The sequence below is a fragment of the Tildeniella sp. genome (genome assembly GCF_059505325.1).
Map to the genome: position 1 here is coordinate 1 of NZ_JCACKI010000010.1, position 115343 is coordinate 115343.

At 51.3% G+C, this 115343-nt stretch carries 99 protein-coding genes; 50 read left to right on the forward strand and 49 right to left on the reverse strand.

Features of this window, described 5'->3' with window-relative positions; genetic code table 11:
- Nucleotides 1-221: 221 nt before the first annotated feature.
- A complete protein-coding gene (locus AC5JO6_RS04560) occupies nt 222-1058 on the reverse strand; it encodes a metal ABC transporter permease (RefSeq protein WP_496079862.1) in 837 nt (278 codons plus the stop codon).
- 134 nt (nt 1059-1192) lie between these two features.
- Entirely contained in the window at nt 1193-1942 is a 750-nt protein-coding gene (locus AC5JO6_RS04565) for a metal ABC transporter ATP-binding protein (protein ID WP_496079863.1), read from the reverse strand.
- 65 nt (nt 1943-2007) lie between these two features.
- Here AC5JO6_RS04565 and AC5JO6_RS04570 point away from each other — a divergent pair, with 65 nt between their 5' ends.
- From AC5JO6_RS04570 to AC5JO6_RS04595, 6 genes are all read left to right on the forward strand, one after another.
- Nucleotides 2008-3018, forward strand: coding sequence for a metal ABC transporter solute-binding protein, Zn/Mn family (locus tag AC5JO6_RS04570; RefSeq protein WP_496079864.1), 1011 nt, complete (start codon nt 2008-2010; stop codon nt 3016-3018).
- Between the two features lie 420 nt (nt 3019-3438).
- A complete protein-coding gene (locus tag AC5JO6_RS04575) occupies nt 3439-3651 on the forward strand; it encodes a ssl0294 family protein (RefSeq protein WP_496079865.1) in 213 nt (70 codons plus the stop codon).
- Between the two features lie 159 nt (nt 3652-3810).
- Nucleotides 3811-4077: an RNA-binding regulator gene (gene rbp, locus AC5JO6_RS04580; RefSeq protein WP_496079866.1), complete on the forward strand. Its 267-nt coding sequence runs from the start codon at nt 3811-3813 to the stop codon at nt 4075-4077.
- A 170-nt stretch (nt 4078-4247) separates the two neighbouring features.
- Nucleotides 4248-5471: a (E)-4-hydroxy-3-methylbut-2-enyl-diphosphate synthase gene (ispG, locus tag AC5JO6_RS04585; protein WP_496079867.1), complete on the forward strand. Its 1224-nt coding sequence runs from the start codon at nt 4248-4250 to the stop codon at nt 5469-5471.
- 59 nt (nt 5472-5530) lie between these two features.
- Nucleotides 5531-5713, forward strand: coding sequence for a DUF6888 family protein (locus tag AC5JO6_RS04590; protein WP_496079868.1), 183 nt, complete (start codon nt 5531-5533; stop codon nt 5711-5713).
- On the forward strand, nt 5710-5940 hold the full coding sequence (locus tag AC5JO6_RS04595) for a DUF6887 family protein (RefSeq protein ID WP_496079869.1): 231 nt from the start codon (nt 5710-5712) through the stop codon (nt 5938-5940). Before AC5JO6_RS04590 ends, AC5JO6_RS04595 begins: the two co-directional genes overlap by 4 nt.
- Before the next feature lie 26 nt (nt 5941-5966).
- Here AC5JO6_RS04595 and AC5JO6_RS04600 read toward each other — a convergent pair whose 3' ends face one another.
- The 5 genes from AC5JO6_RS04600 to AC5JO6_RS04620 all read right to left on the reverse strand — a co-directional run bounded on the left by AC5JO6_RS04600 (nt 5967) and on the right by AC5JO6_RS04620 (nt 9409).
- Nucleotides 5967-6500: a GIY-YIG nuclease family protein gene (locus tag AC5JO6_RS04600; protein WP_496079870.1), complete on the reverse strand. Its 534-nt coding sequence runs from the start codon at nt 6498-6500 to the stop codon at nt 5967-5969.
- Nucleotides 6501-6532: 32 nt separating this feature from the next.
- Complete coding sequence (locus tag AC5JO6_RS04605; protein WP_496079871.1) at nt 6533-6859, reverse strand: hypothetical protein; 327 nt, start codon at nt 6857-6859, stop codon at nt 6533-6535.
- Nucleotides 6860-6974: 115 nt separating this feature from the next.
- Nucleotides 6975-7655, reverse strand: a complete 681-nt coding sequence (gene plsY, locus AC5JO6_RS04610; protein ID WP_496079872.1) for a glycerol-3-phosphate 1-O-acyltransferase PlsY — start codon at nt 7653-7655, stop codon at nt 6975-6977.
- Nucleotides 7656-7731: 76 nt separating this feature from the next.
- Nucleotides 7732-8940: a DUF3086 domain-containing protein gene (locus AC5JO6_RS04615; RefSeq protein WP_496079873.1), complete on the reverse strand. Its 1209-nt coding sequence runs from the start codon at nt 8938-8940 to the stop codon at nt 7732-7734.
- Nucleotides 8941-9019: 79 nt separating this feature from the next.
- A complete protein-coding gene (locus tag AC5JO6_RS04620; RefSeq protein WP_496079874.1) occupies nt 9020-9409 on the reverse strand; it encodes a DUF3119 family protein in 390 nt (129 codons plus the stop codon).
- A 1176-nt stretch (nt 9410-10585) separates the two neighbouring features.
- Between AC5JO6_RS04620 and AC5JO6_RS04625 the strand changes: the two genes are divergently transcribed.
- Genes AC5JO6_RS04625 through AC5JO6_RS04635 form a run of 3 tightly spaced genes read left to right on the forward strand, consistent with a single transcriptional unit; the run spans nt 10586 to nt 14146 of the window.
- Nucleotides 10586-11572, forward strand: a complete 987-nt coding sequence (locus AC5JO6_RS04625) for an NAD-dependent epimerase/dehydratase family protein (RefSeq protein ID WP_496079875.1) — start codon at nt 10586-10588, stop codon at nt 11570-11572.
- Nucleotides 11569-12780, forward strand: a complete 1212-nt coding sequence (locus tag AC5JO6_RS04630; protein ID WP_496079876.1) for a DegT/DnrJ/EryC1/StrS family aminotransferase — start codon at nt 11569-11571, stop codon at nt 12778-12780. Before AC5JO6_RS04625 ends, AC5JO6_RS04630 begins: the two co-directional genes overlap by 4 nt.
- A gap of 58 nt (nt 12781-12838) precedes the next feature.
- Complete coding sequence (locus AC5JO6_RS04635) at nt 12839-14146, forward strand: glycosyltransferase family 4 protein (RefSeq protein ID WP_496079877.1); 1308 nt, start codon at nt 12839-12841, stop codon at nt 14144-14146.
- Between the two features lie 482 nt (nt 14147-14628).
- Here AC5JO6_RS04635 and AC5JO6_RS04640 read toward each other — a convergent pair whose 3' ends face one another.
- A complete protein-coding gene (locus AC5JO6_RS04640) occupies nt 14629-15153 on the reverse strand; it encodes a type IV pilin-like G/H family protein (RefSeq protein WP_496079878.1) in 525 nt (174 codons plus the stop codon).
- A 318-nt stretch (nt 15154-15471) separates the two neighbouring features.
- A complete protein-coding gene (locus tag AC5JO6_RS04645) occupies nt 15472-15948 on the reverse strand; it encodes a hypothetical protein (protein ID WP_496079879.1) in 477 nt (158 codons plus the stop codon).
- A gap of 445 nt (nt 15949-16393) precedes the next feature.
- On the opposite strand from AC5JO6_RS04645, the gene hisC reads away from it, so the two are divergent.
- A complete protein-coding gene (hisC, locus tag AC5JO6_RS04650; RefSeq protein WP_496079880.1) occupies nt 16394-17443 on the forward strand; it encodes a histidinol-phosphate transaminase in 1050 nt (349 codons plus the stop codon).
- A 100-nt stretch (nt 17444-17543) separates the two neighbouring features.
- Here hisC and AC5JO6_RS04655 read toward each other — a convergent pair whose 3' ends face one another.
- The gene (locus AC5JO6_RS04655) at nt 17544-18035 is read right to left on the reverse strand and encodes a hypothetical protein (RefSeq protein ID WP_496079959.1); all 492 of its coding nucleotides are present in this window, start codon (nt 18033-18035) and stop codon (nt 17544-17546) included.
- A gap of 51 nt (nt 18036-18086) precedes the next feature.
- Between AC5JO6_RS04655 and aroA the strand changes: the two genes are divergently transcribed.
- The gene (aroA, locus tag AC5JO6_RS04660) at nt 18087-19466 is read left to right on the forward strand and encodes a 3-phosphoshikimate 1-carboxyvinyltransferase (protein ID WP_496079881.1); all 1380 of its coding nucleotides are present in this window, start codon (nt 18087-18089) and stop codon (nt 19464-19466) included.
- A 64-nt stretch (nt 19467-19530) separates the two neighbouring features.
- On the opposite strand, the gene AC5JO6_RS04665 is transcribed toward aroA, so the two are convergent.
- Together AC5JO6_RS04665 and AC5JO6_RS04670 are read right to left on the reverse strand one after the other, a co-directional pair.
- Complete coding sequence (locus AC5JO6_RS04665) at nt 19531-20100, reverse strand: carboxymuconolactone decarboxylase family protein (protein ID WP_496079882.1); 570 nt, start codon at nt 20098-20100, stop codon at nt 19531-19533.
- Nucleotides 20101-21262: 1162 nt separating this feature from the next.
- Nucleotides 21263-21982, reverse strand: coding sequence for a DUF4230 domain-containing protein (locus AC5JO6_RS04670; protein ID WP_496079883.1), 720 nt, complete (start codon nt 21980-21982; stop codon nt 21263-21265).
- Nucleotides 21983-22264: 282 nt separating this feature from the next.
- On the opposite strand from AC5JO6_RS04670, the gene AC5JO6_RS04675 reads away from it, so the two are divergent.
- Nucleotides 22265-22690 (forward strand): hypothetical protein, encoded by a 426-nt coding sequence (locus AC5JO6_RS04675; protein ID WP_496079884.1) that lies wholly within the window; start codon nt 22265-22267, stop codon nt 22688-22690.
- A gap of 143 nt (nt 22691-22833) precedes the next feature.
- Here the strand turns inward: AC5JO6_RS04675 and AC5JO6_RS04680 are convergent, their stop codons facing one another.
- Both AC5JO6_RS04680 and AC5JO6_RS04685 read right to left on the reverse strand, forming a co-directional pair.
- Entirely contained in the window at nt 22834-24633 is a 1800-nt protein-coding gene (locus AC5JO6_RS04680; protein ID WP_496079885.1) for a glycosyltransferase family 39 protein, read from the reverse strand.
- A gap of 130 nt (nt 24634-24763) precedes the next feature.
- Nucleotides 24764-25654 carry a LysR family transcriptional regulator gene (locus AC5JO6_RS04685; RefSeq protein ID WP_496079960.1) on the reverse strand — a complete coding sequence of 297 codons (891 nt, stop codon included), beginning with the start codon at nt 25652-25654 and terminating at the stop codon, nt 24764-24766.
- Nucleotides 25655-26014: 360 nt separating this feature from the next.
- Between AC5JO6_RS04685 and AC5JO6_RS04690 the strand changes: the two genes are divergently transcribed.
- The 4 genes from AC5JO6_RS04690 to AC5JO6_RS04705 all read left to right on the forward strand — a co-directional run bounded on the left by AC5JO6_RS04690 (nt 26015) and on the right by AC5JO6_RS04705 (nt 30288).
- Entirely contained in the window at nt 26015-27439 is a 1425-nt protein-coding gene (locus AC5JO6_RS04690; protein WP_496079886.1) for an efflux RND transporter periplasmic adaptor subunit, read from the forward strand.
- A 10-nt stretch (nt 27440-27449) separates the two neighbouring features.
- Nucleotides 27450-28718, forward strand: coding sequence for an ABC transporter permease (locus tag AC5JO6_RS04695; protein WP_496079887.1), 1269 nt, complete (start codon nt 27450-27452; stop codon nt 28716-28718).
- Nucleotides 28719-28769: 51 nt separating this feature from the next.
- Nucleotides 28770-29453 carry an NADPH-dependent F420 reductase gene (locus AC5JO6_RS04700; RefSeq protein ID WP_496079888.1) on the forward strand — a complete coding sequence of 228 codons (684 nt, stop codon included), beginning with the start codon at nt 28770-28772 and terminating at the stop codon, nt 29451-29453.
- A gap of 163 nt (nt 29454-29616) precedes the next feature.
- Entirely contained in the window at nt 29617-30288 is a 672-nt protein-coding gene (locus AC5JO6_RS04705; protein WP_496079889.1) for an ABC transporter ATP-binding protein, read from the forward strand.
- 44 nt (nt 30289-30332) lie between these two features.
- Here the strand turns inward: AC5JO6_RS04705 and AC5JO6_RS04710 are convergent, their stop codons facing one another.
- The 3 genes from AC5JO6_RS04710 to AC5JO6_RS04720 form a co-directional block, all read right to left on the reverse strand.
- Complete coding sequence (locus tag AC5JO6_RS04710) at nt 30333-31223, reverse strand: TlyA family RNA methyltransferase (protein WP_496079890.1); 891 nt, start codon at nt 31221-31223, stop codon at nt 30333-30335.
- A gap of 71 nt (nt 31224-31294) precedes the next feature.
- Nucleotides 31295-32191, reverse strand: a complete 897-nt coding sequence (gene mazG / locus AC5JO6_RS04715; RefSeq protein WP_496079891.1) for a nucleoside triphosphate pyrophosphohydrolase — start codon at nt 32189-32191, stop codon at nt 31295-31297.
- 200 nt (nt 32192-32391) lie between these two features.
- A complete protein-coding gene (locus AC5JO6_RS04720; RefSeq protein WP_496079892.1) occupies nt 32392-33105 on the reverse strand; it encodes a metal-binding protein in 714 nt (237 codons plus the stop codon).
- Nucleotides 33106-33310: 205 nt separating this feature from the next.
- On the opposite strand from AC5JO6_RS04720, the gene AC5JO6_RS04725 reads away from it, so the two are divergent.
- The 5 genes from AC5JO6_RS04725 (at nt 33311) to AC5JO6_RS04745 (ending at nt 38112) form a co-directional block, all read left to right on the forward strand.
- Nucleotides 33311-33967 (forward strand): hypothetical protein, encoded by a 657-nt coding sequence (locus AC5JO6_RS04725; protein ID WP_496079893.1) that lies wholly within the window; start codon nt 33311-33313, stop codon nt 33965-33967.
- Between the two features lie 190 nt (nt 33968-34157).
- Nucleotides 34158-34592: a hypothetical protein gene (locus AC5JO6_RS04730; RefSeq protein WP_496079894.1), complete on the forward strand. Its 435-nt coding sequence runs from the start codon at nt 34158-34160 to the stop codon at nt 34590-34592.
- Nucleotides 34593-34628: 36 nt separating this feature from the next.
- Nucleotides 34629-35543, forward strand: coding sequence for a histone deacetylase family protein (locus AC5JO6_RS04735; RefSeq protein WP_496079895.1), 915 nt, complete (start codon nt 34629-34631; stop codon nt 35541-35543).
- 271 nt (nt 35544-35814) lie between these two features.
- A complete protein-coding gene (locus AC5JO6_RS04740) occupies nt 35815-37923 on the forward strand; it encodes an amylo-alpha-1,6-glucosidase (protein WP_496079896.1) in 2109 nt (702 codons plus the stop codon).
- Nucleotides 37924-37944: 21 nt separating this feature from the next.
- A complete protein-coding gene (locus tag AC5JO6_RS04745) occupies nt 37945-38112 on the forward strand; it encodes a hypothetical protein (RefSeq protein WP_496079897.1) in 168 nt (55 codons plus the stop codon).
- An 83-nt stretch (nt 38113-38195) separates the two neighbouring features.
- On the opposite strand, the gene AC5JO6_RS04750 is transcribed toward AC5JO6_RS04745, so the two are convergent.
- Nucleotides 38196-38984 (reverse strand): pentapeptide repeat-containing protein, encoded by a 789-nt coding sequence (locus AC5JO6_RS04750; RefSeq protein WP_496079898.1) that lies wholly within the window; start codon nt 38982-38984, stop codon nt 38196-38198.
- Nucleotides 38985-39440: 456 nt separating this feature from the next.
- On the opposite strand from AC5JO6_RS04750, the gene AC5JO6_RS04755 reads away from it, so the two are divergent.
- Nucleotides 39441-41147 carry an aldehyde dehydrogenase family protein gene (locus AC5JO6_RS04755; RefSeq protein WP_496079899.1) on the forward strand — a complete coding sequence of 569 codons (1707 nt, stop codon included), beginning with the start codon at nt 39441-39443 and terminating at the stop codon, nt 41145-41147.
- Between the two features lie 165 nt (nt 41148-41312).
- On the opposite strand, the gene AC5JO6_RS04760 is transcribed toward AC5JO6_RS04755, so the two are convergent.
- Nucleotides 41313-42212 (reverse strand): DMT family transporter, encoded by a 900-nt coding sequence (locus AC5JO6_RS04760; protein ID WP_496079900.1) that lies wholly within the window; start codon nt 42210-42212, stop codon nt 41313-41315.
- Nucleotides 42213-42359: 147 nt separating this feature from the next.
- Complete coding sequence (locus AC5JO6_RS04765; protein WP_496079901.1) at nt 42360-42659, reverse strand: ferredoxin; 300 nt, start codon at nt 42657-42659, stop codon at nt 42360-42362.
- A gap of 217 nt (nt 42660-42876) precedes the next feature.
- Between AC5JO6_RS04765 and AC5JO6_RS04770 the strand changes: the two genes are divergently transcribed.
- The gene (locus tag AC5JO6_RS04770) at nt 42877-43026 is read left to right on the forward strand and encodes a hypothetical protein (RefSeq protein WP_496079902.1); all 150 of its coding nucleotides are present in this window, start codon (nt 42877-42879) and stop codon (nt 43024-43026) included.
- Between the two features lie 165 nt (nt 43027-43191).
- On the forward strand, nt 43192-44250 hold the full coding sequence (locus AC5JO6_RS04775; RefSeq protein WP_496079903.1) for a Fe(3+) ABC transporter substrate-binding protein: 1059 nt from the start codon (nt 43192-43194) through the stop codon (nt 44248-44250).
- A 60-nt stretch (nt 44251-44310) separates the two neighbouring features.
- Here AC5JO6_RS04775 and AC5JO6_RS04780 read toward each other — a convergent pair whose 3' ends face one another.
- Nucleotides 44311-46014 (reverse strand): ABC transporter permease, encoded by a 1704-nt coding sequence (locus AC5JO6_RS04780; protein ID WP_496079904.1) that lies wholly within the window; start codon nt 46012-46014, stop codon nt 44311-44313.
- A 158-nt stretch (nt 46015-46172) separates the two neighbouring features.
- On the opposite strand from AC5JO6_RS04780, the gene AC5JO6_RS04785 reads away from it, so the two are divergent.
- Nucleotides 46173-47267 carry an ABC transporter ATP-binding protein gene (locus AC5JO6_RS04785; protein ID WP_496079905.1) on the forward strand — a complete coding sequence of 365 codons (1095 nt, stop codon included), beginning with the start codon at nt 46173-46175 and terminating at the stop codon, nt 47265-47267.
- A 114-nt stretch (nt 47268-47381) separates the two neighbouring features.
- On the opposite strand, the gene AC5JO6_RS04790 is transcribed toward AC5JO6_RS04785, so the two are convergent.
- Nucleotides 47382-48092 (reverse strand): hypothetical protein, encoded by a 711-nt coding sequence (locus tag AC5JO6_RS04790; RefSeq protein ID WP_496079906.1) that lies wholly within the window; start codon nt 48090-48092, stop codon nt 47382-47384.
- A 117-nt stretch (nt 48093-48209) separates the two neighbouring features.
- Complete coding sequence (locus AC5JO6_RS04795; protein ID WP_496079907.1) at nt 48210-48989, reverse strand: photosystem II electron transport protein, Sll1252 family; 780 nt, start codon at nt 48987-48989, stop codon at nt 48210-48212.
- A 161-nt stretch (nt 48990-49150) separates the two neighbouring features.
- Between AC5JO6_RS04795 and AC5JO6_RS04800 the strand changes: the two genes are divergently transcribed.
- Complete coding sequence (locus tag AC5JO6_RS04800; RefSeq protein ID WP_496079908.1) at nt 49151-50305, forward strand: DNA topoisomerase IB; 1155 nt, start codon at nt 49151-49153, stop codon at nt 50303-50305.
- A 226-nt stretch (nt 50306-50531) separates the two neighbouring features.
- On the opposite strand, the gene AC5JO6_RS04805 is transcribed toward AC5JO6_RS04800, so the two are convergent.
- The 3 genes from AC5JO6_RS04805 to ppk2 all read right to left on the reverse strand — a co-directional run bounded on the left by AC5JO6_RS04805 (nt 50532) and on the right by ppk2 (nt 54133).
- On the reverse strand, nt 50532-50810 hold the full coding sequence (locus tag AC5JO6_RS04805) for a DUF167 domain-containing protein (RefSeq protein WP_496079909.1): 279 nt from the start codon (nt 50808-50810) through the stop codon (nt 50532-50534).
- Nucleotides 50811-50899: 89 nt separating this feature from the next.
- Nucleotides 50900-53071 carry a glutamine synthetase III family protein gene (locus AC5JO6_RS04810; protein WP_496079910.1) on the reverse strand — a complete coding sequence of 724 codons (2172 nt, stop codon included), beginning with the start codon at nt 53069-53071 and terminating at the stop codon, nt 50900-50902.
- A 96-nt stretch (nt 53072-53167) separates the two neighbouring features.
- Nucleotides 53168-54133 carry a polyphosphate kinase 2 gene (ppk2, locus tag AC5JO6_RS04815; protein ID WP_496079911.1) on the reverse strand — a complete coding sequence of 322 codons (966 nt, stop codon included), beginning with the start codon at nt 54131-54133 and terminating at the stop codon, nt 53168-53170.
- A gap of 675 nt (nt 54134-54808) precedes the next feature.
- On the opposite strand from ppk2, the gene AC5JO6_RS04820 reads away from it, so the two are divergent.
- The 3 genes from AC5JO6_RS04820 to AC5JO6_RS04830 all read left to right on the forward strand — a co-directional run bounded on the left by AC5JO6_RS04820 (nt 54809) and on the right by AC5JO6_RS04830 (nt 58320).
- Complete coding sequence (locus AC5JO6_RS04820) at nt 54809-55849, forward strand: multicopper oxidase domain-containing protein (protein WP_496079912.1); 1041 nt, start codon at nt 54809-54811, stop codon at nt 55847-55849.
- Nucleotides 55850-56174: 325 nt separating this feature from the next.
- Complete coding sequence (locus tag AC5JO6_RS04825) at nt 56175-57191, forward strand: 4-helix bundle domain-containing protein (protein ID WP_496079913.1); 1017 nt, start codon at nt 56175-56177, stop codon at nt 57189-57191.
- Between the two features lie 172 nt (nt 57192-57363).
- Complete coding sequence (locus tag AC5JO6_RS04830) at nt 57364-58320, forward strand: FTR1 family iron permease (protein WP_496079914.1); 957 nt, start codon at nt 57364-57366, stop codon at nt 58318-58320.
- A gap of 295 nt (nt 58321-58615) precedes the next feature.
- Here the strand turns inward: AC5JO6_RS04830 and AC5JO6_RS04835 are convergent, their stop codons facing one another.
- Together AC5JO6_RS04835 and AC5JO6_RS04840 are read right to left on the reverse strand one after the other, a co-directional pair.
- Nucleotides 58616-59971: a dihydrolipoyl dehydrogenase family protein gene (locus AC5JO6_RS04835; RefSeq protein WP_496079961.1), complete on the reverse strand. Its 1356-nt coding sequence runs from the start codon at nt 59969-59971 to the stop codon at nt 58616-58618.
- 327 nt (nt 59972-60298) lie between these two features.
- On the reverse strand, nt 60299-61378 hold the full coding sequence (locus AC5JO6_RS04840) for a tRNA-dihydrouridine synthase family protein (RefSeq protein WP_496079915.1): 1080 nt from the start codon (nt 61376-61378) through the stop codon (nt 60299-60301).
- Nucleotides 61379-61435: 57 nt separating this feature from the next.
- Between AC5JO6_RS04840 and AC5JO6_RS04845 the strand changes: the two genes are divergently transcribed.
- Entirely contained in the window at nt 61436-61735 is a 300-nt protein-coding gene (locus tag AC5JO6_RS04845) for a DUF2442 domain-containing protein (protein ID WP_496079916.1), read from the forward strand.
- Here the strand turns inward: AC5JO6_RS04845 and uca are convergent.
- Both uca and AC5JO6_RS04855 read right to left on the reverse strand, forming a co-directional pair.
- The gene (gene uca, locus AC5JO6_RS04850) at nt 61730-65374 is read right to left on the reverse strand and encodes an urea carboxylase (protein ID WP_496079917.1); all 3645 of its coding nucleotides are present in this window, start codon (nt 65372-65374) and stop codon (nt 61730-61732) included. The two genes, AC5JO6_RS04845 and uca, sit on opposite strands and share 6 nt — an antisense overlap.
- A 39-nt stretch (nt 65375-65413) precedes the next feature.
- Nucleotides 65414-67534, reverse strand: a complete 2121-nt coding sequence (locus AC5JO6_RS04855; RefSeq protein WP_496079918.1) for a transglycosylase domain-containing protein — start codon at nt 67532-67534, stop codon at nt 65414-65416.
- On the opposite strand from AC5JO6_RS04855, the gene AC5JO6_RS04860 reads away from it, so the two are divergent.
- A complete protein-coding gene (locus AC5JO6_RS04860; protein ID WP_496079919.1) occupies nt 67533-67799 on the forward strand; it encodes a hypothetical protein in 267 nt (88 codons plus the stop codon). The genes AC5JO6_RS04855 and AC5JO6_RS04860 overlap by 2 nt on opposite strands.
- A gap of 257 nt (nt 67800-68056) precedes the next feature.
- Here AC5JO6_RS04860 and chlG read toward each other — a convergent pair whose 3' ends face one another.
- From chlG to petP, 3 genes are all read right to left on the reverse strand, one after another.
- Nucleotides 68057-69094: a chlorophyll synthase ChlG gene (gene chlG / locus AC5JO6_RS04865; protein WP_496079920.1), complete on the reverse strand. Its 1038-nt coding sequence runs from the start codon at nt 69092-69094 to the stop codon at nt 68057-68059.
- An 82-nt stretch (nt 69095-69176) separates the two neighbouring features.
- Nucleotides 69177-70274, reverse strand: coding sequence for a Get3/ArsA fold putative tail anchor-mediating ATPase NosAFP (locus AC5JO6_RS04870; RefSeq protein WP_496079921.1), 1098 nt, complete (start codon nt 70272-70274; stop codon nt 69177-69179).
- Between the two features lie 134 nt (nt 70275-70408).
- Nucleotides 70409-70612, reverse strand: coding sequence for a cytochrome b6f subunit PetP (gene petP / locus AC5JO6_RS04875; protein ID WP_496079922.1), 204 nt, complete (start codon nt 70610-70612; stop codon nt 70409-70411).
- Between the two features lie 276 nt (nt 70613-70888).
- Here petP and hisF point away from each other — a divergent pair, with 276 nt between their 5' ends.
- Nucleotides 70889-71659 (forward strand): imidazole glycerol phosphate synthase subunit HisF, encoded by a 771-nt coding sequence (gene hisF / locus AC5JO6_RS04880; RefSeq protein WP_496079923.1) that lies wholly within the window; start codon nt 70889-70891, stop codon nt 71657-71659.
- Nucleotides 71660-71672: 13 nt separating this feature from the next.
- On the opposite strand, the gene AC5JO6_RS04885 is transcribed toward hisF, so the two are convergent.
- Entirely contained in the window at nt 71673-71879 is a 207-nt protein-coding gene (locus AC5JO6_RS04885; RefSeq protein ID WP_496079924.1) for a hypothetical protein, read from the reverse strand.
- Between the two features lie 104 nt (nt 71880-71983).
- On the opposite strand from AC5JO6_RS04885, the gene AC5JO6_RS04890 reads away from it, so the two are divergent.
- Nucleotides 71984-72328 (forward strand): hypothetical protein, encoded by a 345-nt coding sequence (locus AC5JO6_RS04890; RefSeq protein ID WP_496079925.1) that lies wholly within the window; start codon nt 71984-71986, stop codon nt 72326-72328.
- A 301-nt stretch (nt 72329-72629) separates the two neighbouring features.
- Nucleotides 72630-73586, forward strand: a complete 957-nt coding sequence (locus tag AC5JO6_RS04895; protein WP_496079926.1) for a response regulator — start codon at nt 72630-72632, stop codon at nt 73584-73586.
- A 67-nt stretch (nt 73587-73653) separates the two neighbouring features.
- On the opposite strand, the gene trxB is transcribed toward AC5JO6_RS04895, so the two are convergent.
- Complete coding sequence (gene trxB, locus AC5JO6_RS04900) at nt 73654-75021, reverse strand: thioredoxin-disulfide reductase (RefSeq protein ID WP_496079927.1); 1368 nt, start codon at nt 75019-75021, stop codon at nt 73654-73656.
- Between the two features lie 104 nt (nt 75022-75125).
- Nucleotides 75126-78665, reverse strand: a complete 3540-nt coding sequence (locus AC5JO6_RS04905; RefSeq protein WP_496079928.1) for an O-linked N-acetylglucosamine transferase family protein — start codon at nt 78663-78665, stop codon at nt 75126-75128.
- Nucleotides 78666-79342: 677 nt separating this feature from the next.
- Here AC5JO6_RS04905 and AC5JO6_RS04910 point away from each other — a divergent pair.
- The 8 genes from AC5JO6_RS04910 to AC5JO6_RS04945 all read left to right on the forward strand — a co-directional run bounded on the left by AC5JO6_RS04910 (nt 79343) and on the right by AC5JO6_RS04945 (nt 87252).
- Nucleotides 79343-79885, forward strand: coding sequence for a type IV pilin-like G/H family protein (locus tag AC5JO6_RS04910; RefSeq protein WP_496079929.1), 543 nt, complete (start codon nt 79343-79345; stop codon nt 79883-79885).
- Between the two features lie 172 nt (nt 79886-80057).
- Nucleotides 80058-80729 (forward strand): response regulator, encoded by a 672-nt coding sequence (locus AC5JO6_RS04915; RefSeq protein ID WP_496079930.1) that lies wholly within the window; start codon nt 80058-80060, stop codon nt 80727-80729.
- 159 nt (nt 80730-80888) lie between these two features.
- On the forward strand, nt 80889-82679 hold the full coding sequence (locus tag AC5JO6_RS04920; RefSeq protein WP_496079931.1) for a CHASE2 domain-containing protein: 1791 nt from the start codon (nt 80889-80891) through the stop codon (nt 82677-82679).
- Between the two features lie 185 nt (nt 82680-82864).
- Nucleotides 82865-83608, forward strand: a complete 744-nt coding sequence (locus tag AC5JO6_RS04925; RefSeq protein ID WP_496079932.1) for a DUF928 domain-containing protein — start codon at nt 82865-82867, stop codon at nt 83606-83608.
- 212 nt (nt 83609-83820) lie between these two features.
- On the forward strand, nt 83821-84267 hold the full coding sequence (locus tag AC5JO6_RS04930) for a DUF309 domain-containing protein (RefSeq protein ID WP_496079933.1): 447 nt from the start codon (nt 83821-83823) through the stop codon (nt 84265-84267).
- A gap of 214 nt (nt 84268-84481) precedes the next feature.
- The gene (locus AC5JO6_RS04935) at nt 84482-85060 is read left to right on the forward strand and encodes an LptA/OstA family protein (RefSeq protein ID WP_496079934.1); all 579 of its coding nucleotides are present in this window, start codon (nt 84482-84484) and stop codon (nt 85058-85060) included.
- Nucleotides 85061-85132: 72 nt separating this feature from the next.
- A complete protein-coding gene (gene lptB / locus AC5JO6_RS04940; RefSeq protein ID WP_496079935.1) occupies nt 85133-85861 on the forward strand; it encodes an LPS export ABC transporter ATP-binding protein in 729 nt (242 codons plus the stop codon).
- Between the two features lie 275 nt (nt 85862-86136).
- Nucleotides 86137-87252 (forward strand): LptF/LptG family permease, encoded by a 1116-nt coding sequence (locus AC5JO6_RS04945; RefSeq protein ID WP_496079962.1) that lies wholly within the window; start codon nt 86137-86139, stop codon nt 87250-87252.
- Between the two features lie 197 nt (nt 87253-87449).
- On the opposite strand, the gene AC5JO6_RS04950 is transcribed toward AC5JO6_RS04945, so the two are convergent.
- The gene (locus AC5JO6_RS04950; protein WP_496079936.1) at nt 87450-88874 is read right to left on the reverse strand and encodes an NADP-dependent isocitrate dehydrogenase; all 1425 of its coding nucleotides are present in this window, start codon (nt 88872-88874) and stop codon (nt 87450-87452) included.
- 739 nt (nt 88875-89613) lie between these two features.
- On the opposite strand from AC5JO6_RS04950, the gene AC5JO6_RS04955 reads away from it, so the two are divergent.
- The 3 genes from AC5JO6_RS04955 to AC5JO6_RS04965 all read left to right on the forward strand — a co-directional run bounded on the left by AC5JO6_RS04955 (nt 89614) and on the right by AC5JO6_RS04965 (nt 92114).
- Complete coding sequence (locus tag AC5JO6_RS04955; RefSeq protein WP_496079937.1) at nt 89614-90291, forward strand: response regulator transcription factor; 678 nt, start codon at nt 89614-89616, stop codon at nt 90289-90291.
- A gap of 162 nt (nt 90292-90453) precedes the next feature.
- On the forward strand, nt 90454-90951 hold the full coding sequence (gene rfaE2, locus AC5JO6_RS04960) for a D-glycero-beta-D-manno-heptose 1-phosphate adenylyltransferase (protein ID WP_496079938.1): 498 nt from the start codon (nt 90454-90456) through the stop codon (nt 90949-90951).
- A 374-nt stretch (nt 90952-91325) separates the two neighbouring features.
- Nucleotides 91326-92114, forward strand: a complete 789-nt coding sequence (locus AC5JO6_RS04965; RefSeq protein WP_496079939.1) for a GUN4 N-terminal ARM-like repeat domain-containing protein — start codon at nt 91326-91328, stop codon at nt 92112-92114.
- A gap of 3 nt (nt 92115-92117) precedes the next feature.
- On the opposite strand, the gene AC5JO6_RS04970 is transcribed toward AC5JO6_RS04965, so the two are convergent.
- Both AC5JO6_RS04970 and AC5JO6_RS04975 read right to left on the reverse strand, forming a co-directional pair.
- On the reverse strand, nt 92118-93500 hold the full coding sequence (locus AC5JO6_RS04970; protein WP_496079940.1) for a UDP-N-acetylmuramoyl-tripeptide--D-alanyl-D-alanine ligase: 1383 nt from the start codon (nt 93498-93500) through the stop codon (nt 92118-92120).
- Nucleotides 93501-93638: 138 nt separating this feature from the next.
- Entirely contained in the window at nt 93639-94304 is a 666-nt protein-coding gene (locus tag AC5JO6_RS04975) for a DedA family protein (protein WP_496079941.1), read from the reverse strand.
- A gap of 541 nt (nt 94305-94845) precedes the next feature.
- Between AC5JO6_RS04975 and AC5JO6_RS04980 the strand changes: the two genes are divergently transcribed.
- Complete coding sequence (locus tag AC5JO6_RS04980; RefSeq protein WP_496079942.1) at nt 94846-96027, forward strand: DUF2252 domain-containing protein; 1182 nt, start codon at nt 94846-94848, stop codon at nt 96025-96027.
- Nucleotides 96028-96135: 108 nt separating this feature from the next.
- Here the strand turns inward: AC5JO6_RS04980 and AC5JO6_RS04985 are convergent, their stop codons facing one another.
- On the reverse strand, nt 96136-96510 hold the full coding sequence (locus tag AC5JO6_RS04985; RefSeq protein WP_496079943.1) for a histidine kinase: 375 nt from the start codon (nt 96508-96510) through the stop codon (nt 96136-96138).
- A 193-nt stretch (nt 96511-96703) separates the two neighbouring features.
- On the opposite strand from AC5JO6_RS04985, the gene AC5JO6_RS04990 reads away from it, so the two are divergent.
- The 3 genes from AC5JO6_RS04990 to AC5JO6_RS05000 all read left to right on the forward strand — a co-directional run bounded on the left by AC5JO6_RS04990 (nt 96704) and on the right by AC5JO6_RS05000 (nt 99194).
- The gene (locus AC5JO6_RS04990; protein ID WP_496079944.1) at nt 96704-97303 is read left to right on the forward strand and encodes a hypothetical protein; all 600 of its coding nucleotides are present in this window, start codon (nt 96704-96706) and stop codon (nt 97301-97303) included.
- A gap of 156 nt (nt 97304-97459) precedes the next feature.
- Nucleotides 97460-98185 (forward strand): DUF1995 family protein, encoded by a 726-nt coding sequence (locus tag AC5JO6_RS04995; RefSeq protein WP_496079945.1) that lies wholly within the window; start codon nt 97460-97462, stop codon nt 98183-98185.
- A 250-nt stretch (nt 98186-98435) separates the two neighbouring features.
- Nucleotides 98436-99194 (forward strand): metallophosphoesterase family protein, encoded by a 759-nt coding sequence (locus tag AC5JO6_RS05000; RefSeq protein WP_496079946.1) that lies wholly within the window; start codon nt 98436-98438, stop codon nt 99192-99194.
- Nucleotides 99195-99253: 59 nt separating this feature from the next.
- Here the strand turns inward: AC5JO6_RS05000 and AC5JO6_RS05005 are convergent, their stop codons facing one another.
- The 9 genes from AC5JO6_RS05005 to AC5JO6_RS05045 all read right to left on the reverse strand — a co-directional run bounded on the left by AC5JO6_RS05005 (nt 99254) and on the right by AC5JO6_RS05045 (nt 114526).
- The gene (locus AC5JO6_RS05005) at nt 99254-104086 is read right to left on the reverse strand and encodes a translocation/assembly module TamB domain-containing protein (RefSeq protein ID WP_496079947.1); all 4833 of its coding nucleotides are present in this window, start codon (nt 104084-104086) and stop codon (nt 99254-99256) included.
- Nucleotides 104087-104422: 336 nt separating this feature from the next.
- Nucleotides 104423-105763 carry a helix-hairpin-helix domain-containing protein gene (locus AC5JO6_RS05010; protein WP_496079948.1) on the reverse strand — a complete coding sequence of 447 codons (1341 nt, stop codon included), beginning with the start codon at nt 105761-105763 and terminating at the stop codon, nt 104423-104425.
- Between the two features lie 5 nt (nt 105764-105768).
- Nucleotides 105769-106173, reverse strand: coding sequence for a type II toxin-antitoxin system VapC family toxin (locus AC5JO6_RS05015; protein WP_496079949.1), 405 nt, complete (start codon nt 106171-106173; stop codon nt 105769-105771).
- Nucleotides 106174-106179: 6 nt separating this feature from the next.
- Complete coding sequence (locus tag AC5JO6_RS05020; protein ID WP_496079950.1) at nt 106180-106509, reverse strand: AbrB/MazE/SpoVT family DNA-binding domain-containing protein; 330 nt, start codon at nt 106507-106509, stop codon at nt 106180-106182.
- A 160-nt stretch (nt 106510-106669) separates the two neighbouring features.
- Nucleotides 106670-106867 carry a DUF2283 domain-containing protein gene (locus tag AC5JO6_RS05025; RefSeq protein ID WP_496079951.1) on the reverse strand — a complete coding sequence of 66 codons (198 nt, stop codon included), beginning with the start codon at nt 106865-106867 and terminating at the stop codon, nt 106670-106672.
- A 39-nt stretch (nt 106868-106906) separates the two neighbouring features.
- Nucleotides 106907-107566, reverse strand: a complete 660-nt coding sequence (locus AC5JO6_RS05030; protein WP_496079952.1) for a Uma2 family endonuclease — start codon at nt 107564-107566, stop codon at nt 106907-106909.
- 34 nt (nt 107567-107600) lie between these two features.
- The gene (locus AC5JO6_RS05035) at nt 107601-110210 is read right to left on the reverse strand and encodes a DNA polymerase III subunit alpha (protein ID WP_496079953.1); all 2610 of its coding nucleotides are present in this window, start codon (nt 110208-110210) and stop codon (nt 107601-107603) included.
- A 283-nt stretch (nt 110211-110493) separates the two neighbouring features.
- Nucleotides 110494-112692, reverse strand: a complete 2199-nt coding sequence (locus tag AC5JO6_RS05040) for an NACHT domain-containing protein (protein ID WP_496079954.1) — start codon at nt 112690-112692, stop codon at nt 110494-110496.
- A 127-nt stretch (nt 112693-112819) separates the two neighbouring features.
- Entirely contained in the window at nt 112820-114526 is a 1707-nt protein-coding gene (locus tag AC5JO6_RS05045; RefSeq protein WP_496079955.1) for a S8 family serine peptidase, read from the reverse strand.
- Nucleotides 114527-114611: 85 nt separating this feature from the next.
- Here AC5JO6_RS05045 and rpe point away from each other — a divergent pair, with 85 nt between their 5' ends.
- A complete protein-coding gene (gene rpe / locus AC5JO6_RS05050) occupies nt 114612-115322 on the forward strand; it encodes a ribulose-phosphate 3-epimerase (protein ID WP_496079956.1) in 711 nt (236 codons plus the stop codon).
- Nucleotides 115323-115343 lie beyond the last annotated feature (21 nt).

Sequence of the window (115343 nt, forward strand, 5' to 3'; positions counted from 1 at the left end):
GCTGTTTCAGCCTATTGTGCTACGCTGCCTAATTGGATAAAGTCGAGCTAAGAGGTTGTTTGAAAAGTGTCTGGCGGTTAAAACCGCGACTACGTAAACAAAGTCCGCCTGCGCGGACTACCGCAGAGTAAGGGTTTTATCACCTGCGTAGGTAGGTTTTGTGCGTGTAGCCGCGACTTCAGTCGCCAATGCTACACGCATCTGGACTTTTAAAACATCCTCTAAGCACGATCGCGCTGCGTTAGCAGTCCCTGAGACGGGCTAAACAGAAGCGCCAGTAGCAGCAACCCAAAACTGATTAACACAATGCAGGGTCCCGACGGCACATTTAAATAATAGCTGGTATACATACCGCTGATACTGGCAACGACACCAATCACTGCACCCAAGCCCATCATTTGATGCAGTTCTTTAACCAGCAAATAGGCAGTTGTTCCTGGTCCAACGAGCATGGCGACAACGAGAACAACACCCACTATTTGCATACTAGCAATAATCGTGAGCGTGACAGCAGCCATTAAACCCAGGTAAAGGCGTTCTGTTGGTAACCCGATCGCCCGTGCTCCCAACGGATCAAAGGTGTAAAACAAAAGCTCCTTGTAAAAAAGCCTCACTAGCAGTAACACCGTTGCAGTAACCAGCGCTGTCTCCACCACATCCTGCCAGGTCACGCCCAAAATATCACCAAACAGGAAGCTATCCAAATCGAGCTTGTTGCGTAAGAGCGTAATCAGCAGTATGCTCAAGCCAAAAAAGCTGCTGGACACGATCGCCATCGCTGCATCGACTTTAATGCGAGTTTGAGAGCGAATCCAGGCAATGACAAAAGCACTGACGATGCCAGAAACAAAGGCACCAATCAAGATATTGATCCGCAGAAAAGAGGCGATCGCCAGTCCTGGTAGCACCGAGTGCGCCATCACGTCCCCTAAAAGCGACATCCGCTGCACAATCAGGTAAGCGCCGATAACAGGGCACAAAATCCCGATCAGAACGCCGACTGCCAGAGCATTTCGCATAAATTCAAAGCCAAGCGGCTCCAGTAGCCAGTTGAGCATGGGGAGGGGAGGGAATGAAGAGAATGGGGGGATGAGGGGCAGGGGAGGCAAAGACAGTGAGGCAATGGAGTTTTGAATTCTTCTGGCTCCTTCTGCTTCCCCTGCTCCTGACTTCTGACTGCTCACTGCTACTTCTAACAAAAGAAGTTGCTTTCTAGTGAATCATGAAAATGCGGCAGCGCGGGTGGAATGCCATAGGCAGTTTGAATATTCTTCTGGGTCATGACTTCTGCGGGTGAGCCATGTGCCACTAGCCGTTGGTTGAGCAAGAGTAGTTGATCATAGTGATCGAGAATGCCACCCCACTCATGGCAGCTTACCAGGAGAGTTTTGCTCTGTGCCTTAAGCTCATCATAAATTTGGAAAATTAACGCTTCAGTTTTTTTATCAACAGCCGCGAGTGGTTCATCTAGCAGCAGCAAATCGGCTTGTTGCGCGATCGCCCGTGCCAGAAAGACCCGCTGTTGCTGTCCCCCAGAAAGCTCTCCAATTGGGCGATCGCGCAAATCTAACAGTTCAACCCGTTTGAGGGCATCTCTAACGATGTCTCGCGATTGACGACTGTGTGAACGAAACCAACCAGCATGAGTCGTTCGCGCCATCATCACCACATGCCAAACTGTGATCGGGTAATCCCAATCGATTTGCGATCGCTGCGGCACGTAAGCAACTCGCTGACGTTGCTGTTTCAGCGGTATACCGTCGTAAAGCACCTGTCCCTCCTGAATCGGGATCAACCCTAGTAGCGCCTTAATCAGTGTGCTTTTGCCTGCTCCATTCGGACCAATCAGCCCTACCAGTGAGCCAACGGGCAGTTTGAAACCGATCGCCTCCAGTGCTTGCAAATGGCGGTAATTGACACTGAGTTGCTGAACCTGTAGCATGACGATTTAGCTGGAATGAGAATCATTTTCATCACCATACTAGAAGTATCATGCGGTGTAAACCTATGCTGAAGCAATGGAACCAAATCGGAGGGTTAACAGCGCTGTCGCTGTTGCTTGGGTTAGGCGGCTGTGTTTCTACACCAACGCCCCTATCTGTAAGCCCATCGGCATCTGCGACCACTAACGCCACAACGACAAGCAGTCCAGTGACGAAAGGCGATCGACCATTGGTTGTAGCGACTAATACTGTTATTTGTGACCTCACCCAGCAAATTGCCGCCGACACAGTGAATCTTAAGTGCCTGATTGATAGGGGTGTTGACGCTCATGAGTACAAACCAAAACCGGATGATAGCAAGGCGATCGAGCAGGCAAAGCTTATCTTTTATGGTGGCTACAACTTTGAGCCTGAGCTGATCCGGTTGATCAAGGCAAGCTCTAATACTGCCCCCAAGATTGCGATCGATGAAGTGGCTGTGCCAAAACCGCAAGAATTTGAAGAAGACGGCAAAACCGAAGCTGATCCCCATGTGTTTCACAATGCTGCAAACGGTGCTCAACTGGCGGCAGTCATCAGCAAGAACTTGACGCAACTGGAACCAAAACAAGCCGCTCTCTACGCTGCTAACAGCAAAAAACTGATCGATGAGTTAACCCAAATCAACACCTGGATTAAAGCTGAAATTGCTACCATCCCATCGGCGCAACGGAAACTAGTGACAACTCATGATGCCTTTGGCTACTATGCCAGAGCATATGGCATTCCTGTCATTGGCGCTTTACAAGGTGTTAGCACTGACGAAAAAGCCACGCCAACGCGAGTCAAGGAACTGGTAAAAGCAATTCAAACAGCGCAAGTGCCAACCATTTTTGCCGAGGTAAGCATTAATCCGAAGCTGATTGAATCGGTGGCAAAAGAAGCGCGTGTCAGGGTTGCCGATCGCACACTGTTTACGGATGGACTGGGCGAGAAAGGCAGCGAGGGTGATACTTACCAGAAGATGTTGCTTGCAAACACAGAGGTTATCGTTGAGGGCTTGGGCGGCAAATACACACCGTTTCAGGCAAAGTAATACCAATTCTATAAAATCGCCCTACAGATTCGTTCTTGCTGCTGACCGCTGACCGCTAGCCGAAGCTTGCATGTGTAGCCGCAGTTTAGTGAAATGGTACAACCGGAGGAGTATCTCACGTTTTGCCCTTATTCTTTGTGTGCCGTAACTTGCCTTTGTAGAGTAGACCTAAAGCTCTCTTCTACAAAGGCAATGCTTCAAATTGAATCGGTATAGCTCCAATGATGACTCCTAGCCCCATAAGCCGATTCGCTTCGCGCTACAATCACCAAAGAGTTGAGGCTGAGCGCCCAGTTGGTGGCTTGTACAGATATAGCTGACAGATATAGCTGACCATTGATTAGCTACTTGCACGCTGATAACCAACTACTGAAACGGTCTGCCAACGCACTAAACCTATCACCTAAAGGAGATCTATTCGTGTTTCTTGATGAACTAACCCCCGTCTGGAAAGAGCTTTCGCAACAGCCTGTTGCGTTTCTAGGTGGCTTCTTATCGGGGCTGTTTCGCCTCAACCTTTCAGAAGACCCCGTTAAAAGCTGGCTTGATCAGCAGTCAGATAGTGTTTATCCCTCGGCAATGGGTACCCACAATGGCAATAGTGGTGCACCCAAGTCAATTTCGATCGATTAAGACACTCAAGGCTCTTTGCTCACAATGATCCGTTGGAAGTGGTATAAGTTGAGCCTCACAGGTATCAGACTTTTCAGAATGAGGTGGGAGGGGTGTGCTATCACCGGATTGATGGTTCTGTACGAACCCTTTAATCCTCCACTCGCTCACTCACCGCCCATGACTATTTATGTTGGCAACTTGTCCTATCAAGCAACCCCTGACGATCTCACGGAAGTCTTCGCTGAATACGGTACAGTGAGGCGCATTTCATTACCAACCGATCGCGAAACGGGACGTATGCGCGGGTTTGCCTTTGTGGAGCTTGCTGAGGATGCTCAAGAAGATGCGGCGATCGCGGCTTTGGACGGTGCCGAATGGATGGGTCGTCAGCTTAAGGTAAATAAGGCAAAACCCCGCGAAGAGGCTCGTAGCGCTACGCGATAAGATTGAGTGCGATCGTCAACGATCAAACACTGAGTTATTCAGTGTGGTCAGAGGCGCTTGCATACACAAAGTTTTGTCACGTCTTAACCGTCAAACTTGTCCTATCTGTGGCAATCTGTAGAGACAGGGACAACTCATCCTGTCTTGCTGACAAGTTTTACGCACAGTATATGCAAACTCTGCCCAGTCCTACTGCCTCCACGGCTCCTACAGTCGTCTCTACTGACACATCGATTCAGCGTCGCAAAACGCGTTCAGTGCCCGTCGGCAGCATTACGATCGGTGGGAATCACCCCGTTGCCGTCCAGTCCATGATCAATGAAGACACCCTGGATGTTGAGGGGTCAGTCGCGGCAATTCGCCGTCTCCACGAAATCGGTTGCGAGATTGTGCGCGTGACCGTCCCCAGCATGGCGCACTCTAAGGCAATGGAGGAGATTCAGCGTCGTCTGCTTGCAACGTATCAACCTGTGCCACTGGTTGCGGACGTGCACCACAATGGGCTGAAGATTGCGTTAGAAGCTGCCAAGCACGTTGATAATGTGCGGATTAATCCCGGTTTGTATGTGTTTGAGAAGCCGAAGAGCGATCGTACTGAGTATACCCAAACCGAATTTGACGACATTGGCGAGAAGATCCGCGAAACGCTAAAACCTCTCGTCATCTCACTCCGCGACCAGAACAAATCCATGCGGATTGGAGTAAATCATGGCTCTCTAGCAGAACGGATGATGTTTACCTACGGCGACACGCCCGAAGGTATGGTCGAGTCGGCGCTGGAGTTCATCCGCATCTGCGAATCCCTTGACTATTACCATTTAGAACTCTCGCTCAAGGCATCCAGAGTACCTGTCATGCTTGCCGCTAATCGTCTCATGGTCAAGCGCATGGACGAGCTAGGTATGGCTTACCCCTTACACCTGGGCGTAACCGAAGCAGGTGACGGTGAATATGGTCGCATCAAGTCCACTGCTGGCATTGGTACGCTGCTGGCAGAAGGGATCGGCGATACCATTCGCGTGTCTCTCACCGAAGCACCCGAAAAAGAAATTCCCGTCTGCTACGGCATTCTGCAAGCGCTTGGACTCCGCCGCACGATGGTGGAGTATGTCGCCTGCCCCTCTTGTGGACGCACCCTTTTCAATCTTGAAGAAGTGCTGCATAAGGTACGTGAAGCCACCAGTCACCTGACAGGCTTGAACATTGCCGTGATGGGCTGCATCGTCAACGGTCCCGGTGAAATGGCAGACGCAGATTACGGCTATGTGGGCAAGCAAGCAGGCTGGATTTCTCTCTATCGTGGACGCGATGAGATTAAGAAGGTACCCGAAGCGCAAGGTGTTGAAGAATTAATTAATTTAATCAAGTCAGACGATCGCTGGGTTGATCCGTAGGGTATGGGGTGTGGGGTTGAGTAGCAGTGCGCTAATGTTGTACTGATAGGAGTGATCACTTGCCAACACGTGCACAAGCAGAAGCAGCCATGTTTGTCTGTCAACTGCTTTCTAATCTGTTTCAACCCATCAACGTTTTTCGGTATGACCAGAGGGCTAAGACAATCTACATTCAAGGTGGATTAAGCGACAACATCTCACTTGTGATTCGATCAGATGGAAATTGGGACTTTGTTATATGACTCAAGATCTGAATCAACTGACTAACGCTGAACTTAAGCAGTACATCTCAGAGCATCGGAACAACGATGAAGCGTTTCACGAAGCGTTGCAGGTTTTAATGAGCCGCCGTGATCCAAATGCTCCCTGGTATCCTTACCCCTACGACATGGCTGATCCTGAGCGCGAAGTTGAGGCGATTTTCAGGGAGAGAATTAGCCAGATTGAGCGGGATCAGTCAGCAGATTAACCGCGCCTTGCGTCATAGCACGATCGCTACTTCAGATCTAACAAGCCTTCTTCTTTCAGCTTAGGGTTGAAGCGAATGTCAACCTGAACGCCGCGAACTTTCAGCACCTCAAGGATAGCTGCCTCCGCTCGACGAGCCACTTGCTTAAGGACTTTCATTTGGGTGAGTTCATCGATCGCCCCCGCATAACTAGCCTGCTCCTCCGGTGTCATTTGCAGCTTGGCATCGATCGCCTGCGTCCACTTGCCTTCATCCGCACCATTTCCTGCTGGCACCGAGCCATTCTCGCTAATCCAGGCTGTTCGGATTTCCTCTAGGATCGTGCGACTAGGGCGATCGATCGTCTGCACCTTCAACCCATAACACTGCTCCGGTTGGCGCACTAAATGCTGCTTGAGGCTTAAATACACATCCCGCGAATAGCCAATGTATTGCAGCGTTTGCTGTTGATCAAAAATGGCATACACACCGACTTTGCCCTGAAATTGTTCTGGCAGTTGACCGCGATCGTCGATATAGGAAAAGAACTCTAGACTGGAGAGCGTAGGGGTTTCGGGCATATTGGAAAGGATAAAGGATGAAAGATTAATTTTTAGCCTTTAGCCTTTCGATAGATCGCACAAAGCCGACTGGGCTTGAAAATCTTCGCCTTAAACATAAAGTTGGGCGGCACGTTGATAATCACGTAATCGGCGGTATTTTGGAATTTCTCGAACTCGGCTGGCATCCCTTTCGGAGTTGCGGCACTATAAGGAACAGGTTGAAACAACAGTTCTGTAAAGATAACCGCTTGAGACTGTGCCTGTTGAGCCACCTGCTGAAGAAAGGTATCACTTTTAAGCAACTCAAACAACACCGCTTTAGCGTCTGGGTCAAGGGTGAAACTACTGTCAAAATGATCGATAATTTTGAGCATCATTGTAAAGCAAAGCCAAGGCTTAAATTTCTAAGATCGTATCGTTTAATAGGCTCTTTAAGTTGAGAAGAGCTATTAGCTAGTTATCCGCAAAACCCTCCGCAACTTCAAATCTCCCTCACGAGGGTGGCGGGCTATTGACTTCTGGGATTGCTTGTCCTAACCGAGGCTCACAGCCAGTCAGCAAGCGTTGGATGTTGGCGCGGTGGCGGAGGATCACGTAAACTCCGCCTAAAAGACCAAACAGGATGTAAGGCAAAGGCTGATGTGTGAGGAGCATGAAGCCAGAAACAGCGATCGCCCCTGCAATGGAACTCAGCGACACAATTCTTGTCACTGCCAGCATCATGGCGAACACTGCCAAAGTGCCTAGACCAACCACCCAACTGATCGCCAGCAACACTCCCAAACTTGTTGCAACCGATTTGCCTCCAGCAAAGCCAAGAAAGACTGATTTGCTGTGACCCAATAACGCTGCCATGCCAGCTAAAGTCACGATCCAAGGCAGCCAGATAGTCGCATCGATCGACGGTATCAGAGCGTGGGCATCGGCAAAGGTATAGAACGATCGGACAGCCGCGATCGCCACTGCCCCTTTCAAAATATCGACCAATAGCACCACGAGAGCTGGAACGTTACCCACTGTCCGCAATACATTCGTAGCACCCGTCGAGCCAGAGCCGTGCGCCCGAATGTCAATGCCTTTCAGGAGTCGTCCCGCCCAATACCCCGGCGGAACCGAGCCAAGCAGGTATGCCCCAATGAGCAGCAGTCCATTCAAGGCAAGCCAGAGTGTCATTGCTTGGTTTCCTTAATCCGTAATGGCAGAGCTAGTCATTCGCGGCGATCGCACTAAAAACTAATCCCTAACAACTTTAATACGAATAGGTTGCCGCTTGAGGGTTTGGTGCGAACGCCAGCCAGAGCGAAAATTGCAGTAGCGACAGACTAATATCCTCTTCTGTTTCATCAATAATGATGAGCGGCATTAGCCCGTCTTTCATCAAGCGATCGGCTTTTTGCGCCAGTGGCATGGGGTCTTCAAACAAACCAACGCCGCGCTCTGGACCAAACTCACTGCGGGTGATACCGAGACAGTCTTGCAAACCACGCCGCCATTCACCTAACCGTTCAGGAGATTGAGCAAGGACAAGAGCACGCAAGCGATCGCCATACAGCGTATGCAAAATCGAGATCGTCGCCGAGGCAATCAGAATATTTTGCAAGCGGCTGCCCATCGTTCGCACAGCGCCCCGTCCACCCTGAGTAAAAAACCAGTTTGAGACGCGTTCAGCATGAATCGGCTCAAACGTCCGGCGCAACTGCCACGCAGAACCGTAATAGTCTGGTCGATTGCGGTATTGATCCAGCAGATTGCGAATTTTTTTCGTCTGCTCTTGAAAACTCTGTTCAGCAAACTGCGGCGTTGTCGCCGACTGGGATGTTCGGTCTTCTTTCGGAGTCGTTCGATCGATACTTTGCGCCATTGCTTTTCCAGGCTGCGGTAGATCCAGTTGTTCCGCAGCTAGTGCTAAGTCCTGTAAACTACCAACCAGGTAGTCCTTAAAGCTCTGCACACGGATCGCTAAATCCTGTGAAACGCCTGAAAATGTCGTTCGCATCTCACTACGAATCCGTTCTTGACGACGCTCTAGCTGCTCGACACTAATTTGCAGTGATTGCTTTCGTTGTTCTAGCTCTTTCAGTCCTTCCTGCACAAGCCGCCCCATCGCTGCTTGTGCGGCTGCCGTTTCTTCCTGTAGACGCGCCTGTGATGCTTGCAAAGCAGCAATCTCTCGTCTTAGCGTTTGTTCTCGACGCTGGAGATCTGCGACCCGTTGACCAACTTCGGTGACAGTAGCTGACGTGCCAGTGACGATCGATGGCAATGCCTGCTCAGTTTCAACCCGTTCCAGCAGCGGTATTCTTTCTTCTTCTATCAGTGCCTGTGCCGATGCCTCCTGTATTCCTAAAGGCTCCGTAGCAGTAAGATCAGTCACTGCTTCCCGTTCAGGTTCATCAGCAGTGGATTCGGACTGGCGTGTGTCTGCTGCCGCAGCGATCGGTAATTCGTCTGAGTTCATAGTCAATGCAAATTCAAGTTGTTGGTCGTTATAGCTAGAACGCGCTGGAGCCTAACATCTACCAACTCACAACTGGCGCTTAGGAAATACGAGGGCAATGAGCATCCAGGCAAGTCTGTAGCGCTTTGGGATCAAAGAGGACTGGCAAAAAGTGGATGCTGTTAACTTCTTTGAAATAAAAGAGGACTGGAATAGGTAGCCAAAAAATACGCCAGTTCTGCCAGTCATGATAAGGAAAACGCCGGATTAGCGTCTGTCCGCGCTCAATATCAAGCGCTGTTTCCGTAAAGCAAAGGCGTAAGGTCGCTGCTTGAAACAGCAAAAACAAACCAAACAACGCCGTCACTAGACTGACCCAAACTTGTATGAATAGCAAGGGGGCTGCTAAGGACACTAGCGCGATCGGCAAATTGTAGCTGGGCGATAGCACAGTCGCCTGGCTTGAAGCAGTCGTTGTGGTCACAGACATTACTCCTGAGATTCAGATCTAAACAAGCCTCTGTTTCCATTCTATGCTGAGCGGCTCAATGCCGGAACCTTAACTCCTAGTTAGGCATAGCTCGGCATGAGCATCGAATGTTAGCTGTCGGAGCTATAGGGGAACTATAGTCTTCTAGCGCTCTATCAAGCGTTCTCTCAAAGTGCTATGAGCATGACAGGCTGTCAGACCAATAGCAGCGACCGTAATGACAAGGTCACTTGTAAAGCTATGATCGCCTTCCTGTGCGTTTTCTTACCGTCAGAGATCCAGTTAATAAAGCTTGAGTAAAATTACTGTTTAGTTCACCACAAACAATTGTGGTCTGTCGAAACTCAGAGTAGCCTGAATATTATGTGTGCATGACAAATACGCAAAGAGTGTTTAGTTGGCAGCTAAGCTAAGCAAAATTTTAACTTTAATGAAGTTTTTCTCTTGGCTGCATTAAGTTATGCGAACTTCAATTCCTAGCCAATCTCTTGCTAAAAATTACTGCAAAAATTCTCAATCCACGGCATTACGAATGAGTAAACAATCCACGGTTTCACAAGTTTGAGTATTCAAGTTCAGATCGTGATAAATATCACATTTTCAGCCTTATGTGCCTGCATAGTATGGCTTCTCCTCGTATCGAAGACAGCAGCCTTAACCAGATTCAGCTCAAACTCACCCTAAGCACTGCTGCATATTCACTTTTGGAAGGCTACAGTAATAGCAACCAAGCTGATACTACGCATCGAAAATGGTGGAAGCATAATCATTTCTTACCCATTTGATAATCTTGCTTGATTACCTTTCCGCAAGTTTCAGTATTCAAGCTGTTATAAAGATTTGTGCAGCAGGCTTGATACCATTGAACGAGACCTGAATACTCCTTCTTAACCTAAGGAGTGACCAGCGATCGCTCTTACTAGAGGTTTTACAAAGAGATACTGCCTTTGACTCAACCGCTCACATGGTTACCAAAAACTCATGCTCGTTCATGGCAATCTCTCTAGCAAAGACAGTCGTCGATTCGCTCCACAGCTTCAGGATGATGTGACCATACCATCTTGCCAGTGTTCGTCCTGACCACAGCGCGATCGTTGCATGTATGCAGCAGTAACTCAGTTTTCGTCGATGTCGTCCAAGTAGGAATTTACTAAATCTTAACGTTAAGGCTGGACTATGGTTAAAGACTATTTTGTTGGGCGGAAGGTTCTCATTACCGGAGGCATGGGCTTTATTGGGAGCAATTTGGCACGGCGGTTGGTTGGGCTAGGAGCAGAGGTTCAGATTGTCGATAGCCTCATTCCAGAGTATGGGGGGAATCTATTTAACGTTGCTGACATTCAAGACAAAGTTAAGGTCAACATCTCGGATGTGCGGGACGAGTACAGCATGCGTTACCTAGTCCGAGAAATGGACTACCTGTTCAACTTGGCAGGTCAGACAAGCCACTTGGACTCAATGAATGATCCATTTACTGATCTGGAAATTAACTGCCGCGCCCAGCTTTCAATTTTAGAAGCTTGTCGTAAATACAACCCAGCGATTCGCATTGTCTTCACCAGTACCCGCCAACTCTACGGTAAACCAGACTACCTGCCTGTAGATGAAAAGCATTTACTCCGTCCAGTAGACGTGAATGGTATCAACAAAATGGCAGGCGAGTGGTATCACATTCTTTACAACAATGTCTATGGCATCCGCGCTAGTGCCTTGCGCCTTACAAACACCTATGGTCCTGGTATGCGGATTAAGGATGCCCGTCAAACGTTTTTAGGAATCTGGATTCGGCTGTTAGTTGAAGGCAAACCCTTCGAGGTGTGGGGAGGGGAGCAATTGCGCGACTACACCTATGTGGATGATGTGGTTGATGCACTGCTAATGACCGCTATGAGTCGTGATGCGGAAGGCAAAATCTTTAATTTGGGTGGCGATCGGGTTGTCAGTCTACGGGATACAGCCAAAACGTTAATCGAGGCAAACGGCGGTGGGGAATTTGTCATTCGAGAGTTTCCACCCGAGCGAAAGCGAATTGATATTGGCGATTATTACAGCGATGACAGCTTGATTCGGTCGATCATCGGGTGGAAACCCCAAGTTTTTCTGCAGGATGGTTTGGCAAAAACATTGCGGTTTTATCGAGAAAATCTGGAGCACTATTTATGACCAAGGATGTTATGACCAAAGATGAGCAAACGATGATCTTGCAAACCAATCCAAAGGCAAGCTATCTAGCGAACAAGGCTGAAATCGATGCTGCTATTCAGCGTGTGCTAGACAGTGGTTTCTATATTCTTGGGCAGGAAGTTGAAGCCTTTGAGCAGGAGTTTGCGGCTTACATCGGTATCAATCATGCCATTGGAGTGGCTAATGGAACAGATGCGCTAGAGGTGGGACTGCGAGCCTGCGGAGTTGGTTCTGGTGATGTTGTGATTACGGTGTCTCATACGGCAGTGGCAACTGTGGCAGCGATCGAGCTAGTGGGTGCTACACCGCTCATGGTTGATATTGACCCGATCAGTTTCACAATGGATGTACGTTGCCTGGAAGCAGCAATCGCCTCCGTGCAAAGCAACCCAGCGATGGGACAACTGAAAGCCATCATTCCTGTGCATATCTATGGGCACCCAGCTAATATGCCAGCTATTATGGCGCTTGCCGATCGCCACGGACTCTATGTGATTGAGGATTGCGCTCAAGCACACGGGGCAATGCTAAACGATCGCAAAGTCGGCACGTGGGGGCATCTGGCAGCCTTTAGCCTCTATCCCACTAAAAACCTGGGCGCGTTAGGCGATGCTGGCATTGTGGTTACCAATGATGCCAAACTGGCTGAGGAGATGGCTGTGCAGCGGCAGTATGGCTGGCGGCAGCGGTACATCAGCGATGTGGCTGGTATGAACTCCCGGTTAGATCCTATACAGGCTGCTATTTTGCGGGTCAAACTACGTCGTCTCGATTGGGAAAACTCCCAACGCCAGTGGGTTGCGGCTGAGTACACCCGTCAGCTTTCAGGTCTGCCGCTACAGTTGCCTCAATTGCAAGGCGATGTCGCTCATGTTTATCACCAGTATGTTTTGCGGGTGAGCGATCGTGACAGTCTCCAGCAGTGCTTGCGCGAACATCAAATCGGCACTGGCATCCATTATCCAGTACCCGTTCACCAGCAACCAGCCTACCAATCACGGCTTTCTAATGATTACCGTAGGCTACCGACTACAGAGCAATGCAGCCAAGAGATTCTCAGCCTGCCCATGCATCCCTACTTGACGATTGAAGAGGTGCAACGAGTGGTTGAAAGGGTGACGGACTGGTGTCAAAAACCGAGCCAGACAACCATTGTGTCTAGCTCCAGGGTAAGTGCCAGAGTTTAATAATGTTCGTCATCAAATCCAGTTTTGTGAAACGCTTGGAAACAAGGAAAGTAAGTGAATGAAAGTGATTGTTGCTGCCGAAAATGCATCCATGAAAATGAGTGGAGAAGCGGCTCTGGCTCTCTACTACTTCGATCGTCTGCATGAGCGTCGTGTCGATGCTTGGCTGGTCTGCCATGAGCGCGTTCGTGAGGAGTTGCGCGAGCGTTACCCGGATGACAACGTGTTTCAAAGAATTCACTTTGTGAAGGATACTTGGCTGCAAGCGCTGATTCATGCCTCTGGCGGTTTGGTACCGTTCCAAATCCAGGATCGAATTTTAGGGCAAGTGATTCATCTGCTAACACAGTCTAAGGTGCGACCGGTTGTTAAGCGGTTGGTGAAAGAATTTAACATTCAACTCGTCTTTGAACCTGCGCCGATTTCGCCCAAAACACCCAGCTACATGTATGGTGTTGGCGTACCCGTTGTCATTGGTCCGATGTGTGGCGGCATGGAATTCCCGCCAGCATTTCAGCACCTAGAGTCATCATTCAATCGGCTCTCAAACCAAGTTGGACGTGCCATATCCGATCTTCTGAACCGCTTGATCCCTGGCAAACTCCGGGCAGATATTCTACTGGTCGCTAATGACCGTACAGCCAAAGCGTTGCCGTGGGGGTACCAGGGAAAAGTCTATGAAGTGGTTGAAAGTGGAGTAGATTTATCGATCTGGAAGCCGACAGAGCGCCAAGCATCGAAACCTGGCGAACCGACCCGCTTTATCTACATGGCACGGTTTGTCGATCAAAAAGGGATTCCTTACCTGATAGAAGCGTTCAAGCAGGTGGCAGAAACTACCAACTCTGTACTGGAACTGATTGGTAGTGGCGAACTGTTAGAAGCAACAAAAGCTCAGGTGGCAGCGTTGAAAATTGAGGATCGGGTCAACTTTCACGGTTGGATGGCGCTTGATGCAGCTGCAAAACTGATTCATGAGTGCGATGTATACATGGTTCCCGCCATCCGTGACTGTGGTGGCTGTGCAATGCTGGAGGCTATGGCGATCGGAATGCCTGTGATTGCGGCTAACTGGGCAGGTCCAGGACAATACGCCGATCCAAGCTGTGGCATTTTGGTGGATTTGGAGACGAAGGAAGCGTTCGTGGATGGTCTAGCAGCGGCTATGATCCGGTTAGCAGAATCACCAGAATTGCGTGAGCAAATGGGTGAAGCTAGCAAGCAGCGAGTGAGGACTAATTACCTCGACTGGGACGCTAAAGTGGATCGAGTTGTTGAGGTGTTTGAAGAGGCGATCGCTCAATGGCAGATTGAGTCAATACCGGAAGTGACTGAAGAAGTAACACAGTCTGTTATGTTGCATTAGGTTGAGTAACCTAAGTTTGGATGGAAACCACAGATGCCGATTCAGGATCGCTAAGCAGCGAATGCTTTTGGGGCTAGTGGCAATCATCTATTCTGAACATTAAATGGGTTAGAAGATTGACTAGTCTACGATGGCGAGAAAGCTCAGTTTGAAAGGGTTTGGGTGAGTCAATTGCCTTCTCAATCAGCGCTCATTTTTTAACAACACCGTATCCACGCCGAGCCTGCTGTAAAGCAATCATAATCGTTATGCAGTAGGCTCAAGCACAACGATCGTGCTCAACAACGAATTGAATGAGCTGGAAGCAATTGCTGGTGCTAAGAACGTTCAAAGCCCTGACAGACGTGATTAACAGGGCAGAAGAGATTCTCTAAACTGGACATAAAACTGCTTGGATCACTGAATTTAGTCACCTAGCTTATGCTCAGTCCTTTCCTCATCGAACTCAGATTAATGTGAGGTTAACAGCTACTCAGCGGGTTTCATCGACCTACAGGTTCTGTGCTGGTGGCGCAGGCTACCGAAGCAGGACTAATAATTGGTTGCTCAGCCTGTCCTTGCTGTGCTGTTTTAGATTCACACAAAATGGTATCTATCCTTGAATTACCCGCGCTGTCTTGGGCTACTGCTGCCATGCCAACGTACGATCGCAGGTTGGCACTTAGCGTTTTAGCATCGTGAACAGCGTATTGAGTACCGGCACTATCCAGATGAATCGAGTAGCTATAGTTTGGACTGTTGTGGAGAGTAACGCCCAACTCGTTGACGCTCTCAGCAAACCGGGCATGTTCTAGTATGTATCTTTGCTGAGCCCGGTTGAGCGTGCCGAGGTACATCTTCGCCTCAACTTGCTTTGCTTTACTTGCCTGGTTGAGAAAAGATGGCAAGGCAAGCGCTGCCAAGATCCCACTAATTACCAACACGATCGTCACCTCAAGTAGGGTAAAGCCCTGATCGGGTTCCCGCAGAGAATGACGCAGCAGCCACGCTTCTTGACCAGTCTTCACAGAAAACAGCTCCTGTCGAATCTCTAGGTGGATGCGTTAAGTGTTTTCCATGGTTGCGATCGATCAACCCACGAAAAATCAGACTCTTTAGCTTGATTCAAATCAAGCCAGAGGCGATCGCAACCATTGATCAACCCACAAGCGTCAACCAAACCTTTCAATCCTTTTTACAGCCTTGACCGTAAAAACCAGGACGATTTTGTAAATTTAATCAGCAAAACTACGGAGACATCTCAACCTGCCTACAAATCATACTCAGTAAGCTACGGAGCGCTGAGGTTCAAGAAACGAGATGATTGAAAGGGTTTTAGGTATCCCCTAGCCTTCTAACCCGTTTGAAGTTGCTCCAGTCTGTTTTAAGTCCTGGCATTTGGCAGCAGCAGCATTGTAGGCTGCCAGGTAGTCTTTGCCGCCCAGCATCAAATCGCCGTAATACTCGTACGGTGACGCACCATAGATGGGCAAGGGGTCATCTTCGGGGTAGTCTTCCTTCGCTTCCTCGATCGCCGCTTTGAGTTGCTTTACAGTCAGCCGATGCGCCGGAAAGTAGTGGAGGGCTTCAGCCGATCGATTGAGATGAGGCAGCGTTGGGTCAATCATGCGATCGCTCAATTCAATCCAGCTATGCTCAAGGGGCTTGTAAGGCTGACCAGTCATCGCTAGAAAGCCCTGTACATAGGTTGCACCTGTAGTGTCTAGAGCAGCACGATACGCGTTGTCAAAGGGCGCTTTAGCTTTGCTCTTAAGGCGAGTAGCAAGTTCGATCGACTGCTCAACATTCAACGGTTTGTTCATAGCGATCGCTGTGAGTTCACGGTTCTAACCACTGCTCTCAACAATAGCGCCACTTTCATTTCTGTCACAAGTGTAGACAGCTTAAGCAACCATGTGATATGTTTATGGGGTGTGAGGAGTACGAATCAAAAAGCCTCTGGAGTCGAAACAAGGAAAGACGCCCAGGGGCTTTTTGCTGTCTATCAGCTTTTCTGTTTACAGGGCATTAAGAACAAGCAGGCATTGAGAGTGAGAAGACATTGAGAATAAGACCTCAATCCTTTAGGCTAGGGTGGTATATCGAATCTTTGGAGGTTCCAGATGCCTAAGCCAAAGACAAACGTGGTTAAAACAAACGTAGTTAAGGTTGATGCGGGCACACTCCTCTTAATTGTGTCTGCGCTGATTCTCTTACCACTTTTGATCACTGGTTTTCTCTCTCAATAAGCTATTGCCCCCTACAGCCGTGACTACCTATTTCCGCCCTAGCATCAACGCGATGACTGGCTATGTTCCCGGTGAACAGCCAAAGCTTGACGCAACCATCATCAAGCTGAACACAAACGAAAACCCTTATCCCCCCTCACCAGAGGCGATCGCTGCACTTCAAACGCTCTCTGGTGAGTCGTTGCGGCGCTATCCTGACCCCTACGCTAGCGAGTTTCGGCAAGCCGTGAGTGCGGCGTTGAGTGTGCCAATGGATTGGGTGATTGTGGGTAACGGTAGTGATGATGTCCTCAATGTCATTATTCGTACCTGCGCCGAAACGAACCGAAGTGTCGTGTATCCTGTGCCAACCTATGTGCTTTATCGCACATTGACTGAGATGCAGCCAGCAGCAACGATCGAGATTCCCTACGGAGAAGACTACTGTTTGCCGATCGCGGAACTGATTGCTGCCAACGGTGCAGTCACGTTCGTTGCGTCGCCAAATAGCCCTTCTGGGCATGTAGTTCCCATTGACGCGTTACGTCAACTGGCAGCAGCGTTGACAGGAGTGTTGGTCGTTGACGAGGCGTACGTCGATTTTGCAGAAGAAACTGCGCTACCTCTGGTACAAGAATTTGACAATGTGATTGTGACCCGTACGTTGTCCAAAGGATACTCGTTGGCAGGGTTACGACTTGGCTTCGGTATCGCCAACCCAACCCTCCTAAGCGGTTTGTTTAAGGTCAAAGACAGCTACAACATTGACGCGATCGCCTCCTTAGTGGGTGCCGCAGCTATGCGCGATCAGGACTATAAAAATGCTTGCGCTGCGAAAGTAAAGGTGTCGCGAGCCAAACTAGCGATCGACCTTAAACAACTAGGCTTTCGCCTGTGGGATTCGCAAGCCAACTTTCTGCTGACGCAACCACCCAAAAGTAATGCTGAGCAAATCTATCTCGCTTTAAAGGAGCGTGGCATTTTGGTGCGTTACTTTAAACAAGTTGGTTTAAGTGACAAGCTGAGAATTACGGTTGGTACCGATGAGCAAAATCAATCGCTGCTTGAGGCATTGCTACACCTAGTGTAGCGATCGCGCTTTCAAAATACTTGCCATACAGCTCAGGTGATTGTTGGGGAAAAGTACCAACGATAGAATGGGCAAAGCCTCGCGTGCCCGATCACTACCATCAATGGCGAATCTCAAGATTCAGGACGTACTGTCCAAGCTGCATTTTTGCTGTCCACAGTTCATACTCAACCCGTAGAAACGTGGGGAGTGGGTGAGTTTCTAGCTTGAGGTTACGGGTGAAGTTACGCAGTTGGAATTGCCCATTTTGCAGCCCACTTTCGTCATGTAGCCAGTAGCGGCTCAGCCCATACAGCCCTCGCCGCCAAACATGCCGATAGCTAAACCGCCCCTGTCCTTGCATCGTCAGTATCACTTGATAGGGCGAAAAGTCGAGCCACAGTAAGCGCGGCGTTGTGATGGGAGGTGCTGTTGCTACGTCTTGACTGCTCATAAACAAATCACGATCGCGTACAGGTGGTTCCGTCATTAACAGATGAAACTGCTCCTGATCTTTCTGATAGAGTGTGCCAACCGTCTCAATGCCTGACCAGACAGGCAAATCTGTTGAAGTGAGCAAGAGGCAGACAGGTCTGCGGTGATGGGTCTGCATAAAAGACGGTACGATCGCTAACGAAATGCCCATCTAGCCTAGCTGATCCCCATGCCGCTGAACGTGATTTCTCTGAATGCTGCTGAAAGCCACCACGATCTCATTATTGCGCCACCACCAACAGGATTGGCGCTCAGAGGGCGCACTCGAGTACCAGGAGATAAATCGATTTCCCATCGAGCCTTAATGTTGGGTGCTTTAGCAGACGGAGAAACGACGATCGCCGGACTGTTATTAGGTGAAGATCCCCACAGCACTGCTAACTGCTTTCGTGCAATGGGTGCAGAAATTTCAACCTTGAACACTAAACAAGTAACGGTTCGGGGTATTGGTCTGGGGCAACTGCTGGAACCAGCAGACGTGCTCAATGCAGGTAACTCCGGCACAACGCTACGGCTGATGCTGGGTTTGCTGGCATCTCATACTGGACGCTTTTTCACCGTCACAGGGGATCAATCGCTACGATCGCGCCCCATGTCGCGTGTTGTACAGCCGTTACGGCAAATGGGCGCAGAAATTTGGGGACGACAAAGCGCAACGCTTGCGCCCCTGGCAGTACAGGGCAAAACCCTACGACCATTTCACTACCACTCGCCGATCGCCTCTGCACAAGTCAAATCTTGCCTTTTACTCGCAGGTCTCATGACCGACGGCAAAACAACCGTCACTGAACCAGCCCTATCGCGGGATCACAGTGAACGGATGCTCAAAGCGTTTGGGGCTGAGCTGACGGTCGATCCGGAGACCTGTAGCGTCACCGTGACCGGACCAACCAGGCTCAAAGGGCAATCAGTAATTGTGCCTGGAGACATTAGTTCTGCCGCGTTTTGGCTCGTTGCGGGCGCGATCGTTCCTGGTGCCGATATCACGATTGAAAATGTCGGTGTGAATCCCACTCGCGTTGGTGTGCTGGAAGCCTTAACCCTCATGGGTGCAGACATCACTCAGGAAAACCAGCGCCTGGTTGCCGGAGAACCCGTTGCTGATCTCCATGTACGGTATGCAGGTAGCGGCGATCGCTCCCCACTCTACGCCTGCACCCTCGCTGGCGACCTCATTCCTCGCTTAATCGATGAAATCCCAGTCCTGGCAGTCGCTGCCACTGTTGCCAAAGGAACAACGATTATTCAAGATGCGGCAGAACTGCGCGTCAAGGAAAGCGATCGCATCGCTGTGACAGCGCACCAACTCAACCAAATGGGCGCACGCATCACAGAGCGACCCGATGGAATGGAGATTATTGGCGGCACACCGTTAAGCGGAACCGACGTAGACAGCTACACCGATCACCGCATTGCCATGAGTCTGGCGATCGCGGCACTCATCGCTACGGGTACTACAACGATTCATCGCGCCGAAGCCGTAGCCGTCTCTTATCCAGATTTCGTTGCGACCCTGCAGCAACTCTGCACAGCCAGCAAACCTGAGTAGCAGGCTGTCCCACCAGCTCACAGTGGATGCAACCGGGAGCAGAGTCGTACTAACAAGCTGCTTTCTAGGCTGGGTCTAGATCAAGTTTGAGCAAATTGGCAACTGTACACAGTTGTTCAAACAGCGAGATCGTAGCAATCAATTCCAACTGCTCTCCTTCTTCTAAACCAGTATCTTCCAGGGCTTGTTTGGTTTGATGGTGTAGTCGCTGCCAGTTGCTCTTATTGAGCGCTCCAGAAGCCGTTCGGCTGGCGATCGCTATAGCTGCAAACTTAAGCACAGCAAGCGTGGCGTGGCTGACCGCCGCCGCATCATAGTGACCCTGCACGATAGCAATCAGGGTCTGTTGTTCAACGTGTTGCTGTACTAAACGCTGTATCAGCACCATGCGGATATGGTCGCAGTGAGTCACCGTTGCAACCACTAGCCCTACCATTTCCTTGAGCACTCTAGGTAGATCGCCTTCCAGTACCAGCGCGTGAAACTGCCCCCAAAGGTGTGTTAGTAAAACTGGCTGCGATTGCAGTAGCTCAAAAACTTGCGGTACTGTGCCAGTGCCAAATTCCTGCTTAATCTGCTCCAGCGTCTGCCGATGCAGAGAGTCGGTTAAGGAAGACGTTGCCCGAAGTTGCATTGGTTGGCTCCTTTCGCCATAGACATTGATGGCAAGTAGGTAATAGAGCCGTAGGTGATCGCCGTCTCAGTGCAGGTATGCAGCCCAATCTTTTTGCCTCTGTTCGAGTCCATCGAATTTAGAGAGCAAAAATCAGCAGTGATTTGCTCAGAAGAACGAGCTGCAAGGCTAACAAATCATTAGGAGAGACGACGCACCCACGTGTGGTGCACATAATTACCAGTTTGTTGTTCATTCACTTCTTCAGTGCTGAGGAAGCAGCCAGTGCAGTGGGGGCTTAACTGTCGTAGCTTAAGAATTCGTGTGACAAGTTGTTTAAGGGGGGCAAAAGATTGAGGGGCAAATTACAGCTTTGATGCTGATGATCTCATATTGAACTGGTATTGCTCGATCATGCTTTGACAAAAATTCTTATGAAACTAGAACTCCTTAAATGTGGTGATGCTAGAACTAACTGCCAAAAACAACAGTTTGAAGTAAAAACTGCAATTGCTTGAGAGCAAAATTCAACTTTGATCAGGCGCTTTCAGCGAAGGTATTGGCGACCGGTCAATGGTTTAGACAATCAAATAGCTGTTCAACCATTACGCTCACCTGATACACAAAGGTGTAAAACCCTGTCCTTCAGTGCTTAGAAAACAAAGAGACGGTCAAGAGAAAACGAGAGTCAGCTCAAGAGACGAGTGTAAAGATAATGTACTTTTATCGTTCAGATAGACCTAGTTCCTTTGTAACTCAATCAGAATGTTGCTCGTAAAGCCACATCGTTGCTGTCATTTAAACTTCATTTTGGGGCAATGAAATGACAAGCGAAGATGAAGCTTAATCCAGTAGTCGATGAAGAGCTAACAGATTAGAGACAGACCATGAAGGTGTACGCCAATAGTACCCAAAGCATTGATTGAGGTACCGTTGCACCAATGACCTTCTAGAAATTTAATTTTTTCTTTAGAAATTAGAGGATGTTTTAAAAGTCCTTCTGTTAGTAGCAAAAAGCTAGATCCCCCTCAATCCCCCTTAAAAAGGGGGAGTTCAAGGCTATTTCCCCCCTTTTTAAGGGGGGATAGGGGGGATCGCTGAGTGTCTAACATCACAGACTATACCTTTTCAAACACCCTCTTAGTCTTGGTAGGCGTAGCGATTTTCACTTGTTTTGCGGATGCTATTTGTCCGATGATACAACCGGACAGTTGCTTGATAGGGGTGGTTGCGTGACGACAGTAACGCTTTGGTAGCCTGCTGTGGTTAGTAGTTGCGTGACGACTAGCTTGGCGCGATCGTTGGCTTTTTCAAGCACACCATCGGTACAGGCGGCTTCGACAATTTTTTTGAGGGCTTCTTGCTGTGCCAGCGCTTGCAGTTCAGGAGCGACATCTGGTCCAAGTCCAAAGCTGCCCCGGTTGTAGTCATAGACTTTAGAGCGACTGACATCAATTTTGCGATCGAGCAGTTGGGGGGGTGGCAACTGAATCTGCATACTGCTATCGGTTACTTGCACATTGGTAGGGGTGAGGCTCTGTAAATCAACGCCTGCCCTCACTTCGCCGTAAGCGATGTAAAGCAGCTTTGTGGTGCCAATCACAAAACCATTGAACGTAGCATCTTGGCTAGTGGGCACAACTGCCTGCATAGTAAAAACAGCCGTAGTTAGTTCGCTCACGCCTCGAACCTGCTGCACCACAACCGATTGGATATCTACTTTAGGTGCTGGCTGCGCTGGCTGAAAAAGATTCTGCACGATCGAGAAGGCACGATCGCCCAAACGCCAACTTCCAACCCCAACGACTAGCGCGGCGACTGCAACCCCTCCTGTCAGCATCCAGCCCATGCTGCGGAAGAAATAGCCTTTACTGTGGGATGCATTGCGATCGTCATAGCCCATAGGTCATTTCCCCGCCAATTTTTAGTTCAATTGTACTACTATTTGCAAGCCAGCTTTGCTGCTCTCAAATCTGTGTGTTGATTGTCTTTTCTCACTGTCATCATCACAGGTATTGTTTTAGTGTTGCTTGTTGCGCTCTTTCTTGTTGCGCTCTTTATAGAGAAAGCTTGCTTGATGCTAGGGCTTGCTGATCAGAGCGTTATCTCACTGAAGCCATTGTGACCCAATTCACAATGAAGCGATAGACGGTGAACCTATTCGTTGGCGTAAAGGATTGAACCTATGATGCGATTTCGTTGGCTTGTGAGATTTGCGATCGCGGCGGCGCTCATTGCCACCCTTCATCAACCATCGTCTGCCCAGACTAGAACGCGGAGTGGCGTGCTTCTACTCAATCAGGTGCGAGAGCTGTCTACGCGATCGACGACGCTTTCTGGCGGCAAATTGGCAGATCTACAAACAGACCCTAATTTTACAGAGGGTGCTTTTGATACGATCGTGAGCGACGCAGCGACAATTCTCGATAACTACACCGTTGTAAGGCGAGGTGGTTATTTCCCTGAAAATCGAGGCATTCCACGTGAGCGGCAGTTGACAGTGATTGAGGCTGTGTATCGCATCTACAGTTTGCCCAGTGGTAATGAACTCTTTCTGTACCGCACTCCCACAGAAAATACGTCTGAATACTTCATCCGCAAGAAAAGCTGACGTGGAAAGCAAGCGGCAAAAAAGGAACGTCTGTTTGTTAGAAGAGCGACTTTTTGCAATGAAACTTTTGCAATGAGACTAATCTAATACCGATGGTCATCGCTCACTGTCCAACACAAAAAGACAGATGGTTACGACTTTCTTCACGACTCACAGCGATACAGTTGGTAAGGAATACCACGTCGGTAAAAGCGATCGCGATCGACCGTGCAGCCGATCGCGCCGCTTGCATGACCCAATGACAGGGTGGGTGGATAATCGGTTCGCTTCAGACCGGGTGCGATCATCCACAGGCTCAGTGGAGCGCTCAACGGCTGTTTGAGCGCGGCTAGATTTTGCCAGACTTGAGCATAGGATGGTGCAGTTTGGAGGCGATCGCTGGTGCCTGCCGAATCCGCCTTGGCAGGGCGCACTCTTGGTATGAAGGCAAACTGATGGGACTCGTCGGCGCGATCGTCCGTATCGTGTAGTGCCAAGGCGATGCTAAGACCCAGTGCCACGTCTTGCAAATCACCGTATGCCATGCCCATTACAAGCGGCGCATCTGATTCTAAACGCACCTGGCTAGCAATCTGATCAGGCTGATACGGTTTGAGAAACACCAGGTTTGAAACGACCAGCGTACTGCTAAGCACGCCCACAAACAGTACGATCCAGGTAAGATGCCGAGCCAGGAATGGATGGGGAGCAGCGTGAAGCATCTGTATGTCGCCGCTGCCTTTTTTCCTTGTCTGACTCGGTTGTGCCAGACATGCACCCAACAACGCACAGACCGCTGGAAAGTAAAGGAAGTTGTATCGAGGTACCGAGGTAATATCTTTGCCAAGAATATAAACGATCGCCAAAAATTCCAGCACGACACACAGCACAAACATCACCAGCATCCGTGTCGGCAGGTGCGTTTCGGGGTTGCTCCAAAGCTGCCCGAAGCGGCTAGAGAGCTGCCATAGCAACCAGGCAGTAAAGACGATCATTAAAAGCACCATGACGATCGCCAGCCAAAGGGGCTGATTTTCGACCGGTAGCGCGATCGCCATGAGAATCCAACCCATGGGGAACTGATACAGCGGTGCGATCGTATCCATCCAGTCTGGCTCAAAGGGCTTCATCCAGTTGGTTTCAGGACGATTGATATGGCTCAAAAACGTTGGCAACCAGGGGATGTAGGTGAGGCAAACACCCGTAGTGGCAAGAGTAACGGCAATGAGCGCACGCGCTGGCTGTAGACGGTAGGCATTAGGATGTAGCGTCGGCAAAGACTTGAAGGTCAGAACGTTGACCAAGAGCGTGGCGACCTGAGCGCAAAATGCCAGGAGGAAAAAGTAGTGAATGTAAAACCCAAGGCTGTTGACAACCATCCAGCCCAGCCAGATGCCAGGACGAAACTGTCGTTGATATAAGTCTGTTTGCACCTGATACAATCCCGTCAGTGCCAGAATCACCAGCAGCATCGGTAAGGTGTAGTGACGGGCTTCTTGAGAGAGGTACACGGCAAAGGGCGATACTGCCATCACCATCGCGCCTGTCAAACCTGCTGCGGGTGAAAAGGCAAGGCGGTTGAGCTGATAAAGTGCGACGATCGCCACCACCCCAATCAAGGCAGGCAGTGCTCGTAGCTTCCAGAGCCACGATAGCGGCACGGCATTTACCCAACGCAGCCAATCGTGCATCCAGCAGAAAAACAGCGGTGGATGTACCGATTGACTGGCGATCGTTTGAGCAATTTGGGCACAGCTTGTTTCTGCCTTGAGGGTAAAGATCTGCTCTAATGCCGACAGCGAAAACGCCTCGTTCAATGGCACTTCATAGTAATTGCGACCCAAACTAAACAGCGCTGTAATCACTTCATCCAGCCAAATGGGTTTCAAGTCCAAATGCCAGAACCGCAGGAGCGCGCCAAGAAGTACGATCGCGGCTAGAGTCAGGTAAGGTCGAGCTTTCATGGCGTTTTACACTTACACCCAGATCATTTACTGTAGTTCACTCGTCAGCCTCTGTGGGAATAACACGCTTGTTTCCCTACGTTCTTTCAACGGGTTGAGGGTGCTATCAGACCGATCGGCTAAAGCTGCCTCAGCTAACGGTTGCGAAACTCTGGAAGTCAAATGTTTTCAACGTGTCTAAAAAAGCAAAGACGGCTGGTGTATGCAGCGCCTCAGAGAGAGCAGCCACACCAATCACGCGTTTGAGCGGATCGGGCAGCAAATGTACGCGCAAGGCTTGGGGAATGGGTTCTGCGGCAAGACGAGGGAGAATCGCCGCACCTAGCCCTTGCATCACCATGCTGACGATCGTCGAGTCTTCTTGAATATCGCTGGCAGTCTGCATGGGTGGGGCAACAGTCGTCAAATGCTGGTGCAGAATGCGTCCGCACGGCAAACAAGGAAGTAGCACCAGCGGATGAGCCGCTAAATCTTCCCAGGTCATTTGTAAACCTCTGATGCTGGTTTTAGGCGGTAAGAGGGCAACGTAGTCGTCTCGCACCAGTTCCCACGCCTCAAATTCTGCACTCGTTGGCAGGTAGGTCATGCCAATATCCGCACGTCCATCTCGCAATGTTTGCTCGATATCCAGATAATCGGGACGTTCAATAATTGTGATGCTGATGTTAGGAAAACGATCGCGAAAGCGGGCAATGACCATTGGCAGCACGTGCGTCGCCACACTGCGAAACGAGGCAATCCGCACGTGTCCACCGTTCAAGCCTTTTTGCAGGTTTGCCTCTTTTTGTATCAGCTCTAAATGCAAAAACACCTGACGCGCATGTGCAACAATTTGCTCGCCAGCAACGGTTAACACGGCACCGCGCCGCCCTCTGGCAAAGAGCGACACACCCAATTCTGCTTCCAAAGTGGCGATCGCGTGGCTGATCGCAGGTTGAGAGAGGTTTAATGCCAACGCGGCTTCACTAAAGTTGCCATAATCTGCCACTGCTACGATAGCTCGCAATTGAGAAAGCTTCATCATTTGCCGATTCATCCATCGCTCACGGACGTGTACCTCTCTTGAAGCACTCTCAGCGGATGCAAAGCGCTGGTACCAGTTTAATAGGTATCAGTTTAATGGCTGCACCCGCAGACAACCGATTGATGTCTTATCAGTCAAGATCGCCCTAAGCATACTTTTGTAGGGTGTGGTTTGCACACGGCAGTACTTATGTATAGCTCACACTCCGCATAGAGAATCTTGTTGAACCTCAAGTTCAGTCATAGAGTCTAAGAAAGAGGACTTGATTCATGACCAATCAGCATTCTGTGAGTTGATAGACAGTTTCGTGCTATTGGCTTGAGTGTCAGTCATAACGGCTAAACGGAGCGCAAATTTGTGAAAGACCTGGTCAAACGTGGGATACCAAAGTGGGCAGTGGGGCTGCTTGTTGCGGCTTTAATTTTAGGCGGTAGTTATGTTGCCTACAGTCAAGTGACAACTGCACAGCGACGTGAACTGCGGCGGCAGGTGCAAACTGCTACAGCAGAGCGCCAGAGTTTGCCAGTGAACATTTCGGCAAATGGCTCTGTGCTGCCGGAGCGATCGGCAAACGTCAGTCCTAAATCATCGGGCATTCTAAAGCAACTGCTGGTGAAAGAGGGCGATCGTGTTCGGGAGGGACAAATCCTGGCATACATGGATGCGTCTAACCTACAGGGACAGTACACACAAGCGCGGGGACAACTGGCACAGGCACAGGCAAACCTCGACAAGCTCGTCGCTGGCAATCGCTCTCAAGACATTGCCCAAGCAGCCGCACAGTTAGCCAACGATAAGGCGGCTCTAGCATCAGCAGAATCGACGTTTCAGCAAAATCAGCAGTTGTCTAACGATGGGGCGCTTGCTCAGCGAGACCTCATTACCTCTCGTGCAACCCGCGATCAGGCAGCGGCTCAAGTACGGAAGTCACAGCAGGCTTTGGATCTTCAGAAAGTCGGTAGCCGTCCAGAAGACATTGCGACCGCACGCGCTCAGGTTGTGACCGCCCAAGGCGCACTACAAACCATTCAGGCAGATATTGACGATACGGTGATTCGGGCACCCTTCAGTGGTCTTGTGACGAAAAAATTTGCTGATCCGGGTGCCTTTGTCACTCCCTCAACTGCAGGCAGCTCGGCTTCTTCAGCATCCGCGTCTATTCTGGCATTGGCTTCTACCAATCAAATTGATGCGTATGTGGCTGAGGCTAATATTGCCCAGATCAAAATCGGTCAGTCGGTCAAAATTCAGGCAGATGCGTTCCCTGGTAAAACCTTTGAAGGCAAAGTGGTGCAGGTGGCGGCACAGTCAACCGTTACGCAGAACGTTACTAGCTTTGAAGTCAAAACGTCTGTCTCTGATCCTCAGAATCTGCTGCGTTCTGGCATGAGTACCAGTGTGAGCTTTAATGTGGGCACTTTGAGCAATGTGCTGGTGGTTCCCACAGTGGCGATCGTTCGACAGGATGGGGTCAGTGGCGTACAGGTAGTGGGTGCCCGAAACGGTAATCAGGGCAGTGGACAAAGCAGTGGGCAGGGTCAGCGGCGACCCGAATTTCGACCCATTACAACGGGGGTGTCTACAGATGATGGCAAAACTGTAGTGCTTTCTGGGCTGGCTGAGGGCGATCGCGTGCTAACGAGCTTCCCGCAGGGCGATCGTCCTCAATCACGCACGCCTTCCTTCCTACCCAGTATGGGTGGTGGTCGCGGCGGTGGCGGTGGTGGTGGCAGCAGCGGTGGTGCTCCTGGTGGCACAGGTGGAGGCGCACGTCAGCGTTAGGAGGATTTTCATGACACAGTTTACTCGCATTCATCCCACTAGCGTTTCGCTGCTAGAAGTGCTCACCATGTCTCTGGAGGCGCTTTGGAGTAACCGACTTCGCACGGGTCTGACGATGCTAGGTGTGGTGATCGGTATTGCGTCGGTGATCACCGTTACCTCAGTGGGTCAGGGCGTACAAAAGGCAACCGAACAGCAAATTCAAGCGCTGGGCACCAACGTTATTTTGGTTTTGACAGGGGTCGCACGCTCAGGAAGCGGGATCAGTCAGGGTACAGGTACAGCTTCGACTGTCACATGGGAAGATGCTCAGGCGATCGCCAAGCAAGCGCCAGCCGCTCAGGGTGTCACAGCCTATTTACAGCGCGGCGTGCAGGTGGTCTATGAAGGAGAAAACAATTCAACAACGCTGCTGGGTACCGATTTGAGCTATCCCGATGTGAAGAACGTTCATCCAAAAGAGGGACAGTTTTTTAGTCAGGAGGATCTGAACAGTGCCAGACCCGTCGCTATTTTGGGCAGTACGGTGCGGAACTCACTCTTTGGCACTAATGGTAGGGCGATCGGTGCTCAAATCCGCGTTCAAACCGAACTATACAACGTCATTGGCGTGATGGAAACGAAGGGATCAATCGGTGGTCAAGACCAGGACGATCGCATTTACGTCCCTCTCACGAATATGTCTGCCCGCATCGTCGGGAACAACTCACTCAATGGCACTGCAATCAGTGGCTTTTGGGTAAAGGCAAAAGACTCGGCAGCGTTAGATGCAGCGCAGTTTCAGGTGACGAATTTGCTACGCATTCGGCACAACATTTATCCGCCCCAGCAAGACGATTTTCGCATCACTAACCAGGCGGATATTATCAATGCCTTCAGCACCGTTACAGGGCTGCTTACCATGATGGTCAGCGCGATCGCAGGCATTTCGCTCGTCGTTGGTGGTATTGGGATTGCCAACATCATGCTGGTTTCTGTAGTGGAACGCACCCGCGAAATCGGCGTTCGCAAAGCCGTTGGAGCAACAAACAGTGCGGTCTTGAGCCAGTTTTTGACGGAGGCTGTCATGGTTTCGATCGCAGGCGGCGCGATCGGCATTGCTTTAGGCGTTGGCATTGCCTTTGGTGCCGCGACACTCTTCAAATTTCCCTTCGTCATCTCCGTCTGGTCGATCGGCGCTGGCTTTGGGCTATCGTTTGTCATTGGACTTATCGCAGGCGTAATTCCCGCTCGAAATGCCGCACAGCTTGATCCGATCGCAGCATTGCGAAGCGAATAAGAATTTGTTAAACATCCTACTGAAGCTAATGATTATCTTAGAGTTGAACCATTGAGGGGATTAAAGATGAGAATAGGTTTTTGGGGCAGCGGTAATATGGCACGCGTGCTCGGAGGGGCTTGGTCAGTAGCAGGGCATCAAATAACCTTTGGTTCACGTGATGCTGAGAAGTCTCGTAGTGTAGCCGAGGAAATCGGATTTAGTGCCATTGGTGGAACGAATGATGCAGTTGCCGAGACTTGTGAAGTCATTGTCAGCACTATACGTGCCGTGCCTTCCAGTTTTATAACATCAACCTCAGCGTTAGCAGGTAAAGTGATCATCGACTTAAATAATCGAGATCTCCCTCGTGACTATAAGCCTGAAGAATTCCTTCATTCTTTAGCAGGAGCAACTCAGAAAGATGTTCCTTCCGCAAGGATCGTGAAAGCCCTGAACAACCAGGCAATGGAAGTTTTTAACTGCGATGCGGCTGCGCTTAGAGAGGCAGGGGTACAAGCTTTTATCGCTGGTGATGATAATGAAGCGAAGCAAACGGTTATTGAACTGCTGAACGATATTGGGCTTAAGCCCGTTGATTTTGGTCCGTTGTCTAACGCGTGGTTATTAGAGCTACAAGCAGACATTCTCAGAACTTATATGTTTGCAACTGGGAATTCTTTAGTAACGCCGGGTTTTATTGAGGCTCCTCGTGCTGAACCGAGATTTGGAGAACGCCGTAAGGGCACCTATTGAAATGCTGAACAATCCAATTGGCTCAGACTGAAAAGAGAGCTTGGTAAAGAGGTAGAAGTCTATGATAATTGCTTAACTGCAATTTTAGGCTGCGATTCAGCGTTCAACGTTAGTGCACAGCTCAAAACCCCTATCTCCTCGCACTTTAAGCCTCACTTTCCCTATGGCAACGATGATTTGGATGGAAGGAATACGGAAAACTTATCGACTTGGTGAAGTTGATGTGCCGGTGTTGAAGGGCATCGATTTGACGATCGAAGAAGGTGAATATGTCGCCATCATGGGTGTGTCTGGTTCTGGCAAATCCACATTGATGAATATTATTGGCTGTCTCGATCGTCCCAGCGGTGGGCACTACGTTTTGGAAGGCAGAAACCTGACCACATTGAACAATGATGAACTGGCGTTTATTCGCAATCAGCGGATTGGGTTTGTGTTTCAGCAATTCAACCTGCTGCCGCGATCGACCGCATTGGATAATGTGATGCTGCCAATGGTGTATGCCAGCGTCTCAAAACCGCAACGCCAAAAACGGGCAAAGGAAGCACTCACTAGAGTCGGATTGGCAGAGCGTCTGTCGAACCGTCCGAATCAACTATCGGGTGGACAACAGCAGCGGGTGGCGATCGCCCGTGCCCTGGTCAACCGTCCCGCTCTGGTGCTGGCAGACGAACCAACGGGCGCACTCGACAGCACAACATCTCAAGAAGTCATGAACTTGCTCACCGATTTAAATCAACAGGGCATTACGATCGTCATCGTCACGCATGAGCCAGACATCGCGGCGCAAACCAACCGTATCATTCATGTGAAGGATGGGCTGATTGTTTCGTGAGTCTGGGGAGTAGGGAGTAGGGAGTGGGGAGTAGGGAATTGAGTTTAGCGGGTTAGAGTTTTCTGAGCGGTCAGGGCTAGTTGTTTCAGCGTGTGTAGATCTGGAGAAAGGATTACATCTTGTGTGGTTGGGGCGACGATCGCCCGTTCTTGATCAAGTCCTTCCATCACTCCAGAATGTTCTGACGAAGGTTCAACATCTTTCAACCACAGCAGATACTCAATATTGCCAGCAGGACCTACCAGGGGTGACCAGGTAACACCGTGATAGTGCCAGCCTAATGCCTGCGCCGCTTCTAAAACCTGCAAAATTGCCATCGCCTGATCCTGGGGATCGCGCACTACACCATTTTTGCCGACGAGTGCGCGTCCTACTTCAAACTGAGGTTTGACCAGCAAGACAACCTCGCGGGGCGACTGGAGTAATTGCCAGAGGGCAGATACTACTTTTGTCAGCGAGATAAACGAGACATCGACTACGCCCAAGTCGGGGTAGGGGCGATCGCTCCCGTATAAATCGGCTGGTGTGAGATGGCGTAAGTTTGTTCGTTCGCGTAACGTCACGCGTGGGTCTTGTCGCAAATTCCAGGCAACCTGTCCGTAGCCAACATCAACCCCGTAGACTTGCTGTGCGCCTGCCTGCAATAAACAATCGGTAAAGCCGCCTGTCGAAATACCACCATCTAAACAAAGGCGATCGGCGACTGGAATGGCAAAATGTGCGATCGCCTTTGCCAGCTTTTCGCCACCCCTGGAGACGTAGGGCGATCGTTGCCGCACCTGAATCTTCGCCAGCAAATCAATCTCTGTTCCAGGCTTATCCACAACTTGCTGATTCACCATCACTTCCCCAGCCCGAATTAATCCCTGTGCCTTCTGCCGCGTATCGCAAAGGTCACGTTCGACAAGTAAGAGATCGAGGCGTTGTTTAGGCATTGGGGAAGAGGAGAGGAGTGAGGGGTTTAAGGGAGGCATGAGGGATGAAGGATGCATGAATCTTGCATGGCTCAATCTGCGTCCCCTGCCCCCTCTGCGTCCCCTGCCCCCTCTGCGTCCCCTGCCTCCCCTCTCAACTTCCGCTTTGCTGCTTGCCACAATTGCTCTAGTTCCTCCAGGCTGTAGTCAGAAAGGGGTCGATCGGCGACGGTTTCCATTTGCTCCAGGCGTTGAATGAAGCGTTGGTTGGTGCCTTGTAGTGCTGCACTGGGGTCTAGATCATACCAGCGGGCGAGGTTGATAACAGTGAAGAGGAGATCGCCCAGTTCGGCTTCTTGGTGAGCTTTATTGTCTTCTGCAAGCGCTTCCTTAAATTCGGCTAGTTCTTCTTGAAACTTTGCCCATACGCCGTCGATCGTCTCCCACTCAAACCCTGCTTCAGCCGCTTTGCGAGAAATTTTCATGCCTGCCATTAAAGGAGGAAGCGATCGGGCGTATCGACTCAGTTTTTTACTCAAGGATGGCGCGATGTTGGGATCTTCACCTTTCTCGATCGCCTTGATTTGCTCCCAGTTGCGATAGACATCATCTATTGTCTGTACATTCACATCCCCAAACACATGCGGATGACGGCGGATAAGCTTCTCGCTGATGCCATGAGCGATTTCTGTCAGGCTGAATTGATTGGCTTCGCTGGCGATCTGAGCCTGTAGGACAACCTGTAGAAGCAAATCGCCCAGTTCTTCACGAATTGCGTTTGCATCGCCGCTCTGAATGGCATTGATCGTCTCGTAAGCCTCTTCAATCACATAGGGAATCAAGCTTTTGGGCGTTTGGGCAAGATCCCAGGGACAGCCATCGTTGGGCGATCGCAGCCGCGCTACCACCTCAACCAAATGTTGTATCGCCTCCAGCATCGTAGGCTGCTGCTCCAATGGGTCAGAATGAGACTGCTCAGAATTAGTCATACAACACTCGACAATAATTGGCGCTTCTCTACTTTAACGATCGACGAGAATAGGAGGGAGTGGTTGGTTATGGAAGTCAATGGTCAGTCTAACTGTTGATTCTTCATCTTCTATAGCTATCGCATAAAAGCTAAGACATTGAGATTAAAGGGAGTGAAACCCCTATACCTCGTCCTAACCCATGTGACTGAGCTATACCATTACTCCCTCTTGCGCTCGAATGGTGGCAATTGTGGTTCGCGCTGAGTCTGTGGCGAGGGAGGCGAGGGGAGCGATCGCTTTGTAAGGGGAGAGGGCTTTGTCGCGTTGCCTTCCAATGGTGATAGAACAGGCGGCAAAGCAGATTGTCGTGATGCCACAGCGCTTTTGGGGGATCGCTGCTTCAACGTGCGTCGGTAGGTTGACAGTGCCCAGTCAGCAAAAGCATGGCTCATGGCACCCAGCTCAAGTCCAAGGGCGATCGCGATCGCTTCATTAGGGTATTGCTGAGGTACGCGCCCAATCCAGACAAGGCTGTCGCTGCACCACTGCTGGGTAAGGGATGACCAATCATTAGTGGTGCCAGTGATTTGAGCGATGATCGCGCCCGTCAATATTCCGACCGCACCAAACAGCCCGACCCAGATCAGCAAATAGGCTACCCGCACGATTGTTCCCGCAAGGAAACCATGCGACCAGAACGATCGATGCCGCATACTCTGTCTGTAGGGCAACCAGATCCAGCGCAGCAGTCCCCAGCGTTTGTACTGGTGTGAGTACACGTCTAAATCGGGACCAAACATTAAACCGCTGAAAAGGTAGCTGCCAGAAACGCATAAAGTCAGACTGCTGCTCTGTGTCCGTGCGAAGGTCAGCCCAGCAATCAGGGGCAAACTCCAAAGGGTAATGCTGTCGTGGGTACGACCAGAAGGCATAATGGCAGCGCGCAGTCAATTCTTTCAGCATCGTAGCAGGTACAAATGCACTGGCTAAAGATTAGCCGAGAAATTCATCGCCATCGACAGTCATCGTTACGCTTCACCCAGCCTACGGTGGACTTAACCTCCCAAATTATGGTACTGAAAGAATATTGCTTTAGCCAAGCGATCGAAATCAATATCAGGCTTTTAAGGAGTGTTAATGGTAAGTAGAATGGACGATCGCAAACTTTCAGTAAGAGTTTTGGTGGGGATGACGATCGCGATGATCGGGTTAGAGTTGCCTGTGTTTGCAGTGCCTCCATCTTCTCCCCTGTTGATGTCTCAAGTTGCCTGTAAAGTCATCAAAACGACTCCGGTTTACAAAACAGCAAATACTGGAGACTCAGAGTCACTGATGAGTTCTCTTCCAGTTGGCACTTTGGTTGGTTTGGCAGGAACTTTACCTGGTGTACCGCCAGCCCGTGTTCAAATCGATCAACCAATGAGTGGCTTTGTCGATTATGCGGCTTTAGACTGTGGCAGAACATCGCCGTCAACCCAAGCAAAATCGAGTGTGTGCCGTACAGTCAAAAATACTCCTGGCTCAGTGTCTGTTTTTCGAGCACCAAACTGGCAATCTAAACCGATCGATCGAGCCGTCTTAGCAGCCGGTCAGCGAGTTTACGTGACCCAACCTAAAGGTAGCGGATCCATCACTAGCCAGAGAGACGCAAAAGGCGGAGTGTGGGTAGAAGTTGATTTGGAAAAAACCTTTAATGGCAAGAACTTCGGCATCTTGTCAAGGGTAGGTTGGCTTTTTAACTCTTCACCAGGCGATCCAAATACGACTCTCGGCAATGGAGGTGGGTGTAGTTAGGCTGGCTTATTTGGTTCTGCGATTTTGGATTGAACCATAATTCTGGTCAAAAACTAGCCAATCAGTTCGTTTAAACGGGTCAATGACTTGCACTAGCTTTGACCCGCCACGCTCAAATTTGACTTGAGGGGCGACGATCGCTCAAAGCTGTCTTACCCTGAGAGATAGAGTGTCTCAAACGCGATGATCAATGAAACTATTCGGGTTCGCTGTAACTGTTTTATTGCTGCTGACAGCGCCTGTCCGTGCCGTTGAGTATCAGGGCAAGAACCTGGATGGCATCAAACTACCTGCCAAAGTGATTTCGTACCAAACGGGTGGTGAGTACGATGTGCAGGTGCAGTTTAAGCAAAACCTCGCTACGATCTATTTTTCGCACGGCGCACAAACCACGATTCGTCTGACACAACGAGTCATCACCGATCCAACTCGCATTGAAGGCATTGGCAAACTAGGGCAAGTGTATCTCGGCAGCTCTTTCAGCGTTGGACTCGACTTCGATCGTTCCAATAGTGATGTTGCCGCTTCGGTAGTGCCTACGACCGATTACCTCTGGAGCATTCGTCTCGACCCAGACAGCCTCGATCGAATGACTCAGACTACGCCTCAGCCATACAGCCCGTAGCTTAGAATCAAAGCATTGTCAGTCTTCCCCCGCCTTATGCTGCCAATTATCTACTCCGACGCTTTTTTGCTGCACGAGACAGGTTCCTTCCATCCCGAAAAGCCAGCACGATTGACGGCGATCAAAAATGCGCTTAAGTCAGCGCCTTGGGCAGATCAGTTGGATTGGCGATCGCCCACTCCCATCGAAACTCGTCCCGTGATGCCACACGTACAACAGGTACATACTCAACGCTACATCGAAGGAGTGCAGCGGCTGGCAAAACGTGGTGGCGGTTACATTGATGCCGATACACCCGTTTCAGCACAGACGTATGATGTCGCACTATTGGCAGTGAGTGCCTGGATGGATGGAGTCGATCGCGTCCTGGCGACCAACAATCCAGCGTTTGTCTTGGCACGTCCACCGGGTCATCATGCGGTCAGCGAAGTGGGCATGGGGTTTTGCATCTTTTCCAACGCTGCGATCGCGGCTCATTACGCGCTAGAGCAGTCGGGGGTCGATCGCGTGGCGATCCTCGATTGGGATGTGCATCATGGTAACGGCACACAGGCGATCGTCGAAAAGCATCCTCAGATTGCCTACTGTTCACTGCACGAATCGCCACAGTATCCCGGTACAGGTGCCGAGCATGAACGCGGGTTGCACAACAACGTGCTGAATGTACCGATGCCTCCTGGCAGCACAATGGCAGACTACGAACCTGCGTTTATCCAAAAAGTGATGCCGTTTTTGACCCGTTTCCAGCCTGATTTGCTCATCATCAGCGCGGGGTATGATGCCAACCATGCCGATCCATTAGCTGGCATTTCGCTCAAACCAGACGATTTTGGGGTGTTCACACGCTACTGTTTGGCGCTGACTCGTCGCCTTCTTTTTGGCTTAGAAGGTGGCTACGATTTGGAGGCGATCGGGCGATCGGTGGTTGCGACGATCGAACAGTGTTTATAGCGGTCAGCAGTTAGAAAAAAGCGGTCAGCAGTCAGTGGTCAGAGAAAAGCTGATAGCTGATAGCTGATAGCTGATAGCTGATAGCTGATAGCTGATAGCTGATAACTGATACTGATAGCCCCAATAACCACTAAAAATACCATTATGCTTAAACACCTTCTAGGAGGCGTTCACAGCCAGAAGTTTGACTCTATGCTGTCTCACGGAAAGATAAACTTTTAGACATAGACTCGGACTAATGGTTAAAACTCCTGGCAAAGACTGAACGGCAATGAATGAGCTGGATACGCGCGAATGGCTGCTGACAAATGGGTTGGGTAGTTTTGCCAGTGGTACAGTTTGCGATGCCCGCACGCGCACCTACCACGGTTGGTTAGTTGCGGCACTCGATCCACCTCGACAACGAACACTGCTGTTCTCCCATTTAGAAGCCAGTTTGGAAGTCGGCGGACTTATTTTTGCGCTGGGAACGAACGTTTGGCTTGCCAATCAGGTTGAGAAGATCGAACCGCTGGGTTATCGGCTGTTGCAGGAGTTCAGCGTCGATCCCGTCCCAACCTGGTGTTGGGGCATGGGTGAGCAGTGGCAGTTGAGCCGTCAGATCATGATGCCTTACGGGATTGCTCAAGAGGGGCGATCGACGGGAGCACCCCTGCCTGGTCAAGCGAACAATCGAGTTTTGGTGCAATACCGTTATATCGGCACTCAACTGGCAATTTTGCGGCTACGACCGATTATTGGCGATCGTGATTTTCATCATCACCAGCAAGAGTCATTGAGGCTGTCGTTTTCTCAATTGGTCGGCTCCAATCAAGTCTTTCTGCAAGCGCTACAGGCAGGTAAGACGGGCACACCCTGGGGACTCTCCTGGAGCCAGGGGCACTACCAGCCAGAGGAAACCTGGTACTGGAACTACTACTATCCTGAAGAAGCGCATCGCGGGTTGGATTATCTAGAGGATCTGTTTAGTCCTGGCTACCTAACGGTTTGGCTACAACCCGGTGAAACGGTAACGCTGGAAGCGAGGGTTGGCTTGCCTGCCTCCAGCATCGCAGAGCTTGCATCCACCACCGTTGATCAAGCAATACAAGTAGAGGAACGGCGACTAGAGCGAGAGTTTTTGCACTTGCCTCAAGCGGTCAACAGTCAACCAGCGATGTGGGAGCGATTGTTGCGGGCAAGCGATCAGTTTATGGTCAGTCAGGTGACTCAAAAGGTGCCTGCGATCGTCGCTGGTTATCATTGGTTTGACGATCGCAGCCGCGACACGTTGCTTTGTCTACCTGGCTTCACGCTCACCACCAAACGCTTCTTGCTGGCACGCAAAATGCTTGACCAACTGGGGCGATCGAGCTACCAGGGTCTCATTCCCAATGTCTTACCGAACGAGCATAGTGAGGTTGTTTACCGCAACATTGACTGTGCGCTGTGGTGGATTGAAACACTAGGGCTGTACCTCGAAGCCACTCAAGACTGGGAGTTTTTGCTTGATCAATACGAAGTCGTCAAGCAAATCTACAAGGCGTTTACGGCTGGCACTTTATACAACATTCGGATTGATGCCTCCGATGGGCTGATTACCTGGGATGATGCCAGCACGCCACTGACCTGGATGGACACGATCGTCGCTGGCGAAGCCATTACTCCCAGGCATGGCAAACCCATTGAAATCAATGCCCTCTGGTATTCGGCGCTTTGTTGGTCGAGCCAGTGGGCAACGCTGTTGGCAGAACGTCCTGACGTTGAGAACGCCGATCGCCTTTTGAATCAGGCACGGCGCTATGCCCAGCAAGCCGAGCAGGTGAATGTTTCGTTGCAAAAGTTTTGGCATGACCAACAGCTCTACCTCTACGATCGCATTGAGCCAGACGATCGTCTGGATGCAACGATTCGTCCCAATGCCGTTCTAGCACTGTCGCTTCATCATTGTGCGTTTACGGCAGAGCAAGCGCGTCAAGTACTCTACACAGCTCGCGATCGTCTGCTGACTCCATACGGACTCCGCAGCTTAGATCCCGCTGATCCCGCCTACTGGGGCATGTGTAGCGGCAACTCCGATCAGCGCGATCGCGCATACCACCAGGGCACTGTCTGGAGTTGGCTTCTAGGTCCATTTGTTCGTGCCTGGAGCCGCTTTTGCCCAGAAGAACCGCTACCGCTTGACTTACAGCCACTGCTGACGCATTTTGAGCATGAAGGCTGCTTCAGTACGATCGCCGAGATCTTTGATGGGGATGCGCCTCATACACCGCGTGGCGCGATCGCCCATGCCGCTACGATCGCTGAATTGCTCCGTCACTGGGAGGTGTTGGGCGGAGAGAAGGGGGAAAAAGTGAGGGGAGCCGGGGAAGCAGGGGGGCAGGGGAAGATCAAGGAATAGGTAATACCATTTCACTAAACTGTGGCTACACAGGCAAGCTTTGGCTGGCGGTCAGCGGTCAGCGGTCAGCGGTCAGCGGTCAGCGGTCAGCGGTCAGCGGTCAGCAGCAAGAACGAATCTGTAGGGCGATTTTGTAGAATTGATATAAGACGGGAAGCCAGCATGACACAGAGGCACGCGAAAGTTTAGCTTCTCTGCTTCCGTCGCCTCCCTTGCCCCCTCTGCCGCCTTCTGCCTCCTGCCTTCTGCCTTCCGCCTTCTCCCTTTTCCTTCTACGGCAAAAAGAGTTGCAACAGCGTCGCGAACGCACTCAGCAGATTTGTCCCAAAGCCGTTCCCTGATTTTGGTCGGTTGGGCGGTGTTTCTAGAGCCTTAATAGACTGTTGGATGCCTTGGGCTGTTTTGGTATCGCCCTGTGCAGTGAAGAGTTTGTCTGCTTGCTTGAGGTCAGCGATCGCCCCTGCGCGATCGTTCGTCTGGAGCCTTGCCACCCCTCGTCCCAAATATGCTTGCGCAAAATCTGGTTGACGTGCCAGCACCTGGGTAAAGTTAGCAACGGCTGAGGCGTAGTCTTTCTCCTCCGTAGCGACCATTGCCCAACGGTAAAAATCCTCTGGGTTTCCAACTGTGTTGGTCAACCCGATCGTTCCTTGCAGCAAGGCGTGATCCAGGGTTGCCCCTTGAAAGGTAGCGTTCGTTACAGAGGCGTAGCGCAGATCCGTTGCAGTCAGATTTGCGCCATCCAGGTTTGCCCCTGTTAAATTAGCACCTACTAAACTGGCACCTGCTAGGATAGCGCCACGTAAATTGGCTCCCTGCAAATTTGCTCGACTGAGATTTGCCCGACTGAGATTTGCCCGTTGCAGATCGGCTCCGCGCAGATCGGCATACACTAAGCCAGCATTGCTTAACTCACAGCTAGAACATTGTCTAGTTGCCAACAGCGTTTGCACCTGCTCTAAATCGTCTGCATGTGCAGGCATTGTCATGCTCAAGCCAACTAACAAGGCTGCAAATTCTATTGACACTGTTGTAGCTGTCTGCAAACGTTTGAGGCTCATAGCGATCGCCTAAATGCTGAAAAGAGAGGCTCCACTATTTAACTCTAAGTTCGCGTTGCCAGCACAACGACTTCAATTGTTCAAGTGAAGTTTGTCCCGTTTATAGGCGATTGTCGAAACCAGGTTTCTTTGTGTAAAGCGACCGTTTGAGCCTCAAACTTACTTTCAGCAACCCGGTTTCTTTCAACCTGTGCCAGCCTATTAATGTACTTGTAAGCAGCGTTCATACCTGACGCGATGTGCGGCTTTCCTGAAAGACCTGCTGAGACCGCCCTCACCCCAGCCCTCTCCCAGCAGGAGAGGGAACCGGAAAAGTCCGAAAGCCCTTCTCTCTGGGGAGAAGGGTGGGGATGAGGGTAAATTTAGTTGCACATCGCGTTACCTGATATTAAATATTTGGTGCCGCGATCGCCCATGATCAACTGACTACTCACATCGCTACACCCGTACCTCAAGATGGTTCCCAGGCAAACTAACCCCGTAGTCGGTACTTCATTCGCACAAGCGGACGCGATCGCCACTCGACTTGCCAGTCGTAAAGAGGATTGGGTGCGGCTTAGTGTCGCCGATCGCATTGCCTATCTTGAGCGCTGCCTGCATGACGTGATGGCAGTAGCAGACGCTTGGGCAGAGGCTTGCTGTCGTGCGAAGGGAATGAATCCAGAGGCAACGCTAGCAGGGGAAGAATGGTTTGTAGGTCCGATCGCTACGATGGGATATTTGCGCTTGCTCATCAAAACCCTCAAAGCAAACGGGCAACCGCCTGTCAAACTCTGTGTTCGCCATGGGCAAACGATCGCGCAGGTCTTTCCCGATCACCTGATGGAGCGTCTGCTGTGGCTTGGGTTTAGGGGAGAAGTCTGGCTGCAACCAGGACAGCCAGCTACGCAAGGAAGGGTGTATCGGCAGCCATCCCAGCAGGGAAAAGTGGCATTAGTCTTGGGTGCAGGAAATGTGTCCGCGATCGCGCCATTGGACGCACTTTACAAGCTTTTTGCGGACGATGCAGTGGTGCTGCTCAAAATGAATCCTGTCAACGAGTATATGGGTTCCATCTTAGAAGTAGCGTTTCGATCGTTGCAGCAGGATGGCTTTTTGGATGTGGTGTACGGAGGCGCAGATCTCGGTCATCATCTGTGTCAGCACTCGTTGGTCGATACCATTCACATCACAGGGTCACATCATACCCATGATGCGATCGTCTGGGGTGATACGCCTGCGGAACAAGCACAGCGTAAAGCAGCGAATCAGCCCCGCACCACAAAACCGATTACCTCTGAGTTGGGGTGCGTGACCCCAGTGATCGTTGTGCCCGGTGCCTGGTCAACGGCAGACCTCACTTTTCAAGCACGACACATCGCTGGGATGGTGGCTCACAATGCCAGCTTTAACTGTGCTGCCGCTAAAGTGGTTGTCACAGCGAAGGGTTGGGCGCAACGAGACGCTTTTTTGGCACAGCTTCAGCAGGAATTAGCCCAAACGCCAGCTCGAAATGCTTACTATCCAGGGGCAAAAGAGCGTTACCAGGCGTTTTTGGCACGGTATCCAGAGGCGATCGCGCTAAGCTCAGTCACCATTGCTCCACAGCATTGCGAGGAGCCACAAAACACCCTGCCGTGGACATTCATCCCCAATGTGCCAGCTCGTGCAGGAGAATATATACTCACTCAAGAAGCCTTTTGTGGCGTGTTGGCAGAAGTCAGCTTGGAGGCATCGGATGCGGGAGCGTTTCTCACGCAGGCAGTGGACTTTGTGAATGAGCAGGTTTGGGGCAATTTGTCTTGCACGGTGCTGGTAGACTCACAAACGCAGCAGCAATGGAGCACGGAGGTAGAGAGTGCGATCGCGCAATTGCGCTACGGTGCGATCGGAGTCAACGTGTGGTCTGCCGTCATTTTTTCGCTGAGTGTCTTACCCTGGGGTGCGTTTCCAGGCAATCCACTCGCTAACATTGCGTCTGGTCAAGGAGTGGTTCACAACGCTTACCTGTTTGACCATCCGCAGAAAGCAGTTCTACGCGCTCCGTTTCGCATTCTGCCCCTTCCCATCTGGTTCGCCCGACACCAAAACTTGTTAGCGCTTGCTCAGCAGTTCATAGCGTTTCAAGTACAGCCATCCTGGCAGCGCTGGTTTAAAGTTGTTGTAGAAGCACTGCGTGGCTAGAAAGCATTCAGCATTCAGCTATCAGCTATCAGCTTTCAGCTATCAGCTTTCAGCTCTAAATCCTATGCTGACCGCTGACCGCTGACCGCTGACCGCTTAGTCAACAAGATGCAATTCATGAGTACTTTAGAGCAATAGCGCGTTTTAAGATAAAATTGCCTGAAATCATGTCACGACTTGAGGCTCCGGTTTCGTAGCCTGGATTGCATTCAAAGCCAAGGCGATCGCAATGAAACCCATACCTGCTGCCTCTATAGGAGTTGGCTTTTCACCGAGCTGTAACCAGGCAGCCAGACAACCAACGATGGGGTTCAGCAGCACACCCAAGCCTGCCGTGCCCGCAGAAAGGCGGTTGAGCACATAGAGCCAGAGTAACGTAGCGATCGCCGTACCCGGTATCACGTTGTAGATCAGCGCCAGGATAAATGACCCAGACCACACGATCGGCACAGAAGGAGCAAGCATCGCTGCCAACAGGAGCGGTACTGCGCCAGCTACCGTTTGCCATGCGGTAAATGACAGTAAGTCGAGCTTGACTGTCTGACGGACTCGCTTAGCAACGATCGCGCCGCCTGCCCAACACATACCTGCTAGCAATGCCAACACCTTACTAAGGATCGTTCCGTGCAGATGTTGAACGTCCAGGATTAGCAGTAGCCCGGTGATGCTGAGGGCGATCGCCACCCACTGCAAGCCATGAACGCGTTCGCGCAAAAACAACCAGGCAAACAGCAGCGTCCACAGGGGCATCGTGTAAACCAAGACCGAGGTTCTACCCGCACTACCACTCACCAATGCCAGCGTTGCAAAGCCATACACACCACCAATTTGCAAGACACCTGCCCAAAAAGTCGCTGGAATCTCTTTTGGCAGCAGCGGTTTACGCAAACACACCAGCGCTAACAGCAAACTCAATGCACCCAGCACAATACGCAGTGCCGCAAATTGAAACGGCGGTGCATATTGTACAGCAATCTTCATTTGCACCCAGTTATAGCCCCAGATCAACGCCAGCGCCAAAAGCGCCAGGAGAGCCGTCCAACGTGCAGGTTCCGGTTTTGACATAAAGTTTTTCTTGGGAGTGGTCGAGCAGTCAGCGGTCAGCGATGAGTACAGATTGGCGACTGATTGCTGACTGCCGATCGCTCTCCCAAACCATAGAGCTTAGTTTCAACAAGCTCTCAGCAGGTAACGCCCTAAGCGCGCAATGCCCTACATGAGTGCATCTTCTGCATGGGTTTGAATGGTGCAGTTTGATGTGGGATAGGCGTAGCAGGTGAGCACGTTGCCAGCGGCAATCTGATCGTCGTCCAGAAAAGACTGATCCGATTGGTCAACCGAGCCTTCTAACAATTTGCCATTGCAAGACGAACACGCGCCAGCACGGCAGGAGTAGGGGAGATCCAGCCCGTTATCTTCAGCGGCATCGAGAATGTATTGGTCGTCGGGCACGTCAATAGTGGTATCTAAGCCCTCTGTTTCATTGACGAGTCTGACTTGATAAGTTGCCATATGTAATCCTTCGATTGATCTTTAATTGAAACTGGTGAAACTGTCGATCGCCATTACGCAACAATCGCTTTTGTAGTCTGCCTTGAATGGTGTACCAGTAGCAATCAATCTACAGAAGGAGGCGTTTTGGTAAGGCGTGGGGTGCAAGTAGCTTTAAGCGTGACGCTATCTTTAACTACTCATAATACTTCTCAGCAAGAAACCTCACAGTTTTTCTTTGCTGTGGTCTAAAGGCATTAAAGTGTGCCTTGCTATCACTATTTGGCAATTGGCACGAGAAGGCTGGACAATCAGCGCGATCGTTCCAGGCAACCATTTCAAAGTCTTTGCAGCGATTCTCAAAGAACGCTTGCGTTTGCTTGCTTGAAGTTTTGTAGCGTTGCCACTATGTTGCTTGACATTGCTCAACCTTGATCGTAGGTTTCTTTATTGAGGATTAATCTCAATTAAAGTCTTGATCTTTTCTCTGGATCTTTCGTAATTGAGACAACGCTTCAGGATTGAGACAACATAGGAGCAGCGTGAATCGGCAATGAGTATTACTAGGCGAGTGTTTTTAGGCGCTGGTGTCGCCGCCACGGCAATAGCAGTTGATCAGTTTAGGCGATCGGGGCTGGGGTTTGCTCAGTCAAATCGGGTGCTAAATCTCTACTCGGCGCGTCATTACGACACAGATAATGCCCTCTACGAAAGCTTTACGCAAAAAACAGGCATCAAGGTCAATCTGGTTGAGGCAGAGGCAGATAAGCTGATTGAGCGCATTAAAAGCGAAGGAGTAAACAGTCCAGCAGATGTGCTGATTACAGTAGATGCTGGGCGCTTGTGGCGCGCACAGGAGGCAGGCATTTTGCAGCCTGTGACATCAAAGGTTTTGCAGACGACCGTACCCAAAAGCTTACAAGAGGTCGGCGGTCATTGGTTTGGTCTTTCTCGACGGGCACGGGTCATTGTTTACAACAAAGAGCGGGTGAAGCCGTCAGATTTATCAACCTATGAAGATCTAGCCAATCCCAAGTGGAAGGGTCGTCTTTTGGTGCGATCGTCGAGTAGTGTTTACAACCAATCTCTGACGGGAGCAATGCTGGCAGCCCTCAAAGCGCAGAAAACGGAAGCATGGGCAAAGGGTTTGGTTGCTAACTTCGCGCGTCCGCCAGAAGGAAATGATACGGCACAAATTAAAGCCGTAGCGACAGGCGTGGGCGATGTGACACTGGTCAACACTTACTATGTTGCCCGCCTTTCTAAGTCGAAGAAAGCAGAAGATCAGGACGTTGCTTCTAAAATCGGCGTGTTTTTCCCGAACCAGGGTAAGGGCGATCGTGGCACCCATGTCAACATCAGTGGTGGTGGCGTGGTGAAAACTGCACCCAACCGGGATGCCGCCGTGCAGTTTCTGGAGCACCTTGCCAGCCCAGCCGCCCAGTCAATTTTTGCGGGTGGCAACTACGAATATCCCATTCTAGACAAGGTTGCGATCGACCCCATTGTGAGCAGCTTTGGCACGTTCAAAGCAGATGCACTCAATGCCGCCGTCTATGGGCGCAACAACGCTGAAGCCTTGCAACTGATGGATCGAGCAGGATGGAAGTAAGGGATAAGGGGTGAGAGGTGAGGGAAGGTTTTTGAGTTTTGAGTTCTGCCTCCCCACTCCCTACTCCCCACTCCCCACTCCCCACTCCCCACTCCCCCGTCTCGATCGACTGATCCCAAAACTGAGCACAATCACGGGAATGATGCCCACCAGGACAATTGCCAGAGCCGCACCGGAGGCTTCTGCCAACCGTTCATCTGATGCCAGATTGTAAACGCGCACAGCTAACGTATCGAAGTTAAACGGGCGCACAATCAGGGTGGCAGGCAATTCCTTAATGACATCCACAAACACCAGCACAGCCGCCGCTAAGAGTCCACGCGTCATGAGCGGCACATGGATTCGTGCCAGTATACTAGTTGCGTTATGTCCCAGACTACGAGCGGCATCGTCCAGACTGGGCTTAATGTTGGTTAGGCTGGCATCAATTGTGCTGAACGAGAGCGCTAGGAACCGGACGAGATAGGCGAAGACGAGGGCAGCGATCGTGCCACTCAGCAGCAAACCGGTCGAAATACCGAAGGTCGATCGCATCCAGGCATCGATCGCATTGTCTAGCGTACCGATGGGAACCAGAATGCCGACGGCAATGACCGCTCCAGGCACGGCGTAGCCCATTGATGCCATTTGGGTTGCCAGTCGCATTCCCAGCGTCGGGCGCAACCGCAACCCATACGCCATGATGACGGCAAAGATAACGGCAATTCCTGCGGTCAAGGCTGCCAGCGTGAGGCTATTAGTGGCAAACGTCCAAAAGCGGCTATCAACCGTTTGTTCTGCATTCTCCCATGCCATTTGTGACAACAGCATTCCTGGCAGCAAAAAACCGAGGACAATGGGCAGCAGGCAGGCGATCCAGGCGGCGATCGCCCGTACTCCTCGTAAGCGATAGCTGGGTAATGCCTGTTCGCGCTGCGACGTTTGATAATAGCGCGCCTGCCCACGCGACCAGCGTTCCAGTAGTACCAGCCCAAAAATCAACAGGAGCAACAAGGCTGCTAGTTGGGTAGCTGCCAGACGTTCATTCATACCAAACCAGGTGCGGTAGATGCCTGTGGTGAAGGTATCGACCGCAAAAAACTGTACAGTGCCGTAATCGCCCAAGGTTTCCATCAGTGCCAGTGCCAACCCTGCGACGATCGCCGGACGCGCCAGCGGTAGCGAAACGGTAGTAAAACTGCGCCAGGGGCTACAGCCCAAACTGCGGCTTGCTTCCAGAGTGCCGACTGATTGAGTGAGAAAGGCGGTTCGTGCGAGTAAGTAAACATAAGGATAAAGGACAAGCACCAGCATCACGATCGCCCCCCATAGCGATCGCACATTGGGAAACCAGTAATCCTGCACGCTCTTCCAGCCAAACCAGCCGCGCAACGCCATCTGCACGGGACCGTAGTATTCTAGAAACTCGGTATAGGTGTACGCCAGGATATAGGCGGGCGCTGCCAATGGCAACAGCAGCGCCCATTCAAACAGGCGACTTCCCGGAAAGCGACACATCGTCACCAACCAGGCAGTGCCCGTGCCCAGCACCACCACTCCAACCCCAACGCCCAGCATAAGCCAGCAAGAATTAGCCAGGTAGGTTCCCAGAACCGTTGCTGCTAGGTGGCTCCATACGGATCTTGAGTCAGTCAAAAGACCACTCAGCACCACTAGCAGTGGCAAGGAGATGAGAGCGGCGATCGCCATGACCAGAACTGTCCACCCGCTAAAGCGAGCTTGCTGAACACGCCAGGGCTTGCCACCCGTATGAAAATTTTGCATCAGCTACCGCAGCCCCGTTGCGTTTCTATCGACCAAGCCCACTGATGCATAAGCTGACCAATGAGCATGATTTCAAAGATTACTTTACTACGGTGTCAGAATTGTTGATGATGAGTCTCAATAAGATGCTTTCGCTACACATAAGGTAACAGCAGTTCATGGTGCGATCGGTGATTTTGCGGCTCGACGGTATTACCAGGCAGTTCTCGCGCGCATCAGCGCCAGCCGTCAACAACCTGAGTCTACAGCTCTATCAGGGCGACCTCTTAGGACTTTTAGGTCCTTCTGGCTGCGGCAAGACAACGCTGCTGCGGCTCATTGCTGGCTTTGAACCACCTGATGCTGGCACGATCGCGTTGGCAGACCGCACGGTAGCTGGAAGCGGCAACTGGGTTTTGCCAGAGCAACGTGATGTGGGCATGGTCTTTCAGGACTACGCTCTGTTTCCTCACTTGACCGTGGCGAAGAATGTCGCGTTTGGTCTGAGACAGCGACAGCACAAAGGCTTACGGCATACTACAAAACAGGTAACTCACCTGATAAAAGCAGCGATCGCGCAGGTAGGACTGGCAGGGTTGGAAAACCGCTACCCCCACGAGCTATCCGGTGGGCAGCAGCAACGCGTTGCCCTTGCCCGTGCGCTGGCTCCTCAACCCGCCCTCGTTTTGTTAGACGAACCGTTGAGCAATTTAGATGTTCAGGTGCGGCTGCGGTTGCGTCAGGAAATCCGCGATGTGCTCAAAGCAACAGGCACTTCTGGCGTATTTGTCACCCATGACCAGGAAGAGGCGCTATCGATCGCCGATCAGGTGGCTGTCATGCGAAACGGCAATTTGGAGCAATTTGGTACACCCGAAACGATTTATCAGAAGCCTGCAACCCGGTTTGTGGCTGAATTTGTCACTCAGGCAAACGTTCTAGCAGCGAAGTGGAACGGCGATCGATGGGAGACAGAGATTGGTTGCTTTGAGGGTGGCAGACAGAACACAGAAGACACCAGACAGCAACCAGCAGATTTGATGATTCGTCAAGAAGACCTGCTTTTGGAGCCAGACGAGGCAGGAGTTTTAGTTATTCGCGATCGTCAATTTTTAGGACGGGAACACCGTTACTATCTGCTTTGTCCCTCTGGACGAGAACTCTATGCTCGCCTTCCAGCAGCCAAAGCGATACCCACTGGCACTCGTGTCAATGTACATATCACGGCATCAGCGCTGCAAGTCTTTCCATCAGCATCAGTGCTTCAGCTTTGAGCGGTCAGCGGTCAGCGGTTAGCGGTTAGCGGTCAGCGGTCAGCGGTCAGGGCAAAACTCAGGAATGCAAAACTTAGCCTTCAGCCTTTAGCCTTTAGCCTTTAGCTTTAGCCTTCAGCCTGCCATGCGCTGCTCCAACTGTTCACGAGTCAGTTGCTTTGGGTCAAGCACGTATACGGTGCCTCGATCGGTCAACAGCAGATGCAAAAACGTCTTCTCGCCGTTGCTGGCGACCACTCGGTAGATGCCTATACCTGTGTCATCATCTAGGTCATCGAGTTTACCTACCTGGTAGCCCTTCAACTCTAACGTTTGCGTCAATCTACTAGCCACAGCACGCCATTGAGTATCGTCCACCTGCCAGCAGTCTTCGCCAGTTTTGCACCCAGGCTGTGCCTTTGCCAATTGGGAAAAGTCTGCTACTGCATTTTCCAAGTTGGGCTGCGCTTTTGGAGTGACTGGTGGAGGTGAGGGCTTGAGTGTTTGTGGTTTTGGGGTTTGGTTTTTGGGGGTTTGGCGCTTCGGTGGCTGAAGCGGCTTGGCTGGCAGTGTAAGCGGTTTGGATTGCGATGAGGCGATCGCTCGTGCCACTGACGATTTCTGTGGAGCTTGTGAGGGCGTTGGCAGCACAACAGGTTGCTTTGACAGACTTACGACCCTGACTGGTTTGGCGGCGATCGGCGGTTCGGGTGAAGGGGTTGGTAGCATGAGCAACAGTCCGTGTAGCCCTAACGATAACAGCCACATTAACCCAATTGCTTTTTTCGGAGCAGCCAGCAGTTTTTTCACAAGCGTGATCAAGCAGTAAAAATGGCTCTCAGCCATTGCAGCCAAGAAACCTGTCGTACCAATTTTAGAGACTATTGAAAAACTAAGTCAATAAAATCGGCATTGAACAGCATAAGAATCTGCTCGAAGCCACCGCCACCAACGACACGTTCGTTACACTAAGCGGGTCAACTGCACGCGATAGCGGTCTTTTTTGGTCACGGCAATGTCACCGACTTCGACACGACCTTTACCACGAATGGCAATCAGGTCGTTGGCTTTAACGGCGTGGCTGGCGCTGGTGATTTCCTTCCAGTTGACGCGCACATCACCACCATTAATCAGGTCTGCCATTTTGCTGCGTGACATGCCGAAGCCCGCAGAGGCGATCGCGTCTAATCGTAATGACGCTTCGACCGTTGTGAGTTCTTTCTTTTTGGGTTCGCGTACTTTGAGTTCAGCCAGCTCAATGCGGCGAGTTTTCACAGGCACCGATCGTACCTGGTTCAAGTGCAATTCTAAAAATTCGACCAGTTCAAGTACTGCGATTACCTGTGCGCCACGTTCGCCCAGTACGATAATGTCACCGACTTTGTCGCGTACCAGTCCCGTTCCTAAAAGGGCACCCAAAAAATCGCGGTGGGTTGCCTGATCGAACAAAAAATTGCCAGCAATGTCCAAGGCAGCGATTTCCACGTGGGTGCTATCTAAAGGCAACTCGGTACGGGCGATCGCCAGACGTTGCCGTTCTGCCTGCGGGTAGCCGCCCCACGCAACAAGCTGTACCTCAGATAGGCGGCTGAAGGCTTGCTGCACGTCTGCTATCTCTGGCGGCGAGAGAAAATCGGTTTGCACCACGTCCCAGGTTTTGATTGCCTGATCGGCTTGATCAATGACCCGTGCCACCACGTCCCGGTTTTCAACGCGCTTTAAAAGTTCTTCCCTGGGCAACATAACAGTACTCTGATGACGAGACACTTATTCTAACGAGCTATGAGCGGTACGCGTGACTCATTCCCTAGCCGTTGGAGGAAACTATACTGTTGTGCAGATTTCAGGCTTGCTGGAATTCGTTAAAAGATAAGAGCGAACGAACTCTTATTGGTTAACGATCGATGCCGCGCACGGTTCAAAAACGATCTACTCAAAAAAAAGCCTCTCAAAAGCGATCTATTCAAAGGCATCTGCAAGCGGTAATCACATCTGATCCGATCGAGTCTGCTGAAGCGATCGGCTTGCGCTATGTTGCTGACGATCGCCCTGGCATCCAGCGCCAACGATCGGGCAAAAAAGGCTTTGCCTACTTTGATGTGAAGGGCGATCGTATTCGTGATTCAGAAGAAATTCGCCGGATCAATGCCCTGGCAATCCCACCTGCTTACAAAGATGTGTGGATATGTCCGTTTGCGAATGGTCATTTGCAGGCAACTGGACGTGATGCCAAAGGACGCAAGCAGTATCGCTATCATCCTCTATGGCGATCGATCCGTGACCAAAGTAAGTTCACTCGCATGTTGATGTTTAGCCAATCATTACCACAAATTCGACAGCGTTTAGAGCATGATCTTTCCCTGCCAGGATTGCCGAAAGAAAAAGTGCTGGCGGCGATCGTCCGCTTGATGGAACTCACTCGCATTCGTGTGGGCAATGAAGAATATGCCCGTTCTAACCAGTCGTATGGCTTGACGACCTTACGAGATGAGCATGTAAACATTGCAGGCTCCAAACTACAGTTTCAGTTTCGTGGTAAGAGCGGCGTTGAACACGACATCGAGCTTGCCGACAAACGCTTAGCCAAAATCGTCAAGCGCTGTCAGGATATTCCTGGTCAAGAACTTTTTCAGTACCGTGATGAGGCTGGGGAATATCAGGCGATCGACTCTGGCGCAGTCAATGATTACTTAAGAGCCATCACTGAACAAGACTTTACGGCTAAAGATTTTCGCACCTGGGCAGGCACCGTACTGGCAGCATCAGAGCTGTCAGATATCGGCACATTCACATCCGAAACGGCGGCTAAAAGAAATATTGTGCAGGCAATTAAAACAGTCGCTTCTTATCTCAGAAACCGCCCTGCAACGTGCCGCAAATACTATGTGCATCCCGCCATACTGGAGGCGTATATGAATGAATCGTTGCACCAAATTATGGAGAAATACGCCGTCAATCTCGGCGAAAGTAGTCATGCACTGAAGCCAGAAGAGTTAGCAGTCGTCGCTATTTTGGAGCAACAATTAATGCAAGAAATCCAGCAGAACGCAGCATGTTAATAAGCTAGGACTTAGAGGTTGTTTGAAAAGTGTCTGGCGGTTAAAACCGCGACTACGTAAACAAAGTCCGCCTGCGCGGACTACCGCAGAGTAAGGGTTTTATCACCTGCAACGGCAGGTTTTGCCTCTGTAGCCGCGACTTCAGTCGCCAAGGCTACAAGCATCTGGACTTTTAAAACGTCCTCTTACGTACAAGGGGTTTAGATCCCCGACTTCTGATCAAAACTTAGCCATCAAAGCCTGCGCTCTTGTAGAAGTCGGGGATCTTTGCGTAAGTCCAATAAGTGTCAACTTCAATGCGTCTAGTTTTGGGTGTCGCACTCGACTTGATGCGAATGGATGACTTAGGCACATCAAACGCTTTAGCCAGCAGTTGAATGAGTTCTTGGTTCGCTTTGCCGTCGATCGGAGACGCTTTGAGTTGAATCGTCAGGCTACCGTCATGTTTGTGACGAATCGTCTGCTGCCGAGCATTGGGTTTGACTTTGACGCTGAGAATTTTCACTGGAAGCGAGTCGTAGGGGTAGGCTTGGACGACAGGCGATCGGTCTTGCTGTTGCTTGTGGCAAAACCTACCCCTACTTGCAAGAGGCGTTACTTGATAAACAGCATCTCCTGATACTTGGGCAGGGGCCACAAATCGTCTGCTACTTCACCTTCCAAAGCGTCAGCATACTCGCGCACTTTATCCATCATCGGACGGAGTGTTTTCGCAGAGTACTGCATGTGCTCTTCTGTCGTTGCAAAGTCGTGCTTGCTTAGAGCATCACTTAGTTTGCTAACAGTATCCGTTAGCAACTTGGTGAGGGAGGCAACTTTTTCGGCGCTTTCCGTTTCTAACTCGAGTCCGATCGCCTTCAAACTACTGATGGTGCTCGACAGTTCAGACAAGTAGCGGAACGCCGCAGGATAGATCACAGTTTTTGCCAGACTGATGACCAGCTTGGCTTCCATCTCAATCACCTGAATGTACTGCTCAGAGTAAACTTCAAAGCGGCTTTCGAGTTCAACCGCAGACAGTACGCCTGTTTTTTCAAACAGTTCTTCGATGTACTTTTCTTTTAGCACTGGCAGGGCATCGGCAGTCGTTGGCAGGTTTAGTAAGCCCCGTTCAACCGCTAGCTTGTGCCACTCTTCGGAATAGCCGTTACCACCGAACACTACTGGACTATGCTGATCCATCACTTCTTTAAGGACGGTGTAGGCAGCAGCGCTCATCTCGGCACCTTTAGCCAACTCAGCCTCTAGCTCATCGGCAACCCAGGTTAAGGAATCAGTGAGAATGGTATTCATTGCCACCAGTGGTCCAGAAACCGCCTGGTTAGAACCGACTGCCCTGAATTCAAAGCGGTTACCTGTGAAAGCAAACGGTGATGTGCGGTTGCGATCGCCCGGATCTTTGGGGAATTCTGGTAAGGTATCGACACCCAGATTCATCACCCCAGCATGGGCGGAATCCTTTACCTCTCCTTTCTTGATCTGCTCAAACACATCTTCGAGCTGAGAACCTAAATAGACCGAGATAATTGCAGGCGGCGCTTCGTTGGCACCCAGACGATGGTCATTGCTGGCAGAAGCAACCACAGCCCGGAGGAGAGGACCATATTTATGCACACCCCGAATGACAGCACCGCAGAAGAGCAAAAATTGCAGGTTAGCGTGAGGCGTATCGCCAGGATCAAGCAAATTGCCTTGCGTTGCGTTGCCCACCGACCAGTTAACGTGTTTTCCAGAGCCGTTAATGCCCGCGAAAGGCTTTTCGTGCAGTAGACAAATGAACCCGTGCTTCTTCGCGGTGTTCTTAAGAATGGTCATTGTCATCTGTTGGTGATCGCTGGCGACGTTTGCCGCTTCAAAGAAGGGCGCAATCTCAAACTGACCAGGAGCAACCTCGTTGTGCCGGGTTTTTGCCGGAATACCCAGCCGATACATGCGTTCTTCTACGTCCTGCATAAAGACCTGAACGCGTTCTGGAATCGCTCCAAAATAGTGGTCGTCAAACTGTTGACCTTTGGCAGCGGGTCTACCAAAAAGGGTTCTGCCAGTCAACAGGATATCTGGGCGGCTATTGGCAAAGTGAGAATCGACCAGAAAATATTCTTGCTCGGCACCACAGCTTGAGTTGACGGTTGCGACATCAGTATGCCCTAGCAGTTTGAGCAGTCGGGTAGCGGCTTTGCTCATCACTGCATTAGAGCGGAGCAGTGGCGTTTTCTTATCCAGCGCCTCACCGCTCCACGAGATGAAGACGGTGGGAATGCACAAGGTTACGCCATTATCAGTTTGCATGACGTAAGCCGGACTGGTGACATCCCAGGCGGTATAGCCCCGTGCTTCAAAGGTAGAGCGGATGCCACCGTTGGGAAACGAGGAGCCATCGGGTTCACCCTGTACCAGCACTTTGCCAGTAAACTCTGTGATCACTGAACCATCGCTTTGCACCGAGACGAACCCGTCGTGTTTTTCGGCGGTGATGTTGGTCATGGGATAGAAGACGTGAGCATAATAGAGTGCGCCCTTAGAAATCGCCCAATCCTTCATTGCCGCAGCAACGACACCCGCTGCCGAGACATCCAGCTTGCCGCCTGTTTGCACTGTTTTCTTGATGGCTTTAAAAACATCTTTGGGCAGACACGCCTGCATTTTGCTTAAGGTGAACACGTCGGTTGCCCACAGCTCTTCCAGGCGATTGGGCGTTTTGGGCGGCAACACCTCTCGATCGGTAATCTGACAAATGGCTGCAAAGCGCGATTCATTGCCACTCATAATGCTGGTTCCTGAGGATACTAAACGTACAAAGCGTACTTGGTCACGTGCCGACAAAAGGTATAAACGATAGCAAAGTCGAGAGCGTTTCTGCGATCAATAGATCTGTGGCACAAAAAATTGTTCATTGCGTGGCGGACGTACATAGCCATGGGGAGCGATCTTACGTGGTGCCAGTTCCAGCGGTTCTGGAGTCATATCGATGTAGGGAATTTTGCTTAAGAAATGATGGATGCAGTTCAGCCGAGCGCGTTTTTTGTCGTCGGCTTCGACTGTGAACCAGGGCGCTTCTGGAATATTGGTGTGGGCAAACATGGTGTCTTTTGCCTGTGAATATTCCACCCAACGATCGCGCGACTCCAGATCCATCGGACTCAGCTTCCAGCGACGAGCGGGATCGATCGTGCGGGACTGAAAGCGACGCTCTTGCTCCTCATCGCTCACCGAAAACCAATACTTCAGCAGAATGATGCCCGATCGCACCAGCATCCGCTCAAATTCTGGACAGGTCTGCATGAATTCCTGATACTGCGTTTCTGTGCAGAAGCCCATCACGTGTTCTACACCAGCGCGGTTATACCAACTGCGATCGAAACACACGATTTCACCTGCTGCGGGTAAATGGGGAACGTACCGCTGAAAATACCATTCGGTTTTCTCGCGATCGCTCGGTGTACCCAATGCCACAACTCGACAGCCACGCGGGTTGAGTGGTTCGGTAATGCGCTTAATCGTGCCGCCTTTGCCCGCAGCATCACGTCCCTCAAACAGAATGACAATGCGAGTACCCGTGTGCTTTGCCCAGTACTGCATTTTCACCAACTCTACTTGCAGACGTGCCAGCTCTTTTTCATACTCTTTGCTGGACAGCTTAGAGCTACCTTCACCTTCAGAGATGTAATGAAACACTGCTGGCTCTTTAACTTCGAGCTTGGCTTGCTTACGTTTTTTCAGCTTTTTCTTATCCCTCTTCTTGTCCTTTTTCTTGAGATCTGCCGTTGCAGGGACAGACTCCGCGATCGCTGGCGTAGACGTTTCCCCGTTAGTGTCTTCAGTTTTCATAATGACTCTCAAACGACTGAGATTTAGATTTAGACGTACAGTTCTACGCACTCCTGCCTACCTGAGAGTGTCACCAGCCAAGCATAACGGCAGCAGTCATCGAACGACTTCACGCTGAAACATCTACGAAGAAGCGACCGTATTTCACGGTTGTCCCATGGTAAAAACAGAAAAACCGCGATGTTTGTATCGTAGGCTACATATTGCAGTCGACAGAGCAAACGTTGGCAATCTAAAGCTTTAGCAATAGATTGAAACGCTTGATGCTGGATCAAATTCGCTGGGATTATACCAATTCTACAAAATCGCGCTACAAATTCGTTCTTGCTGCTGACGGCTGACCGCTGACCGCTGACCGCTGACCGCCAGCCAAGGATTGCATCTGTAGCGACAGCTTAGGGAAATGGTATTACGGTTCCTGTAAGGGCAGAAGTTGCCATAGAACCAAAGAAAGCGTTGAGCAATGGAGTCGTTCTGGGTACGCTCTGGTGTAGCTAGAGAGCTAGTGATAAATGTGCCCGTAAAACAATGATCATCTAAATGATAATAATTGACAGTAAGCTCAGGGGCTTTTATGCTTGTAATCTAGCAAGGTCTTTTTGCGCTCATTTGCAGTAGTACCGTTGTTGCAGACACACACCATTAACGTACGCATCAGGAACTGCTGGTTACGCTATGCCCGATCGCTATGCTCTGAATCAACCCGATCGTTGGAGTCGGCGTAATCTGTTGAAAGTCGGTCTGGCAGGGGTTGGAGCCATCGGTGGCGCGATCGCACTGCGGACACTCTGGCAGCCGCGATCGCACACAGTCCACATCCCAACGTCCGACCAACCGCAAGCTGAGCCAAAGGGGTTCACGCCACTTACCACGCTGCGCCAGTTTGACTATGGCACAGTCACAACTGAAAACGGGCGTACCGTTCGTGAGTTCCGCGTCGAAGCACAAACCTCAGCCGTGCAGCTCAACAGCGCGACTTCATTTATTACCTGGAACTTGAACGGACGAGTGCCGGGACCCACCTTTCGCGCGACAGAGGGCGATCGCATCCGCGTCATTTTTTACAATCGGGCTGGGCATTCGCACTCACTACACTTTCACGGTGTCCACAAAGCAGAAATGGACGGCATCAAGCCCGTCCGTAACGGCAGCGTGTTTATCTACGAATTTGATGCCGAGCCGTTTGGCGTTCACCTTTATCACTGCCACATTGCCCCCGTTACGCGGCACATTGGCAAAGGCTTGTATGGAATGTTCATCATCGATCCGCCCACGCCTCGCCCGCCTGCCGATGAAATGGTGCTGATTATGGCTGGCTACGACGTAAATGGCGACCAGAAAAACGAGCTGTATGCCTTTAACGGGATGCCGCATTACTACATGCAGCACCCCATCCAGATTCAGAAAGATCAGCGGGTGCGGCTGTATGTGCTGAACATGATCGAGTTTGACCCGGTAGCAACCTTTCATTTGCACGCCAATCTGTTTCAGGTCTACCGCACGGGGCGACACCTGCAACCCGACGAAGAAACCGATGTCATTACGATGGGGACGGCAGAACGGCACATTCTAGAGTTTTCGTATCGCTATCCCGGCAAGTTTATGTTCCATCCACACCAGGATGCGATCGCGGAAGCTGGCTGTATGGGGCTGTTTGAGGTGGTCGATCGGGCGGCGAAACATCCCTCTGAAGCGGCTGACGCACACCTCATGTAGACGTGCAGAACGGCTTGGCTTCTGGACAATCGCTTGCTCTTAAGAATCTTTCGCAGAAATTTTGGAAGCCTTATTGACAAGTGTTACGACGAACCGTCAAAATAAGCCTCACAAATACTAATAGGAATATCTGGCAATAAGCATCACGCCGCGCTGGCGTTTAGCGCTGAGGCTGAGCATCTGTTCAAGCCTAAATTCTTACGCTTAAATTCGCTGCCACCCAAGCAGCAAAATGACTCTAGCGTTTACCCCTCACGTGCAGTGACCCGTTCTGAAACACCTTCAATCTTTTCTCTTGTCCTCTTACTTATCTGAGTAAAACATTATGTCCTTTTTCAAATTTTTAGCGTTGGTGTTCGCCTCTATGAGCTTGACTGTGCTAATTTCGTGCAGCACGCCACCACCCGACACGGCTTCTGCACCGACCAGTCCCTCCCCGGCTCAAAGCAGCATGGCGATGAGTGGCATGGCTCATGGTGGGAAGCCCAAGATCAACATCAATACTGCCATCTTGTCCGAGTTGGATAAGTTTGAAGCACAGCTTGGTGTGCCAGCGCTGTCGAACAAAATTCAGGCAAGCCGCCCCTACGGTAAACCCGAAGAGTTGGTGTCGAAAAATGTGATTAACCAGGCACAGTTTGATCAGATTAAAGACATGGTGACGATCGAAGACATCGTGCTGACTGGGGAAGCAAAAGATATCGACTACATGACCAAGCTGGGCTTGATGAAAGGTCATCTGCTCGTTGCTAAAGAACTGCTAGATCTGCAAAAACCTGAACAGGCAGAACCGCACATCGGGCATCCCGTCGAAGAGATCTATGCGGATGTCGAAGATCAGCTTACAGAACGGAACGTCAAGGAATTCAAGACAACGCTGATTGCTTTCCAGGATTTAGTCCGAGCCGGAGCAAAGGACACGACCAAAGTGGACAGCGAATTCACAACATCAATGCGGGCTGTAGACGGCGCGATCGCTACCTTACCCGCAGCCCAACGTCAGTCTCCCAACTTTGTGCTGCAAGTGATCAACGGATTACTAGATACCGCCAACGCTGAATATGGTGCGGCGATCGCAAATGGCAAAATTACTCAGGCGATCGAATACCAGGATTCACGCGGGTTTGTCCAGTATGCAGGTGAACTCTATGCAGGCATTGCGCCTCAAGTAGAGAAGCAAAACCCTGACACGCACAAGGCAATCCAGCAAACGATGGCTGAACTTACGAAGGTGTGGCCCGCGCCCATTCCTCCTGCCGCTGCCGTCAAAACACCGACTCAAGTGTCTCAACTCATCAAGACCGTTGAGGTGGACACTCGAAAGGCAGCCAAGACCTCTTAAAGCAGAGCCTGATAGGGGCGAACGATCGTTCGCCCCGACGATGATGGGCTTTTTCTTAAAAATCACTTTAAGCTGGTAGGAGTCTGCCTTTTTGCGATGTGCAGGGCTAGAACTGAAGTAAACAACTTCGCCTCTAATTCTCGTTCTTCGCTTACCCCCAACGCTTTACCTTATGGACTTTAGCTCTGCCTTACCGACCTTTATCATTACCCTGCGCGAGGGGGTAGAAGCCGCTCTTGTGGTGGGCATTGTGCTTGCTTACCTTAAAAAAGCAAAACAGTCGCACCTCAACACGTGGGTGTACGGCGGTATTGCAGGTGGACTGGTCGTGAGCGCTTTGGTCGGCATCTTATTTGGCTTCGTGCTCCAAGCGCTAGGGTCGTCCAACCAAAAGTATGCACCAGTCTTTGAGCCGCTGCTAGAAGGAGTCTTTAGCGCGGCAGCGGTCGTTATGTTGAGCTGGATGTTGATTTGGATGACGCAACAGGCACGTTTACTTAAAGGTCAGGTGGAAGGCGCGATCGGGGCGACACTGCAAGGTGGTAATGCAGCCGGATGGGGCATCTTTGGACTCATCTTTTTCGCCGTGCTGCGAGAAGGCTTTGAAACCGTGCTCTTTATTGCCGCTAAGTTTCAGCAAGGGCTGATCCCTGCAGTAGGGGCTATAGCAGGCATTGTCTGCGCGATCGCGATCGGCTTTCTCCTGTTTCGCTGGGGTGTGCAAATCAACCTCCGCGCCTTCTTTTTGGTCATGGGCATTTTCCTGCTACTAATTGTTGCGGGTTTAGTCGTTTCGGCACTGGGTCATTTTGATACGGCTATCAGCACCCTTTCCAAGATCGATCGTCAGTCCGAAGGTCTTTGTTTCTATTACGAACGCTTTACCAAGTTTCCCTCATGCGTGTTAGGACCAATGGTTTGGAATACCAGCAAAGTCCTTCCTGATAGCCAGTTTCCGGGTGTAATTCTGCATACGCTGTTTGGCTACGAAGACAAACTTTACGTTGTGCAGGCAATTGGCTATGTGCTGTTTCTCCTCAGCATCGGCAGTATCTACCTCAAAAGCGTGATGGGATGGAAACTGCCGTTTGCGAAAAGCGCTCAGGTGGAATCGTCGGTTGGTAAATGATGGTACCTGTAGTGATGGATGTGCTACGTCCTTACGAAGGCTCTACTTAGGAGATTTCTAGCAAAGAAACTACCAGCGGGTATATTCTTTTCCAGAGATCGCATTAGAGCTTGCTAAAAAATAACTGGACACTTTTGGATCAGCTATCAGCTATGAGCTATCAGCTATCAGCTATCAGCTATCAGCTATCGGCTATCAGCTATCAGCTATCAGCTATCGGCTATCAGCTATCAGCTATCGGCTTTTCGCTGACGGCTGACGGCTACAGACCATGCTGTTATTTCTGTACAACTCCTTAATGATCTTCCAGAAGTAACCGCGCCAAGCTAGGCAACGCTTCGCCATAAGTGGGGTGAATGTGAACGGACTGTTCCAGCAATTGCCAGGTTGCACCCGCTTCCATTAAGGATAGAAACACATGTACCAACTCAGCCGTTTCATAACCGACTAGCGTTGCGCCAAGAATCTTATTGGTGTCATTGTCAATGACCATCCGGTAAAAGCCTAGTTCGTGCCCCCATTCGATCGCCCGTGCAATCTGACTCATGGGAAGCGTGACGCTACGAGCATTAATCCCTTTTTTCTGCGCCTGTTCTAACGTCATACCAACCCGTCCCACTTGTGGTTCGGTATAGACGGCATACCCAAGAACGCGATCGTGCCGATGGCGCTGTTCGCCGTTGAGAATGGCTTTTAGACGACGGTAGTCTTCCCAGGAAACGTGGGTAAAAGCAGGCTGCTTGGCAGCATCGCCGATCGCATAAACGCCAGAACAGGTGGTATGAAACTGGTCGTCAATTTTGACAAAGCCCTTGTCATCTAGCTCAATCCCGCTGGCGGCTACATTAAGGGCACCTGTGTTCGGTTTGCGCCCAATCACGATCAGCAATGCTTCTCCCTGAAGCTGGTCGCCATTGCTCAAGGTCAGCGTAAACACATTGTTCTTATAGGCAACTTGCTCGGCATTGACTCCAAAGTGAAGCTGAATGCCGTCCTGCTTGAACGCGTCGGCTAGGGTCTCGCTCACGTCAGCCTCTTCTTGACCGAGAACGCGATCGCCCCGCACGATCAGATGTGTCTCACTGCCCAACCGCGCTAACCCTTGTCCTAACTCCAAGCCAATATAACCGGCTCCCAGGACTAACAAACGAGGCGGCAAGGCTTTTAGATCAAAGAAATTCCGGTTGGTGAGGTACGGGGTGCCTGCCAGTCCGGGAAGATCAGGCACCAATGACGATGTACCTGTATTGATGACGACTAGAGGCGCTTGTACAGTGACCTCACCACCTTTGACCGTGCGTTCGCCCACAAACGATGCTTCAGCACAGACAACCCTGACACCCGCACTTTCTAGACGCGTGTGAACGCCCTGGTTGAAGCGATCGCGAATTCCTCTCACGCGCTCCATCACTGCCGGAAAGTCAACGTTGACCTGAGTGTGAATGCCTAATTTTTTTGCCTGCCGCGATCGTCCTGCTCCATGAGCCGCTGCCAAAAACGCCTTCGACGGTGTGCAGCCATAGTTGATACAGCTACCGCCTAACGCATCCCGTTCAAACACAACGACCTTGCGTCCCTCTTTAGCGTAATCAGCCGCCAGAGGCACCCCACCCTGTCCGCTTCCGATCACAATCACATCTGCTGTTTCCACCACTGGCTGGTCTCCCTGAGAAGAGTACTCTACGCAATGCTGAGGCTTTAAGTTAAAGATCGCTTGAAGTTACGCTGAGCGAGCGATTAATTTCTTCATCATTGAATTCTGATGTTACTTTAAGCGCTCGATCGCTGTATTTTGCCACAAAGACTCGTCATTATTCTTCTGTGTGTTTGACGGCAGGTACGCGCCTTGAGGTATAGGTTCAGGCTGCGTTGAGAGCGGTCAGCGGTCAGCGATCAGCGATCAGCTTTTCTCTAACCACTGACTAAGGTGCTATCAACATTCCTCCGACCGCCAATTGCTAGTAACTATAGCGGTTCTCTAACATGCTTTTAAGACATGAGTCGGTTCACGATTAGGGCGAGCAGCCAGCCCTGGGTATGGCTCAATAGCAAAGGTTTGATTTGGCTGGCTTCGGTTTGTCTCACCTAATAAATGGCGATCGCAAGCACCAAACAATTCGGCTTCTGTGTGAGCATGGCGCATCTCGCTTAAGAATGCTCCTGTAACATCAACGCCCTGACCGATGTAGTTGAGATACATTTTCATGTGGTTGACACGCGCACGCTCTGGTATGGACGGCATAGCTGTCGCGCACCGTAGGCGTTCAATATAGCCGCGCACCGCAGGTAGTGCGATCGTTGAGACGGGTTGACCGCTCAGGTGTTGGCGAGTTTGATGAAAAATCCAGGGGTTGCGAATTGCCGCACGACCAATCATTACTCCAGCGGCTCTTGTTTGAGCTAAGACAGCAGCAGCAGCAAAGGCAGAGGTGACATTCCCGTTGGCGAAGACGGGACACTGCACTCGTTGCACCGCATGAGCGATCAGGTCGTAATGCACGTCGCTATGGTACATCTCCTTCACCGTGCGACCATGCAAGCTCAGCAAGTCAATGTTGTGCCGATTAATAAGGTCGAGAATGCGATCGAAGTTAGCAGTGTCGTCAAAACCCAGTCGCATTTTGACGGTTAAGCGCCCAGCCACAGCCTTACGCAGTTCGCCAAGCATATGATCGATTTTGTCAGGATCGCGCAACAGTCCGCCGCCAACGTTTTTGCGATAAATTCTAGGGGCGGGGCAACCCAGATTCAAGTCGATGCCCGCGATCGGATACTGGCTCAGCTCACCAGCCACGCGCACTAAATCAGGAATGCTCTCGCCAATGAGTTGAGCAAAAACAGGGCGATCGGTTGCGTTCTCTGTAATCGATCGCAGAATGTTTTTGTGCAGCCCTGAATTGGCGTAGACGCGGAAATACTCTGTAAAGAAGTAGTCGGGACTGCCATAGTGGGCGATCACACTCATGAAGCGCAGATCCGTCACGTCTTGCATCGGCGCAAGCGCGGTCAACGGGAGTCCTGGAGCGAGTGGTAGAGGAAGACGGTGGACGGGTGGCATGGGCAATTTATGGGACGGTGCTTGAGAGCTACGAACAAACCCTGTTGGAGGCTTGGTATGACTACTTTAACGCTTGAGAGCGAACCCCTTGCCGCACAAATCAGAGTGACTGACGAGAAGCTAACGGTGGATCTAGTTGATGGGCGAAGTCTGATTGTTCCTTTATCCTGGTATCCACGCCTGCTGCACGCTTCCCATAAGGAACGGCAAAACTGGCAGCTCTTGGGAGAGGGTTACGCGATCGAGTGGATTGATTTGGACGAACACATTGGAATCGAAGGTTTGCTAGCAGGCAGGCAAAGCGGCGAAAGCCCTCATTCGTTTGAGCGTTGGTTAGCGACACGGGCTACTTCATGAAAGGTCAGCCATGCCATCATCGCCGCGAATGATCGCCAGGATTTGTCCTGCTGTGACCAGTTGCCCTGGAGTACAGAGTATCGCTGTTACAATGCCGGGTGCTTCGGCAAGCAGCGTCATTTCTTGCTTCATGGCTTCCAGGATGATGATGCCTGTGTCTTCTGTGACGCGATCGCCCGGTTTGACCAAAATTTGCCACACGTTAGCGGTAGTAGCAGCCGTCAGAGCATAGCAGTCGTCAGGAATTTCAACCGTTGGCGTGGGAGGACGATCGGGTTCGGCAGCGATCGCGCGTTCATCGTCGGCATTGAGTGCCCAGCGATCGCGCTCTGCTTGAAATGCCGCTTGCTGACGGGTTTTAAAGGCAGTTGCTTCATCCGCAATGCTGGTTAGAAACTGCTGATAGTCCTGTAAGTTGAAGGTCGTTTCTTCAATCTTCAGCTTGCATTTGCCTTCAATAAAATCCTCACGGAGTTGCGTTAGTTCAGCGTTAGACACTGGGTAAAACCGGATCTGATCGAAGAATCGCAGCAGCCAGGGGTTGCCGTCTGTGAAGTCTGCCGTTTGTTTGTAGCGATTCCACACCTGCACCGTGCGCCCCACAAACTGGTAGCCGCCGGGACCTTCCATCCCGTAAATGCAGAGGTAGGCACCACCAATGCCAACGGCGTTTTCAGGTGTCCAGGTGCGAGCAGGATTGTATTTAGTAGTGACGAGGCGATGACGCGGATCGAGCGGGACAGCAACAGGCGCACCGAGATAGACATCGCCTAGCCCCATGACGAGATAGCTGGCGTTGAAAACGATTTCTTTTACGGCTTCAATGCTATCCAAGCCGTTGATGCGGCGAATGAATTCGATATTACTGGGACACCAGGGCGCATCGTTTCGCACCGACTGCATATATTTTTGAATGGCTAGTTGTGTCGATGCATCATCCCAGGACAGAGGCAGATGGACAATGCGAGTTGGTAAAGTTTTCAGGTCAGCGATCGCAGGCAACTGCACTTCAATTGCTTGCAACGCTGTCAGCAAATCTCGCTGCGAAAGTATCCGGCTATCGTAATGTACCTGGAGCGATCGCATTCCCGGCGTAAGCTCCAAAATGCCTGCAATGGGATGGGTGTGCAGATACGTCATCAACTCATGCACCCGGAAGCGCAAGTTTAAATCCAGCACCAGTTCACCATACTCAATCAGCAGATACTTGTCGCTTGCCTGACGATACGTGACGGTAATTTGGGTTTCGGTTGCAGGCAGTGTGGCAAGAATGGCGCGTTCACTTGTGTGTGCGAAGCGCGTATCGCTGGAACTATCATCTGCAACGGTTGTGGATTGACCAACTTGCAGCGTTTGAATCTGACGATCCAACTGCAATTCTTGCTGTAACGCTTGATCAAACGTCAGGCGATGGAATTGAATGGTGTTGCCCGGTTTGAGCTGTCCAATTTTCCATAGTTCGGCTTCGGCGATCGTCGCAGGGCAGACAAACCCACCTAAGCTAGGACCGTCTAGCCCAAGAATGATCGGCATATCACCCGTGAAGTCGATCGTACCAACAGCGTAGGCATTGTCATGAATATTTGAGGGATGTAGTCCTGCTTCGCCGCCATCCTGCCGTGCCCACTGCGGTTTAGGACCAATCAACCGAATACCTGTACGTGCTGAGTTGTAATGCACTTCCCAGTGAGTGCTGAAAAACGTTGCGATGTCTGCATCGGTGAAGAAATCAGGTGCGCCGTGAGGACCATACAGCACGCCAATTTCCCAATGGGTCGGGTAGGTAGGAATCAGTTCAGACGGCAACGTGTGCGATTCCTGAGGCAAGGCTGCATTCAACTTCAGCACATCACCGACTTGCAAGGCTCTGCCACCGTGACCGCCAAAGCCACCTAACGTAAAGGTCGCTTTGCTGCCCAAATAGTTGGGTACATCCAACCCACCCTGCACAGAAAGGTATGTCCGAAACCCATTGCCCTGGATGGTGCCCAGACGAAGCGTACTGCCTGCTTTGACGGGAACGGCTGTCCAAACGGCGATCGGCTCCTTGTCCAATGTTGCCTTCATCGCCGCACCCGTGAGACAGATGACGGTATCGGTATTGAAGCGCAAAGTAGAACCCGACAGCGTAAACTCCAACCCAGCGGTGGCTTCTGGGTTGCCCAAAATCCGGTTACCGAGCCGAAATGCCAGCGAATCCATTGGACCAGACGGTGGCACACCCACATCCCAATAACCCACGCGTCCGGGATAGTCTTGCACGGTCGTCATGGTGCCTGCTACAAGGACATCGATCGTCCTGGGGTGATAGGCAAGCTCGTTGAGAAACTTGGTCGTCAAGGTGGCAGTGGCAAAGGCAGGTGCGGCAATGATTTGGCGTAAATACTCCAGATTTGTTTCAATGCCATCAATGCGAGAGGTAGCGAGGGCAGTTTGGAGGGATGCGATCGCCACCGCACGCGATGCCCCATGCACAATCACTTTTGCTAGTAGTGGATCATAGAAGGGCGATACCTCTGTTCCGGTGGCAATCCAGGTGTCACAGCGGATGTTAGCCGGAAACTGCACGTTGGTTAACATCCCAGAACTGGGCTGAAAGGTTTTGTTTGGGTCTTCGGCATACACCCGCACCTGAATCGAATGCCCGTTTGGTTGATAGCGGTAGGTGTCCAGCGACAGCGACTCGCCTGCTGCCTGTCGCACCATCCACTCCACTAAATCTATACCCGTAATGGCTTCGGTGACACCATGCTCAACTTGCAGGCGCGTGTTGACTTCTAGAAAATAAAATTGTTCGGTGTCTACGTCGTAAATGAATTCAACGGTTCCCGCCGATCGATAGTGCACTGCTTGACCGAGTTGCATCGCAGACGTATACAACTGCTGTCGCAGTGCGGCGCTGATCTGAGGTGCAGGTGCCTCTTCGATGACTTTCTGATTGCGTCGCTGAATCGAACAATCGCGCTCACCCAGGGCAATCACTGTACCCTGACCATCGCCAAAAATCTGTACTTCGATGTGTCGCGCCCGTTCGACATATTTTTCGAGAAAGACACCGCTTTCGTTAAAGTTATTGCGGCTTAAGCGCTGCACGGTTTCAAACAAACTTGCCAGCGTCTCTTCCTCACGGCAAAGCTGCATCCCAATGCCACCACCACCAGCCGTGCTTTTGATCATTACGGGGTAGCCGATCGCCGTTGCCGCCTGTCGTACCTGATCCAGAGTGGTTAGTAACGGCGTACCGGGGACGAGGGGGAGTCCGGCTTGTTCGGCGATCGCCCGTGCCTCATGTTTCAAGCCAAACTGCTGAATTTGCTCTGGGCTAGGACCAATAAATACAATTCCCGCTCGAACACACGCTTCCGCAAAGGCAACATTCTCACTCAAAAAGCCATAACCAGGATGAATGGCATCTGCCCCAGTTGCTTTTGCTGCTGCCAAAATGGCATCTGCCTGTAAGTAGCTCTCTGCTGCTGCTGCCTTTCCCACACAGACGGCTTCATCCGCTGCTGCCACGTGTGCGGCATGTGCATCCGCTTCGGAATACACAGCAACAGAAGCAATGTTTAAGCGATCGAGTGTGCGTATGATGCGGCAGGCGATTTCACCCCGATTAGCAATCAGAACTTTGGCGAACATAATCAGTCAATCAACGGATAGCCAATAGCTAACATTACATTAGTTAGCAGGTGCAGGCTGAGGCGGACCAGAGGTCGTTGGGGGCGGCGCAGGTTCAGCGGGCGGCAGTTCAGGAGCGGTGTCTTGGGGGGGTGGCGCTGCTTCAGGGACTGCTGGGTCTGGTGATTGATCGGGTGCTGCTGGCACTGGCGCACTACCGTTGGAGTCGCCTGCGGGAGCACGTGTGGGTTCTCCAGACTCTTTTGGATAGCTCCGATAGCTGTCTGAATTGCCGCTGCTAGGCTGAGGCGCTTCGCCGTCATACATTTGAGCTGGCTTGACTGGCTTTGCCTTGAGCGTCCCTTTCCGATTGTCAAGCTTGGGCAACTCAGCAAACTTCTCAACGGGCATCCCCTTCACAACGATGGTCATAAAGTTGTGCCAGACTTCGGCTGCTGTGCTGCTGTAGCTCCAGGTGGGGGTGTTGTCATCGTTGCCTAACCAAACGCCAGCCGCCATCTGAGGGACAAAGCCGATAAACCACAGATCGCGGGCATCTTCAGAGGTACCTGTCTTCCCTGCAACGGGTCTACCAATTTGAGCCGCCTGCCCAGTCCCGCTGTTGACGACGTTCTGCATCATCCAGGTGACGATCGCAACCGTATCTTGGTCGATCGCTCGTTTGGGCTTCAAGTTAGCCGTGTAGATCACATCACCATTGCGGTTGATAATGCGACGAATACCGTGCGATTCGGCATGGTTGCCTTTTGCCGCTAAAGTGGCGTAGGCAGTAGTGATTTCCAGCAGGTTGACCTCAGATGCGCCGAGTGCCAGAGAATACGTTGGCAATAGCTCGGATTTAATACCCATGTCATGACCTAATTTGATGACCGGATCAAACCCGACATCAATTAGCAGGCGCACTGAAACCAGATTGATGGAATTAGTAATGGCATCTCGCAGAGACAGCCAGCCACTATATTTTCTACCGTAGTTTTGGGGTTTGTAGCCATCTACTGTTAACGGCGCATCCAAATACGACGCGTAGGGGGAAATGCCGGTTGCGATCGCCGTAGTGTACAGAATCGGCTTAAACGATGATCCTGGCTGTCGCTGCGCCTGGGTCACCCGGTTGAACTGGCTGGTAACAAAGTCAGTGCCACCAACCATTGCCCGGATTTCACCGTTACGGGGATCAACCGCTACTAACGCTGCCTGCTTGAAGCCTTCGGCAGGACCAATATTTTTCACAGCGTCTTTGACCGCTTTTTCCGCTGCCTGCTGCCATGCCGGGTTGAGGCTGGTTTCAACCGTCAGCCCTCCGGCTTCTAGCTGTTCTTTTGAAATCAGCTTGGGCAGTTGCTGCTGTACGTAGGATGTGAAGTAAGGCGTATCGCTATACAGCTTCTTGGGAGAGCTAGGCTTGAGTGTCAGCGGTTGAGCACGCGCTTGTTCGACCTCAGCTTCGGTGATGTAACCCGCTTCCTGCATCCGATCGAGCACAATATCGCGTCGCTGACGGGCAACTTGCGGGTTTACCAGGGGCGAGTAGTCACTGGGAGCAGGGGGTAAGCCTGCGATCGTAGCGGTCTCTGACAACGTTAGTTGATTCACCGATTTGCTGTAGTAAACCCAGGCAGCGTCAGCAACTCCATAGGCTCCTGAACCCAGATAAACCAAATTGAGGTACTTTTCCAGCACCTGATCTTTACTCAGGGTGCGCTCAATTTTCTGAGCCAGGAACGCTTCCTGAACCTTGCGTTTCATCGTGCGATCCTGGTTCAAGTAGACGATGCGTGCAACCTGCTGCGTAATGGTGCTGCCGCCTTCAACAAAATCGCGGGCAAGCAAATTGGATGCCACTGCCCGCAGAATGGACTGATAGTCAACACCGTTGTGCTGGTAAAAACGACGGTCTTCAGCGGCAATGAAGGCTTTGACAACGCGATCGGGCACTTGCTTGATCGTGAGCTTTTGCCGGGTTGCAGAGCCAAGCTGCTGTAAAACAACGCCATTAGCCGCTCTAATCGTCAACGTCCCATTCTGGTTAAAGCTGGCGATCGCTGAGACATCAGGCAAGCTCTTTTCGACCGTTTGCATACCCCACGCTAGAGCGCCGCCACCACTGACCGCCACAAGCGCCAGCCAAAAAGTATACCGACGATGCAATGGCTTACCCATGCGAAAACGCTTGCCGTGTGAAGCAACGGGATCAGCGGGATCAGCCTTTGATGCTGGCTTCACTGGTAACGTAGAGGATGGTTTGACCGCACTGTCTGGTCGCAACTCAGACCGCAGCGGAGCAGAACCGTTTGAGCGGATCGATAAGTTTTTGAGTTTTGAAAGAAAGTTTTCCACATTACAGCCTCATCACCACCAACCGATCGCCGCTCTCATTGTAAGGGGTTGGGATCGAAATTTGTCTCAGGGTACAGGCAAACCCTGAGAAGTCTGACGACCCAGCCTTGGCGTGAACTCCAATGAGCGCCTGCTATATCTTGGCAGAATCCTGACAGGGGTCAAGCTCTTGACAGAATCTTGACAGCGGTTCAATCGACGATCGTCGAGCCTGTGCCCTCAGCCAAGCCGCTCCAGACTAGACGATCGCCCAAAGCAGCATTCAAACGACAAGCACCAGGCAAATTTGAGTAAGATAGCAAGCTGCAAAATGCACTTTTGTATAAGTAGGCACACTAATAATGCCTATACCCCAGCATGACCCAGAGCTAAGGCAGCGACCAACATGCCTAACACTAGAAAGGGTTGAGCGCTTGCCTGATATTTCACATCGTTTTCGAGCGGGTTGCGCAAAAAGTACATGTCCTGAAAGGTCATTTGCGGAATGATCAGCAACAGCAGGATAGCAGCATAGAGATTTTCGTGAATGCTAATCAAATAAACAGCGATGCCAGCCTGAAAAATATCAATCATACCGACGCAGATCCAGGCAGCGGTAGTGATCCCAAACATGACGGGTAGAGATTTTAAGCCCAACTGCCGATCGCCCTCCACACTTTTAAAGTCGTTCACAACTGCAATCCCTAAGCCTGCCAAACTATAGAACAGGGTCAGAACCATAATCGTCGGGTTCAGGTCGCCAAACAGCGCGTGACCCGCCCACCAGGGCAGCGCGATATAACTCGCACCCAACGCATAGTTTCCTAGCCAGCCATTTTGCTTCAGCTTCAGCGGGGGCGCAGAGTAGATGTAAGACAGAAACGAGCCAATGAGCGCCAAGATGGTAATCGTTGGAAAGTCATGACCTGCCCACCGATCGAGCGCATAAGCCACACCAACCCCACCCAAAAGCAAAATAAAGATCTGTGCTTTTACTTGAGACAGGAGAATCGCTCCAGAGGGAATCGGGCGATAGGGTTCGTTGATTGCGTCAATGTCACGGTCATAAAAGTCATTGAGCGTCTGCGTGTAGCCTGTCAGAAAAGGACCCGACATTAACATACAGGCAGCCGAAATCAGCACACTCTCTAACGTCCAACGGAAATTGCCCGATGAGGCAGCGCCGCAGACAACACCCCAGATAAGCGGAATCCAGGTAATCGGCTTCATCAACTGTAGACGAATCTTCCAGATCGACGTTTCACCTTGTTGGGCACCTTTCATGCCGAGGAGTTGGCGAGCTTTGGCATTGCGATCGCCTACAGGTACCGACGCGCCCCCATCTGGCGCGAGATCAGCAGCAATGGGTTCGTCTGATAGTGGAGCAGGATTTGATTCAGTCATACAGCGTCACTATCCAAATCAGAACTAAGTGGACTTGAAAAAAGTCAGGTTTTCCAGCACATCAGCCGACAGGAGCCAGAAGTCAGAAGGAAATAATGAGAAAATTATCCTGAAACTTTGCGCCAGCAACAGGTTTACCGCTCAATTCTGGTGGTAGCAGAATGTTCCGCCGCTGGTCGCCTGCCTCGATCGTAATTTCGGGTCCAGACTGCGTCAGCTTCACCTGCTTCTTGTCGAAACCGGGCAGAAAGAGGCTGACTTTACGCTCTGCCACGTTGATCGCGATCGGACGAGGAGCCTGAGACGCTTGCTCAAAGTCAGGCAGTGCATCAATCAGCGGTTGCCAATCGTCAGTTGCTTGCGTCGGAATCGGTGTCACGGTAAGCGGAGCAAAGGTTGGCGCGACTGCCGCACTCTCATGGGTACGATTTAACAGCACACCACCCACGGTCAGCCCGACTTGTTGTGCAGCACCCCAGAGGTAGGTTGCCGTTGCGATCGCCGCCGCATCGTCTGTGGTGACCAGATACGCTGCCACCCGCTTGGGATCGGCTAGTGCTTGCTTCCCCTGCTCCAGAATATTGGTTGCCTGCTGAGCGGCTGGTTGATTGAAGATATCATCCGTCCAACTGACGTTTAGTACCGCACTGGCGATCGGCTGTAAGAAAGGTGACAGGGTTCGACCCAAATCCGAATCAGCAAACACCTTGCGAAACCGACGGGCGTACCAGCTCAAAATTTCGGGCATCCCAAACAGACGTAGCGTTGCCTGATCGCCCGTGCCGTCATACACAATGACATCGTACTTGCCGCTGGCATCGTATTCTCTCAATGCATTCAACACAAGGGCATTGTCCATCCCCGGCAACACGCCCAACTCCTGCCCAAAGACTTCCTTAAAAAACGGCGTTCGTAGGTATTGCGCTTCGAGTTTCTTCACCTCTTCCCAACTGCGCTCTAGCAGCAACGCCGCTTGAAACTGCACGGCAAAAAAATTGGGCGAAAGTTCGTGTGGGTCAGTGCCAGGAACCTCGCCCAAAAGGATCTCCAGCGCTGGTACTGGCTCCTGTAATGCCAGCAACACCCGCTTTCCCTGAGTAGCAAACCGCTTGGCTGCCGCGATCGCGATCGTCGTCCGACCAACGCCACCTTTGCCCAAAAAAGTCAAAATTAGAGCCATGTCTCTTGCTTTTACGCCCAATGCAGTACGTTTGCCAGCCGAAAGTTCTGCCAGCGTCCCTCTTATGGTAACGATTGCCTAAAATCTGCACACGTTCTTTGGGAATGTTACCGTGCGATCGACCCAACCTTTAATCAGTTGCTTTCGGGCGCAAGCTTCACCTCATCCTCAAAAAACCAAATGGCTGAGCCATCAGTGAACTTGACTAGAAACCCAACGCCACTGCCATCTGTCATTTTGTAATCCTGGATCACGCCAACTTCGCCCAGCTTTTTAGCAATGACCGGAGACACGCGATCGCGCAACCGATACACACGAACCTTCTGTCCGACTTCCATCGCAACTCCAAGACTATAAAACCAAGCATCAGTGTATCAGCGTCAGGGGGAGAATTGGGAGGAAAGAGGATGCAGGGGAAGCAGAGGGAGCATGGGAGGCAGTAGGGAGCAGAGGGAGTACGGCAATGAATGAAGACGCTTCAAACGACTTCCCCAACGTTTCTTCCTCTGTCTCCCCACCCCTCACTCCACCGCGAAGCGGAAGCAAGCTACACTCCTCTCCCCTCACTTCCCCCAAAGCCTTAGAATCCAAGAGTTCAACCTCTCCAAAATCTCATGCTGGCGAAGCGAATTTTACCCTGTTTGGATGTGAAAGCAGGACGAGTTGTGAAAGGAGTCAATTTTGTTGACTTGCGAGATGCAGGTGATCCGGTCGAGTTGGCGCAAGTTTACAACCAGGCAGGAGCCGATGAGCTGGTGTTTCTGGACATCACGGCAACGCACGAAGACCGAGGCATCATTTTCGATGTGGTGTATCGGACGGCAGAGCAAGTGTTTATTCCCCTTACGGTTGGAGGCGGCATCCAAAACTTAGAAACTATTAAACAATTGTTAAGGGCTGGTGCCGATAAAGTGAGCATCAACTCAGCAGCAGTGCGTGATCCCAACCTGATTGATCGCGCCAGTGAACGCTTTGGCAACCAGTGTATCGTTGTGGCGATCGATGCCCGTCGCAGGCTAGATACCGACCATCCCGGTTGGGATGTATACGTGCGTGGCGGACGAGAAAATACAGGACTGGACGCGATCGCGTGGGCGAAAAACCTTGAGCAGCGCGGTGCTGGAGAGCTTCTGGTTACAAGCATGGATGCTGACGGCACTCAGGCAGGCTATGACCTGGAACTAACGCGCACGATCGCCGAACAGGTCGAAATTCCCGTGATTGCCTCAGGCGGAGCCGGAACCTGTGAGCACATTCATGCGGCACTCACAGACGGCAAGGCAGAAGCCGCTCTCCTCGCCTCGTTGCTGCATTATGGGCACCTCACAGTCGCTCAGATCAAAGCTTATCTGGCAAAGCAAAAAGTGCCTATCCGCCCGGTTTGAAGCCCTGTATTGCTTAATTTAGGATTGAGGCAAAAGCGATCGCTGTCCCCTGCAAGGAGGATGAGGGGAGTTTGCGGGTGGCACATTGCGCGAATAAGGCTTCGAGCTGCAAGGGCGTAATACCAATTCTACAAAATCGCGCTACAGATTCGTTCTTGCTGCTGACCGCTGACTGCTGACCGCTGACCGCTGACCGCTGACCGCCAGCCAAGGATTGCATCTGTAGCGACAGCTTAGGGAAATGGTATAAAACCTGTCAACCGGGGGTTCCACAGTGCGCTGAGGGGATGACGAAATCTGAGTATCTGTTACAATACTTTAGATATGCTGATACTCATTCTTGCCATCGTCATCGCCTTGGTCGCCTGGTCGCTTCATCTAATGCAGCAGGCAGTCGATCGCAACGAGTTTTCGCTGATGCTAGCAGGCACACTGGTTGCGTTCTCCGCAGCGGCAATGGTAGCGGTTTATTTCTTAATGGGAAACTACATCGGGTATGTCACGGGCATGACACACACTTCGTCTCGCGCTTTGCCTTCAGATGTAGCTGTTTGGGTCTTGGAATCTGATAGCAGTGGAGGGAACATGAGTGGCGTAGTGACTAAGGTTCCTGCATCTGACCCAAAATCTGCGCTTCAATCAAGAGCGGTTGCTTGGGACGCATTGTAAACAAGCTTCTAAGGGTAAGATGCTTTTTTAATTGCAATAAGGTTAGAAATGCTACGAGATTGGCAAAACTAGATCTGAACCGTTCGCTAGTGGTATCCATAGCTTATCTTCTAGCCGATTCGCTTCAATCTCAGATTGGAGTCATCATTGTGACCGTTCGATGCGCTCTTGACTGAAATCAGGTCTGTAGTGACGATGTTGCTACAATCCCATCCGCTCTCATGTTTTTATCCCGTCATTGTGAATGCAGTGCCTTGGGAATGCTTCCCTGCTGACGTGACCTAAAGAGTTTCTTACCACTATGGACTACGCAATCTCTGACCTTGATGCCATGAGTCGCCAGTTAACGAGCCTGGAACGAACGAAGAAGGCAAAAATGCTAGTTGTCGATGACGAGCCTGACAATCTTGATTTGCTGTATCGTACCTTTCGCCGCGATTTTCAGGTGCTAAAAGCAGAAAGCGGTGTACGTGCATTGGAGCTGTTGGAATCTGAAGGCGAGGTTGCCGTCATCATCTCAGACCAACGGATGCCAGAGATGAAAGGGACTGAGTTTCTCAGCCGCACAGTACCGCAGTTTCCAGACACAATGCGGATCATTCTCACTGGCTTTACGGATGTTGAGGATCTGGTAGAGGCGATCAACTCTGGACAGGTTTACAAGTACATCACGAAGCCGTGGGATCCAAACGAATTGAAAGCGGTTGTGCAACGTGCTGCCGAAACTTACGACCTGCTGAAGCAGCGAACAGAAGAATTGCGCCGATCGCAATCGCAAACGGCTTTACTATCTGCGATCGTTCGCACTGCTCAGGAGTCAGCCAGTCTAGAGGAAAGCCTGCTGCCGATCGCGGCTGCGTTTGGCAAAAGCTTTCAGGCAGATGGTTGCATTCTCCAGCTGGTTGAAGGTAAGCAGCTCGTAGCAACTCAAGGCAAATACAGCGCGAATGATGCGCTGGAGAATTGGCTTGAGCACGATCCTCTGGTGCAAGCAGCGATCGCCACCCAAAAAACGCAGGCTGCGGTCAACATCCCCTCTGATCCTGACCTTGCAGCGATCGAACATTACGTAACCTCTGGCATACAGGCACATTTGCTGATCCCAGTGACCTATCGGCAGGAAGCCCTTGCTGTGCTGTCGTTGCAATGGTGTCAACCATCAACGTTGCGGGAAGATGAACTGGTGCTGCTACACCTCTCTGCCCAGCAAGTCGCGCTAGCGCTAACCTGTACTCGCTATTACCGTCCAGTGACCTAGAGCTGAGCCTGTAGAGACGCTCCATTTCAGGCTTCTACAGGCACCAGTCCAACGCATTAGCCTCTCGCTAGACGTAAGACGCGATCGTCTCCCGATACTGACTCTTGGGCTTCACACCCTTCATTTCTGCCACTTTATCTTTGTCTTTAAAGAACTGAATCGTCGGTGTGCCAACCACTCCAGCCGCTTCAGCAATTTCTGGGTCTTGCTCAATGTCAATTTCGATGTAGTGAATTTTGCCGTCAAATTCATCCACCACTTTATTGAGAATGGGCTTGAGCGTGTGGCATGGACCGCACTGAGGAGACGCATATTTGACCACAATCAGGCGATCGCTGTCGTGGTAAAGCTTACGCAGCGCATAGCCCCCTTCATGACGAGTCCGCTCAACGCTGAACTCAGTTTCCTGTTCCGCTTCGGTTTTCTTCGCCACGGCTTCTGCAACTGGCTTTTCAGAGTCAGTCTGGTGAAACTCTTGGATCAGATTATTGGCAGAAAGCCACCGTTCTGCCAGCATGGCGGACATACAGCCCGTACCTGCTGCTGTAATTGCCTGACGAAATTCGTGATCTTGCACGTCGCCAGCGGTGAAAACGCCCTCGACGCTCGTCTCCACTGACCCATGCTTGGTGACAATGTAGCCCACATCATCCAGCTCTAGCTGGTCTTTGAAAAGGGACGTGTTGGGAGTATGCCCGATCGCGTAGAACAATCCTTTGACGTGCAGCTCGCTCTCCTCGCCCGTTTTCGTGTCTTTGATTTTGACCCCTTTCATGTGGTCTTCTTCACCAAACACATCCATGATATCGGTGTTCCAGTGCAGGGTGATTTTCGGATTGTTCAAAACCCGATCCTGCATTGCCTTACTGGCACGCATTTTCTCGGTTCGCACCAGCATGTGTACATGAGAGCCGTACTTGGTCAGGTAAATCGATTCTTCTGCTGCCGAGTCGCCGCCACCAACAACCGCCAGTTCTGCCGATCGAAAAATCGGTGTTGCGCCATCACAAATCGCACAGGCGGAAATACCACGGCTCCAGAACTGGCTTTCGCACGGTAGACCCAGCCGCTTTGCCGTTGCGCCTGTAGCAATCACGACACTATGCGCCAAGACTTCTCGTTCGTCCGATCGGATCACAAAGGGACGTTGGCTGAAATCGACTGAGATGACATCTTCAGTCACCAACTCTGCGCCCCAGCGAATTGCCTGCGCTTTCATGCGATCCATCAACTGTGGTCCGGTAATGCCTTCTGGGAAGCCAGGAAAGTTCTCTACTTCGGTGGTTGTCATGAGTTGCCCACCAGGTAAGCCACCCGCTTGATAACCCTCAAACATAAACGGCTTGAGATTAGCACGAGCAGCATAAATAGCGGCGGTATACCCGGCTGGACCGGAGCCGATAATCACTACGTTTTCGATCGTTGGGGTGGTCATTGCTCTTTACAAACTCATAACGACTACGGATAGTATAGCGCGATCGCAGTGGGATGAAAACCCCTACTGCGCCTAAATGGTGTCTTCAGAGAGACTGAGCAGGGCTACTTATAGCCTCTGACAGCAAGGTTGAAGTTCTCTCGATGACTGACAATCTCGGAAAACCCTGCTTGCTGGAGCTTTTGACTGAGTGTTTCAGCGGTGAAGGCAGTGCGATGTAAGTGGTGAATCCCAAACGCGTGGGTTGGTCGGTAACCATATACGAGGTCGATCGCGGCGATCGGTCCGCCTGGAGAATGGTAAAGCGTGCCCTCCAAGTTGCCTTGAGCAATCTGTTCTGCGGCACTTTGAATATCAGGCACACTGATCAGAACCAAGCCACCCGGCTTTAAAACGCGATACATCTCAGCAAGCGCAATAGGCACTTCGTCGTAGTAAATATGCTCCAGGTTGTGAGACGAAAAGACCGCATCGACCGAGGCGCTGGGAACAGCGCTCAGATCGGTAATCGTGCCAAGGATGTCTGGCTCCACTAATGGATCAATATCAAGCCGAATTTCTCGCCATGCGTCTGTACGGAATAGTTCTGGCAAGGCATCAGGGCGGTACGGACCACAGCCTACATGCAGCAGCCGTTTGACTTCATCCGAGTGAACTGACGTGATTGGCAGAGGTAGTGCTTGAGTCTGTTGCTCCAAGCGCTCTCGTACTACTTGCTGATAAAACTGTTCCAGTCCCTTCACGCAAGCGGTGTCGTCGAAAAGATAGTGCTGCTGATCGCTCATTTGCTGCGCGATCGCTCGTCTCCACTCTGGCTCCAAACCAAGGCGTACCGCAATTTCAACGTACTCCGCTTCATCCTGAGCGATCGTTTCGGTGATACCCATCATCGTGAGCATCCCGAACGACTGACGACCTCGCATAAACTCGCCAACATGACTGACGATCGGCAAATTGCAGGCGATCGCGTCGAACGTAGTGTGTCCACCCGAAAAATCAGGCGTATCTAAAAACACCTCTGCATCCAGCAGTAAACTGGTGTAGTCTTGCCAGCTTTGCCCTGGTAGAAATACACAATGATCATCGCTATTCAGCCCGACAACCAGAAACGCTTGCTGGAGCCGCTGACGGAATTGCCGTTCTAAGCTTGGGCTACAGCGGAGTGTCCCTGTTGACCGCACAATAAAAACGAATTTTGCCTGGGGCACGCGTTGCGCGATCGCCACAAACAAACAGTCGTGCTGCGGCAGATATTTAGTGATGAACTGGCAGGAGATATAGAGTACAGCCTCTGCGCTGATCCCAAAGTCCGCACGCGTTTTCGTCGGTGCTGGAATAATTGGCTGCGGATAGCTAATCCCAAGATTGGGGAGCCGAATGAGCGTTTCTGTGTAATGCTCCTGGGCGTTTTCTGGCTCAATCAACGCGCCAGAGAGGTAATAGTCGATCGTGGGTATGCCAGAGGTGACAGGATGCCCCCAGGTGCTACACTGCACGGGCGCTAATTGCAGACAGGCAATCATTGCCGTTGGCTTGTGGGTGCCGATCGCCAAAAACACCAAAACATGTAGCTTGTCGTCAAGAATCTGCTGACTCACTGCTGATAAATCATTGGGAATAGAACGGTACACATCGCTTAGAGCGTGAAATGACTCTGTGCCACTATCGCTAGCAGAGCCAGTGTTGTAGCAGTAAATTTCAAATTGACTGCGATCGTGATGTTGCAACCAGCCCACTGCCCAGCGCGACATACTGTTTGCACCCATTGAATCAGCAAGATAGCCGATTCGGATTTTGCCCGTCGCCGGGATTGGCGGCATGGCTAGGGGCGTTAACCAATCTGGATAGCTCTCACGCATGACACGCTGTAATAATTGCCCATCAATTGACTGCAATGCTCGAACGTTCACTGCTTGATATGCCAGATAAAACGTGCCGAGCATGAGAATGCTGGTAAAGCTAACGGTCTCGTGTTGAACCTCCGTCAACTCGACCTGATGTTGCAGAGTTTTAAGACCCTGTTCAAACCGCTGATAATAGCTGGCAAGCTCATCCACGTTTTGATAGAGCAGCGGTAGGATTGTTTGTGGAAAAATCCTCAAGAGGGGATCGTCTGGTTCCAGGTTTGCTGCACTACGGATGCAGTCGATCGCCGCGTCAATTTGTCCACAGAGCTGATAGCATTCGCTCAGTGCGAAATAGTCGCTCAGCGTTCCCACGGTAAGTGCAAAGGCAGCGCGAAATTCCTCGATCGCGGCTTCATGATTACCAGCACGCTTTAACGAATGGGCAAAGAAGCTATGGGCACTAGCCAGATCTCCAGCAGCAGTATACGCCTCACCTAATTTCCGTAGGATGTCAGGATCAAGCTGTTTGTGCAACAGCGCTTGACGATAAGCGGCGATCGCGGGTTCAGCCTTTTGCTGTGCCATGAGCGCATCGCCCAAACGGAGATGCCCACCAAATTCGTTAGGTTTAATGACGATCGCCTGCTGAAACAACGCTTCTGCCTGACTGCTTTCACCAGTCTGAAGCAAAAGATCGCCCAGGCGATGGAGCGTGTCAATGTAGGTTGCATCTAGCGTGTGCGCCCGCTGATAGGCTGCGATCGCCTCCGCAGTGTGCATCATTCGTTCCAGCACCAAACCGCTGACATGGTGCGCTAAAGCGTGATTTGGTTGAAGTGTGAGCGACTGCTGCAATACTTCAAGCGTTGCCTCGTCGTTTTCAGCCAAATGGTACAGCATACCTAAACGAAACCAAATCTCAGCATTCTGAGGCTCAAACTGTAGAAGTGTTCGATACTTCTGTTCTGCTTCAGCTAAACAACCGTCGAGATGCAGTTGTACCGCTTCTTTAGCTAAGGTTTCGAGGTATGACCAATTTGGGTGTACAGGCAGATTGTAAATGGCATCAATCACAGCCCGATCGCGATGTTGCTGCCAGTCAAACTCATCCTGAGCACGAGGATTGCTGGCATCCCAACTTAAAATCAGCCAGCCTTGAGCACACAGACCTTGCCTGAACAGGTGACTTTCGGTGTCACTTGAGGCATCAAGCAACAGTCTTGCTGGCAAATTGGTGGCTAAAAAATCCCATGTTGCTTGTCGAACAGTGCCTAACGCCCCTTGACTGATGAGTATGAGTGACTGATCGGCAAGAAACGACTGTGCCAGCATTAGCCCCAGCATTTGCGATCGATAATCAGTCTCGCCACTGTAAACATAGACACCGATCCGATCGCTTAGCTCTGCTTCCTTTAACTCAGCAAAAAACTCTTCGCAGGATTGACCACAGAAAAGCACCTGTTCCTCTAGCCCGAAAGCAGTCAAATTCTCAAACAGGCGATCAGTCACCGCTTCAAACTTGGCGTTGCCCGTATCTTCAACCGCATAAGCCATACACTGCGGCTGATGACGCAAAGCACCAATAAGGTTGACTCCTTGCTGGCAACCTACTTCGCAGTACACTTCCCCTGGTGCTAAGGCACCAGTAGCAGCATTGAGCAGCTGTAGCACTGGCGCACTGGTCAACGCACCCGTTTGCTCCAGTAACTGATAAAGCTGCGGTTCAAGCAAGTCTAGTGGTGCTTGCCAAGCTTGCTCAAGCTGAGATAGCTGTGCCATAAACTGCTGAATGTCCATTTCGCTCACTCAAATCAATCAGGTTAGCAGCAATTTAAGCCTTTCTCCCCGGGGAGAAGGGTTTGGGATGAGGGCAATTTATACCTTTATGTAGCAACGTCCATAATCGTTTTACAGGTCTTTTCGCCAAAACGCTCCCTTCCATCTTGCCCAAGTTGCTGCAATCATGCACAGCGCTGACCCGCGAACCGAATCCTGCCGATTAATAGAGCGTTCCTTTCGGAGCATTCAGATAAGAGATGAGAAAAATTCGGCGTTGCTGAAGGCAAGTATGATTTAACCCTCATCCCCAGCCCTTCTCCCCAGGGAGAAGGGAGGTAGAAGTCCTGTCTCCTCTACCTTTGGGAGAGAGTTAGGGTGAGGGCGGATTTTGCGGTTCATACCTCGATTTAGCAACGCCAAAAATTCCTGCCGTTAGGGGTGATCGCCATTCGTCGCCACAGGAGATCGATCGTTTCTTGAGCGCTCCGTTTCTGAAAATCGCTTGGGGACGAGCGCACGTGGCTGTAGAAGTCTCACTAAAAGCCCTTGCTAGCGTGCTTGGAAAGCAGAGCAAAGCCGCCATTCAACTCATTTTCTCAGAAAAATAGTCGATGGTGATATGAAGTTGGTGTTGGAGGGGTACGTTAGGTTCAGGAGTTAGAACTACGACCCCGCACCTAAAAGGAGACCCTCTCATGAAATCTGATTTCCAAGCTAAGTTCCTGCAACACCTGATCGCCAAGAAGCAAGAAAAAGGCTTCACCCTGATTGAACTGCTGGTTGTTATCATCATCATCGGTATTTTGTCTGCGATCGCGCTGCCTTCCTTCCTGAACCAGGCAAACAAAGCGAAGGAATCGGAATCCAAGCAGTACATCGGCTCTATGAACCGTTCACAACAGGCTTACTACCTGGAGAAGAACACCTTCTCTAGCGATGTATCCATCCTGGGTCTTGGCATCAAGACCGATACAACCAACTACACCTACGCCATCAACGGTCAAACCAGCTCCGCAGTGACCAACCTGTCCTATCCTAAATTCACCACCACGCTAAGAGCGCACACGGGTGGTGTTGGTGTTGGCTTTACCACAGGCACCACGGCTGGGGAAGCAACAACCCTGGCTGTCCTTTGCCAATCCGTCAAGCCCGCAGCGGGTAGTCCTGCTGGGGTTGCTTTTACCGCGAACGTCGGTCCCGCTTGTGATGGCACCAACTTCCAGGATCTTGGTAAGTAACTCGTGAGCAACTGAGCCGAATGGCTTTCACTTGCATCTAGTGCGATTCAACGATTAATAGAGTGGGCAGAAATTTCTGCCCACTTTTACTTTTTGGTGCATCGTTAGCGTCAGCTCCACTTTTCCTTCTTACAATTAATTTGGAGCAATCTCATTCATGCAGGTGTGAACGATGAGCCGAAGTTCGTCCGATGCCACGACTCAAACTTTTTTGGTGGTTGATGACCACGAGGCGATTCTGGAAGGTACAGTACCTGCCTTAAAGCGAGCGTATCCTACTGCTGAAATTTTGACGGCGCAAGAGATTCAAACGGCTCAGACGCAAATCGGCTATTATCATCCCACGTTAGTAGTGCTGGACTTGAGTGTGCCTCAGAAGCCTTATGCGATCGCGAGTGCTGAGGTTGGCATTCAGTTTCTCAAAACGCTGATCGAGAGTCAGTTGGCACCGAATATTATGGTGCTGAGTACAAATATTAAGCCGCTGGTGCAGCTGAAGCCAATGATTAACGCCTACGAAGGTGGCTTTGCGGCGATGGACAAGTCGCTGCCCATCCGCGAGATGCTACGACTGGTGGATTTTGCGCTGCGTGGCTCAATTTACTTGCCACCGGAACTGCGTTCCCGCTCTGAGTTTGACCGCAAGTGGTTAGAGGTGCTCACGCTGAAATTTCAGGAGGGTCTGACAGATAAAGCGATCGCCGATCGGATGCGGGTGAGCGATCGCACGGTGCGAAACTACTGGGTGAGACTTCAGGATGCGTTGGGCATTTACGACGAACCCGACAAGGATTTACGGATGCAGATTGCGATCGCGGCTCGAAAACTGGGGCTACTGAACTAAGCATCGGTAGGGGATGAACGGTGCTTCAAAGCGTTTGCCTGCATCCGTAGAACCTACCTGTAACGCTAGTCTTTGATTGTCTGGTCACCGACTGGCTTGAACATCACTCAGTAAGAGAGAAGCAAGCTTTAGCCCTTGTTGACTTGAATGAACATTAAAGTGAACGCTGGATTTTGGAAACAAATTGAGCCTCATGCCAAGGTTTGGCGCGTGGGGATACTGCCTGGGCTGGTCGTTATTGGGCTGGTGGCGATCGCCCGCATCACTGGTTCGCTGCAACTTTTAGAGTTAGCTACTTTTGATCAGTTTCTGCGATCGCGCCCGCTGGAGGCACCGGACACGCGAGTGGTGATCGTCGGCATTACTGAAGAAGATATTCGACTGGTGGGCAAATACCCGATCCCAGACCGTGAGTTAGCGGCACTGCTACGAACCCTACAGCAGTATCAGCCTGCCGCGATCGGTCTCGATCTGTTTCGTGACCTGACTACAGACCCCGATCGGGCTGAGCTGGCACAGGTATTCAGAAACAGCCCCAACCTCATTGGTATTGAAGCGGATGTGGGTTCATCTGCCCTGCTTAAGGTCAAGCCGCCCCCAGAATTGCCCGATACACAGGTGGGTCTGGCAGATATCGTGATTGACTCGGATGGCAAATTACGGCGCTGCTTGTTAGCTAGCAAGGTTAGCTCTGGTCAGGTGAAGTACTCTCTATCACTGCTACTGGCAGCACGCTATCTCCGTACTCAAGCAGCCACGTTTCGGCATGGTACCCGTGCCAGCGATCCAATTCGCCTTGGGTCGATCGAGCTACCCCGCTTTCGTGCTAGTACAGGTGGCTACGTGCAGGCAAAGGCAGGCGGCAACCAAATGCTGCTGAACTTTCGCAGCCACCCAAACCCGTTTCGGGCTGTTTCGATGACAGACGTGCTGAAGGGGCGGGTGCAGCCAGAGTGGATTCGTGACCGTATCGTTTTAGTGGGTGTGACTGCCCCAAACAGCCAGAATGATACGGTGACTACGGTTGCGACCAAGGGCAGTTTGCTGACCGATGCGATCGGCACAACCGGTGAGGATTACAAGTTGCTCTATGGCGTTGAGAATCACGCTCACTCGATCAGTCAAATCATCAGTGCCGTTTTGGATCACCGTCCGCTGCTGCGTAACTGGTCAAAAAGCGTGGAATATCTTTGGATTGTGGTCTGGGGACTCATTGGTATAGTGCTGGGCTTGCTGCTGCAATCGCCCTGGAAAACGTTTTTAGGTTTGGCAGTGAGTAGCGCTGGCTTGATCGCACTGAGCTACGGACTCATCACGATCGGCTGGTGGATTCCTGTCGTGCCTGCGCTACTAGCGTTAAGTGCAGCAGGCTTAACGACATTGCTGTTTGACCGTGATGCTCGACTGCTGTTAGAACAGCGGAGTCTGACACTTCAGCGTACATACGATGCGGTGCATAACGGTCCCCTGCAAACGCTGGCAGCGATGCTGCGAAGCCTCGACGATCTGTCAGCCGAAAAAGTGCGATCGCAGCTGCAAAATTTGAACCAGGAATTGCGATCGGTTTACGAATCAATGCAACAAGCACTTGTGACAGGCGATCAGCGCTACACGCAAACACCCATTCATGAATTGCTCTATCAGGTTTATGAAAACACCCTGAAGCGAGATCTGCCAGGGTTTGCCTCCATCCTGACCCTCATCCCGCCAGACTTTACACCCCTCAAAGAGTGTCCCCTATCGACTGACCAAAAACAGGATCTGTGCCTTTTTCTGGAGGAAGCCTTGTGTAATGTTGGCAACCACACCATCAACGTTAGCTGTCTAGACGTTATTTGTCGGCGGGACAAAAATTGGTATGCTTTGCAAGTGATTGATAATGGTCTGCTTACGAGTGCTTTGAAAACGACACGAGAAGGAACGAGAAGGACGGGGGACGGCTCAGGCTAAAGAGTTGGCGCGATCGCTTGGAGGCAGCTTTCAGCGTCACCCTCACATGCCCCACGGCATGGTTTGTGAGCTTGTCTGGCGCAGCCCAAAACCCTGGTGGCAGTTTTTTCACCCGTTTCAGTCAATCAAGCGTCCGTTAAACAGGCTTCAATAGTCTTAGCGTTGTTGGAGCGTTTTGGATAGTCATGAAGCATCAAGTTGCATTGGTTCTCACGCAACGAATCGTTACGAAGCTGGTTGCTGGCATTGTTTTGGGGTTATGCCTCATGCCTGCGTTAACCGTGGCAGCAGATGACGATACAGCACCGACCAGTGGTCGGTCATCTGGTGGCAGAGGTTGTGGTACGAGTGCTCTACCAGTTGCGCCTAACGTACCGGCACTAATTTTGTTGGCACCAGGCGGGCAAGCGGGACAGACCGTATCAACGCGCCCTACGTTTGCCTGGTTTGTGCGTGATGCGGTATCTCTGCCGATCGAGTTCAGGCTGTATGAACAGGACAACGATCGCTTTAAGCTGGTGAAAGAAATCAAAGACGATCGCCTGCGAAGCGTGTCTGGCATTACGGTCATGTCGGCTGCGGGTGCTCTGCCTGAGTTAACGGTTGGTAAACGTTATCGCTGGCAGGTCGAACTGGTGTGCAATGCCAATCGCCCTTCTAGCAATCTTTTTGCCGAAGCTGTCATCGATGTCGTACCGATGCAAACAGGCTTAAAACAACAGTTGGCGCAAACCCGCGATCGCTCGAATCAAGCTCAGCTCTACGCTCAGGCAAACCTGTGGTACGACGTGCTAAAAACTGCCTTTACACCACCCAGCAGCGCCACTCAACTGCAAGCACTGCGACAGTCTCTGTTGTCCAGCGTGGCGATCGATGCTACCGAGCGTAAACTGCTGCAAGATAGCTCGATCCACGCAATTCAACGCTAGAGTCGCAAGCAAGGGGCGGGCAGCGATCAGCTATCAGCGGTCAGCGGTCAGTTGACAGTCTTAAACCTGTTGGGTAATAACGAGCGAAATCGCTAAAATACTCACAAAGGCTGAATTCTAAGGATTTTCGCTGAACAAAGCTCTTACCTTCATGGCTGACGGCTGACCGCTAATCGCTTTCCGTTTAACAAGCCTTTCGTTGGATAGCAATCTTGAACGACGCATCATCAAATGAGACATTGCCAGATGAGTTCTGGCAGGGAGTTGAGCAATTTAACCAGCGGGAGTTTTATGCGTGTCATGACACGTTAGAAGCGCTATGGATTGAAGCAACTGAGCCAGACAAAAAGTTCTATCAGGGTATTCTGCAAGTGGCGGTTGCGCTCTATCATCTGGGCAATCAAAACTGGCGCGGTGCGGTTCTCTTGATGGGTGAAGGCATCAATCGGCTGCGGGGCTATCAGCCAATCTACGCGGCGATCGACGTGGAGCAGTTTTTGACGCAGACGTTTCAGATTCTCACCACGCTTCAGGAGGCAGGACCCGATCGGGTAAGCGTCGTGATGCAGCAACTGGGGATAAGACCCGCAGAGGATAATGTATCAGGCGGTGAACGACTTCAGTCACTTGCTTTTCCAACGCTGCAAAAAGTCGGTTGATGGTGGCTATAGTGAGGTTGCTTTCGTTTAAGTGGGCGATCGACCCGCAACTTTTCACTCTGATTACTCGTCTTACAGGCTCTAGGACGCTATCTTTAAACCGTCATACCTTCTAAAAGAATTCGCCTGAGCCGAAGCAAGATTGGGTAAACTACTAAAGCATCTTCCAGCGCTGTCATCTGATTCTTCGCCATCTCGCTGAGTATTCTGCCCCATGATGTCTTCTCTTCGATTGCTTGTTCCGTTAAAGCTGCTCAAACTGATAGCTGTCCTTCCAGGTGCGTTGGCAACCGCATTGTTGCTAAACAGTGGGGTGAATCTCTTGCTCAGTACGCCGACTGAAGCGCAAGAGGTCAGTCGATCGCTCACGCTGCGATCGGATATACAGGAGGCAAACTCCAAAACGGGCGTGATCACAGCACGCGGCAACGTGCAGATCAACTATCCCGCCCGACAAATTCAGGCAACGTCGGCTCAGGCACAATACTTCAGCCGCGAACGCCGGATTGTGCTGAGTGGGAATGTGTATGTTTTGCAACAAGGCAATAGCCTCAGAGGTGAAACAGTTACCTATTTAATCGACGAAGGTAAATTTGTGGCGCTACCAGACGCACCAAAGCAGGTCGAGTCGATTTACCTCGTTCCGGAGGCAACAACCACACCTGCCCCAACTGCAAATTCTGCGCCATTCACGCCACAGCCACAGTTTACGCCTGCTGTGCCAGTGTTGCCGCGCAGACAACCCGATCTGGCACCACCGCTGTCCAGCCCATCGTCTCCAGGTTCGCGTTGAGACAGTGGCGGCTGATCCACGATAAGATCGTCGTCAGCTTTGTTCTTGCCCAGCACGACCAGGAGTGGACGGTTGAAGATTGCGCTTGAGAATGTTCATAAGTCCTATGGTGCGCGGGTTGTGGTCAGCCGCGTCAGTCTTTCTGTCTCTCAGGGTGAGATTGTAGGACTATTGGGTCCGAATGGAGCGGGCAAAACGACGACGTTTTACATGGCGACGGGGCTAGAAAAACCAAATCAAGGGCGCGTTTGGCTGAACGATACGGAAATTACAGCACTCCCACTACATCGACGGGCACGGTTGGGCATTGGCTATCTGGCGCAAGAGGCAAGCATTTTTCGGTATTTGACCGTGCAGGAGAATATTCTACTAGTAATGGAACAGTCTCAGGTTCCCCGGCAAGAATGGCACGATCGGCTGACCTATTTGCTGAAGGAATTTCGGCTCGAAAAAGTTGCCCATACCAAAGGGTCTCAAGTCTCTGGTGGAGAACGGCGGCGCACTGAATTAGCACGAGCCTTAGCGGCTGGACGCAGCGGTCCCAAGTTTTTGCTCCTAGATGAACCGTTTGCTGGCGTTGACCCGATCGCCGTTGCCGAAATTCAGCAAATTGTAGCCGCACTGCGCGATCGTCAAATTGGCATACTCATCACTGATCACAATGTCCGAGAGACTCTGGCAATAACCGATCGCGCTTACATCATGCGCGATGGACAAATTCTTGCTTCTGGTAGCTCCGAAGAACTCTACAGCAACCCGCTGGTGCGACAGTATTATCTGGGTGATAGTTTTCAACCATAGAAGCGGTGAGGAGTAAGAAGTGTAGCTTGCTTCCGCTTCGCGGTGGAGTGAGGGGATGAGGAAGTGAAGGAATGAAGGATGGCACTTTAAGTAAATCCTGACTCCTGACTTCCGCCTCTCACCGAGTTTTGAGTTCTGTTTGCTCCGCTGCTCCCCACTTCCTACTCCCCACTCCCTACTCCCTACTCCCCACTCCCTAATGTATGGCTTCAATCTCCACCACCAGTCCGCCGCCTTTGAAACCGTTTGGTTGGCTCACCTCACTGTTCTCGGTCATGGATCGCTATATTGCTAGCGAACTGATCATGCCGTTTTTGTTTGGAGTAGGTGCGTTTTCGTCCATTGGTGTGGCGATCGGCGTGCTGTTCGATCTCGTGCGGCGGGTGACGGAAGCCGGGTTACCGATCTCTATTGCAGTGCAGGTTTTTCTGCTCAAGCTGCCCTATTTTATCGGTTTGTCGTTTCCCATGTCGATGCTGCTGTCGTGTTTGACCGTGTATGGTCGGCTTTCAAGCGATAGCGAACTGGTGGCGCTACGGAGCTGTGGGGTGAGCATCTATCGACTGATTGCGCCCGCGATCGTCATGGGCTTGATTGTCACGGGCATTACGTTTGCGTTTAATGAAGCGATCGTTCCCGCTGCTAACCGTCAGGCATCCAATACGCTCGATGCTGCCCTGAACAAAAAGGAGCCATCATTTCGAGAACAAAATATTCTTTACCAAGAGTTTCAAAACGTTAAACAACTAAATGGCGATCGTGAAAGGGTGCTGTCTCGCATCTTTTACGCCAAGCAGTTTGATGGGAAGCAGATGAAAGGCTTGACCATCCTTGATTTTTCACAGAATGGACTCAATCAAATCGTGGCATCCGAAGCGGCTCTTTGGAACACTGACCAGAAAACCTGGGACTTCTTCAATGGCACCATTTACGTAGTTGCGCCAGATGGTTCTTATCGCAATATTATCCGCTTCACCCAACAGCAGATTCAGCTTCCACGCACACCGCTAGATATTGCCCAGACATCGCTCGACCCTGGTGAAATGAACATCGCCCAGATCCAAGAATATCTGAGTCTTATCAGTCAAACAGGCAATCAGAAAGAAATCCGTAAGCTGACACTACGCATTGATCAAAAAATGGCGTTTCCGTTTGCCTGTCTGGTCTTTGGTTTGGTAGGCGCAACTCTAGGCACTCAGCCTCGTCGAGGAGTCGGTCGCGGTACCAGCTTCGGTATCAGTCTGGTGCTGATCGTGTCCTACTATCTCTTCATCAGCATTTGCGAAGCCCTTTACCAGTTCGATATTCTTTCCTCCTTTTTGGCGGGATGGCTGCCGACGCTGATTGGGCTGGTGTTTGGCGGTGTTTTGCTGGTACGGATTAGTCGGTAGGGGGTCGGGGGTCGGGAGTGGGGAGTAGGGAGTCAAAGGAAGCAGGGGGAGAGGGGGAAGTGAGTTAAAAACTTAAACTCAGTTGAAAGCAAATCAGAATTAACACTTAAAACTTAAAACGTTTCTCTTGCCTCCCTTGCCCCTTTGCCTCCCTTGCCCCTCTGCCTCCCTTGCCCCCTTACTCCTCTCCCCTTGCGTTAAAAGTGCTGAATAATCGCCTCAGCAAACTCCGAACACTTCAACGGCGGCTCTACGGGCGGTTCCATCATGCGGGCGAGGTCGTAGGTGACTTCACGGTTGGCGATCGCCGCACTGATGCCTTGAGTAATCAGGTCAGCCGCTTCTTGCCAGCCCAGATATTCCAGCATCATGACCCCAGACAGGATGAGAGAACCGGGGTTAACGCGATCGAGTCCAGCATGTTTAGGAGCGGTGCCGTGGGTTGCCTCAAAGATGGCGCATACGTCACCGATGTTAGCTCCGGGACCCATGCCTAGCCCACCAACGATCGCCGCTGCCGCATCTGATAAGTAATCCCCATTCAGGTTCATGGTTGCCAAGATGGAGTACTCATCGGGTCGCGTCTGGATTTGCTGAAAGATGCTATCGGCAATGCGATCGTTCACCATGATTTTCTCTTGCCACTGTCCGCTGCCGTGAGAGTCCCAAATGGTTCCTAAAACTTCTTGCACTTCGGCGCAGATTTTTTCCTTCTTATCAACCGTCAACGCATCGTAGCCCGGATCAATCTGACGGGCATTTTCTTCCAGCGTGATGTCTGTGTTGCGTTCCTTGTTGCCTAAAATCCAGGATTCGCGCTCGGTCACGCATTCACCGCGAAACTCGCTCGTCACCAGTTCATAGCCCCAATCACGAAACGCGCCTTCGGTATATTTCATGATGTTGCCTTTGTGGACAAGCGTTACCATTTGCTTTTCCCTGGGCAAACGCAAAGCGTGTTTCATGGCACGGCGTACCAGGCGCTGGGAGCCTTTTTTGCTAATGGGCTTAATGCCAATGCCAGAGTCAAGCGGAATTTGTTTCTTGCCATGTTCGGGCGTAGCGGGAATCAAATCTTCGTTGAGAAGCTTGATCAGGCGATCGGCAATCTCACTACCCTGCTTCCACTCAATGCCCAGATAAATATCTTCAGTATTTTCGCGGTAAATAATGACATCCAGCTTTTCTGGAAAGCGGTGTGGGGATGGTGTGCCCGCATAGTATTTGCAGGGACGGACACAAGCATACAGGTCAAAAATCTGACGCAGCGCCACGTTGAGCGATCGAATGCCACCACCGATCGGGGTTGTTAACGGACCTTTAATTGCTACACCGTACTCTCTGATTGCCGTCAGCGAATCGTCTGGCAAGTACTGATAAGTGCCATAGGTGTCACAAGCCTCATCGCCCACAAAGACTTTGAACCAGCTAATCTTGCGTTTGCCACCATACGCTTTTTCTACGGCTGCGTCAAAAACACGCTGAGAGGCGGGCCAAAGGTCGATGCCCGTCCCGTCTCCACGAATATAGGGAATGATGGGGTTGTCTGGTACCTGAGGCTCACCGTTTTGAAACGTGATTTTGGTACCGATCGTTGGGGGCGAAATTTTTTCATAGGTCATTGACAATCACTCCTGTACTTGTGTAGCGGCGCAGCATCAGCCAACGAGCGGATCACCAAACAACGAGTCCCTCACAGCATCGCTCGGCTGTACTGCTGTGGTTAGAATAGCCCAATGGCTGAACAGGTTTGTAGTGCATCTGACTGCGATACAGCGATCGATCGCTGTAAACACCAATTGACTATCGTCAGTTCTATCGCTGACCCATTTATCAGCAAGACTGAATCAGTTAGCGATCAGTTTTTTTTTGCTAACCGCTGACCGCTGACCGCTAATACCAGTGTCACTCTCATCATTCAAATAGGATCGCTAGATGTCATCTGTCTGGTTTGAGTCGCTGATCATCATGCCGCATCTCTAACGACCGTTGCATGTTTTCCATAAACTCGGATACTGCCATCTAGTTTGTGCAGAAATCCCTGGGAACTCTAAGATAGGAACGAGGGAATTGCTGATTAAGTTCAGCAATTTAGCGTGATTGAGTAGAATAAGTTGCTCAGCACCGATAATTATAGGCAGTTCATCTAACTTAGTGGGAATACTACTTCAGTTACAAGAGGCGGGCACGTTGGCAGACAAATTGGTGTGAAGATGGCTACCCTCACTGATTGCGCATCTTAGAAAAACAGACTAGATATCCTTACCTGATGATTCTCAACGCTGTGCCTGGAGGTTGTGTGCTGAAACAAACACGGAGCGCTTCTCACATGTATTTTGTACTACCGCTGCAGAGATCTAGATGAAGAAAGTTCTAGTAGTTGATGATGATGCAACCCTACGGATGGCGCTCACACGCTACCTAGAAAAACGGGGTTATCTGACGCAGAATGTTGCGTCAGGCATTGAAGCACTCAAATTATTTGAACAAGATCCTCCAGATTTAGTGGTTTCGGATGTCATGATGCCTGAGATGGATGGGTTTGAGTTTTGTCGTCGCTTGCGATCGACCCGCTCTGGGCAACTCGTACCCTTTATCTTTCTCTCTAGCAAAGGAGAAGTAGACGATCGGGTACAAGGGCACTCCATCGGCGCTGACGATTACCTGATTAAACCGTTTGAGCCGAGAGAGCTACTGGCAAAAATTGAATCGCAGCTTGAGCGATCGCGCCGCATCCACAGCGAAATCGTGCTACTGATGCAGCGGGAAGGCAATAGCGCAGCCCTCAATGGACACGTGCCAGTGACACCCCACCCTCTACCACTTACACCTGCCGAAGAAAAGGTGTTTTGGGAGGTGATTCAAGGCTTTACCAATAAACAAATTGGCGATCGCTTGTTTGTCAGCCCTCGCACTGTGCAGACGCACCTCAGCAACATTCTCAGCAAGCTACAGTTAGAAAACCGCTCACAACTCGTTCGGTTTGCTTTTGAGCGCGGCTATAAGCTGCCGACAGAGAGCTTACCGGGTGAGGACTAAGGGCTGCAAGCTGGAAGAGAAGGCAGAGGGCAGAGGGCAGAAGGTAAAGGGCAGAGGGTAGAAGGCAGAGGGCAGAAGGCTAAAGTTAAGGCTAAAGATTATTTCTGCGAAGCGGTAGCCTAAAGATTGTTTAAAACTCTTTATCCCTTATCCCTTGTTCCTATGTTTTCTGGTCTCTACACTTTAGATGAACTGAAGCAGTCGATCGCGGCTGATCCTCAACGTTGGCGACCGTTAGTGTTTACAAACGGCTGCTTTGACCTCCTCCACGCGGGGCATGTGCGCTATTTACAGGCTGCGAGAAGTCTTGGACAGGCGCTAGTAGTGGGTTTGAATAGCGATCGCTCAGTACAGGCAATCAAACCCCAAGCTGAGGGCTTACCGTCCCGCCCGATCGTGCCCGAACAGCAACGAGCCGAGGTTCTCGCTGCACTCAGGTCAGTCGATGGGGTGATCATCTTTGCCGAAACGACTGCCAGTCAATTGATTGCTACTCTCCAGCCAGAGATTTACGCCAAGGGTGGTGATTATCAACTGGAGACCCTCCCAGAAGCGGCGATCGTGCAGGCGTATGGTGGTCGTGTCGAATTGATTCGGATTGAAGTACCCAGTTCGACCTCTGCAATTGTAAAGCGGATTCTGGCTGCACAAGATGATTAGACATTGTTGCTCTAAGCCGCTGGGGTCTGCTTTTTCTTCTGTAGCCGTAGTCACATGGGTTCGCCCCACACCCCTTTAATCCCAATGTTTCAACTTTGATGGCGACAGCTATATCTGGTTTTGTTTTGCAGCAGCCTGAGACTTTAAAAACACACTTCAGACCTGCTAACGTAGAAGGCTAGCGTCTGGTTTGCACAGTGGTGTGGACTGCATAACGCAAATCTAGTTTACTTCTCTCTACTTTGCTTCAAGCCTCCATCAGTAACAGCGCCGCGATCGCACAGAGACCAGCTTATCCAAATGGAGTGAGCACAGTGCGCTGTTCTTTAAATGGCTTGCTCATCTCTCAATAGCATGTGGACTTGATGGATAGGATGGCTAATTCAACTGGCAACCTGGTGACTACGTCTTTAAGCGATGGTGCTGACCCTACAGACGCTCTCTATCTGCAATTGAGCGCTACCGCTGCTAAGAATCAGGGGCAAACCATTCAGGCTTTGGGCGCTGCTGGCGAGCCTGGATTGGGTGCGCTGATGCGATTTCTTGCCGAGCACTATCAGACCGTAAACAGCACTGCCTCCATTGATGACTTCGCGCCCCAACCGCTGGAAAGTACGGCTCTCCCAGTCATTGGAATGGCGTATCAAACGCTCTTTAGCTCAGATTCTGCCTCAGCGCAGACGTTTCTCCAAGCCCACTTTCCTCAAGGTGTTGTGCCTTTAAAGTCCGAAGCAGGCATTGACTATAGTTCCCTACAACGACTACTGGCGGAACAAAAGTTTCAAGTGGCGGATCAGCTGACCTTACAAAAAATGTGCGAAGTCGTTGGTACCGCAGCCGTACAGCGTAAGTGGCTCTATTTCACAGAAGTCGCTCAATTTCCGGTAACGGATTTGCAAACGCTGAATGCGCTCTGGCTAACTCATTCTGAAGGTAAGTTTGGCTTCTCGGTGCAGCGCGAAATTTGGCTCAGCGCGGGCAAAAATTGGGATCAGCTTTGGGCAAAAATTGGGTGGCGTACAGGGAACTTGTGGACACGCTATCCACAAGGATTCACGTGGGATCTGTCGGCACCCAAGGGTCACCTGCCACTCTCAAATCAACTGCGCGGCGTGCGGGTGATTGCCTCGTTGCTAACCCATCCTGCCTGGTCTAAAACCTAGCGCTTATGGCGCAAGACGATCGCGCAACTGATCAACAACCTGCTCTAGCCCAACCGCCCGCGAAGCTTTAAAGAGGATGCGATCGCCCGGTTGCATCAGCGTTTGTAACCGTTCTACCACCGCAGCATGGCTAGAAAAGCATTCTGCTGCAAGTGTTGCTGCGCCTGCTTTCATAGCAGTGGCTTCGGTTGGATCTGCCAAAATGAGCAGGCGATCGAGCTGCAACGTGCGCGCGGCAACGCCAACCTGATGATGAAATTCGGGCGATCGCTCCCCTAGTTCCTTCATGGTGCCCAGCACAGCGATCCGGCGCGTCCCTGGCGTTTGGGCAAGCAGATTGAGGGATGCCAGCATTGATTCCAACCCAGCATTGTAGGTCTCATCTAGCAGCAAAATGTCACCCGGTAAGGTATATCGTTTCGCGCGTCCTGCTGGAAGATTGACGGTTAGTCCAGACATGAGTGGCGACCAGTCAATGCTCAGTGCGTTAGCAACTGCCAGCGCTGCTAGATAATTCAAGGCGTTGTGCCGTCCGGGTAAAGGGAGTGGCAGCGTCCAATCGCCGACTACCAGTGTTTCGGGGTCAAGCAAGTGTCCATATAAATCGCCGCCATCCAAGCCATAGGTCATGGTTTTGCCTTGCCAGACGGACGCTGCGGTTTGCATCAACAGCGGTAGATCCTGATTAAGAATGGCGATGCTACTGCTGGGCATTTTTGCCAAAAGCTCACATTTTGCCTGCGCGATCGCCTGTTCAGAACCCAAGCGCTCAATATGTGCCGTACCAACGTTGGTGATCACACCAAGATCAGGGCGAACAAGCTGAGTCAGCAGCGCGATTTCTCCCTGCCCTCGCATCCCCATCTCAATGACCGCAAACGCGTGTTCTGTCCCCAGTTCCAGCAGCGTTTTAGGCACACCAATTTCGTTGTTGTAATTTGCCTGCGTCTTGAGTACGGTTCCCTGCAAGGAGAGCACGGCTGCAATTAATTCCTTGGTCGTGGTTTTGCCCACTGAACCCGTTACCGCAATGACAGGGCAGGTAAATTGAGTCCGCCACCAGTGCGCGATCGCCTGATAAGCCTGTAGTGTATCCGCCACTTGCAGTAGAGGAAACCGAGGATTGCTGCCCTTAACGTCCCAATCTGTTAAAGGGAAACGCCGATCAACAACCGCTGCGATCGCGCCTTTGGCTGCTGCCTGTTCGACAAACGCATGACCATCAAAGCGGTCTCCTCGCAGTGCCAAAAAGACTTCGCCCGCTTGGAGCGAACGGGTATCGGTTGTAATGCCAATCGCCTCTGTTTCTAAAGCGACAGCGGCATGAGCGAACGGTGATACATTCAGAATCTGGCTGAGTTGAGCGATCGTGGCACGAAAAGACATGCAGAGGCTGCCATAAAAAGAGGATAGCTGCCATTGAACGGCTAATGGTACCGATTTGGCAAGCTTTAAGACGAGCGATCGCCGCAAGCGTTGACTTCAACCGCTCTAACCGTCAGGTCAAAACGTACTGCAAACTCATTACAAACCACTAGCAGGCTGGTCGTCGGGCTGCGGCTCATGTTTCACAATTTCTTTTGCCTTGCGCGATTCAAGCCAAAGTGGAATCATAATCCAGGCGATCGCCACGAGCAACATAACGAAGGCAAACTGACCTGCCCATGCAACCATTTGCTCCAGTGGTACAAACTGCCCTGCAAAATACGAAAGACTCACGACCACTGATGCCCAGGTGATTGCCCCCAGCGTGTTATAAACCGTGAATGTGAGGTAAGGCATCTGCACGATACCCGCCAAAGGACTGGCAAATGTACGTAGAAGTGCGATGAAGCGACCCAGAAAGACGGTTCTAGCAGCATTCTCACTAAACTGACGCTTAAGCGATTCCAGACGCTCTTCACCAACGCGAAAAACGCGCCCAACTTTCAGCAACAGCGACCAGCCACCACGTCTGCCAATCCAGTAGCCGACGTTTCCACCCAGAATGGCACCCGATGCGGCATCAGCTAACACCATCCAATAGTTCAACTGGTCATTACCAGCTAAGAAGCCGCCTGCTAAGGTTACAGTTTCTCCGGGAACAGGTAGCCCTAAGCTTTCTAAAAAGATTCCTAGAAAGACAGCCCAATAGCCATACTGCTGTGCAACTTCTTCAACTTTCTCTACAGAAATAAAATCCAGTGACATGCAAAACAGCTACTAAAAACGTCATTCTGTATCAATTCTGACGCGATGCTTGGAAATCTGTCAATGAAGCCGTTTTCAGCCTGATACCAATTTGAATCGGGTTTGTTGCAAAGGCTGCACGTCGTAAGGACAAGTTTGAGCAGCACATGATTGGCGTTTCGGTTGCTTCAGGGCAAAACTTGCCCCTATAGCCCGATGGGCATTCAAGAAAGGGAGAGGGCTTAAAGCCTTCGGCATACAAGAAAAGGGTAAGGGCGGATCGATTGATCTGTAGCGTCTATTTTTGGATTTGGTATGACTCGACTTTGCTCAATTTAGATTGACGTTCAAGTGGTCTTAAAGCATTCTCAGGCGATGACCTTCAGCCTTCGCTTCAAGTGCTACAGCAATCCGGTTTGATTTGTGAAAGTGATGCTGGCTTCGCTCTCAGCACCAGGTTTCAACGCTGACGGCTGCCCCTGACTGTTAAAATCACTGCATACTTTTCACAAACGATTCAGGACTGCCATAACACGGCATCCCACAGAGGCTATGGACAATTATGGCAACCGTCGTTGAACGCATTCAGCAGTTTAATCACAACCGCAAACCAGATCTGCTAACTCTGAAGTATCGAACGATGCGGCAAGATGTGTTTGCCTTCTTGCGTGGTACGTGTCACTTATTCTACGAAGATTTTCCAGTCAACTCGCCATTGAACGCGGCTCCGCCCGTCTGGATCTGTGGCGATCTGCATCTAGAAAATTTTGGCAGCTACAAGGGCAACGATCGCCTCGTCTATTTCGACATCAACGATTTTGATGAAGCGGTGCTCGCGCCCTGCACCTGGGATTTAGCCCGCTTTCTGACATCGATTTTAGTGGCAGGTCGTAGCCTTAAGATCGACGCAACCGATACACAGGCGCTCTGTCAAAATGCGCTCACTGCCTACACCAGTGTTTTGGCGAAAGGTCAGGTTGGCATGGTCAATCGAGAGACTGCGACTGGGTTAGTCAAAGAGCTGCTGGACAGCCTGAAGCAGCGTCAGCGCAAAGACTTTTTGGACAAACGCACCAAGAAAGTGGGCAAAATGCGCCAACTATTGCTTAACGAAAAGGTACAAGCGATCGCCCAAACACAGCGCGACAAAATTGAAGCATTGCTTGAAACTTGGATAGCCAAGCAGAAAAAACCGAAGTTCTTTCGCTTGCTTGATGGTGCTTATCGTGTGGCTGGTATGGGTAGTCTAGGGCTTGAGCGCTATATTTTGCTAGTCGAAGGCGATGGCTCTCCGAATCGTAATTACCTCCTGGATCTAAAGATCGGTGTTGCATCTGCCTTGCAGCCCTATGTCGCCTGCCCACAACCCCAATGGGCGAATCAAGCAGAACGCATTGTCGCCGTGCAAAAACGCGTTCAGTGGTCACCGCCTGCCCTTTTAGATGCAGTAGAAATCGACAGTCAAGCCTACGTGTTGCGTGAACTGCAACCAACAGACGATAAAGTTAATCTCAGCCAATGGAATGGCAAACCCCGTCACCTACGTAAAGGGATCGAAACGATGGCAGAAATCATCGCCTGGGGACAGTTGTTGAGCGGTGGGCGGCAAGGCTCGGCGATCGCAGACGACCTCATCGCCTTCGCTCAAACCAGCGAGTGGCATCAGCCTCTACTCGACTACGCCCAAACCTACGCAAGGCAAGTTGAAGCCGACTACCAGACATTCTGCCAAGCAACGCTCTGAAACGGAATGCTGTTTCTGTTTGTTAGAGCGACTCAAAAATCCTCCTCCCTCTTCCCTTATGCCTCCTACCTCCTACCTCCTACCTCCTGCCTCCTGCCTCCTCACTCCTCACTCCTCACCCTCCCAACGCCGACAGCCTTCCAGACCGAGGGTTGGCTCTTTGCGATAGCGCGTCTCCGCCACCCAAACGCTCACATCGCGCTGAGGCGAGATGCAGTAAAGGTACTCTGCTTTGGGGTTGTAACTCACGCCCACGCGCAAATTTGAGAAGTCATCCTCACAAATTTCAAAGCCAAAGCGGACGATAATCTGAGCGACCAGACACTCAGGCGTTTCGCTATCTTCACCAGCTAAATCCCTCTCTTGCCAAAATCGGTCAAGAAACCGCTTGAGAATGGGCAGAATGCGATCGGGCGTACCATTACGACTGGCATAAATAATGGCAGGATTGCCTGCAACGACAATGTGGCAAGGATGAGACATGTTGATTTAAGCATTGAGCATAGAAAGGGACGAACTATGAAACGCAGGTTATGCCGCGCCAAAAGGCTGAAAATGCGCGTTATCACGGTTTCAGTTACTAAGCGATTGCAGCGAAAATAGAATCACCCAGTTAAGTTTCTTTTAGATTTTTAAGATTCGATACCCTTCTGGAGCATCTCTTTGAGGTCAGTTCATGCTACCCCCAACTCGCACTCAATCGCCCGTCAATCAGTTAGACCTGACTCCTAAAATACTAGAATCTCGTGACCAGTATCGTTCGTGTCATATTTGTCTGCCAGGGGAAGATTACCGGGCGGCAGCCGTCATTGTGCAGGGCAAATACTACAGTCTGGTCAAGGTCGTTCAAGATCGATCGCGATCGCTGGAAATCGGCAACAGACTGATCTCGGCAGGTACAGAAGCTGTCATTACCCAGTTAGCGAAAGGGTATGCTATTTGGCGGTTAGAACCTGAAGCATACGTCGATTCGTGCCCTCGATCGCCGTCTCAACCTTTGCAGACCGCCATCGATTTACCGCCCTGCAAAATTCTTGAATCCCGTAACGACTATAAAGCGTGCCACATTAGCCTGCCAGATTCAGAGCAACGTCTAGCGGCAGTACTGGTTGATGGTCAGCACTATGGCTTGCTTAAAGTGGTAACCACGCAACAGCAGGCGCTGATGCTTGCTGCCCGGTTGCAGCGCAAAGAGGTCGGCGCTGTTATCACCAGAGCTGCTCAAGGCTATGCAATTTGGTTCTTAGAACCGAACGCTGTAGTGTGTAAGGATTGAAACCTGAGGGAGAGCGAGTCAAAACAATTCAAGGGTAGATTGAAGACGACAACGCTGAGTTCTTTTCCTTAAGTGAGGCAACCCCATAGACTTAGGATCAGGTACATGAGCGATGAGCGCTCAGCCTTTATCCGTTACCCCTCGCTACTACCCTCTATGGTTGAATTTCCTCAAACGCTAGAAGACGCGATCGCGCAGGCACAAAGCGCTACTCAGGCAGCGATCGCGGCTGGCTATACGCGCCTCCAAATCGACTTATTACTACCAGAGCTAAAGCCAACGCCGATCGCCTTTCAATACCTATCTATCTTTAGCGACATGGGCGCAACGCTAAAAGTATTTTTTACCGACGCTGGAGCCGCCGCGCTAGCCAGACGTGACTGGGGATCAATACCTCATCCAATTTGCAGCCTGGATGTCGCTGGTGCGAGGCAAACAACACCCGTCGAAGAACTGGTTAGCCCCGACGACCAGATGTTTCTCTTCGTCGCGCCCTCGTCAGTAGAAGTGTCGCCAGTTGAACAGATTTGTCTAGCCGCTGGAGAGCGCCCAGTTATCCTCTTGACTCCTCGTTTAGAAGATATTGGCACCGTTGGTATTGGTTACGCCGCACGCAAAATCCGCGAACGCTTCCTCAGCACCTTTGAGCCTTGCTACTACGTGCGACCGCTTGATCAGGCTGCGCTGCTGCGGTGTTACCCCTCGCCCTGGCAAGTTTGGCTGGAGTCGAATCAGACCTACACGTTAGCGGCAGAAGAGTTGTCGAAGCCAAACTCAGAAAGGCTAGAAGAACTGTTGCTTCAAGTTGGCGGAGCGCAAGCAGCACCCAAGCGAAGTGTTCTAGAAGAAATGCAACGGTTCCTCAGGGCTTTAGGGCAATAAACCCTTGTGCTTAAACAGAGTGTGCTCAAACAGATCAGTGAAGGTTGAGTAAACTTCTGGGTAGGAAATGTAAGCTTTAAGGTGAGTGTGGAAACTGGCAAAAAAAACAGGGCATAATGAACCTAGTGATTCAAATCACCTGATTCAAATCGACTTCACATCAGCGTGTTCAACCAACTGTCTGATGTCCGCAACGTTCACGAGTGCGGCGTGGTTTGAGCTTAAGTAAGATTACAGAGAAGGCGATCGCATGAGTGAAACTAATCATCGTCGAATCATCATTGGCGATGTGCATGGTCACTACGAAGGTTTGATGACATTGCTGGATGCGATCGCACCAGGTGAGGCTGATCAGGTTTATTTCCTCGGAGATTTGATCGATCGTGGTCCTGATAGTGCCAACGTCGTCAATCTGGTACAGCAGCATGGCTATCATTGCCTGCTGGGCAATCATGAGCAACTTTTGGTTGATGCTTTTCCGCATGGACATGCGTTTCACCCTGCTCTACAAGCGTGGCTCTACAGCGGCGGACGGGCAACTGTTGCCAGCTACGGTGATGCTGGAATTCGAGCCGACCATGTTGATTGGATGAGAACGCTGCCCACATACATCGACTTGGGCGATCTGTGGCTGGTTCATGCAGGTGTTCATCCCGGGTTGCCAATTCAAGCACAAACAACGCAAGAGTTTTGCTGGATTCGCGACGAGTTTCACAGCAGCCCGAAACCTTATTTTGCGGACAAGCTTATCATTACGGGGCATACGATTACCTTTACGCTGCCCAACGTGGCTCCTGGTGAACTCGCTCGTGGGCATGGCTGGCTAGATATTGATACTGGCGCTTATCATCCTAAAAGTGGTTGGCTAACAGGCGTTGACATGACCAATCGCCGCGTTTATCAAGCGAATGTCTTCCAACGCTGTGTGCGGATGCTGCCGCTGGATGAAGCCGTTACCGAGATTGAACCAACTCAGGTGATGGCACATCGGCAAGCGCTCTTTCTATAGCAACGCGTTTCGTTATACCTCTACACGGTTCAAACCTCGAATGCCACTTACTTGTTGACCTAAAACCTCGTTTCGTACTCGACGACAGCACGGCTATCGCCAGAAAAATCGCTGGAACCGCGCAGTAGCAGTTGGTCATTGAAACGATAGCGAATACCAAACTGAGTGGGTTGGTTTGAGGTTAAGATTCTGAGTGCCGAGAGCGAAATGCTTGGGGTGATGTCGATCGCCGCTTCTGCCCCTAAACCAAGAGCGGAACTACCGCCGCTGGTATCACGCGCTCGATCCGGGCGAGTCACCGTAGGAAAAAGGCGAAATTCGCTGAGTCCAAGCGCATTACCAATAATGCCCTGGATGTTGCTCAGCAGTGCAGAGCCAGCCAGATTCGCAATGCCCAAGGCAGTATCGCCCCGCCCTAACGTACTGACGAAACCAGCGCCTAATAGAGACACAATCTCGGTTTCACTGCGAGAGGGGCTACTGGTGAGCTTGAGGTTGTCAGAGAGCCGACTGGCAGGTCCCTGCACTTGTGCCTGAATGCGAACGGTTTGCAAGGAGCCGTAGGCAGAGGCTGTGATCGTTGAGTCATTGATTTCAGACGACAGCGTTGATGCAGGCAAGCGGCTATTGGTTACTTCTGCCACAGACGTAATGAGGCGCACGTTCAGGTTTGGATCCAGCCCCTGGTTCTCAACAAATTCAGCGGTTTGGGGATAGCCACGAGCCAGGGTAAATTGAGTCGTGAAGAGATTGACCTGACCAGATTTGAGGCTAATCAGTCCTTTTGGTTTGAGGTCATCCAGGGTGCCGTTGATGGTCAGATCTCCGGTGGCAACGAAACTTAGCAGCGGAGCATTGACGACCTGAACGCGATCGCCCAGCGCAATCCGCAGTTGGTTAAAGGTAATGACATTAGAGGCACTGCCGAGCGAAGGTGTTGGGTTGCCATTGGTTCCTGTGCCGCCATTGCTGGTACTGGTGCCACCAGTGTTAGCGTTGGTGCCGCCTTCTGAACCTGCCAACAGCACCTGTCCGTCTGAGAGTTGAATCGTGCCGCCAATGATAGGATTGAGCGCCGTACCTGTAATCTGCACGTCGCCGCCGACTCCACCCTGATACAGCCCTTTCAGGTTGATCCCCACCTTGTTGAGAGAGACGTTAAGGGGTGTTTGCTGGTCGGGGTCGCTTGAAGAAAAGGCAGCAAAAATTGGCAGAACGCCCGCTGCCGTGACATCGCCGCGTGTAAATTGACCGCTGATGTTGTCTACCCGCAGGCGATCGCGGTCGAAGCGAATCGTACCTGTCACGCCCTCAAGTGGTTCGGGGAGTGCTCTTGCTTGCAGTGTGGCATTTTCGACGCTGGCAGTGCCAGTGGCGATCGGTTGCCGGAGCGTGCCCTGCACTTCGGCAGTTACCTGCCCTTTGCCATCGATCCAGGCAACCTGGTTGTTCAGCAGGTTCAGCAGCGCCAGTCCTTCGTTTTTGACATTGACGCTCAGTCGAATTTGATCGCTAGCTGGCTCGACGGACGCAAACGGCAGTTTTTGGGGAATGCTGCCAGACAGCGTGACTGGTTCGGTGCCGCTCAGTAACAGCCGACTGCCAAAATTGAGACGGGCATTACTATAGCCAAAATTACCTTGCGCCTGCTGGACATCGGTACCATTCAGTACGCCGTTATCCAGGCTGAGTAGCCCAATTACCTGAGGGTTGTTCTGGCTACCCGATATGGTCGCGGTAGCATTTAGGTTGCCCTGCACGTCGATCGGTAGGGTAAACAATTCTGTTATGCGATCGACCGGAATGTTTTCCACACGCAATTGCCCTGACTGTGTGGCACCGCCGATTTGTCCCGAAAAGGCGACCAGTGACTGGTCTGATTGGAAGCGCAATGGCAGCAGCGTCAGGATCCCTTTCTCGAAGTTGCCTCTTGCTACAACTCGTTTTGCTGAGAGGGCGCTACCCCACTGCCAGTCCTGTCCACGCAGGTTGAAGTTAGCACTAATGCCAGTCCGCAACGAGCCAGAGGCGTTGATTGTGCCGTTAAACGCCCCTTTTAATTCGCGGAGTTCTGGTAAGGGTGATGCCTGCTGACGGGCTTCTGCCTGCTCTTTCAAGGTTTGAATTTCTGCAAGGCGGCGGATTTGATTCAGTAGCGTCGTGCGGGAGAACTCAACAGGCACCGTTTCAAGGTCAGCGGCACTGCCATATGACGGCAAGGTGGCACCCCGCGAGAAGTCAGACAGGTTGAAGAACTGGAGTAACTCCAGCACGTCCTGAAGCTGTCCTTGAGGAATATTTAACTGTGCTTGAACCTGAGGGTCTGAACCAGTGATTTTGGCACTTGCATCCAGTTGAAAGACGCTTTGACCCCGTCGTAGCTCAGCGCCACTAAGGGTTGCGACACCATTGGTCAGGCTAACGCGCCCACCAAATTGATCGGCTCGATAGGTACCGATCGTCGGCTGGGTGATAGTCAATTGTCCATTGGCGCTCAGCTGGCTCAAATCGCCCGATCGCAGCCTGCTCAAGCTCAGCGCAACGGTACCGTTTAGCTCACCTGACAGCGGGAAAAAGGCGGCTGTTGCAGGTGTGTTGAGAAACGAAAGCGGAAACTTTTTCGCGTCTACCAGCAGTAAATCACCCTGAGTTCTGCCTGTTGCAATCGCCTCACCGCGCTGAATATTGAAGGCAACAATCTGATAGGTGGGACCGAGCGTGAGGGCAATGCGGTCTTGCTGCCCTGTCAGGTTCAAATTCACGCCCCTTGCTACACGCAGATTGCCGCTCAGCAGGGGTTCAAACGCCGTGCCATTCAGTACAAACTGTCGCAGCGTCACTCCACCATTGATGTTCGGGTTTGTAGGGGTGCCTGTCAACCGTCCGGCAAAATCTACCCGCCCAGAGTAATCAACACTTTGGGGAATGGGGAGTGCGATCGCCTGCAAGCTGTAGTTATTCGTGCGAACGTTTAAATCTAGATTAGTGATCGCTGGCGTACCCGTCAACCGCGCAAAGATGGCACCGTTCGCGCTAAAACCGGGAGCAGTGGCTTTTTGCAGAACGATCTTTTGCCCATCCCAAGCAAACTGGGCATCAAGCGGCGCTGCAATGACCGAAATGCCTTGCGATAGACGTGCCTGCCCCTGAGCACGTACGCTGGCTGGGCTAAAGTTGGATAGCGAACCAGACAGCGCGATCGCTCCGCTAAACAACCCCCGTAGATCTTTAGAAAAGCGATTGAGCTGAACGTTGGAACCTGTGACCAATGCCTGCCAGCGTCCTGCTTTTGCCTGTGCCTGGGCGCTGACAGTACCGCCTGCTACAGCCAGGTTGGTGTTTTGAAGCGCGATTACGCCATTGGCGATCGCAATTTCGCCAGAGCCAGCGTATTGTGCCTCAGGTGCCTGCCAACGGACAAAGGTACGAGGATTGGTTGCCGTGCCTCTGACGACTGCTTGAGCACTGACGCGCCCGATCGCAATGGGTAACGTATTGCCGCTATTGTAGGCGCTGGCGATCGGCTCTCCGGGAACGTCTTTTGCCTGGATGTTGAACGCCAACTGTACCGGGTTATTGAGTTTGACCTGTCCCGTACCCGTCACCAGTCCGCCAGCAGCAGGGGTTGCCTGAATAGCAGGAATTGCCAGCGCTAACGTTGCCGTATTCAGTTGGAATTTGGCGCTATATTGGCTGAGGTCAACGCGATCGACCTTACCCGGTTTTGTGTTACGGGCAACGCCAGTGATGACAGGCTTTTGCGTTGCACCCGTTACCTTCAGGTCTGCCATCACTTCGCCCGTTGCTGGCACAGGCAGCTTTAACTGAAAGGTATTGAACAGTTGAGTAAGGCTGACTGCCTTCACCTTCGCCGTCAGATTAAAGCCCTTATCAAAATCAAGCGTGCCGTTCGCCTGTACAGGAATTTTACCCTTACCAAAGAGTGTTTCGGTGTTCTCAAGCGTGAGTAGTGTCCCTTGCAGTTGGAGTCCGCCCTTCGCCTGGGTGAATGTATACGGCACTTTGGGGATCGCCAGCGTTGCGCCTGTAAAGGTTGCGGTGCCTGTCAGATAAGGGCTTTTCTGATTGGGGCGAAACTGCACACCGATGTTGCCGTTTGCGCGTCCGGCTGGCAGGTTGACCGGGAGTTTGACGAGGCGATCGATCTCTGCCAGGGCAAAGTTTTGTCCCTGGACTTGCAGGTTGGTTTGGGACTGCGATCGCAGCGTTTCGCCGTTGATCTTTAAGCTACCGCCCGTGTCCGATTGTCCTGCCAGTGCATACGTGATGCGTTGATTCTGGTCAAAAAAGTTGGCGCTACCGTTAAGCTGCGAAAGCCTTACAGGAGCTGCTTTGCCACCCGTTTTGCCCGCAGCTACCAGCACGGCTTTAGCGTCTTTAAAGCGAATCGCCTGTAGCTCGGTTCTAACGGGTCCCTTCTGTTCCTCATCCGAGATCTGCACAGAGATCCAGTTGCCATCCGGTGCTTGCTCTAGATAAAGGTCTGGCTTGTCCAGCGTAATATCCAGGTTCAAATTGCGCGTGAGCAATAACCGAATGGGGTTGAACGCCACATCAACCGCTTGAACGGTGGCACGATCGGAATCAGTTGCTGTCGCAGGTACAGATGAGGCACCAAAGCGTAGGCTAGTGAGCGAAAAGCGTTCTACTTTGCCCAACTTCACTGGACGTTTCAGCGATTCACTCAGATTGGACTCCACCAGCGGAGCCAGCTTTTCGTTAACAAAGACCCATCCATACCAGGCACCAGCCGCCACTCCAGCTAGGGCTACGATACCGATCGGAAGACCGACTCGCCTCAACAAACGTAACCGTGAGCGCCTGTTAGAGTTTGAACCGGGATCGCTTCCCGGACTTGGCAAATGCGTCATTTGCAAGGGGTAAGGTAACTACTGGAGCCAATATACTGCCTATGCTTGCGAATCTCTCATCCTCTAGAAACTTTTAATTCAAGAATTTTGTAGAGCGCGTGACAAACGGAGAAGTAAGGTGCTGGGACTCGATCGCCTCACTGGAACCAGCGTGTATTACGGCAGTTTGCTGATGTGGCACAAATGTGGAAACTTAAAACAAGCGATCACTAGGGGCTATCATCACTTACAACTACACATGACTTGCAGCAAGGGTTCCAGCCCCTAGCCTGGTGTGTTGGGGCGGGCGCGATTATGGTGATACCGCAGGGTTTTGGAGCTAATTGATGACGCGCCCTAGGCGGTTGCTAACGATGAGACGCGTGCCTGAAAACCCGCTTTTGTGAGCGCATTCATCGCTGCTTGATCGTCCTGCACTCGAAACTGTGGACCAAAGCGGACAAAGTGGCGCTTGTCTTGAGCACTAACGATCGCCACTACAGACACTTTTGCTTTATCATCCTCGCCTCGCTGTTGCAGCAGAACAGTGCGTAATCGATGCTGTTGCTCAATGTCACTGGCAAGCGTGGGATCAAGTTCTACCATCACCATCCGAACAGACTCGATCGGCTCGGCATCGTCAATGATGAACTGCACCTGTTCGTCGCGGCGATCGACCTTGCCCCACACCATCAGTCGTGCATCCGCCAGAATGTGTTGATGGATGCGCTCATAGGACTTGGGAAAGACGACCGCTTCTGTGTGTCCCGTCAAATCTTCAATCTGAATGATTGCCATGCGATCGCCCTTTTTCGTGACGACGGGTTTAACGCTGGTGAGCATGACGATCGCGCTAATACTCGTCCCTTCTTTATAGTCGTTGAGATCGCTTAAGCTGATGGGAGCCAGCACCCGCGCCGATTCTCGCAAGGCTTTCAGTGGGTGATCGGAAATGTAAAAGCCCAGAATTTCTTTCTCCAAACGTAGCTTTTCTTGTTGAGGAAAATCTGGTGTGGGTGGCGCTTTGGGAGCCGTTTCAAAGCTCGCAGGGGCTTCTTTGATCGCTGTGCTGCTAAACAAATCAAACAGATTCCCCTGTCCACTGGCGCGATCTTTGGCGCGAGACTGTGCCCAATCAATCACTAGATCCAAATCTTTGATGAGCTGCTGACGGTTGGGTGCGATCGTGTCAAACGCCCCACAGTAGATCAATGCTTCCAGGGCACGACGGTTCACGGTACGAGAATCAACGCGATCGCACAGATCCGCTAATGACTTGAACGGACCTTCTTCACGAGCGGAAAGGAGGGATTCGATCGGTCCCATCCCCACATTTCGCACACCGCCTAAGCCGAACAAAATACGGTCTTCTAAGGGGGTGAAATCGATGCCCGATCGGTTCACATCCGGTGGCTCCACGCGAATATTCATCGCCATACAGGAGGCAATATACCGCTGCACTTTATCCTGATCGCCACTGTTCGTTGTCAACAGCGCCGCCATGTATTCGATCGGATAGTTTGCCTTGAGATACGCCGTTTGATAGGTTACATACCCATACGCCGTCGAGTGCGATTTGTTGAAACAATTGGAGGCAATCAACCCATTTGCCAACAGAAAGTTATGGTCGTCGGATGACACCCCAATGTCAAAAACAGGCTGGGTTCCTAACGCTTGACGACTAATAATTTTGACCATTTCTCTCAAGTCCCCACAAGTACAGTAAATCCATCCAACCCTTCAGTCGTTCGATCAAATGTATAAGTTTCTGTAGAACCTAAATCTTGATTGATTCGATTAATAAGGCAATCAGCAAAACCAGCTTTGCTCATTCTGTAAGTATCCAAGGCTTGCTCGATCGCTCGCCTATCCTCAAACACAAAGACTTCTGTATCCAATAACGATTCAATTACGATGATGAGCGGACATTTTTTATACTTATACCGCGATTCCAAAGTCCAAACCAATTCACAGAGAACAATGGTATTGACAAGCAGATAATCTCCCATTTGAGCAGTCTGATCGATTAGCTGAGATGCTTGCTCTAGCTGCACTAGATCATCTTCGGAAAAATAGCGAGCCAGAATATTTGTATCGACACCCTTCATAGCTATTTAGTGATCTAATACTTTACTCGCAACGTGTTGTTTCATGAGTTCGTCCATTGCTTCGATCGACATCGGCTCATCGCCCTCTCGATGCAACATACCTTTGAGATCGTGCACATGAATCTTTTCACCTCTCTGTAGTTTCTCCTGCAAAACCTTCAATCTGGGAGGTAATTTATCATCATCCTGACTGTCGCTAGATGCACTTTGAACAATGACTTTACCATCCTCTTCAATCAGAAAGTCGATTTCATCACCAGCCTGAAGCTTGAGAAAATCCAAAACTTCTTTTGGAATGATGATTTGCCCATCGGCTGAAACGGTTGTTTTTGGCATGGGTCTAGCTCCTAAAAGGCAGTGGTTCAAAGCTTAAAGTGAAAGCGGTTCAGCGGGAATGATATACATTAAGTTGGAGCCTTCGGGCTTGGTTTCCCGGGGTGCTAACTGAAGCCAATCGTGGAAGCTAATACCCAGTTGCGCGATCGCACACACGCTTTTAAGTAGAAATGGAATACTCCACCGACTGAGGATTTTCTACTCGTTTAGAAGCATCAAGAATTTCAAATCCGATAACACTGCCATCTTTATCGTAATCAAGAATAATGCCCGGTTGTCCTTCATCGCTCTCTTCAATGGGTTGGTTATTCAAGATAATTCTCAACACATTAATATCCGGATCATAAGTAATTTTCATAACCGTCTCTAGTTCTTATAGGTCATGTCAGTTAAACCATTAATCGCTCTGCATTTCTTGCTGCACCCACTGACGAAGATCTTTACTTGCCTGCACTTCATTGGTACGGCATTGTTCTAAAAAATCGTAAAGACGAGCTTTGGGTACTGTTGGAAACGTCGGACTGGCTTCGACTTCAACATATTGCCCCTCTTGAAGTTGATAAATGTAGAGGCTTTGACCATTGAAACGCCAAAATTCAGGGACACCAATACTGGCATAAAAGCGATTCTTATCGATGTCTGTGTGGGTGATATCGACTTCAACAACCAGATCAGGCGGGGGATCTTCGGCAAAGTTGATGTTTCGACCGCTGACCTGTGGCTGATTTTGAATGTAAAAGGCTTCATCGGCTTCGGCTGACCGATCGATCGCCGGATAATTCATGGTGGTGGAACCCATTGTTTTGATAGTTAAGTTTAGTGATTCCACCAAAATCCAGATGAAACGCCCAATCATGCGACCGAAAAAATCGTGATCTTCGTTTGGCATCGTAATTTCTAACGTCCCCTGGTCATAGATCAGTCTGGCTCGACGCTGATTGGGTAGAGCGCCTAAGATTTGTTCGTAAGCGTTCCAGTGCAGTCCATGAATGACCACCCGCTGTTCGCCCTTGAGGACAATTGTGGGGCTGGTGGATGGGGGCGTAGTGCTAACCATACGACGGCTCCTTGTGCGATCGGCTCCAACAAGATCAACCTGCTTCAACGGTAGCAGGCACAGAAGTTTTAGTTTGCTTGAGATCAGTTTGTTTGAGATCTAACCCTTGCTCAAAAATGGTGTCGATCGCCAGCATTTGACCATCCATCGTCATAAATTTGTGGTCTTTGGTGGCACGAATGGTTGAGCCATCGTCGAGGTGATATTCATACACGGGTTGGTTGCCGCGATCGTGCCATTGGGCGATCGGTTGGGTGTAGATGTAACCTGCGGGAGTCATGCTGTAGATAGTGCACGGGAGTTTGTTGGCGACGAGTTTGCCGATCGCGATCGCGCCATATTCAATGGTGAGAATCTCGGTATCGTAGCTGAGGCAATATTCGGCAAACATCACCATTTGATCGAACAAATCGGATGCCACTTTTGCCTTCACGCCATTCTTTTGAGCACCTGCCACAAACATTTCCTGGTGCTTTTCCATCTCGGCTTTCTTTTTCTTCCCCATCGCCCGCCGCAGCAGGTCTGCCTGACCGAGGGAGTAGCCGCCCATATCCTGCGCGATTTTCATGATCTGTTCCTGGTAGACCATGATGCCGTAGGTTTCACTCAGGATCGTGGTCAGGATTTCGTGGGGATAGTCGATCGCCTCGCGTCCATGTTTGCGGTTGATGAATTTAGGAATCAGTCCCGCATCGAGTGGACCAGGACGATAGAGGGCGAGCACCGAGGAAATATCTTCCAGACTGTCGGGCTTCAGGTCGCGCACAATCTGGCGCATCCCGGAGGATTCTAGCTGGAACACGCCTTCGAGTTCGCCCCGTGCCAGCAGTTTGTAGACTTCGGGGTTATCGAGCGGCAGACCGTCCATATCGATCGTCTCGTGCTTCGTCTGCTCAATGAGATCGACCGTTTTTTGAATCATGGTCAGGTTTTTGAGTCCCAAAAAGTCCATTTTCAGGAGTCCCAGGGATTCGATGTCTTCCATGTAGTATTGGGTGAAGACGGCTCCATCGGCGTTGCGCTGGAGGGGCACCAGTTCATCCAGGGGGCAGGCAGAAATGACGACCCCGGCTGCATGGATGCCGACGCTTTTGTTGGTGCCTTCGATGCGAATGGCGGTATCAATCCACTGGCGCACGATCGCCTCATCGTCATACCGCTTTTTGAACTCCGGCGCAGGCGTGTCTGCCGAAATCATCACCTTCAGCTTGGTGGGTTTCCCGCGCACGATGGGGATCATTTTTGCCATCTTGTCGGCATCGCCGTAGGGAATGTTCAACACCCGCGCCGTGTCCTTCAGCACCGCTTTGGAGGTCATGCGGTTGTAGGTGATGATCTGCGCGACCCGCTCGGTGCCGTACTTTTCGGTGACGTATTTGATCACTTCTTCCCGGCGATCGATGCAAAAGTCCGTATCAATATCGGGCATGGACTTGCGTTCGGGGTTGAGGAAGCGCTCGAACAGTAAGCCATGATGCACGGGGTCAATGTTCGTAATGCTCATCGCATAGGCAACGAGAGAACCTGCTGCCGAGCCGCGTCCGGGTCCGACGGGAATCCGCTGGTCTCTGGCGTATTTGATGTAGTCCCACACGACAAGGAAGTAGGTGGCGAACCCCATCTGCTGCATCATCTTGAGTTCGTAGTCCATCCGATCGCGGTAGACTGGCTCAATTCCCTCCCGCGACTGGACTTTGAAGCGTTCCAGCAACCCCGTCCAGGCGACGTGCTCAAAATACTCGTCGGCGGTGCTGTAGCCTTCTGGGATGGGATAATCTGCAATCCGGGGTTCGCCCAGAATGTGATATTCCTCAATTTTGTCGGCAACTTCGAGGGTCGTGGCGATCGCCGCCTCAATCACATCCCCCGTCAGGTGATCTTGAAAGAGCGATCGCATCTCATCCGCTGACTTGAGGTATTCCGTACCGCTATAGCGCAGTCGTTTGTCTTCGGAAATCAGCTTGCCCGTTTGAATGCACAGCAGTGCGTCGTGCGCCTCCACATCGAAGCAAGAAATGTAGTGGGAATCGTTCGTGGCAATAATTTGAATATCAAGTTCGCGGGCAATGTTGAGAATCTCGACGTTCACGATCCGGTCTTCCTGCGAGCCGTGATCCTGAATTTCCAGATAGTAGTCGTCGCCAAACAGGTCTTTGTACCACTGTGCCACTCGTCGGGCGATCTCTGGTTTTCCCTGTAAAATCGCCTGGGGCACTTCGCCGCCCAAACACGCGCTGGTGACAATTAAACCTTCGTGGTACTCCGCCAGCATTTCTTTGTTGATGCAGGGGCGGGCGAACATCCCCTTACCCTGAAAGCCCTTGAGGTGCGATAAGGTCGTGAGCTTGACCAGATTCTTGTAGCCAACGTCGTTCTTTGCCAGCACAATCTGGTGGTACTTGGGACGACGCTCCTGCTTGGTGACATCACTATTCATGATGTACATTTCGTTGCCGATGATGGGCTTCACGCCTTTGCCCTTGCACACTTTCAGCAGCTCGATCGCCCCATACATGACCCCATGATCCGTCAGGGCGATCGCCTTCATCCCTAACTCAACGGCGCGATCGACCAGTTCCGGCAACTGACTGGCACCGTCTAAAAGGCTGTAATCACTGTGAATGTGCAGACCGACAAAGGACATAACGATTCAACCATCACGCGAACCAACTAAGGTTACTCGATCACAGGCGCTACGGCTAGACTTTTTTCATAACAACTAACGCTAAATGTGGAGAAAGAGCGTTCTCCTACACGGTGGGTTGACATTTAGAACAGATCCTAGTACCAATGTATCAGCTTTAGGCTCAGCTTGAGATGAGGACTAACGCAATTTAGCCTTAAATGCTTGGAAATGTCTGAGTAAAATGTCTTGAGTAACCCGTGTGAATGTTCGCTTTGAAGCTGAAGGGTACGGTTCAAAAGGGTTAACCGTCGTCATGAGTCGTTATACCTTCAAGGCTCAGCATCCGCTGCTCGATCGCGCCCCAGGTTTGCGGTGATACTCTGACAGCCGCTTGCTTGCAACGTACCATCAACCAGTTGGCATAGAGATAGTTTTCCAGTGCTTGCAGTTCCGCTTCAGTAAGGTTGACTAGATCGGCATCGAGTTGAAGGGCGTGGAGCCAGAGCTGAGAGAGGCGATCGCTGTAGGATTGTTGTGCTTCGGGCTGATTGGCGGTCGGTTCGCGCAGCTTCAATGCTTCCAATCGGGCAACGACTGCTTTGAAGTTGATATTTTTGAACACTCTGGACTGATGGAATTCTTGTGCCAAAGCTTTGGTCAGTGCCTGGGCGATCGTGCGTGAAGTCCGAGCAACGGTGCGACTGCGAGTCTTGGCGCGAGCAGGCACACAGTTCAAATGCAGGGCATGGGCAAGCTTTACAGCACGAGAAAGGTCAATGGCAGACACTGCCGCTGGAGAGCGCACCAAATCGAGCGTTTGCACCAGATCCAGCACTCGTGCCAGATCAGTATGCAGAATACGCACCAAATCCTGGGCGCGATCGCGTACCACTGCCAGAAAAAGGGCGGCAGCTCGTTTGGCGGCTGGCTTAATCGCACCGCCTGTATCGGCTGTGATTTGGTCTGCCCATTGCAGCAGCGCTTCCAGACGTGGCGTGTTGATGTACTTGCGGGTTTTGCGCTCCATCCGCAGCAGTAGCTCATCTGCTCCGTGGCGCATCAACCCGGAAACGAGCAAAAACACTTCCTGCCAGCGATCGTCGGTCAGGTGACGGGCAACCAGTGCCGCAATCTGGTTGTGATCATCAATGAACTGGGCGGCGAGATATTCCTGTAAGGTCAGGTGCGAGAAGGAGAACACATCTTCTGCGCGTTCGACCAGAATGCCCTGTTGAATGGCGATCGCGTGCAAAATGGCTTCTCCATCCAAATGCTTCGGCGCGTTCAGATTGGAGGTGAGAAAGATTTTGATCTGGCTGACAATTTCGCGTTGGGAGAAGAACAAGCGGTCTGCTTCAAACCCATAGTAGGCAAGCTCCGACAGCAGAATTTCTTCCAGCTCGGTGTTCAGGCCCTGATAAATTTGTTCGCGCATGATGCGCTTCTCGGCTGCCCATTCTTCAAGCAGCACGCGCAATGCTTTGCAGTAAAGTCCACTGCGGTTGTTGGGAAAGTTTTGGGAGCGATCGTACACCAGGCACAGTAGCGTTAGCAGCAGCGGCGTTTGTCCCAATTCTTTTGCCGCGACATGCTCTGGCTTTTGCAACAGTTCCCAGCAGCGCTGAGCCGTGCCTGCGGTTTGATCAGCGGCAGAGCCAAACCAATTGTGAATAAACTGCTGCATTTGCGTCTGGTCAAATTCTGCCATTGCTACATCGCTGAAGCGGCGGAAGTTGTGACGGTAGGCAGCGACGCGACAGGATGCGATAAAGCGATTTTTGTCGTGCTGATCGACAAAATTTTGGATCTGACAGATGGCTTCATCGGTGTTTTTGGTGGGCACTTCATCTAACCCATCCAGCAGAATGAGCAGTTTTCCTTGCTCCAGCAGTTTGGTGGTGATTTCGTCCGGTGAAGGGAAGCCGCAAATGCGAAATTCTTGCGCGATCGCCCGCTCTAGATCAATCTCGTTGGCAGTGAAATTCTTCAGCTCAATCAGCACAGGAATGCATTCATGTGCATAGCCGCCGACTTTGCCCTTGAGTGCTTCCAAGCCCATTTTGCGGAGAAAGGTAGACTTGCCTGCACCGGGTCCACCCAGCACCATCAGGTATTGCTTTTCGTTGGCAACTTGAAGCCCATCTTGCTTAACCGCGTTATCGAGCTGAAAACCGCGTCTACCCGACTGGCGATAGGCTTTCTCTAGCGATTCGATCGACTCAAACCAGTGGACACCCGCCTTGTGCAAAAACTGAACATTGGTATAAACCGACTCTAGCGCGACGGGTTCTCGCATTCCCAGCACTTTGAGAATGCCGTGGCGATCGCCATAGTTCTGGATATACTGCACAGCGGCTCTGGCAATGAGTTGCTCGGTCTTCTCGTCCAGGCTTTTGCCCATCCAGCCCAAAACTCGACTGCCACCGTCACACAGCACGCGGCTAAAAATCGTTGCTAAGGTCAAACTCGCTGCCTGAACTGCGATCCGCTCAAAGGTCATGGGGATTCGCTCACTACACCTTTATCAACTGTACTGGCATCTCATCAGTTGACCACACGCATTTGAGTGAGAAGGTGTCACGCGTAGATCCCCGACTTTTTCAAAAAGTCGGGGATCTGGCTAGCTATCAGCGAGCGGGCACCGTCCACCAGGCAAGCGCATACGGCTGTGTGGGTTCATTTACCTGGCGCTGAAACTGGACGCGAATTTTATATCGTCCTGTGGCAGGCACCGGATGAAAAACGTGCTGTACGCTATCTACTTCGCTGACACTTGACCAGATGCTTTGGTTGACATCATTAGCCTCAGCGCGCATCAAGTACAGAGTAAGGGTATTTAAGCCCCGATCGCGAAAGCTCTCCTCCATGTCAAAGGCACCGCTATTGTTCTTGTCTACCAGCTCCACCAGACGATTCCATACCAGTGTGGCTGAGACAAAGCTTCCTTTCTGTAAGGGTTTTTCCAGCACATAATCTTGAAACGATGGAGCCTCTGCTTCTACCTTTTTGTCCTTTATCCCTTCTCCTTTATCCTTGATCCCCACCATCCGATAGTCCCACCCGATCGCAGGCACCGCTGCCTCCGGAGTGTACTGTCCAGGACTAAACTGCTGGTATGCCCGAAACGCATTGAGTTGACCAACTCCCATTTGAGTATTCAGGGGCAGTTTGCGATCGCTGTACGCATCGGACTCGATCCAACTGCGGTTGTTTTTGTCCAAAATCGTGCGGCTCATGCCCAAGGTCAGCCCATCGCCAGCATCTTTAATTTTATCGGCTGAGTTCAGCAGCACCGCTTTCATCACCTGCTCACGTCGAGCATCCAGCGTCCAGGGCAGTAAACATCCCGGTTGTTTGCAGCTTTCGCGCAGTTGGCGATCGCCATACTCTTGCAGTAGCGCCACCGTTGCCGTCACGTGCGGAGCCGCAAAACTGGTGCCGCTGGAGGTTGTGAGGTTGCCGTTCAAGGCGACTAAACTGACATCATTGCCAGGAGCGACCAACCCGATCGCGCGACGGGGACCGACATTGCTTTCGATGCCTGCGATCGCTGATCCTGAACCCGATGCATCGCCTAAATTGGCAAAATCAAGCTTGCGAAACACGCCCTCCATTCGCGTTGTAAAGGCAACATTGATGCCGTTGAAATTGTCTGTCGGGATCGAAATTCCACCTTTGCCCTGGTTGCCTGCAATGATGTACAGAACGTTATGTACACGAGTAGACCAATCAATGCACTGAGTCAGCAGCGCGTTACCATCCAAGGTTGGATTTGGTCGGGGATCTTGGCGTAGCGCTTCCCCAAAGCTAAAGTTGATTGCCCGTACATCGCCACCATTTTGCTCGGCAATATATTGAGCCGACAAACATTCTTCCGGTTGCCCATAGCGCTTTGGCGTTCCTGCCGCTGACGAATACAGTCGTGCCCCCGGTGCCACGCCCTGCAACCCTTTGGCAGCGCTGATCATAATACTGGCAACATTCTGAGCATGACCGTCCACATTGGCGTTCATCCGAGCAGGCAAATCGCGGAAAAAGACGCGCATTAATGGCACCGTTCGGTTGTGTGCCACCGCTTTGTCAATGCCAAACTGACCAGGACGACCAATCTCCACTTGTCCGATCGCAATCTTGCGCCCAATTAAGTTGTAGGGCGATGCATGCAGTCGTAGCGCATCAATGCCTGCTTCACCGATCGAACTAGGCTGCGGTGCTCCCCCTATGGCGGCGGTTGTGCCTAAAACGAGTGTACTGAGTGCGATCGTGCTCGCTCCACCACTAAACCAAACCAACGTTCTCAAAATGTGTTGCCTCAAAACGTGCCGCCGCACCACGAAGGTTTCTCCACAAGACTAGGGACTTGAATCACAGTTTGTTAAACTAGCTACCATACAGCGCCGTTAGGAGACCCAGACAGCCATGACCCAAACGCCATCCAGTAAAAAGCCGATCGTGATTGCTCCATCGATTCTATCAGCCGACTTTAGCCGCCTGGGCGACGAAATTCGAGCAGTTGATGCTGCCGGAGCCGATTGGATTCATGTCGATGTGATGGATGGTCGGTTTGTTCCTAATATAACGATCGGACCGCTGATTGTAGAAGCGATTCGCCCCATTACGACAAAGCCCCTCGACGTTCATTTAATGATCGTTGAGCCAGAAAAGTACGTAGAGGACTTTGCCAAAGCCGGAGCCGATCACATCTACGTCCACTGCGAACACAATGCTTCACCGCACCTACACCGGACGCTGGGACAAATCAAAGAATTGGGCAAACTGGCTGGTGTGGTGCTGAATCCTGGCACCCCTCTAGAGCTGATTGACTACGTTCTGGAGTTGTGTGATCTAGTTTTGATCATGAGCGTCAATCCTGGTTTTGGTGGACAGAGCTTTATTCCGGGTGTCTTACCCAAAATTCGTCAACTGCGCCAGATGTGCGACGAACGTGGACTTGATCCCTGGATTGAAGTCGATGGTGGCTTGAAAATGAACAACACCTGGCAGGTGATTGAAGCAGGTGCAAATGCGATCGTCGCAGGTTCCGCTGTTTTCAAGGCACCTGATTATGCCGAAGCGATCGCAGGCATCCGCAACAGCAAACGCCCCACTCCAGAACTGGCAACGGTTTAGAGAGTATCGAGCGGTTTGATG

Excerpts from the sequence above, each read along its gene's own strand:
- AC5JO6_RS05010 (WP_496079948.1), bottom strand. The coding sequence starts at position 105,763 with ATGGTCAAAATTATTAGTCGTCAAGCGTTAGGAACCCAGCCTGTTTTT.
- plsY (WP_496079872.1), bottom strand. The coding sequence starts at position 7,655 with ATGACACTCTGGCTTGCCTTGAATGGACTGCTGCTCATTGGGGCATAC.
- AC5JO6_RS04790 (WP_496079906.1), bottom strand. The coding sequence starts at position 48,092 with ATGGCTGAGAGCCATTTTTACTGCTTGATCACGCTTGTGAAAAAACTG.
- AC5JO6_RS04735 (WP_496079895.1), top strand. The coding sequence starts at position 34,629 with ATGCTGCCAATTATCTACTCCGACGCTTTTTTGCTGCACGAGACAGGT.
- AC5JO6_RS04845 (WP_496079916.1), top strand. The coding sequence starts at position 61,436 with ATGACTACTTTAACGCTTGAGAGCGAACCCCTTGCCGCACAAATCAGA.
- hisF (WP_496079923.1), top strand. The coding sequence starts at position 70,889 with ATGCTGGCGAAGCGAATTTTACCCTGTTTGGATGTGAAAGCAGGACGA.
- AC5JO6_RS04625 (WP_496079875.1), top strand. The coding sequence starts at position 10,586 with ATGGTTAAAGACTATTTTGTTGGGCGGAAGGTTCTCATTACCGGAGGC.
- AC5JO6_RS05035 (WP_496079953.1), bottom strand. The coding sequence starts at position 110,210 with ATGTCCTTTGTCGGTCTGCACATTCACAGTGATTACAGCCTTTTAGAC.
- AC5JO6_RS04720 (WP_496079892.1), bottom strand. The coding sequence starts at position 33,105 with ATGCCTTCTGGTCGTACCCACGACAGCATTACCCTTTGGAGTTTGCCC.
- uca (WP_496079917.1), bottom strand. The coding sequence starts at position 65,374 with ATGTTCGCCAAAGTTCTGATTGCTAATCGGGGTGAAATCGCCTGCCGC.
- AC5JO6_RS04560 (WP_496079862.1), bottom strand. The coding sequence starts at position 1,058 with ATGCTCAACTGGCTACTGGAGCCGCTTGGCTTTGAATTTATGCGAAAT.
- trxB (WP_496079927.1), bottom strand. The coding sequence starts at position 75,021 with ATGACCACCCCAACGATCGAAAACGTAGTGATTATCGGCTCCGGTCCA.
- AC5JO6_RS04725 (WP_496079893.1), top strand. The coding sequence starts at position 33,311 with ATGGTAAGTAGAATGGACGATCGCAAACTTTCAGTAAGAGTTTTGGTG.
- AC5JO6_RS04935 (WP_496079934.1), top strand. The coding sequence starts at position 84,482 with ATGATGTCTTCTCTTCGATTGCTTGTTCCGTTAAAGCTGCTCAAACTG.
- aroA (WP_496079881.1), top strand. The coding sequence starts at position 18,087 with ATGCCGCTGAACGTGATTTCTCTGAATGCTGCTGAAAGCCACCACGAT.
- AC5JO6_RS05040 (WP_496079954.1), bottom strand. The coding sequence starts at position 112,692 with ATGACCTTTGAGCGGATCGCAGTTCAGGCAGCGAGTTTGACCTTAGCA.
- AC5JO6_RS04615 (WP_496079873.1), bottom strand. The coding sequence starts at position 8,940 with ATGAACTCAGACGAATTACCGATCGCTGCGGCAGCAGACACACGCCAG.
- AC5JO6_RS04565 (WP_496079863.1), bottom strand. The coding sequence starts at position 1,942 with ATGCTACAGGTTCAGCAACTCAGTGTCAATTACCGCCATTTGCAAGCA.
- AC5JO6_RS04645 (WP_496079879.1), bottom strand. The coding sequence starts at position 15,948 with ATGAACAAACCGTTGAATGTTGAGCAGTCGATCGAACTTGCTACTCGC.
- AC5JO6_RS04665 (WP_496079882.1), bottom strand. The coding sequence starts at position 20,100 with ATGCAACTTCGGGCAACGTCTTCCTTAACCGACTCTCTGCATCGGCAG.
- AC5JO6_RS04695 (WP_496079887.1), top strand. The coding sequence starts at position 27,450 with ATGACACAGTTTACTCGCATTCATCCCACTAGCGTTTCGCTGCTAGAA.
- rbp (WP_496079866.1), top strand. The coding sequence starts at position 3,811 with ATGACTATTTATGTTGGCAACTTGTCCTATCAAGCAACCCCTGACGAT.
- AC5JO6_RS04830 (WP_496079914.1), top strand. The coding sequence starts at position 57,364 with ATGGACTTTAGCTCTGCCTTACCGACCTTTATCATTACCCTGCGCGAG.
- AC5JO6_RS04860 (WP_496079919.1), top strand. The coding sequence starts at position 67,533 with ATGCGAAAACGCTTGCCGTGTGAAGCAACGGGATCAGCGGGATCAGCC.
- rpe (WP_496079956.1), top strand. The coding sequence starts at position 114,612 with ATGACCCAAACGCCATCCAGTAAAAAGCCGATCGTGATTGCTCCATCG.
- chlG (WP_496079920.1), bottom strand. The coding sequence starts at position 69,094 with ATGACTGAATCAAATCCTGCTCCACTATCAGACGAACCCATTGCTGCT.
- AC5JO6_RS04675 (WP_496079884.1), top strand. The coding sequence starts at position 22,265 with ATGATGCGATTTCGTTGGCTTGTGAGATTTGCGATCGCGGCGGCGCTC.
- AC5JO6_RS05030 (WP_496079952.1), bottom strand. The coding sequence starts at position 107,566 with ATGGTTAGCACTACGCCCCCATCCACCAGCCCCACAATTGTCCTCAAG.
- AC5JO6_RS04915 (WP_496079930.1), top strand. The coding sequence starts at position 80,058 with ATGAGCCGAAGTTCGTCCGATGCCACGACTCAAACTTTTTTGGTGGTT.
- AC5JO6_RS04620 (WP_496079874.1), bottom strand. The coding sequence starts at position 9,409 with ATGTCTGTGACCACAACGACTGCTTCAAGCCAGGCGACTGTGCTATCG.
- AC5JO6_RS04730 (WP_496079894.1), top strand. The coding sequence starts at position 34,158 with ATGAAACTATTCGGGTTCGCTGTAACTGTTTTATTGCTGCTGACAGCG.
- AC5JO6_RS04980 (WP_496079942.1), top strand. The coding sequence starts at position 94,846 with ATGGCAACCGTCGTTGAACGCATTCAGCAGTTTAATCACAACCGCAAA.
- AC5JO6_RS04705 (WP_496079889.1), top strand. The coding sequence starts at position 29,617 with ATGGCAACGATGATTTGGATGGAAGGAATACGGAAAACTTATCGACTT.
- AC5JO6_RS04910 (WP_496079929.1), top strand. The coding sequence starts at position 79,343 with ATGAAATCTGATTTCCAAGCTAAGTTCCTGCAACACCTGATCGCCAAG.
- AC5JO6_RS04965 (WP_496079939.1), top strand. The coding sequence starts at position 91,326 with ATGGCTAATTCAACTGGCAACCTGGTGACTACGTCTTTAAGCGATGGT.
- AC5JO6_RS04870 (WP_496079921.1), bottom strand. The coding sequence starts at position 70,274 with ATGGCTCTAATTTTGACTTTTTTGGGCAAAGGTGGCGTTGGTCGGACG.
- AC5JO6_RS04820 (WP_496079912.1), top strand. The coding sequence starts at position 54,809 with ATGCCCGATCGCTATGCTCTGAATCAACCCGATCGTTGGAGTCGGCGT.
- AC5JO6_RS04740 (WP_496079896.1), top strand. The coding sequence starts at position 35,815 with ATGAATGAGCTGGATACGCGCGAATGGCTGCTGACAAATGGGTTGGGT.
- AC5JO6_RS04635 (WP_496079877.1), top strand. The coding sequence starts at position 12,839 with ATGAAAGTGATTGTTGCTGCCGAAAATGCATCCATGAAAATGAGTGGA.
- AC5JO6_RS04885 (WP_496079924.1), bottom strand. The coding sequence starts at position 71,879 with ATGCAATCCTTGGCTGGCGGTCAGCGGTCAGCGGTCAGCGGTCAGCAG.
- AC5JO6_RS04750 (WP_496079898.1), bottom strand. The coding sequence starts at position 38,984 with ATGAGCCTCAAACGTTTGCAGACAGCTACAACAGTGTCAATAGAATTT.
- AC5JO6_RS04955 (WP_496079937.1), top strand. The coding sequence starts at position 89,614 with ATGAAGAAAGTTCTAGTAGTTGATGATGATGCAACCCTACGGATGGCG.
- AC5JO6_RS04970 (WP_496079940.1), bottom strand. The coding sequence starts at position 93,500 with ATGTCTTTTCGTGCCACGATCGCTCAACTCAGCCAGATTCTGAATGTA.
- AC5JO6_RS04755 (WP_496079899.1), top strand. The coding sequence starts at position 39,441 with ATGGTTCCCAGGCAAACTAACCCCGTAGTCGGTACTTCATTCGCACAA.
- AC5JO6_RS04810 (WP_496079910.1), bottom strand. The coding sequence starts at position 53,071 with ATGAGTGGCAATGAATCGCGCTTTGCAGCCATTTGTCAGATTACCGAT.
- AC5JO6_RS04655 (WP_496079959.1), bottom strand. The coding sequence starts at position 18,035 with ATGCAGACCCATCACCGCAGACCTGTCTGCCTCTTGCTCACTTCAACA.
- AC5JO6_RS04925 (WP_496079932.1), top strand. The coding sequence starts at position 82,865 with ATGAAGCATCAAGTTGCATTGGTTCTCACGCAACGAATCGTTACGAAG.
- AC5JO6_RS05015 (WP_496079949.1), bottom strand. The coding sequence starts at position 106,173 with ATGAAGGGTGTCGATACAAATATTCTGGCTCGCTATTTTTCCGAAGAT.
- ispG (WP_496079867.1), top strand. The coding sequence starts at position 4,248 with ATGCAAACTCTGCCCAGTCCTACTGCCTCCACGGCTCCTACAGTCGTC.
- AC5JO6_RS04630 (WP_496079876.1), top strand. The coding sequence starts at position 11,569 with ATGACCAAGGATGTTATGACCAAAGATGAGCAAACGATGATCTTGCAA.
- petP (WP_496079922.1), bottom strand. The coding sequence starts at position 70,612 with ATGGAAGTCGGACAGAAGGTTCGTGTGTATCGGTTGCGCGATCGCGTG.
- AC5JO6_RS05000 (WP_496079946.1), top strand. The coding sequence starts at position 98,436 with ATGAGTGAAACTAATCATCGTCGAATCATCATTGGCGATGTGCATGGT.
- AC5JO6_RS04905 (WP_496079928.1), bottom strand. The coding sequence starts at position 78,665 with ATGGACATTCAGCAGTTTATGGCACAGCTATCTCAGCTTGAGCAAGCT.
- AC5JO6_RS04680 (WP_496079885.1), bottom strand. The coding sequence starts at position 24,633 with ATGAAAGCTCGACCTTACCTGACTCTAGCCGCGATCGTACTTCTTGGC.
- AC5JO6_RS04950 (WP_496079936.1), bottom strand. The coding sequence starts at position 88,874 with ATGACCTATGAAAAAATTTCGCCCCCAACGATCGGTACCAAAATCACG.
- AC5JO6_RS04775 (WP_496079903.1), top strand. The coding sequence starts at position 43,192 with ATGAGTATTACTAGGCGAGTGTTTTTAGGCGCTGGTGTCGCCGCCACG.
- AC5JO6_RS04825 (WP_496079913.1), top strand. The coding sequence starts at position 56,175 with ATGTCCTTTTTCAAATTTTTAGCGTTGGTGTTCGCCTCTATGAGCTTG.
- AC5JO6_RS04890 (WP_496079925.1), top strand. The coding sequence starts at position 71,984 with ATGCTGATACTCATTCTTGCCATCGTCATCGCCTTGGTCGCCTGGTCG.
- AC5JO6_RS04760 (WP_496079900.1), bottom strand. The coding sequence starts at position 42,212 with ATGTCAAAACCGGAACCTGCACGTTGGACGGCTCTCCTGGCGCTTTTG.
- AC5JO6_RS04855 (WP_496079918.1), bottom strand. The coding sequence starts at position 67,534 with ATGGGTAAGCCATTGCATCGTCGGTATACTTTTTGGCTGGCGCTTGTG.
- AC5JO6_RS04605 (WP_496079871.1), bottom strand. The coding sequence starts at position 6,859 with ATGATGCTCAAAATTATCGATCATTTTGACAGTAGTTTCACCCTTGAC.
- AC5JO6_RS04670 (WP_496079883.1), bottom strand. The coding sequence starts at position 21,982 with ATGGGCTATGACGATCGCAATGCATCCCACAGTAAAGGCTATTTCTTC.
- AC5JO6_RS05020 (WP_496079950.1), bottom strand. The coding sequence starts at position 106,509 with ATGCCAAAAACAACCGTTTCAGCCGATGGGCAAATCATCATTCCAAAA.
- AC5JO6_RS04570 (WP_496079864.1), top strand. The coding sequence starts at position 2,008 with ATGCTGAAGCAATGGAACCAAATCGGAGGGTTAACAGCGCTGTCGCTG.
- AC5JO6_RS04990 (WP_496079944.1), top strand. The coding sequence starts at position 96,704 with ATGCTACCCCCAACTCGCACTCAATCGCCCGTCAATCAGTTAGACCTG.
- AC5JO6_RS04975 (WP_496079941.1), bottom strand. The coding sequence starts at position 94,304 with ATGTCACTGGATTTTATTTCTGTAGAGAAAGTTGAAGAAGTTGCACAG.
- AC5JO6_RS04600 (WP_496079870.1), bottom strand. The coding sequence starts at position 6,500 with ATGCCCGAAACCCCTACGCTCTCCAGTCTAGAGTTCTTTTCCTATATC.
- mazG (WP_496079891.1), bottom strand. The coding sequence starts at position 32,191 with ATGACTAATTCTGAGCAGTCTCATTCTGACCCATTGGAGCAGCAGCCT.
- AC5JO6_RS04595 (WP_496079869.1), top strand. The coding sequence starts at position 5,710 with ATGACTCAAGATCTGAATCAACTGACTAACGCTGAACTTAAGCAGTAC.
- AC5JO6_RS04945 (WP_496079962.1), top strand. The coding sequence starts at position 86,137 with ATGGATCGCTATATTGCTAGCGAACTGATCATGCCGTTTTTGTTTGGA.
- AC5JO6_RS04710 (WP_496079890.1), bottom strand. The coding sequence starts at position 31,223 with ATGCCTAAACAACGCCTCGATCTCTTACTTGTCGAACGTGACCTTTGC.
- AC5JO6_RS05025 (WP_496079951.1), bottom strand. The coding sequence starts at position 106,867 with ATGAAAATTACTTATGATCCGGATATTAATGTGTTGAGAATTATCTTG.
- AC5JO6_RS04685 (WP_496079960.1), bottom strand. The coding sequence starts at position 25,654 with ATGAAGCTTTCTCAATTGCGAGCTATCGTAGCAGTGGCAGATTATGGC.
- AC5JO6_RS04895 (WP_496079926.1), top strand. The coding sequence starts at position 72,630 with ATGGACTACGCAATCTCTGACCTTGATGCCATGAGTCGCCAGTTAACG.
- AC5JO6_RS04985 (WP_496079943.1), bottom strand. The coding sequence starts at position 96,510 with ATGTCTCATCCTTGCCACATTGTCGTTGCAGGCAATCCTGCCATTATT.
- rfaE2 (WP_496079938.1), top strand. The coding sequence starts at position 90,454 with ATGTTTTCTGGTCTCTACACTTTAGATGAACTGAAGCAGTCGATCGCG.
- AC5JO6_RS04785 (WP_496079905.1), top strand. The coding sequence starts at position 46,173 with ATGGTGCGATCGGTGATTTTGCGGCTCGACGGTATTACCAGGCAGTTC.
- ppk2 (WP_496079911.1), bottom strand. The coding sequence starts at position 54,133 with ATGAAAACTGAAGACACTAACGGGGAAACGTCTACGCCAGCGATCGCG.
- AC5JO6_RS04780 (WP_496079904.1), bottom strand. The coding sequence starts at position 46,014 with ATGCAAAATTTTCATACGGGTGGCAAGCCCTGGCGTGTTCAGCAAGCT.
- AC5JO6_RS04800 (WP_496079908.1), top strand. The coding sequence starts at position 49,151 with ATGCCGCGCACGGTTCAAAAACGATCTACTCAAAAAAAAGCCTCTCAA.
- AC5JO6_RS04840 (WP_496079915.1), bottom strand. The coding sequence starts at position 61,378 with ATGCCACCCGTCCACCGTCTTCCTCTACCACTCGCTCCAGGACTCCCG.
- AC5JO6_RS04795 (WP_496079907.1), bottom strand. The coding sequence starts at position 48,989 with ATGTTGCCCAGGGAAGAACTTTTAAAGCGCGTTGAAAACCGGGACGTG.
- AC5JO6_RS04765 (WP_496079901.1), bottom strand. The coding sequence starts at position 42,659 with ATGGCAACTTATCAAGTCAGACTCGTCAATGAAACAGAGGGCTTAGAT.
- AC5JO6_RS04995 (WP_496079945.1), top strand. The coding sequence starts at position 97,460 with ATGGTTGAATTTCCTCAAACGCTAGAAGACGCGATCGCGCAGGCACAA.
- AC5JO6_RS05005 (WP_496079947.1), bottom strand. The coding sequence starts at position 104,086 with ATGACGCATTTGCCAAGTCCGGGAAGCGATCCCGGTTCAAACTCTAAC.